The 115,343-nt window shown below is 38.5% G+C and carries 127 protein-coding genes, 3 tRNA genes, 3 rRNA genes and 2 other annotated features (2 of these 135 only partly in view); of the genes, 115 read left to right on the top strand and 18 right to left on the bottom strand.

What is annotated here, in order from left to right:
- The 4 genes from MHB48_RS19915 to MHB48_RS19900 all read left to right on the top strand — a co-directional run.
- Positions 1-364, top strand: the 3' portion of a protein-coding gene (locus tag MHB48_RS19915) for a serine hydrolase (protein ID WP_342599533.1). It extends 437 nt beyond the left edge of the window; 364 of the gene's 801 nt are visible here — the last part of the coding sequence; the start codon falls outside the window, past its left edge; it ends in the stop codon at positions 362-364.
- Between the two features lie 192 nt (positions 365-556).
- Positions 557-1,507 (top strand): RNA methyltransferase, encoded by a 951-nt coding sequence (locus tag MHB48_RS19910; protein WP_342601435.1) that lies wholly within the window; start codon positions 557-559, stop codon positions 1,505-1,507.
- 25 nt (positions 1,508-1,532) lie between these two features.
- A complete protein-coding gene (locus MHB48_RS19905) occupies positions 1,533-2,177 on the top strand; it encodes a LytTR family DNA-binding domain-containing protein (RefSeq protein ID WP_340924842.1) in 645 nt (214 codons plus the stop codon).
- A 225-nt stretch (positions 2,178-2,402) separates the two neighbouring features.
- The gene (locus MHB48_RS19900; protein ID WP_342599532.1) at positions 2,403-3,917 is read left to right on the top strand and encodes an acetyl-CoA hydrolase/transferase family protein; all 1,515 of its coding nucleotides are present in this window, start codon (positions 2,403-2,405) and stop codon (positions 3,915-3,917) included.
- 56 nt (positions 3,918-3,973) lie between these two features.
- Here MHB48_RS19900 and MHB48_RS19895 read toward each other — a convergent pair whose 3' ends face one another.
- Positions 3,974-4,804, bottom strand: coding sequence for a YitT family protein (locus MHB48_RS19895; protein ID WP_342601434.1), 831 nt, complete (start codon positions 4,802-4,804; stop codon positions 3,974-3,976).
- A 315-nt stretch (positions 4,805-5,119) separates the two neighbouring features.
- On the opposite strand from MHB48_RS19895, the gene MHB48_RS19890 reads away from it, so the two are divergent.
- The 7 genes from MHB48_RS19890 to MHB48_RS19860 all read left to right on the top strand — a co-directional run bounded on the left by MHB48_RS19890 (position 5,120) and on the right by MHB48_RS19860 (position 10,940).
- Positions 5,120-5,548, top strand: a complete 429-nt coding sequence (locus MHB48_RS19890) for an Rrf2 family transcriptional regulator (protein WP_342599531.1) — start codon at positions 5,120-5,122, stop codon at positions 5,546-5,548.
- Positions 5,549-5,628: 80 nt separating this feature from the next.
- The gene (locus MHB48_RS19885; RefSeq protein WP_342599530.1) at positions 5,629-6,267 is read left to right on the top strand and encodes an NAD(P)-dependent oxidoreductase; all 639 of its coding nucleotides are present in this window, start codon (positions 5,629-5,631) and stop codon (positions 6,265-6,267) included.
- 3 nt (positions 6,268-6,270) lie between these two features.
- A complete protein-coding gene (locus MHB48_RS19880) occupies positions 6,271-7,308 on the top strand; it encodes an LLM class flavin-dependent oxidoreductase (RefSeq protein WP_342599529.1) in 1,038 nt (345 codons plus the stop codon).
- A gap of 203 nt (positions 7,309-7,511) precedes the next feature.
- Positions 7,512-9,032: an aldehyde dehydrogenase gene (gene adh / locus MHB48_RS19875; protein ID WP_342599528.1), complete on the top strand. Its 1,521-nt coding sequence runs from the start codon at positions 7,512-7,514 to the stop codon at positions 9,030-9,032.
- 20 nt (positions 9,033-9,052) lie between these two features.
- Positions 9,053-9,409: a DUF779 domain-containing protein gene (locus MHB48_RS19870; protein WP_342599527.1), complete on the top strand. Its 357-nt coding sequence runs from the start codon at positions 9,053-9,055 to the stop codon at positions 9,407-9,409.
- Between the two features lie 115 nt (positions 9,410-9,524).
- Positions 9,525-10,256 carry an oxygen-insensitive NADPH nitroreductase gene (gene nfsA / locus MHB48_RS19865; protein WP_342599526.1) on the top strand — a complete coding sequence of 244 codons (732 nt, stop codon included), beginning with the start codon at positions 9,525-9,527 and terminating at the stop codon, positions 10,254-10,256.
- 9 nt (positions 10,257-10,265) lie between these two features.
- Positions 10,266-10,940, top strand: a complete 675-nt coding sequence (locus MHB48_RS19860; protein ID WP_342599525.1) for a DNA alkylation repair protein — start codon at positions 10,266-10,268, stop codon at positions 10,938-10,940.
- Between the two features lie 528 nt (positions 10,941-11,468).
- On the opposite strand, the gene MHB48_RS19855 is transcribed toward MHB48_RS19860, so the two are convergent.
- From MHB48_RS19855 to MHB48_RS19840, 4 genes are all read right to left on the bottom strand, one after another.
- Positions 11,469-12,551: a CAP-associated domain-containing protein gene (locus MHB48_RS19855; RefSeq protein WP_342599524.1), complete on the bottom strand. Its 1,083-nt coding sequence runs from the start codon at positions 12,549-12,551 to the stop codon at positions 11,469-11,471.
- A gap of 17 nt (positions 12,552-12,568) precedes the next feature.
- Entirely contained in the window at positions 12,569-13,105 is a 537-nt protein-coding gene (locus tag MHB48_RS19850; protein WP_342599523.1) for a superoxide dismutase family protein, read from the bottom strand.
- 144 nt (positions 13,106-13,249) lie between these two features.
- The gene (locus tag MHB48_RS19845) at positions 13,250-14,419 is read right to left on the bottom strand and encodes an MFS transporter (protein WP_342599522.1); all 1,170 of its coding nucleotides are present in this window, start codon (positions 14,417-14,419) and stop codon (positions 13,250-13,252) included.
- A 12-nt stretch (positions 14,420-14,431) separates the two neighbouring features.
- Complete coding sequence (locus MHB48_RS19840) at positions 14,432-14,827, bottom strand: MarR family transcriptional regulator (RefSeq protein WP_342599521.1); 396 nt, start codon at positions 14,825-14,827, stop codon at positions 14,432-14,434.
- A gap of 197 nt (positions 14,828-15,024) precedes the next feature.
- Here MHB48_RS19840 and MHB48_RS19835 point away from each other — a divergent pair, with 197 nt between their 5' ends.
- The gene (locus tag MHB48_RS19835; RefSeq protein ID WP_342599520.1) at positions 15,025-15,303 is read left to right on the top strand and encodes a hypothetical protein; all 279 of its coding nucleotides are present in this window, start codon (positions 15,025-15,027) and stop codon (positions 15,301-15,303) included.
- A gap of 41 nt (positions 15,304-15,344) precedes the next feature.
- On the opposite strand, the gene MHB48_RS19830 is transcribed toward MHB48_RS19835, so the two are convergent.
- The gene (locus MHB48_RS19830) at positions 15,345-15,815 is read right to left on the bottom strand and encodes a transporter (RefSeq protein ID WP_342599519.1); all 471 of its coding nucleotides are present in this window, start codon (positions 15,813-15,815) and stop codon (positions 15,345-15,347) included.
- A gap of 69 nt (positions 15,816-15,884) precedes the next feature.
- Positions 15,885-17,060: a DHHA1 domain-containing protein gene (locus MHB48_RS19825; protein ID WP_342599518.1), complete on the bottom strand. Its 1,176-nt coding sequence runs from the start codon at positions 17,058-17,060 to the stop codon at positions 15,885-15,887.
- Positions 17,061-17,465: 405 nt separating this feature from the next.
- Here MHB48_RS19825 and MHB48_RS19820 point away from each other — a divergent pair, with 405 nt between their 5' ends.
- The 3 genes from MHB48_RS19820 to MHB48_RS19810 all read left to right on the top strand — a co-directional run bounded on the left by MHB48_RS19820 (position 17,466) and on the right by MHB48_RS19810 (position 19,938).
- Positions 17,466-17,909 carry an ASCH domain-containing protein gene (locus MHB48_RS19820; RefSeq protein WP_342599517.1) on the top strand — a complete coding sequence of 148 codons (444 nt, stop codon included), beginning with the start codon at positions 17,466-17,468 and terminating at the stop codon, positions 17,907-17,909.
- Between the two features lie 12 nt (positions 17,910-17,921).
- Positions 17,922-18,584, top strand: coding sequence for a glyoxalase (locus tag MHB48_RS19815; RefSeq protein WP_342599516.1), 663 nt, complete (start codon positions 17,922-17,924; stop codon positions 18,582-18,584).
- 340 nt (positions 18,585-18,924) lie between these two features.
- A complete protein-coding gene (locus MHB48_RS19810) occupies positions 18,925-19,938 on the top strand; it encodes a serine hydrolase (protein WP_342599515.1) in 1,014 nt (337 codons plus the stop codon).
- 14 nt (positions 19,939-19,952) lie between these two features.
- Here the strand turns inward: MHB48_RS19810 and MHB48_RS19805 are convergent, their stop codons facing one another.
- Positions 19,953-20,138, bottom strand: a complete 186-nt coding sequence (locus MHB48_RS19805) for a hypothetical protein (protein ID WP_342599514.1) — start codon at positions 20,136-20,138, stop codon at positions 19,953-19,955.
- A gap of 225 nt (positions 20,139-20,363) precedes the next feature.
- Between MHB48_RS19805 and MHB48_RS19800 the strand changes: the two genes are divergently transcribed.
- Positions 20,364-20,657 (top strand): DUF6509 family protein, encoded by a 294-nt coding sequence (locus MHB48_RS19800; protein WP_342599513.1) that lies wholly within the window; start codon positions 20,364-20,366, stop codon positions 20,655-20,657.
- A 171-nt stretch (positions 20,658-20,828) separates the two neighbouring features.
- A complete protein-coding gene (gene murE, locus MHB48_RS19795) occupies positions 20,829-22,370 on the top strand; it encodes a UDP-N-acetylmuramyl-tripeptide synthetase (RefSeq protein WP_342599512.1) in 1,542 nt (513 codons plus the stop codon).
- Between the two features lie 41 nt (positions 22,371-22,411).
- Here murE and MHB48_RS19790 read toward each other — a convergent pair whose 3' ends face one another.
- The 4 genes from MHB48_RS19790 to rluF form a co-directional block, all read right to left on the bottom strand.
- Positions 22,412-22,750 (bottom strand): metalloregulator ArsR/SmtB family transcription factor, encoded by a 339-nt coding sequence (locus MHB48_RS19790; RefSeq protein WP_342599511.1) that lies wholly within the window; start codon positions 22,748-22,750, stop codon positions 22,412-22,414.
- Positions 22,751-23,173, bottom strand: a complete 423-nt coding sequence (locus MHB48_RS19785; protein WP_342599510.1) for an SRPBCC domain-containing protein — start codon at positions 23,171-23,173, stop codon at positions 22,751-22,753.
- A gap of 98 nt (positions 23,174-23,271) precedes the next feature.
- Complete coding sequence (locus MHB48_RS19780; RefSeq protein WP_342599509.1) at positions 23,272-23,991, bottom strand: hypothetical protein; 720 nt, start codon at positions 23,989-23,991, stop codon at positions 23,272-23,274.
- Between the two features lie 17 nt (positions 23,992-24,008).
- On the bottom strand, positions 24,009-24,716 hold the full coding sequence (rluF, locus tag MHB48_RS19775; protein WP_342599508.1) for a 23S rRNA pseudouridine(2604) synthase RluF: 708 nt from the start codon (positions 24,714-24,716) through the stop codon (positions 24,009-24,011).
- A gap of 93 nt (positions 24,717-24,809) precedes the next feature.
- Here rluF and MHB48_RS19770 point away from each other — a divergent pair, with 93 nt between their 5' ends.
- The 4 genes from MHB48_RS19770 to MHB48_RS19755 all read left to right on the top strand — a co-directional run bounded on the left by MHB48_RS19770 (position 24,810) and on the right by MHB48_RS19755 (position 27,877).
- Positions 24,810-25,766 (top strand): DUF4003 family protein, encoded by a 957-nt coding sequence (locus tag MHB48_RS19770; protein WP_342599507.1) that lies wholly within the window; start codon positions 24,810-24,812, stop codon positions 25,764-25,766.
- Between the two features lie 333 nt (positions 25,767-26,099).
- Positions 26,100-26,573, top strand: coding sequence for an acyl-CoA thioesterase (locus MHB48_RS19765; protein ID WP_342599506.1), 474 nt, complete (start codon positions 26,100-26,102; stop codon positions 26,571-26,573).
- A 19-nt stretch (positions 26,574-26,592) separates the two neighbouring features.
- Positions 26,593-26,967, top strand: coding sequence for a hypothetical protein (locus MHB48_RS19760; RefSeq protein ID WP_342599505.1), 375 nt, complete (start codon positions 26,593-26,595; stop codon positions 26,965-26,967).
- Between the two features lie 103 nt (positions 26,968-27,070).
- Positions 27,071-27,877, top strand: a complete 807-nt coding sequence (locus MHB48_RS19755; protein WP_342599504.1) for a hypothetical protein — start codon at positions 27,071-27,073, stop codon at positions 27,875-27,877.
- Between the two features lie 364 nt (positions 27,878-28,241).
- Here MHB48_RS19755 and MHB48_RS19750 read toward each other — a convergent pair whose 3' ends face one another.
- From MHB48_RS19750 to corA, 3 genes are all read right to left on the bottom strand, one after another.
- Positions 28,242-28,442, bottom strand: coding sequence for a hypothetical protein (locus MHB48_RS19750; protein WP_342599503.1), 201 nt, complete (start codon positions 28,440-28,442; stop codon positions 28,242-28,244).
- A 258-nt stretch (positions 28,443-28,700) separates the two neighbouring features.
- Complete coding sequence (locus tag MHB48_RS19745) at positions 28,701-29,795, bottom strand: RtcB family protein (protein ID WP_342599502.1); 1,095 nt, start codon at positions 29,793-29,795, stop codon at positions 28,701-28,703.
- A 126-nt stretch (positions 29,796-29,921) separates the two neighbouring features.
- Entirely contained in the window at positions 29,922-30,884 is a 963-nt protein-coding gene (gene corA, locus MHB48_RS19740) for a magnesium/cobalt transporter CorA (protein WP_342599501.1), read from the bottom strand.
- Positions 30,885-30,975: 91 nt separating this feature from the next.
- Here corA and MHB48_RS19735 point away from each other — a divergent pair, with 91 nt between their 5' ends.
- From MHB48_RS19735 to MHB48_RS19685, 11 genes are all read left to right on the top strand, one after another.
- Positions 30,976-31,401 (top strand): dual specificity protein phosphatase family protein, encoded by a 426-nt coding sequence (locus MHB48_RS19735; RefSeq protein WP_342599500.1) that lies wholly within the window; start codon positions 30,976-30,978, stop codon positions 31,399-31,401.
- 160 nt (positions 31,402-31,561) lie between these two features.
- Positions 31,562-31,912 carry a hypothetical protein gene (locus tag MHB48_RS19730; protein WP_342599499.1) on the top strand — a complete coding sequence of 117 codons (351 nt, stop codon included), beginning with the start codon at positions 31,562-31,564 and terminating at the stop codon, positions 31,910-31,912.
- Between the two features lie 420 nt (positions 31,913-32,332).
- Positions 32,333-33,157: a M55 family metallopeptidase gene (locus MHB48_RS19725; protein ID WP_342599498.1), complete on the top strand. Its 825-nt coding sequence runs from the start codon at positions 32,333-32,335 to the stop codon at positions 33,155-33,157.
- Positions 33,158-33,171: 14 nt separating this feature from the next.
- Positions 33,172-34,107 carry an ABC transporter permease gene (locus MHB48_RS19720; RefSeq protein ID WP_342599497.1) on the top strand — a complete coding sequence of 312 codons (936 nt, stop codon included), beginning with the start codon at positions 33,172-33,174 and terminating at the stop codon, positions 34,105-34,107.
- The gene (locus MHB48_RS19715; RefSeq protein WP_342599496.1) at positions 34,107-35,054 is read left to right on the top strand and encodes an ABC transporter permease; all 948 of its coding nucleotides are present in this window, start codon (positions 34,107-34,109) and stop codon (positions 35,052-35,054) included. Before MHB48_RS19720 ends, MHB48_RS19715 begins: the two co-directional genes overlap by 1 nt.
- A gap of 144 nt (positions 35,055-35,198) precedes the next feature.
- On the top strand, positions 35,199-36,185 hold the full coding sequence (locus MHB48_RS19710; RefSeq protein ID WP_342601433.1) for an ABC transporter ATP-binding protein: 987 nt from the start codon (positions 35,199-35,201) through the stop codon (positions 36,183-36,185).
- Positions 36,186-36,241: 56 nt separating this feature from the next.
- A complete protein-coding gene (locus MHB48_RS19705; protein WP_342599495.1) occupies positions 36,242-37,897 on the top strand; it encodes a peptide ABC transporter substrate-binding protein in 1,656 nt (551 codons plus the stop codon).
- Positions 37,898-38,072: 175 nt separating this feature from the next.
- Positions 38,073-38,996: an LD-carboxypeptidase gene (locus MHB48_RS19700; protein ID WP_342599494.1), complete on the top strand. Its 924-nt coding sequence runs from the start codon at positions 38,073-38,075 to the stop codon at positions 38,994-38,996.
- 13 nt (positions 38,997-39,009) lie between these two features.
- Positions 39,010-40,098, top strand: a complete 1,089-nt coding sequence (locus MHB48_RS19695) for a dipeptide epimerase (protein WP_342599493.1) — start codon at positions 39,010-39,012, stop codon at positions 40,096-40,098.
- Positions 40,099-40,101: 3 nt separating this feature from the next.
- Positions 40,102-41,025, top strand: coding sequence for a C40 family peptidase (locus MHB48_RS19690; protein ID WP_342599492.1), 924 nt, complete (start codon positions 40,102-40,104; stop codon positions 41,023-41,025).
- An 11-nt stretch (positions 41,026-41,036) separates the two neighbouring features.
- Complete coding sequence (locus MHB48_RS19685) at positions 41,037-41,999, top strand: oligopeptide/dipeptide ABC transporter ATP-binding protein (RefSeq protein WP_342599491.1); 963 nt, start codon at positions 41,037-41,039, stop codon at positions 41,997-41,999.
- 596 nt (positions 42,000-42,595) lie between these two features.
- Here the strand turns inward: MHB48_RS19685 and MHB48_RS19680 are convergent.
- Positions 42,596-42,733: a hypothetical protein gene (locus MHB48_RS19680; protein WP_342599490.1), complete on the bottom strand. Its 138-nt coding sequence runs from the start codon at positions 42,731-42,733 to the stop codon at positions 42,596-42,598.
- A gap of 297 nt (positions 42,734-43,030) precedes the next feature.
- Here MHB48_RS19680 and MHB48_RS19675 point away from each other — a divergent pair, with 297 nt between their 5' ends.
- The 76 genes from MHB48_RS19675 to MHB48_RS19300 all read left to right on the top strand — a co-directional run bounded on the left by MHB48_RS19675 (position 43,031) and on the right by MHB48_RS19300 (position 107,117).
- Positions 43,031-43,954 (top strand): ABC transporter ATP-binding protein, encoded by a 924-nt coding sequence (locus MHB48_RS19675; RefSeq protein WP_342599489.1) that lies wholly within the window; start codon positions 43,031-43,033, stop codon positions 43,952-43,954.
- The gene (locus MHB48_RS19670; RefSeq protein WP_342599488.1) at positions 43,932-44,882 is read left to right on the top strand and encodes an ABC transporter permease; all 951 of its coding nucleotides are present in this window, start codon (positions 43,932-43,934) and stop codon (positions 44,880-44,882) included. The genes MHB48_RS19675 and MHB48_RS19670 overlap by 23 nt, the downstream gene beginning before the upstream one ends.
- A 288-nt stretch (positions 44,883-45,170) precedes the next feature.
- On the top strand, positions 45,171-46,214 hold the full coding sequence (gene rsgA / locus MHB48_RS19665) for a ribosome small subunit-dependent GTPase A (protein WP_342599487.1): 1,044 nt from the start codon (positions 45,171-45,173) through the stop codon (positions 46,212-46,214).
- A gap of 193 nt (positions 46,215-46,407) precedes the next feature.
- The gene (locus tag MHB48_RS19660) at positions 46,408-46,875 is read left to right on the top strand and encodes a CtsR family transcriptional regulator (RefSeq protein WP_340924707.1); all 468 of its coding nucleotides are present in this window, start codon (positions 46,408-46,410) and stop codon (positions 46,873-46,875) included.
- 23 nt (positions 46,876-46,898) lie between these two features.
- Positions 46,899-47,444, top strand: a complete 546-nt coding sequence (locus tag MHB48_RS19655; RefSeq protein ID WP_340924704.1) for a UvrB/UvrC motif-containing protein — start codon at positions 46,899-46,901, stop codon at positions 47,442-47,444.
- Positions 47,434-48,528 carry a protein arginine kinase gene (locus tag MHB48_RS19650; protein ID WP_340924701.1) on the top strand — a complete coding sequence of 365 codons (1,095 nt, stop codon included), beginning with the start codon at positions 47,434-47,436 and terminating at the stop codon, positions 48,526-48,528. Before MHB48_RS19655 ends, MHB48_RS19650 begins: the two co-directional genes overlap by 11 nt.
- The gene (locus tag MHB48_RS19645) at positions 48,525-50,972 is read left to right on the top strand and encodes an ATP-dependent Clp protease ATP-binding subunit (RefSeq protein ID WP_342599486.1); all 2,448 of its coding nucleotides are present in this window, start codon (positions 48,525-48,527) and stop codon (positions 50,970-50,972) included. Before MHB48_RS19650 ends, MHB48_RS19645 begins: the two co-directional genes overlap by 4 nt.
- 59 nt (positions 50,973-51,031) lie before the next feature.
- A complete protein-coding gene (gene radA / locus MHB48_RS19640; protein ID WP_342599485.1) occupies positions 51,032-52,402 on the top strand; it encodes a DNA repair protein RadA in 1,371 nt (456 codons plus the stop codon).
- A gap of 87 nt (positions 52,403-52,489) precedes the next feature.
- Entirely contained in the window at positions 52,490-53,578 is a 1,089-nt protein-coding gene (locus MHB48_RS19635) for a PIN/TRAM domain-containing protein (protein ID WP_340924694.1), read from the top strand.
- A 70-nt stretch (positions 53,579-53,648) separates the two neighbouring features.
- Complete coding sequence (ispD, locus tag MHB48_RS19630; RefSeq protein WP_342599484.1) at positions 53,649-54,341, top strand: 2-C-methyl-D-erythritol 4-phosphate cytidylyltransferase; 693 nt, start codon at positions 53,649-53,651, stop codon at positions 54,339-54,341.
- Between the two features lies 1 nt (position 54,342).
- Positions 54,343-54,822 carry a 2-C-methyl-D-erythritol 2,4-cyclodiphosphate synthase gene (gene ispF / locus MHB48_RS19625; RefSeq protein ID WP_342599483.1) on the top strand — a complete coding sequence of 160 codons (480 nt, stop codon included), beginning with the start codon at positions 54,343-54,345 and terminating at the stop codon, positions 54,820-54,822.
- 169 nt (positions 54,823-54,991) lie between these two features.
- Positions 54,992-56,455 (top strand): glutamate--tRNA ligase, encoded by a 1,464-nt coding sequence (gltX, locus tag MHB48_RS19620; protein WP_342599482.1) that lies wholly within the window; start codon positions 54,992-54,994, stop codon positions 56,453-56,455.
- A 59-nt stretch (positions 56,456-56,514) separates the two neighbouring features.
- Positions 56,515-56,735 (top strand) — a binding site (T-box leader).
- 51 nt (positions 56,736-56,786) lie between these two features.
- Complete coding sequence (gene cysE, locus MHB48_RS19615; RefSeq protein ID WP_342599481.1) at positions 56,787-57,443, top strand: serine O-acetyltransferase; 657 nt, start codon at positions 56,787-56,789, stop codon at positions 57,441-57,443.
- Complete coding sequence (cysS, locus tag MHB48_RS19610) at positions 57,440-58,840, top strand: cysteine--tRNA ligase (RefSeq protein WP_342599480.1); 1,401 nt, start codon at positions 57,440-57,442, stop codon at positions 58,838-58,840. The genes cysE and cysS overlap by 4 nt, the downstream gene beginning before the upstream one ends.
- Positions 58,841-58,901: 61 nt before the next feature.
- Positions 58,902-59,264: a Mini-ribonuclease 3 gene (locus MHB48_RS19605; RefSeq protein ID WP_340925356.1), complete on the top strand. Its 363-nt coding sequence runs from the start codon at positions 58,902-58,904 to the stop codon at positions 59,262-59,264.
- On the top strand, positions 59,265-60,026 hold the full coding sequence (rlmB, locus tag MHB48_RS19600; RefSeq protein ID WP_340924687.1) for a 23S rRNA (guanosine(2251)-2'-O)-methyltransferase RlmB: 762 nt from the start codon (positions 59,265-59,267) through the stop codon (positions 60,024-60,026).
- 4 nt (positions 60,027-60,030) lie between these two features.
- The gene (locus tag MHB48_RS19595) at positions 60,031-60,540 is read left to right on the top strand and encodes an NYN domain-containing protein (RefSeq protein ID WP_342599479.1); all 510 of its coding nucleotides are present in this window, start codon (positions 60,031-60,033) and stop codon (positions 60,538-60,540) included.
- A 35-nt stretch (positions 60,541-60,575) separates the two neighbouring features.
- Positions 60,576-61,256, top strand: coding sequence for an RNA polymerase sporulation sigma factor SigH (sigH, locus tag MHB48_RS19590; protein WP_340924684.1), 681 nt, complete (start codon positions 60,576-60,578; stop codon positions 61,254-61,256).
- A gap of 76 nt (positions 61,257-61,332) precedes the next feature.
- Positions 61,333-61,482, top strand: coding sequence for a 50S ribosomal protein L33 (rpmG, locus tag MHB48_RS19585; protein WP_340924683.1), 150 nt, complete (start codon positions 61,333-61,335; stop codon positions 61,480-61,482).
- Positions 61,483-61,524: 42 nt separating this feature from the next.
- Complete coding sequence (gene secE, locus MHB48_RS19580; protein ID WP_342599478.1) at positions 61,525-61,710, top strand: preprotein translocase subunit SecE; 186 nt, start codon at positions 61,525-61,527, stop codon at positions 61,708-61,710.
- A gap of 103 nt (positions 61,711-61,813) precedes the next feature.
- A complete protein-coding gene (gene nusG / locus MHB48_RS19575; protein ID WP_342599477.1) occupies positions 61,814-62,347 on the top strand; it encodes a transcription termination/antitermination protein NusG in 534 nt (177 codons plus the stop codon).
- Positions 62,348-62,518: 171 nt separating this feature from the next.
- On the top strand, positions 62,519-62,944 hold the full coding sequence (rplK, locus tag MHB48_RS19570) for a 50S ribosomal protein L11 (protein WP_340924675.1): 426 nt from the start codon (positions 62,519-62,521) through the stop codon (positions 62,942-62,944).
- Between the two features lie 128 nt (positions 62,945-63,072).
- Positions 63,073-63,768: a 50S ribosomal protein L1 gene (gene rplA, locus MHB48_RS19565; RefSeq protein WP_342599476.1), complete on the top strand. Its 696-nt coding sequence runs from the start codon at positions 63,073-63,075 to the stop codon at positions 63,766-63,768.
- 39 nt (positions 63,769-63,807) lie between these two features.
- Positions 63,808-63,951, top strand: a sequence feature (ribosomal protein L10 leader region).
- Positions 63,952-63,983: 32 nt separating this feature from the next.
- Positions 63,984-64,484, top strand: coding sequence for a 50S ribosomal protein L10 (gene rplJ / locus MHB48_RS19560; protein WP_342599475.1), 501 nt, complete (start codon positions 63,984-63,986; stop codon positions 64,482-64,484).
- A 72-nt stretch (positions 64,485-64,556) separates the two neighbouring features.
- Positions 64,557-64,919 carry a 50S ribosomal protein L7/L12 gene (rplL, locus tag MHB48_RS19555; RefSeq protein WP_342599474.1) on the top strand — a complete coding sequence of 121 codons (363 nt, stop codon included), beginning with the start codon at positions 64,557-64,559 and terminating at the stop codon, positions 64,917-64,919.
- Between the two features lie 78 nt (positions 64,920-64,997).
- Positions 64,998-65,600: a class I SAM-dependent methyltransferase gene (locus MHB48_RS19550; protein ID WP_340924662.1), complete on the top strand. Its 603-nt coding sequence runs from the start codon at positions 64,998-65,000 to the stop codon at positions 65,598-65,600.
- Between the two features lie 229 nt (positions 65,601-65,829).
- Complete coding sequence (gene rpoB, locus MHB48_RS19545) at positions 65,830-69,387, top strand: DNA-directed RNA polymerase subunit beta (RefSeq protein ID WP_342599473.1); 3,558 nt, start codon at positions 65,830-65,832, stop codon at positions 69,385-69,387.
- Between the two features lie 117 nt (positions 69,388-69,504).
- A complete protein-coding gene (rpoC, locus tag MHB48_RS19540) occupies positions 69,505-73,107 on the top strand; it encodes a DNA-directed RNA polymerase subunit beta' (protein ID WP_340924656.1) in 3,603 nt (1,200 codons plus the stop codon).
- 133 nt (positions 73,108-73,240) lie between these two features.
- Positions 73,241-73,489, top strand: a complete 249-nt coding sequence (locus MHB48_RS19535) for a ribosomal L7Ae/L30e/S12e/Gadd45 family protein (protein ID WP_340924653.1) — start codon at positions 73,241-73,243, stop codon at positions 73,487-73,489.
- Positions 73,490-73,586: 97 nt separating this feature from the next.
- Positions 73,587-74,006 carry a 30S ribosomal protein S12 gene (gene rpsL, locus MHB48_RS19530; RefSeq protein WP_340924650.1) on the top strand — a complete coding sequence of 140 codons (420 nt, stop codon included), beginning with the start codon at positions 73,587-73,589 and terminating at the stop codon, positions 74,004-74,006.
- A 41-nt stretch (positions 74,007-74,047) separates the two neighbouring features.
- Positions 74,048-74,518: a 30S ribosomal protein S7 gene (rpsG, locus tag MHB48_RS19525; protein ID WP_340924647.1), complete on the top strand. Its 471-nt coding sequence runs from the start codon at positions 74,048-74,050 to the stop codon at positions 74,516-74,518.
- A gap of 50 nt (positions 74,519-74,568) precedes the next feature.
- Positions 74,569-76,647 carry an elongation factor G gene (gene fusA / locus MHB48_RS19520; protein ID WP_342599472.1) on the top strand — a complete coding sequence of 693 codons (2,079 nt, stop codon included), beginning with the start codon at positions 74,569-74,571 and terminating at the stop codon, positions 76,645-76,647.
- Between the two features lie 117 nt (positions 76,648-76,764).
- Positions 76,765-77,952, top strand: coding sequence for an elongation factor Tu (gene tuf, locus MHB48_RS19515; protein WP_342599471.1), 1,188 nt, complete (start codon positions 76,765-76,767; stop codon positions 77,950-77,952).
- Between the two features lie 96 nt (positions 77,953-78,048).
- Positions 78,049-78,738, top strand: a complete 690-nt coding sequence (locus tag MHB48_RS19510; protein WP_342599470.1) for a response regulator transcription factor — start codon at positions 78,049-78,051, stop codon at positions 78,736-78,738.
- A gap of 6 nt (positions 78,739-78,744) precedes the next feature.
- Entirely contained in the window at positions 78,745-79,773 is a 1,029-nt protein-coding gene (locus tag MHB48_RS19505; RefSeq protein ID WP_342599469.1) for a sensor histidine kinase, read from the top strand.
- Positions 79,774-79,872: 99 nt separating this feature from the next.
- Complete coding sequence (locus tag MHB48_RS19500; protein WP_342599468.1) at positions 79,873-80,634, top strand: ABC transporter ATP-binding protein; 762 nt, start codon at positions 79,873-79,875, stop codon at positions 80,632-80,634.
- Positions 80,624-82,615 (top strand): ABC transporter permease, encoded by a 1,992-nt coding sequence (locus MHB48_RS19495; protein ID WP_342599467.1) that lies wholly within the window; start codon positions 80,624-80,626, stop codon positions 82,613-82,615. The genes MHB48_RS19500 and MHB48_RS19495 overlap by 11 nt, the downstream gene beginning before the upstream one ends.
- Positions 82,616-83,248: 633 nt before the next feature.
- Entirely contained in the window at positions 83,249-84,565 is a 1,317-nt protein-coding gene (locus MHB48_RS19490) for a Na+/H+ antiporter family protein (protein WP_342599466.1), read from the top strand.
- Positions 84,566-84,912: 347 nt separating this feature from the next.
- Positions 84,913-85,221, top strand: coding sequence for a 30S ribosomal protein S10 (rpsJ, locus tag MHB48_RS19485; RefSeq protein ID WP_042478628.1), 309 nt, complete (start codon positions 84,913-84,915; stop codon positions 85,219-85,221).
- A 45-nt stretch (positions 85,222-85,266) separates the two neighbouring features.
- A complete protein-coding gene (rplC, locus tag MHB48_RS19480) occupies positions 85,267-85,896 on the top strand; it encodes a 50S ribosomal protein L3 (RefSeq protein ID WP_340924626.1) in 630 nt (209 codons plus the stop codon).
- Between the two features lie 26 nt (positions 85,897-85,922).
- Positions 85,923-86,546, top strand: a complete 624-nt coding sequence (gene rplD / locus MHB48_RS19475; protein ID WP_342599465.1) for a 50S ribosomal protein L4 — start codon at positions 85,923-85,925, stop codon at positions 86,544-86,546.
- Complete coding sequence (rplW, locus tag MHB48_RS19470; protein ID WP_342599464.1) at positions 86,546-86,830, top strand: 50S ribosomal protein L23; 285 nt, start codon at positions 86,546-86,548, stop codon at positions 86,828-86,830. The genes rplD and rplW overlap by 1 nt, the downstream gene beginning before the upstream one ends.
- 42 nt (positions 86,831-86,872) lie before the next feature.
- Positions 86,873-87,703 (top strand): 50S ribosomal protein L2, encoded by an 831-nt coding sequence (gene rplB, locus MHB48_RS19465; RefSeq protein WP_340924617.1) that lies wholly within the window; start codon positions 86,873-86,875, stop codon positions 87,701-87,703.
- A 60-nt stretch (positions 87,704-87,763) separates the two neighbouring features.
- Complete coding sequence (rpsS, locus tag MHB48_RS19460) at positions 87,764-88,042, top strand: 30S ribosomal protein S19 (protein WP_090567829.1); 279 nt, start codon at positions 87,764-87,766, stop codon at positions 88,040-88,042.
- A 20-nt stretch (positions 88,043-88,062) separates the two neighbouring features.
- Positions 88,063-88,407, top strand: coding sequence for a 50S ribosomal protein L22 (gene rplV, locus MHB48_RS19455; RefSeq protein WP_342599463.1), 345 nt, complete (start codon positions 88,063-88,065; stop codon positions 88,405-88,407).
- A 3-nt stretch (positions 88,408-88,410) separates the two neighbouring features.
- Positions 88,411-89,067 carry a 30S ribosomal protein S3 gene (gene rpsC, locus MHB48_RS19450; protein WP_342599462.1) on the top strand — a complete coding sequence of 219 codons (657 nt, stop codon included), beginning with the start codon at positions 88,411-88,413 and terminating at the stop codon, positions 89,065-89,067.
- 1 nt (position 89,068) lies between these two features.
- Positions 89,069-89,503 carry a 50S ribosomal protein L16 gene (gene rplP / locus MHB48_RS19445; protein ID WP_340924608.1) on the top strand — a complete coding sequence of 145 codons (435 nt, stop codon included), beginning with the start codon at positions 89,069-89,071 and terminating at the stop codon, positions 89,501-89,503.
- A complete protein-coding gene (gene rpmC / locus MHB48_RS19440) occupies positions 89,493-89,693 on the top strand; it encodes a 50S ribosomal protein L29 (protein ID WP_340924605.1) in 201 nt (66 codons plus the stop codon). The genes rplP and rpmC overlap by 11 nt, the downstream gene beginning before the upstream one ends.
- 18 nt (positions 89,694-89,711) lie before the next feature.
- On the top strand, positions 89,712-89,975 hold the full coding sequence (gene rpsQ, locus MHB48_RS19435; protein ID WP_340924603.1) for a 30S ribosomal protein S17: 264 nt from the start codon (positions 89,712-89,714) through the stop codon (positions 89,973-89,975).
- Between the two features lie 44 nt (positions 89,976-90,019).
- On the top strand, positions 90,020-90,388 hold the full coding sequence (gene rplN, locus MHB48_RS19430) for a 50S ribosomal protein L14 (protein WP_053591327.1): 369 nt from the start codon (positions 90,020-90,022) through the stop codon (positions 90,386-90,388).
- A gap of 36 nt (positions 90,389-90,424) precedes the next feature.
- Positions 90,425-90,733 carry a 50S ribosomal protein L24 gene (rplX, locus tag MHB48_RS19425; protein WP_342599461.1) on the top strand — a complete coding sequence of 103 codons (309 nt, stop codon included), beginning with the start codon at positions 90,425-90,427 and terminating at the stop codon, positions 90,731-90,733.
- 23 nt (positions 90,734-90,756) lie between these two features.
- Positions 90,757-91,296: a 50S ribosomal protein L5 gene (rplE, locus tag MHB48_RS19420; protein WP_090567848.1), complete on the top strand. Its 540-nt coding sequence runs from the start codon at positions 90,757-90,759 to the stop codon at positions 91,294-91,296.
- Positions 91,297-91,314: 18 nt separating this feature from the next.
- A complete protein-coding gene (rpsN, locus tag MHB48_RS19415) occupies positions 91,315-91,500 on the top strand; it encodes a 30S ribosomal protein S14 (protein ID WP_053591330.1) in 186 nt (61 codons plus the stop codon).
- Between the two features lie 30 nt (positions 91,501-91,530).
- Positions 91,531-91,929: a 30S ribosomal protein S8 gene (rpsH, locus tag MHB48_RS19410; protein ID WP_142643408.1), complete on the top strand. Its 399-nt coding sequence runs from the start codon at positions 91,531-91,533 to the stop codon at positions 91,927-91,929.
- Between the two features lie 30 nt (positions 91,930-91,959).
- A complete protein-coding gene (rplF, locus tag MHB48_RS19405) occupies positions 91,960-92,499 on the top strand; it encodes a 50S ribosomal protein L6 (RefSeq protein WP_340924593.1) in 540 nt (179 codons plus the stop codon).
- A gap of 30 nt (positions 92,500-92,529) precedes the next feature.
- On the top strand, positions 92,530-92,889 hold the full coding sequence (rplR, locus tag MHB48_RS19400; RefSeq protein ID WP_340924590.1) for a 50S ribosomal protein L18: 360 nt from the start codon (positions 92,530-92,532) through the stop codon (positions 92,887-92,889).
- A 21-nt stretch (positions 92,890-92,910) separates the two neighbouring features.
- Positions 92,911-93,411, top strand: coding sequence for a 30S ribosomal protein S5 (gene rpsE, locus MHB48_RS19395; protein WP_340924588.1), 501 nt, complete (start codon positions 92,911-92,913; stop codon positions 93,409-93,411).
- Between the two features lie 14 nt (positions 93,412-93,425).
- Positions 93,426-93,608 (top strand): 50S ribosomal protein L30, encoded by a 183-nt coding sequence (gene rpmD / locus MHB48_RS19390; RefSeq protein WP_340924586.1) that lies wholly within the window; start codon positions 93,426-93,428, stop codon positions 93,606-93,608.
- Positions 93,609-93,640: 32 nt separating this feature from the next.
- Positions 93,641-94,081 carry a 50S ribosomal protein L15 gene (gene rplO, locus MHB48_RS19385; RefSeq protein ID WP_340924584.1) on the top strand — a complete coding sequence of 147 codons (441 nt, stop codon included), beginning with the start codon at positions 93,641-93,643 and terminating at the stop codon, positions 94,079-94,081.
- Complete coding sequence (gene secY / locus MHB48_RS19380; RefSeq protein WP_342599460.1) at positions 94,081-95,373, top strand: preprotein translocase subunit SecY; 1,293 nt, start codon at positions 94,081-94,083, stop codon at positions 95,371-95,373. Before rplO ends, secY begins: the two co-directional genes overlap by 1 nt.
- Positions 95,374-95,438: 65 nt before the next feature.
- The gene (locus tag MHB48_RS19375; protein WP_342599459.1) at positions 95,439-96,092 is read left to right on the top strand and encodes an adenylate kinase; all 654 of its coding nucleotides are present in this window, start codon (positions 95,439-95,441) and stop codon (positions 96,090-96,092) included.
- 456 nt (positions 96,093-96,548) lie between these two features.
- Positions 96,549-96,767: a translation initiation factor IF-1 gene (gene infA / locus MHB48_RS19370; protein WP_016429904.1), complete on the top strand. Its 219-nt coding sequence runs from the start codon at positions 96,549-96,551 to the stop codon at positions 96,765-96,767.
- Positions 96,768-96,804: 37 nt separating this feature from the next.
- Entirely contained in the window at positions 96,805-96,918 is a 114-nt protein-coding gene (rpmJ, locus tag MHB48_RS19365; protein ID WP_003247619.1) for a 50S ribosomal protein L36, read from the top strand.
- Between the two features lie 23 nt (positions 96,919-96,941).
- The gene (rpsM, locus tag MHB48_RS19360) at positions 96,942-97,307 is read left to right on the top strand and encodes a 30S ribosomal protein S13 (protein WP_340924577.1); all 366 of its coding nucleotides are present in this window, start codon (positions 96,942-96,944) and stop codon (positions 97,305-97,307) included.
- Between the two features lie 25 nt (positions 97,308-97,332).
- Positions 97,333-97,722, top strand: coding sequence for a 30S ribosomal protein S11 (gene rpsK / locus MHB48_RS19355; RefSeq protein ID WP_340924575.1), 390 nt, complete (start codon positions 97,333-97,335; stop codon positions 97,720-97,722).
- A gap of 135 nt (positions 97,723-97,857) precedes the next feature.
- The gene (locus tag MHB48_RS19350) at positions 97,858-98,802 is read left to right on the top strand and encodes a DNA-directed RNA polymerase subunit alpha (RefSeq protein ID WP_340924573.1); all 945 of its coding nucleotides are present in this window, start codon (positions 97,858-97,860) and stop codon (positions 98,800-98,802) included.
- Between the two features lie 53 nt (positions 98,803-98,855).
- Entirely contained in the window at positions 98,856-99,236 is a 381-nt protein-coding gene (rplQ, locus tag MHB48_RS19345) for a 50S ribosomal protein L17 (RefSeq protein WP_340924571.1), read from the top strand.
- Between the two features lie 279 nt (positions 99,237-99,515).
- Entirely contained in the window at positions 99,516-100,364 is an 849-nt protein-coding gene (locus tag MHB48_RS19340; protein WP_342599458.1) for an energy-coupling factor ABC transporter ATP-binding protein, read from the top strand.
- The gene (locus MHB48_RS19335; protein ID WP_342599457.1) at positions 100,340-101,209 is read left to right on the top strand and encodes an energy-coupling factor ABC transporter ATP-binding protein; all 870 of its coding nucleotides are present in this window, start codon (positions 100,340-100,342) and stop codon (positions 101,207-101,209) included. The genes MHB48_RS19340 and MHB48_RS19335 overlap by 25 nt, the downstream gene beginning before the upstream one ends.
- Positions 101,209-102,006: an energy-coupling factor transporter transmembrane component T gene (locus MHB48_RS19330; protein ID WP_340924562.1), complete on the top strand. Its 798-nt coding sequence runs from the start codon at positions 101,209-101,211 to the stop codon at positions 102,004-102,006. The genes MHB48_RS19335 and MHB48_RS19330 overlap by 1 nt, the downstream gene beginning before the upstream one ends.
- A gap of 8 nt (positions 102,007-102,014) precedes the next feature.
- Entirely contained in the window at positions 102,015-102,770 is a 756-nt protein-coding gene (truA, locus tag MHB48_RS19325; RefSeq protein WP_342599456.1) for a tRNA pseudouridine(38-40) synthase TruA, read from the top strand.
- A gap of 168 nt (positions 102,771-102,938) precedes the next feature.
- Positions 102,939-103,376, top strand: a complete 438-nt coding sequence (rplM, locus tag MHB48_RS19320) for a 50S ribosomal protein L13 (protein WP_340924556.1) — start codon at positions 102,939-102,941, stop codon at positions 103,374-103,376.
- Between the two features lie 25 nt (positions 103,377-103,401).
- Positions 103,402-103,794: a 30S ribosomal protein S9 gene (rpsI, locus tag MHB48_RS19315; protein WP_093537835.1), complete on the top strand. Its 393-nt coding sequence runs from the start codon at positions 103,402-103,404 to the stop codon at positions 103,792-103,794.
- A 242-nt stretch (positions 103,795-104,036) separates the two neighbouring features.
- Positions 104,037-105,221, top strand: a complete 1,185-nt coding sequence (locus tag MHB48_RS19310) for an MFS transporter (RefSeq protein ID WP_342599455.1) — start codon at positions 104,037-104,039, stop codon at positions 105,219-105,221.
- A gap of 51 nt (positions 105,222-105,272) precedes the next feature.
- Positions 105,273-105,986 carry an N-acetylmuramoyl-L-alanine amidase gene (locus MHB48_RS19305; protein WP_340925354.1) on the top strand — a complete coding sequence of 238 codons (714 nt, stop codon included), beginning with the start codon at positions 105,273-105,275 and terminating at the stop codon, positions 105,984-105,986.
- Between the two features lie 78 nt (positions 105,987-106,064).
- Entirely contained in the window at positions 106,065-107,117 is a 1,053-nt protein-coding gene (locus tag MHB48_RS19300; protein ID WP_342599454.1) for a P-loop NTPase, read from the top strand.
- A 31-nt stretch (positions 107,118-107,148) separates the two neighbouring features.
- Here the strand turns inward: MHB48_RS19300 and gerD are convergent, their stop codons facing one another.
- Entirely contained in the window at positions 107,149-107,730 is a 582-nt protein-coding gene (gene gerD, locus MHB48_RS19295; protein ID WP_342599453.1) for a spore germination lipoprotein GerD, read from the bottom strand.
- A 133-nt stretch (positions 107,731-107,863) separates the two neighbouring features.
- On the opposite strand from gerD, the gene MHB48_RS19290 reads away from it, so the two are divergent.
- Entirely contained in the window at positions 107,864-108,544 is a 681-nt protein-coding gene (locus MHB48_RS19290; protein WP_342599452.1) for a KinB-signaling pathway activation protein, read from the top strand.
- A 39-nt stretch (positions 108,545-108,583) separates the two neighbouring features.
- On the opposite strand, the gene MHB48_RS19285 is transcribed toward MHB48_RS19290, so the two are convergent.
- Entirely contained in the window at positions 108,584-109,246 is a 663-nt protein-coding gene (locus tag MHB48_RS19285; RefSeq protein ID WP_342599451.1) for a hypothetical protein, read from the bottom strand.
- Positions 109,247-109,500: 254 nt separating this feature from the next.
- Here MHB48_RS19285 and MHB48_RS19280 point away from each other — a divergent pair.
- The 6 genes from MHB48_RS19280 to MHB48_RS19255 form a co-directional block, all read left to right on the top strand.
- Positions 109,501-111,054 (top strand): 16S ribosomal RNA (locus tag MHB48_RS19280).
- A 235-nt stretch (positions 111,055-111,289) separates the two neighbouring features.
- A 23S ribosomal RNA gene (locus tag MHB48_RS19275) occupies positions 111,290-114,218 on the top strand.
- A gap of 56 nt (positions 114,219-114,274) precedes the next feature.
- A 5S ribosomal RNA gene (gene rrf, locus MHB48_RS19270) occupies positions 114,275-114,390 on the top strand.
- The 16S, 23S and 5S rRNA genes sit together here, the layout of an rRNA operon.
- 635 nt (positions 114,391-115,025) lie before the next feature.
- A tRNA-Asn gene (locus MHB48_RS19265) sits at positions 115,026-115,100 on the top strand.
- Between the two features lie 9 nt (positions 115,101-115,109).
- Positions 115,110-115,182 (top strand) — tRNA-Thr (locus tag MHB48_RS19260).
- 88 nt (positions 115,183-115,270) lie between these two features.
- Positions 115,271-115,343, top strand: a tRNA-Val gene (locus MHB48_RS19255) (it continues 3 nt past the right edge of the window).

Here is a 115,343-nt window from a genome sequence, read left to right as displayed (position 1 = left end):
TCCAAAAGACTTCAATCAAATTACAGCGAATGATATTGCAAAGGTTTTAAAACAGATGGCTACAGGGGGTCTAGTGTCTTTAAAAGCTAGTGATCAAATGATTGGTATGATGAAAAAGCAACAAATAAAAGATTGTTTACCAGAAAAACTACCGTCCCCATACTCCAATTTCAATAATGGCATGACTGCTTGGGAGTTGGCTCATAAAACAGGATGGATTCCGGGTACTCGCCACGATGTTGGCATCTTTTTCGTTGGACAACGAAAACTAGTTGTAACTGTTCTATCAAAGGACGAAGATGACTTAATATCCAAGCAAATCATATCTGATATCGGAGAAGAGATATATCATTATTTGCGATGAAAGGATGTTGTTCGGTTAAAAACCTGTAAATATGCTTCTTTTTCGTGTTATTAAAACAGTAGAAAGTCATTTCTAGCTCTCCTGAAACTTACTGTCATACTATTTTTTCTGATGAATGCCTATTCAATTCTTGGTTCTGACTTAGAAAATATAGCGTGTTATAATGGAAGTAATATTGGAGGGAATACATTGATGAATAATAGCCGCCAACCGGCATTTATCTATACATTTGCATACAATGATGCAGAACGCTCTCTATGTCACTTAGAGATGCGCTCTTTTTTTGGAAAAGACACAGAGGTAAAAATTATAAAGAGTAGTATAAAAATTGATCCAAGTAGAAGTCCATTTATGAAAGGTAGAGTGGAAGTTTTAGCAGAGGGTGACACTGTAGAGGAAATTGTTGCACAGGCTCCCGCTTTTGGATCGGAAAATGAAACAAATAAAGTGATCTTTTTAAAGATTAACGATCGACAAGGAAAAGATAAAATTGAAAATAGCGAACGTCTTCAAATAGAAAGAGCTATTGGGACTGAAATGCAAGGAGATTTCGATTTACATAATCCGAACCAACTTTACGCAGTAGTTCCATACGAAGGTCGTTGGTATTTTGGTACGTATACAAAAAGTGAGCCAGTATGGTTTGCACATATAAAAAAGCCGCGGGAGTATTCTACTGCACTTAGCACCCGAGTAGCACGTGCAGTAGCAAATATTGCGGTTCCTCATCCAGAGGGTGTTCGAGCAATTGATCCTTGTTGTGGTATAGGAACGGTTCTGGTAGAAGCGTTATCCATGGGTATCCATATTGTAGGGAGAGATATTAATCCACTCGTTTGCGATGGCTCTAGAGAAAATATTGCATACTTTGGTTTAACAGGAGATGTAAAGAAGAGCGCCATTGAAGAGATTATAGAGACGTATGATGTGGCAATTATAGATTTACCTTATAACTTATATACACATGTGTCGTGGGAAGATCAATTTACGATTTTAAAACATGCGAGAAGAATTGCAAAAAAGGTAGTTATTGTAACGATCGAATCAATGGACGACCGATTAGAGTCCGTAGGGTTACAGATCAAGGATCGCTGTATTACAAAAAAACAACAATTTACGCGTGAGGTAGTTGTTTGCGAGTAAGTTAAGGGCGAAGGGGGAACGAAGGATGAAAGACTTATCCATTGTTGCGCTATTAGATGTGATTGGTGAATTGTTTTCAGATGAAATATCTATAGCAGTTTCTGACACGGAAAAATACATTTACTATCGGTCAAGTAAACGAGTTGATTTGAAAATATCTCCTGGTGATCCAGTAAAAGAAGGAACACTTGCTTATAAAGCCATGAAAAGTAAGCAAAATGTATCGGAATTTATTGATCGAGAGGTGTTTGGTGTCCCTTATCATGGAATGGCTGTGCCTTTTCAGCATAATGGCGAGTTAGAAGGCTGTGTATTAGCTATTCATCCTGCGTTTACCGATGGAAAATCTGTAATAACGATTAAAACACAAGACGGTTGGGTTCCTATTCCTTTTTCTGATGTTATTTATTTAGAAGCGAAAGATCGTAAAACACATATTGTAACGAAATCTTTCTCTGGAACCCATACTAGTTCCTTGCAAGACTTTGAATATCGGCTTCCAAGGGATTTGTTTATCCGTTGTCATCGTTCTTTTATCGTAAATGTTCATCATATTAAAGAAATTTATCCTGATACGCATTCTACGTTTGTGTTAGCGATGAATAATGAAGAAAAAATATCAGTAAGCCAATCGTATTCTAGTTATTTTCGAAAGTTATTAGGATTTTAATAAACGGCACTTGAATAAGGGGAAAACTCCCCGCTATTCAAGTGTTATTTAAATTTACAATTATAAATATAACGGGGAAAAAAATATAATAAAAAACAAATGCTGTTTTAGCATTTGTTTTTTCTGTTTCATTCAAAAAATAAGTAAGTTTATCAAGTTTTTTCGAAATTGTGACAAAACGCGATAAAATTATCTAAATGCACTTTTTCAAGGGGGATGAAATAAATGGAAAAGAATATTGGGCGTATAAAAGATACTAGTTTACATAGCTTTGTTGTTAGCGCAGAAAAGGCTGCTTCTTGGATTGAAGATGGAATGACTTTAGGTTTAAGCGGATTTACACGTGCAGGTGACGCAAAAGCAGTTCCATTTGCATTAGTGGAAAGAGCGAAAAAAGACCATTTTAAAGTGAATATATTTACAGGAGCATCTTTAGGTTCCGATCTAGATAAAGTGTTATCAGAAGCGGGTATTATAAATAAGCGTTTACCATTCCAAGCAGATGCAACCATGCGAAAAAATATTAATGCTGCTAACCACTTATTTGTCGATCAGCATTTATCACAAACAGCAGAAATGATTCGAGCAGGCGCATTACCTGCAATTGATTTCGCAATTGTGGAAGCGGTTTCAATTACGGCAGATGGAATGATTATTCCAACTACATCTGTTGGAAACTCTTTAACATTTGTATCGCAAGCAAAAAATATTATTGTAGAAATAAACTTGGAGCACCCTGAGTCGTTAGAAGGGCTACATGATTTGTATGAGCCAGCAGAGCAAGGGAAGAGAGAACCGATTCCTTTAACAAAAGTAGATGATCGAATTGGTACTGTTGGTATTCCATTTGATCTAGATAAAATAAAGGGAATTGTGTTTACAAAACAAGCAGATTCTCCTTCCACAATTATTCCTCCAGATCATGAAACAGGGGAAATGGCAGAGCATTTAATTTCATTTCTTCGAGAAGAAGTGAATGTTGGTAGATTGACTGAAAAACTCGCTCCTATACAAGCGGGAATTGGTTCTGTGGCAAATGCTGTATTACATGGAATGATAGACTCTGAGTTTAAAGATTTACAAGTTTACTCGGAGGTTTTACAAGACTCTGTTTTCGAGCTAATAGACGCAGGAAAGGTAAACTTTGCTTCTGGATGTTCTATTACACTTTCAGAAGAAAAAATGGAGCAAGTATATGGTGACTTTGATAAATACCGCGATAAATTAATCTTAAGACCACAGGAGATTACGAATCATCCAGAAATTATTCGTCGACTCGGATTAATATCTATTAATACAGCTTTAGAATTCGATATTTATGGTAATGTCAATTCTACACATGTGTCTGGAACAAAGATGATGAATGGTATTGGGGGTTCTGGTGACTTCGCTCGTAATGCACGAGTAGCCATTTTTGTAACAAAATCAATTGCAAAAGGCGGCAATATTTCTAGTGTTGTTCCTTTCGTGGCGCATGTAGACCATACAGAGCATGATGTGGATGTAGTCGTAACAGAGCAAGGTTATGCCGATCTTCGAGGCTTAGCGCCTAGAGAACGAGCAGAGTTAATTATTAATAACTGCGTACACCCTTCTTACAAGGAGCAACTACGAAATTATTACGAAGAAGCGCTAACTAGAGGTGGGCAAACACCACATGTTTTGGAAAAGGCATTTTCATTCCACACAAATCTAGCGAATAATGGAACCATGCTAGAGAAAGTAACGGTATCTTTGTAAAACCTATAAAAAAACCGATTTCATCACTTGATGAAATCGGTTTTTTATATCTGTTATTAGTGTATATCTTTCTTCTTAAATCTACCGCCTTGAACCTCTGCGACATTACCTACAGCTAAGAATGCTTTATCATCAATTTCTTCCACAATGGATTTTAATTTAGCTTCTTCTAATCGTGTAATAACGGTAAAGATAACTTTTTTATTGTCTCCTGTATAAGCCCCTTCACCATGTAAATACGTTACACCACGTCCTAAGCGATCCATAATAGCATCACCAATATCTTCCACAGTATCACTAATGATGAAGACAGATTTAGACTCATCCAGCCCTTGAATAACGATATCGATTGTTTTAAAGGCTACAAAATATGCTAAAAATGAATACATTGCTTGTTCCCATGTAAATACAAAACCGGCAACAGAAAATATTACTAAGTTAATAATCATAATAATTTCACCAACAGAAAAAGGTAGAGCTTTGTTAAATAAGATAGCCAATATTTCAGAGCCATCCAAAGATCCGCCATTACGAATAACAAGACCCACTCCCATACCAAGAGTTACACCACCAAATACAGTAGAAAGTAATAAGTCGGAAGTAAACGCATCAATATTATGTAAAAGTGACGTAAAGATAGATAGAACAGTAATACCAAAGAGTGTAGAGAGTGCGAAGGTTTTCCCTATTTGCTTATACCCTAGGAAAAAGAAAGGAATGTTAAGGATGAAAATAAAAACTCCAAGAGGGAGGCCTGTTAAGTGAGAGATGATAATGGAGGCCCCAACAACACCGCCATCAAGAATTAGGTTTGGTACTAAAAATAGTTCTAAACCGATGGCCATTAAAATTGCGCCTAGGGCAATCGTAAAAGTACGTGCTACCACTGTTTTTTTGGGGGTTCTCTTATGTGGGGTTTTGACAGATTTAAGTTCGTTCGCTATGTCACTCAATAGAAATCTCCTCTTTTCTAAATTAATCTATTTATTATTTTATAGAATAATTCTAAATAATCAAAGAAGAAAGCTTGGGATTTTAAAAAAGTAGGAGAATTTGATGATATCTGTTATCTAAACGTAATAATTTACTTAATATGATAGGATTATTACGAAGTCTTAATAAGTATTGTAAATCATGCAATCTTTTTTATTGACAAAAATAATGGATGTAATTATGATGGTTACATCGGAAGGTGATAAGACATGAAAATCAGTAGTCGATTTACAGTGGCAGTTCATATACTTTCTTTAATAAATTTAGATAGAAATGTCATTTGTACATCTGAGTGGATTGCAGAAAGTGTTAATACAAATCCGGTAGTAATTCGAAGAGTAATGGGTAAACTAAAAAATGCTGGGATCATAGAGATTCGTCGTGGTCTAGGTGGAGCAACTCTTATAATGCCTTTACATGAAATAACATTATTAGATGTGTATCGTGCGGTAGAAGTAATGGATGCAGGAGAGCTTTTTCAAATGCATGAAAATCCAAATCCTAATTGTCCTATCGGTGCCAATATTCAAGGTGTACTTGAATTAATCTTATTCCGTGCACAAGATGCAATGGAAGCGGTATTAAAAGAAGTTACGATGGAAGAACTTGTTCATGTATTAAATCAAAAAATTGGGTAGGTATATTCAATTTTTTTGATATAGTTGTAACCAAATTGATTACAACAAATATAATTTAGAATAAATAGGAGGAAATAATAATGAGAATAGGCGTAATTGGAGCAACAGGTAAAGCAGGAAATATAATTTTTAAAGAGGCAGCAGACAGAGGGCATGAAGTAACTGCAATTGTAAGAGATGCTTCGAAATTGAATGATCGCAATGTTCAAGTTTTAGAAAAAAGCATATTCGATCTTTCATCAGATGATGTAAAACAGTTTGACGTAGTCGTAAATGCTTTTGGTGCTCCTCTTGGTGAAGAGCAAGCACATGTAGATGCTGGGCATGCTTTAATTGAAGCGATTAAAGGAACAGATACAAGAGCAATTGTTGTAGGTGGCGCAGGAAGTTTATATGTGGATGAAGCGAAAACAATTCGTATAGTCGATACACCTGATTTTCCAGACATTTTTAAACCAACAGCAACAGGTCAAGGAAGAAACTTAAAAGAATTACAAGAAACAGCTGATATTAAATGGACATTTGTTAGCCCTGCTGGCCACTTTGATCCGGAAGGTAAAAGAACAGGGTCATACCAATTAGGTAAAGATAATCTAATTTTAAACTCAAAAGGTGAAAGCTATATCAGTTATGCAGATTACGCAATTGCCATTGTAGATGAAATTGAAAATCCTAAGCATATCAATGAACGTTTTTCAGTTGTTTCAGAAGCGGAGTAAACAATGGAAATTGGAATTTACACATTAGGCGATTTAGGTCCTAATCCGCATACTGGAGAAACAATTAGTACATCGCAGCGTTTAAGAGAAATAATAGAACTAGGGAAATTGGCTGATGATGCGGGTCTTGATATTTTCGGAATTGGAGAACATCATAGACTAGATTACGCTACATCTTCCCCGGCAATTGTTCTTTCTGCCATTGCCCAAGTAACAGAGCGCATCAAACTAACGAGTACAACGTCTGTTTTAAGTACATTGGATCCTGTTCGCTTGTTTGAGGATTTTGCTACATTAGATCAAATTTCTAATGGAAGAGCTGAAATAATAGCTGGACGAGGAGCATTTGTGGAGTCTTTTCCCCTTTTCGGGTATGACTTGAGCGATTACGATGCTTTATTTGAAGAAAATATAAAATTGCTCCAACAATTGAACAGGGAAGAAATAGTAACATGGCAAGGGAAATTTCGTTCTAACCTTAAAAATGCAATGATCTCTCCTAGGCCGATTCAAGAGGAGCTTCCTATTTGGATTGGTGTCGGTGGTACTCCTGAAAGCGCAGCTAGAGCTGGGAGACTTGGAACAGGATTGGCTTTAGCTATACTTGGTGGAAATCCAATGCATTTTAAACCACTTGTAGATTTATATTATCAGGCTGCAATAGAAGCAGGTCATTCTCGTGATAGTTTACGTGTTGCAGTAACGGGTCACACATATATCGCCAAAGATACACAACAAGCAAAAGACGAGTTTTATCCATATTACTCAAATTATTGGGCTTACGTAAATAAACAAAGAGGAATGGAAACAAGAATGTCTCGTTCCGATTTTGAACATATGGCAAGTCCAGAAACTGCGCTATTTGTAGGTAGTCCACAGCAAATTACTGAAAAAATTCTTCAACAACATGAGCTATTTGGACACCAACGTTTTATTGCACAAATGGATATTGGTGGACAATCATTTAGTGATGTTGCAAAAGGACTTGAACTTTTCGCTAATGAAGTTGTTCCTATTGTAAGAAGAGAGACAAGTAAATAGCTTTTTCTAAATGATTTGGGTGCATTAAGTGTACTCAAGTCATTTTTTAAAATATAGTTAGAATAATTGAAATTTTTCATAAATTATGTAAATATTAATATAAGACTATTTTTATTTAAGTAGTTTTGTAAGCGCATACATAAATGCTTGTTTGCATAAGATTTAGAATGCGCGTAAAAAGATCCAAGGGGAGGAATTTTAGAATGGTTTATGCATTTCCTAATACAGAAGGCTCGAAGGTTTCGTTTAAGGACAAGTATGAAAACTATATTAATGGCGAGTGGACACCCCCGGTAAATGGTCAATATTTTGAAAACGTTACACCAGTAACAGGAAAAGTATTTACACAGGTTGCAAGTTCAACTGCAGAAGACATTGAGCTTGCTTTAGATGCAGCACATGCTGCGAAAGATGCATGGGGCAAAACTTCAGTAGCTGAAAGGTCAAATATATTAAATAAAATCGCAAATCGTATAGAAGAAAATTTAGAAGTGCTTGCAATAGCAGAAACATGGGATAACGGGAAAGCCGTTCGCGAAACATTAAATGCGGATTTACCACTCGCTATTGATCACTTCCGCTATTTTGCAGGTGCTATACGAGCACAAGAAGGCGGGCTTAGTCAGATTGATAACGACACGGTTGCATATCATTTCCATGAGCCACTAGGTGTTGTAGGGCAAATCATCCCTTGGAACTTCCCAATTCTTATGGCCGTTTGGAAACTGGCTCCTGCTCTTGCAGCAGGTAACTGCGTTGTGTTAAAGCCAGCCGAACAGACACCAGCATCTATATTAGTACTTATGGAGTTAATTGGTGACTTATTACCACCAGGTGTTGTGAATATTGTCAATGGCTTTGGTTTAGAAGCAGGGAAGCCACTGGCATCTAGTCCGCGAATAAGTAAAATTGCATTTACAGGTGAAACGACTACTGGTCGCTTAATCATGCAATATGCTTCTCAAAACTTAATTCCAGTCACATTAGAACTTGGAGGGAAATCACCAAATATTTTCTTTGAAGATATTATGGATGAAGACGATGCTTTTTTAGATAAAGCAGTAGAAGGATTTGTTCTGTTTGCTTTAAATCAAGGGGAAGTATGCACGTGTCCATCTCGTGTGCTTATTCAAGAATCTATTTATGACAAATTCATGGAGCGCGTCCTAGCTCGTGTAGAAGCGATTAATATAGGAAACCCACTAGATCCATCTGTCATGATGGGTGCACAAGCATCTACCGAGCAGATGGAAAAAATCTTGTCTTACTTAGATATAGGGAAGCAAGAAGGAGCAGAGTGTTTAATTGGTGGTAAACGTAATACACTAGATGGTGAATTGGCAGATGGGTATTATATTAAACCAACCGTATTTAAAGGTAATAACAGTATGCGTATTTTCCAAGAAGAAATTTTTGGACCAGTAGTGTCCGTAACTACTTTCAAAACGAAAGAAGAAGCACTAGAAATTGCAAATGATACTTTATATGGTTTAGGATCTGGTATTTGGACACGTAATATGAACACGGCATACCGTTTTGGACGTAGTATCCAAGCAGGACGTGTGTGGACAAACTGCTATCACCAATATCCAGCACATGCAGCATTTGGTGGTTATAAAATGTCTGGTATCGGCCGTGAGAACCATTTAATGATGTTAAGTCATTACCAACAAACAAAAAATTTACTAGTAAGTTACAATGAAAATAAACTAGGATTCTTTTAATAAAGAGAGGGTGAGTGTAGATGGTTGAACGCGTTATCGCAACAGACGCTGCACTGGAACTCATTGAATTATTAAAAACTAAGCATGGACCACTTATGTTTCATCAGTCAGGGGGCTGCTGCGATGGTTCTTCTCCCATGTGCTATCCAGATGGCGATTTAATCGTGGGAGACCAAGATGTATTATTAGGTCGTATTGGTGAAGTGCCCTTTTATATGCACAAAAATCAGTTTGATTACTGGAAGCATACACAATTAATCATCGATGTTGTGGATGGACGAGGTGGAATGTTTTCCCTTGAAGGAGTAGAAGGTAAACGTTTTTTAACAAGATCCCGTGCATTTACCACAGAAGAAAATAATCAATTACAAGCCTAAATAAAAGCGGATTGGAGGGTCTATTTGGACTTTCTAATTCGCTTTTTATTACTTCGTTTCGTTAGATTCCGTTATACTAAATATAAAATCTTAGGAATAAATGAGGGGATTTAAAATGGTTCAGGAATTGTTACGAGCTCATGCATCTGTTCGAAAATACAAAGATTATTCGTTATCGAGAGAAGAAGTTTCAGAATTAGTTAAAACTGCTCAACATGCAGCAAGCTCTCATTTTGTACAAGCATATAGCGTTATTTGGGTGACAGATGTAGAGAAAAAAGAAGAACTTGGCAGACTTTCTAGAAACCCTAAGCAATTCGAGACAGCAGGAGCAGCTCTATTACTTTGCGCGGATTTTCATCGTCTACAAGTAGCAGGTCAAATACATGATACGAAGATTGAAATGGATACTACAGAAAACGTATTAGTTGGTACAGTAGATGTTGCTTTATTTGCACAAAATCTAGTCATTGCAGCGGAGTCTAAAGGTTTTGGAATATGCTACATAGGTGGTGTACGCAATGAACCAGAAGAAATCAGTCGTTTGTTTGATTTACCAGAAGGGGTTTTTCCGTTATTTGCAATTACTCTAGGGGTCCCCGACCAGGAAAATGAAGTAAAGCCGCGTCTACCGGTGGAGGCAATATTACATGAGAACATATACGATAGCTCGAAATACGAAACGTTGTTAAAGGAATACGATCAAACAATGGAAGAGTATTATGCAAGTCGTGGTTCTAACCAAAAAGTAGCAAATTGGACAAAGCAAATGGCTGATTTCTTAGAAAGTCCTCGTCGCCCGCATATGGCTAAGTTCCTTGCGAGTAAAGGATTTCAATTGAAATGAGGGTTATGTATGAAATCTAATTGGACAACAGAGCTTGTAAAAAGCTATATGGAGCCACATCGAAATGAGGAAAATGCAATATCGATGGCAAAATATATGAAAAACAAGTTCCCGTTTTTAGGAATTAAAACTCCTGAACGCAGAATGTTATTTCGTGCACTAATAAAAGAAAATGAGCTTCCTCCATATGAAGAGTTATACGAGGTAGTATGGGCGATTTTTCAATTAGAGGAGCGAGAATATCATTACGTGGCAATCGAATTATTAGGTAAATATAAAAAGAACCTAAGAGTAGAGGATTTACCTTTTTGCTTAAAGTTAATGGAGAGTCACTCATGGTGGGATAGTGTGGATGCTATTGCACCTACTATTGTTGGAGACATTGTGAAATCCAATAGAGCAGAAGGAGAAACAGTGATGCTTGAGTGGGCTAAGTCTTCAAGTATGTGGACAAACCGGGCTTCTATTTTACATCAGCTAAAATACAAAAATGCTACGAATGAAGAGTTATTATTTGCAACAATTGATCGCCACCGTGCTTCCAAAGAATTTTTCATTCAAAAAGCAATAGGTTGGGTGTTAAGGGAATATGCAAAAACAAGTCCAGAAGTTGTTCGCCATTTTGTAGAAAGTACGCAACTTGCTGCTTTGAGCAAACGAGAAGCTTTGAAGCATATTAAATGAGAGGCTCAGTTAGATGATCATGTTGTTACCTGTAAATCCGCTCGCTTTCCGCGGACGAACTGCCAAGATAACTGTTGCCTAAAGTTGTAGGAAGGCGGAAAGACAAAAATTACAAAATTACCGAAAAAAGAGAGCGGGCTGTCCAATAAGCCCATAAATTGAAGCAGGTGTAGAAAAACGAGTCTTTTTCCACACCTGTTTTTTGTATAATTTTTATTAAGACTACTATTTTTTGTAGGCAATTGATTGTAGTGAAAGACGGCGACTCCAGCGGGAATAGCATGAGCTGAAGACCCCGCAGGAGCGAAAGCGACGAGGAGACTGAAGCCATGCCCGCGGAAAGCTTCCGTCTGGAACGGAAATCAATACATTGGAAAAGGGACCATCTCTCAGTCACTCACTATATGACTTTAGGGACAGCCTCCTCTCCTAAAAATAACACAGTAAAATGTAGCTAAAGTACATTCTATAGCAATCCGGAAACGTCTACGAACAGGTTTTGTACTTAAAGGGCGCTATGCACTTTTCTTATTTTGTATAAAAGTTTTCTGTATAGTATGGAGTGGATTGTTCATTAAACGCAGTACCAACTCCTAAGTTACGATAATCAGCACTTAGAATATTTTTACGGTGTCCAATAGAATTCATAAGTCCTTCATGAGCAAAAATGCTACTCGTTTGTCCGTAAGCTAAATTTTCTCCTGCATAGGAGAAGACTAAACCATCTTCTTCGAGACGATTGAATGGAGATTTGCCATTTAAATTTTCATGACTAAAATAATTATGAGTCGCCATATCCTCGCTATGTTTGCGAGCAGTGTCACTAACTGCCTCATCATATGTGAGTACAGAGAGTCCTCGAAGAACTCGAGCAGCATTTGTTAGATCAAAAAGTTGAAATTCAAATCCTTTTTTTAGTTCCTCGGAAGGTATTCCGAATGTACTTTGATGGTTGTTCTCTACTGATTTTTTTACAATTTGGATTGCAGTAATCGTGTTATTTTCATGTAGGTCATAAAAGAATGTTACATAGTTTTCATCGATTAGAAACAAATCATACTCCCCAGAATCGGGTAGTATATAGATAATATTTCCTTTCTTTAGTTTCTTTATAGGCTCTCCAAGTTTAGAGAGAATATCATCTCTCGTACTATCCATATTTAAGCCTAAAAAAGAAGATTCAGAAGGTTGATTTGTGAACATTGCATTCACTGTATTGTTTTTATCATACGAAACCATCATGAAATTTTGATAATTTTCATGATACGTATGCCACACTAAATTATATTCATTCAAACTTACTCGTTTGGCATTACCATGAATTTTTTCAATTTCACTTTTTTTCATGCCTATTGCCATTTGATCTAATTCAATGCCGTTTCCAGGAAGTTTTTCTTGATTGGAGGAAATTTTAGTGGCTGGCTCATCCTTAATTTCCATCCAGTATGCTTTTGCTTCATTCAAATATTGAGCTACTTCAATAGAATCGATCCATTCATCTATAGGCTCGAGAAAAGAAAGGTCAACATATTTAACAGAATACTCTTCCCAAAGTGGCCTAGAGAAGAAAATCGCTAAAACGAAAAGGAGAAGCCAGCCTATTTTTCTCATAAGATTTAACCTCCAAACTATTTACTAATTTCCCCACATACAATCCGCTTTCCAGAATTCCCAGCGGGATCTGTTTTATAATCATCAGCATTTTCATGAATAATAATAGCGCTACCATCTGCATCTAATAATGAATTACTTTTCCCTGCAGTTAATACAACTGCTGGTGAAATAGTTTCTAACTCTACTTTACCATCTTCGCCAACTTCTATGTTAGGCAAATCTCCAGCATGATAGCCTTTTGGATTTTGAAACCCATGCTCTTTTCCTTCGGGATTAAAGTGTTTTCCAGCTGTTTCAAAGCTAGGTTTTTCACATTTAGCCGTTTCATGGAAATGAATACCCTTTACACCAGGTGTTAATCCCTCCGCTTTGAGGAGAATATGGACTCCCTTTGGGTTTTCTGTAAGTGTTGCTTTTCCTACTTCTTTCCCTTCTGTATTAATCAATGAAACTTGCACTTGTTCATTTAAATTGGCATCTACAGATGGAAAATTACAACCACTTAGTAGAACCAATGCCAAAACTAAAATAATCATGTATTGTTTTTTCATTTTGTTCCCTCCCAAAATATTTGTCCTCTCAAGTCTTACCAAATACAGGGTTTATATACATACATACACAATAAAAATAAAGCTTCTATTGAAAGAAATTGTAGAAGTGGTTTAGTTTATAGGATAAAAAACACAACGTCAGACTTAATCCGGACGTTGTGTTTTTCTTTGACGCAATATAAAAATTACGAGTGTAACTGCTATTATTACACTAGATACTAAATACAAAATTTGATAGCCAAGCTGAGTAGCGATGATGCCGAGTACATAAGAGCCGATAGCTAGTCCCGTATCAAATAGTGTAAAAAACGTTGCCGTTGCATAGCCACTTCGTTCGTTCTTGGTAGATTGAATGGCAAGTGTTTGAAAGCTCGGTACAACTGCTCCATACCCTAAGCCGATAAAGGCCCCAGAAAGTAAGAACATAAATGGACTATTCATATACGCAAGTAAAATTAAACCAATAATAAACGAAACTAAACCGGGAATGACTATATACTTTGGTCCTTTTTCATCAAAAATTCTTCCCGTGAATGGTCTTGTTAAAAGCATAACTGCAGCAAAAACTGCAAAAAAGCTACTCGTGAGATGCAAGACCTCTTTTTCTTGTGAGTAGATCGATAAATAGGACAAAATACTTGCATAAGAAAATGCAACAAGACTTGCAATCAATGCAACTGGTACAGCTTTTTTCTCAAACAAGTCATTCCAAGTCATTTTTGTTTTAGCGGGAGGAACAGCAGGTTTGTTTTCCGCGGGTATGAATAACGAAGTCAATGCACCAAAGACAAGTAAAATACTCATTGTTAGAAACAATGCGTCATACGAGAAATATTGTACAACGGTTAAAGCGATAAAAGGTCCAACTACAACTGCTAAATTTGTAGACATTGTAAAATAGCCTAATCCAGCTCCGCGTCTAGAGACAGGGATATTATCAGCTGCAAGAGACCCACTTGCTGTTGTGACAATACTAAACCAAATCCCTTGTACAAAACGTAAAACTAATAAAATACTAAAAGGTTCGATAAAGTAATATAGAACTGTACAAACTAAGTAGAAAAACAAACTAATCCATAGCATTTTTCTCTTTCCAGCAATGTCTAATAGCTTCCCAGTAAAAGGTCGCATAATGATGGCGGAAATTAAAAAGATGGTCATAAGTAAACCAGCATCTTCATCTGAACGAGACAGGATGTCTGTTGCATAAAGAGGAAGTACGGAAACTAGACCATAGAAAATAATAAATATGGTGAAGTTTGTGCTAAACAAACTTATAAAAGGTTTGGTCCATATTGGTTCTTTCTTGTTCAACTGCGAAACTCCTTACTTTATTTTTTGTAAAAGCTCTAATAAGAGTTTCTCCTCTTCATTTGAAAGGTTAGAGACCATTCGATCTTCAAACTCCATCACAGATGCTTTTATTGCTGGGAAATCTTGTATAGCTCTTGCGGACAATTGAACAAATTTTTCACGTCGATCTTTTCCAGGCGTAATTTCTAACCATCCAAGATCAGCCAATCGATTAACTGTTCGGGTAATAGTGGGAGCTTCCACGTTTAAATATTTCCAAATTTGAGTTAAAGTCATTTTCCTATGTATTTGAATACAATTTAAAACAGACCATTGGGAAGAGTAAAGGTCGTGTTTTTTTAAAGTGATATTTACTTCATAGGATAAGAAACGTGATTTCTGAAAAAGTTCATGAATAAGTGGATTCATGTCTAATTGACCCCTTTAACAAGAATTAAATTTACCTAGCTAAATTTAATTTTACTCCGCGACTCGAAGGTTGTAAAGTAAAATAGAAAAAAGTGGTATCGATTTCAGGATACCATACTTCATACAGCCTCTAGTATTGACTATTGAAATTTTGTATATACTAAACAGAAAAATGTGAAAAGGGGAAAGTTAATAAAATGACAGAATTTCCTATTATACAAACAAATATATGGGACTCAATTTGGGCTGTACCGGTCGTCATAATTTTGACTGAAATATTAAAAAAAATATTACCTATTCGTCCCCAATACGTATCAACAGTTGCAACAATTATTGGACTAGTTATTTCGATTTTTATTAGCCATCCACATAATTTACCTGCTGGTATTTTCATGGGCTTTTTTTATAGTGGTGCAGCAGTTGGACTTTATGCTTCCCTAAAAACTTCTCTTAGAGCGTATCGAAATAGGCCATAAAAAAGGCGCACTAAAATGATTAGTACGCAATTGCGCTTTTCCTAGAAGCATTGAAAAGATGAAATTCTATTTAAATCTGTTCCATAATAAGTCCATCTACGTCCAGTCCATCTAAAGCCTGCTACAGATTGTCTTCCGACAAACGTAGGGAAGAACCAGAAAGAGTTTCCATTACGGAGCCAGATAAAAGTATTACGGAATAAGCAGCCTCTTATGGCACCAGGATCAACAGCGAAAGCACTTACAGACTGTTGCGGGACGAAGGATGGAGGTGGGCTAGTTGGAGCATTTCCTTCTGGGTTTTGCTGACCCGGAAACTGTCCTTGACCCGGGAATTGCCCCTGACCTGGGAACTGTCCAGGAAACTGTCCTTGACCCGGGAATTGCCCTGGGAACTGCCCTTGACCCGGGAACTGTCCAGGAAACTGTCCTTGACCTGGGAATTGCGGCATCCCTGGCATTCCAAAGGGAGGTCCCTGTTGGCCTTGGGGAAACGGAAATTGATTTGTCATAGTTATTATTCCTCCTTTCACTACACATTCAACATAGTATATGTGAGGAGGATTTTTGTGGAACGGTTATTATGATTGAATAAATTCGAGCGATTTTGTTAATAGTTGTTCGCTAGATAATAGAGCTTCTCCGCCGCCTTGAGCCATCGTATCATTGCCGCCACCTTTTCCATTGAAGAGAGGAAGCAAGCTTGTTATAAGTTCCTTCATACTTTGTTTCACAGAATTTCCTTTAGCCGCGACTATTTGTATGCGTCCATCATTTTCTGAAACAAGTAAACACAGTGTTTCGGGGGACTCTGCTACAAGTATTTTTGCTAGTCTTTGAAGTTCTTGAATAGAACGATTCTGGAAAGCCGACGTAATGATTGATCCTTGTTCTTTTTCTATTAATTCTTTTGCTTCGTATTTTAGAAGTACTTCCTTCAATTCCGATACTTGCTTATCTGTTGATTTCCCATTTTCTAATAAAGTTCTTACTGCCTCACCTAACTTTTCTTCAGGCGAGCTTAATGTGCTAATTAAATCTAGGATCACTTGTTGTTTTCGATGTAAATGTGTAATAACTCTCTCACCACATACGAATTCCACTCGAGTCAAATGTTTTTGCTTCTCTGTTTGTAAAATCTTAATGAGACCAACTTGTCCTGTTTCTTTTGGATGTGTACCTCCGCAAGCATTGTAATCGAATTCTGGAATAATGACGAGTCGGATATCCTCCTTCACAGTTGTTGTTTTTCGAAGTGCGAATTGGTCGAGCTCTTTTTCTGTAACCCACTTTGTTTCGATAGGATGATTTTCCAAGATGATTTGATTAGCGTGTAGTTCCACCTCTTTTAATTGTTGCTCTGAAACTGCACTAATATCTAAATCGATGGTCGCAGTATCTTTTCCTAAGTGGAAACTAACTGTTTTAAATCCAAAAAGATTGTCAAAAGCAGCGGTTAAAATATGTTGACCTGTATGCTGCTGCATATGGTCAAAGCGTCTTTTCCAATCGATTATTCCTTCCACTTCAAAGGTATTCTCAGGTAGCGCCTCTACAAGAAAGTGTCTTATCTCCCCATCTACTACCTCTACGTTCGTAACTGCAACACCATTTAGGTGACCAAAATCATGAGGTTGGCCTCCACCCGTAGGATAGAAAGCTGTATCTGAAAGGACAACATAATTCTGTTTCTGATCCACTATTTTTGCTGAAAATGATTGTAAATAAGCATCTTTATAATATAGTTTATTTGTCATTAGATTCTCTCCTCTTTGGATTGGATAGTTTTATACAAAATGCTGACAACCAATACATGCTTGGTGATTAATCACTTGTAGTGCATAATTGATTGCTTCTCCAGTATGTTCAAAAAAAGTGTTCTTCTCCTATTAATTCATAAATCTTACTTCGCTTAAGCTTTCCATCTATTTAGAAGATGCTTCTGTTAGAATACCATTTTGATTTTGAAAATGCTTCATGACATGCAGTAAATTTTCTTCAGCCGTTTATTTTTTTGTTCTTCTAATTCTTCATACATAGACAACGTATTGATTAAGTGTTTGTTGAAAAGCTCTCGTACAATTCTTAATTATCAATAGTATTTTTAGATGTTGTTTACTATACTTTAATTATCTGAATTTTTAATGAATGAGGTGCACTCTATGAATCAACAAGCACAAAATTATTGGAATAGTTTTTGGAAAGGAAAAGAAAAACCGTCATTTGTTACAGCATGGCAGTTTGGTGGAAATCCAGATGAACTAGCGCAGCTTGTTAAGAATGGAGTGAAATCCGCGACGTGCTCCGGGCATATATTTTACGAAATAGAAAAAGAGCCTCTACCTAAAGTAGATGACTATAGTATTATCCTTAATAGCAAAGATGAACCTATTTGTATGATTCGAACTTCCGAGGTAACCGTAATTCCTATGAACGAAGTACCCGAAGAATTCGCTTACGCAGAAGGTGAAGGAGACCGTTCATACAATTATTGGAGAAATGTACATATTAAATTTTTTACAAAGGAACTAGAAGAAGTAGGGTTGGGGTTTTCAGATGATATGCTACTCGTTTGTGAACGTTTTGAATTGATTGACATTAAATAATGGGGTGAGACTATGTTTAAGACAGTTACATTATATACAAATCAACTGAAACAGTTAAAAGGCTTTTACGGAAATGTGCTGGAGCTTACTATTCTTGCATCTAGTGATAACCATTTTGAGGTGTCGATTGGAACCTCCACGCTCATCTTTCGCGAAACTACTCAAGCAACCTTGTATCACTTTGCTGTTAATATTCCTGGTAATCAGTTCACTCTAGCGAAACATTGGGCAAAAGAGAGAGTTTCTCTAAATAGAGAAGATGCAGTAGACGAAATCTATTATGCTCGTTTTGAAGCGGATGCCTTTTATTTTGAAGATCCTTCTGGAAATGTGATAGAGCTAATTGCAAGAAGGAATGTAGATAAATGGAGTGATTTTAGTGTAGATTCTTTGCTTAACTTAAGTGAGGTTAGTATTACAACGTCTTTTGTAGATGAGGTGGGCGAGCAGCTGCAGGATATTGGTATTCCTGTTTTAGGTCATGTGAGCATAGTGCCAGAAGAACTAAATTTCTTAGGAAGAAAGGATACATTTATATTGTTAGTTCCTCCTCAGCGGAGATGGTATTTTTCAAAGAGAATGAGCGAAACATCTCCATTAAAAATAGAGCTAATACATGGCCCAGAGATTATAGTATTGAAAGATGGAAAAGTAATAATAGAGAAAAGCGACTAATTAGCCTTTGTTAAGTGTAATATTCGCTTTTTTTTATTTTGCATGAATCTTTAAAGCATGCATCGAGGAGGAATAAATTTTTACATTTTTCATTTCTATACCAAAAGGAACTGTAGTTTGTATCTAAAATTTTTAATTCTAGTGAGGTCTTTTTTAGTTAAGAACGACACATGTATAAATAGATTACAATTGAAATGTGGAAAGAAAATACATGAAAAAAGCAGGAGTAATTTGATGTGGAACAGAAAATGTAAAGAAGTAATAATTATAGAGCTCGCATTTATTACTTAAGTTGTTCCTGATCAATGGAAAATAAGAAGCTATACAAGGGGGAATAGGAATGGGAAATAATTTAATTGAGAAGATAGTCAATATACAAAAAGAAATTCAATTTTCGGGGTCTACGTTTGTTAAACAGGGGAAAACAGTACTTGCTCAGTCTTGTTTTGGTTACGCTAATCGTGCTGATCAAATTGAAAATGTAGTGGGAACGCGATATGGAATTGCTTCGGGATGTAAAATCTTTACTGCGGTTGCTATAGGCCAGTTAGTAGAGAAGGGGAGATTATCTTTCGAGACAAAGTTAAATGAATGTTTAGATCTATCGTTTCCTCATTATCATGAAGATATTACTGTACATCATCTTTTAACGCATACTTCAGGTATTCCAGACTACTTTGACGAAGAGACTATGGATGACTTTGAAGAGTTATGGATAGAAAAACCAATGTATCATATGCGACGACTTCAAGATTTTCTGCCGTTATTTCAAAACGAACAGATGAAATGTAATCCAGGGGAAAAATTTCACTATAATAATGCAGGGTTTATTGTGTTAGGTTTAATAGTTGAAAAGTTGAGTGGACTCGTTTTTACAGACTATATACAAAAATATATTTTTGAAAAAGCAGGAATGGAGAATTCAGGTTATTTTGCTTTGGATTCTCTACCTGGAAAAACGGCAATTGGTTATATTGATAACGAAGATGGTAGTTGGAAAACAAATATGTATTCACTCCCAATACAAGGTGGATCTGATGGTGGAGCTTTCGTAACTGTAGAGGATATGGAGTCATTTTGGGACTCTCTTATTAATCATAAACTCCTAAGCAAATCCACGACAAATAAGTTACTCACTCCTTATGCACAGGAAGAAGATGGGGACTATTATGGTTACGGTGTGTGGATAAAGAAAAAAGAAGAGAACGTCTATAAGTATCACGTAATGGGATATGATCCAGGAGTAAGCTTTCACTCCGCGTATTACCCTACTTCAGACATAAGAGTTGTAGTATGTGCAAACAAATCCAAAGGTGCCTATAAAGTTATGAGTGAAATAGAAAAATCCTGCTGACATATGCAGGATTATCACTTTCGATTTTTTCGCTCATTTCGTTGCTTTCGTAATAAAGAAAATGCGAGATATAGCATCGTAATTCCAAGTACAAATGAAAAAATGGAATAAAGTATAGTATTAAGTCCTTGTCCAAATACTAATAACAAAAGATAGAGTGGTACAATGATGTATATAATTTTTTCAGCACTTAGTTTCAATATGTCCTCTCCTTTACAACCGTTTCTTTTTTCATTATAACAAGAAAGCTCAGTTAAATTATGCCGTTGTTCTTTAAAAGAATATATTTTGTGACGGAAATCCGCGGAAAGCGAGCGGATTTTCGTCTATAACAACATTAACATTTAACAGAGCTAACAAGAAAAAAAGAAAATGGATTAATTTCTATTTAAAAATGCTAAACTGTATAAACGGAGGTGGACTTTGTGAATATAACATCCTACGAGGTTGAAAAAATAAAAGATCCGACAGGTATCATAGTGGGAGATCGATACGAACTATTATTGGGTATCGAAGTACCGGAAGATGACGAGTTATTTGACGAACAAAATTCATTAGATTTACGAGTTATTTTAGCAGTAGTAGAGACGGAAGAACGTATCGTGCAATACCATTTCTTAAACCGAAGCAACGGCAAAGTATTAGATTTTGCCTTAGAAGAGGAAGAAGAAGCAACCGTACTTGCTTTTTGTAAACAACATTATAACGAAGCAATATAATAAAAAAACCGAGAAGGCTAAGCTTCTCGGTTTTTCTATTTTTATAAAGTAATCCAATTCATTTTCAGGATGTCGCAATTAAAGTGTTCAAACTGGGCTTTTAGTTCCCTTCTTTTCTGAATTGAGGTAAACTTGATTGAAAAGATTTTACAATAAAAGGTGGCTATTTTGATGGAATTAACAAAATTAATGAAGCATATACCTATTTTAGAAGTCAAAAATGCTCAACATATAAATATCACAGGACTCGCATACAACTCACGTAAAGTAGAAAAAGGACAAGTATTTGTATGCGTAAAAGGATTCAAAACGGATGGTCATCAATATGCTGGACAAGCAGTTGAAAATGGAGCAGTAGCACTTGTTGTAGAGGACTTTATAGAAGGTTTAGCAGTTCCTCAGTATAAAGTGGAAAGCGGACGTCTTGCACTTGCGACACTTGCAGATGCGTTTTATGATCATCCAACTCGAAAATTAAAAACAATTGGAATTACTGCAACAAACGGAAAGACTTCTACTTCCTTTATGACCAATGCTATTTTAGAGAATCATGATCTGAAAACGGGATTAATGGGAACGGTTGTTGTAAAAATCGGTGATTATGCGGAGCCTTCTGAACTAACAACGCCAGAATCTCTTGATTTGCAACGTTTTTACGCGCAAATGGTAGAAGAAGGGGTCACTCATGCTACGATGGAGGTTTCTTCTTCTGCACTGGAATTAAATAGAGTAGGTTGTGTCGATTTTGATATTGTCACTTTAAATAATATTAGCCGTGAGCATATCGATTTACATTCGTCGTTTGAAAATTATTTTGAACATAAATCCAGTTTAATTCGCAATGCTGGAGCAGATAAAATTGCTATATTAAATCTAGATGATGCGTATTCAGCTTCGCTTGTGAATCAAACAAAAGCGAAAGTTATTACAGTTGGTGTAAAAGAACAATCTGCAGATGTTATTTGTACAAATTTGGATTTATCCACGGGACGAGCAAAGTTTACGGTAAATATCACGAAGGACTTAGCAACAGCAGACGTGGTTATTCCAAAACAACAATTTAACATAGAGCTTTCTACACCTGGTTTCCACTCTGTCTATAATTCAATGGTTAGCATCGTCATCGGATTATTATGTGAAGTGCCGGTGTCAACAATTCAAAATAGCTTATCTGAGTTTGTCGGGGTTGAACGTCGTTTTGAAATCATTTTTGAGGACGATTTTAAAATCATTGATGATCACTTCGCAAACAGTGGGAATATAGATATCACGCTTGGTACATTAGAAAAAATGGATTTTAACCGTGTTTCACTTGTGTATGCAATTCGTGGTGATCGTGGAGTTACGGTAAATAAAGAAAACGCAGAAGCAATTGCAAGATGGGCTCCTAAACTAGGAATTCATGAAGTCATTGCAACGCTTAGTCGGTCTCATGTTACACAAAAGGATGTCGTTTCAGATGCGGAGCTTGCAATATTTAAAGAGGTAATGGATGAAAAAGGAATAAGTGTTCATTTATATGAAGAATTGCCAGAAGCAATTGAGCATAGCCTGAACGAAATAGCGGATGGGGATCTTTTACTGCTAGCCGGTTGCCAAGGAATGGACTATGGTGCAAAAATCGCATTAGAACAATTAGAAACCATTCGACCAGACATGGACAAAAAGAAATTATTCCAACCACTTCAAAAGCGTGTAGCTGGAAATTCTTAAATATAAAAACAGACCGACAATTTTTAGTCGGTCTGTTTTTTTTAGTTAAAGTCATCTTCATTATCCTTCTCTACAACATGTTTAAGAATAGAAAGTTTGTTATTCCAAAATTGTTCGTAATAGGAAAGCCACTCTTTTAATTCTTTAAAAGACTCTGGGTGAAGGCGATATCTTTTTTCTCTACCAACCTTATGCCCCGACACTAATTCAGCTTCAGATAGAACATGAAGATGCTTTGCTATTGCGGTACGGCTCATTGAAAAATGAGAAGTAATCTCGGAAATAGGTAACTCTTTTTCCGCAAGTAATTTTAGAACTTCTCTCCGAGTGGGATCTGCTATTGCCTGAAAGACATCATATTTCTGTGCAGAAGAAGACACTTAGTTTTCAACAACCTTTCTTAGACGACCTTGAACAATACCTTCCCAGCCATAAGCCATTCTTTCACGAATTACAGCACTATCCTCATTGGGTTTTGTGATAATGTCAGTTGATTGTTTCCACCCACCATGAATAAGAGTGAACTCAGTTTTGTCACCAATCTCTTTTAAAATAAATGATACAATCCAACCATCTGTGTCCCAAATAAAAGAAAGTTTATTTGGAGGGTTTACTTCTGTTACTTTACAAGGTGATGGACCAAAAGGTGATTGAATGTGAAACTCATGTCCCAATTCTAGTTGGAAGTCATTTGGCATGAACCAGTCTGCTATACCTTCTGAAGTTGATACGGTTTCCCACACTTTTTGAATTGGTGCATTTATTACAACGGTTTGTATAATATCTTCTAGTTTATTTTCCATTAATACGCCTACTTTCTTAATAAAATAAAACCAAATGGTTTCGTTAAATTAATAATACGAAACCATTTGGTTTTATGTCAAGTGTCGCAGACATTCTGTTACCACTCGATATGTTCTGGATATTCTATATCTAGTCGTAAATCATGTATAGAGCATTTCGTTTTACTGGCTTCTGTCAGTACTTTTCTTTTAAAAGAATCGTATTCATTGTTATCGACAATAATATTATGAATGATAGCGGCAAAAGAGTTCGAACGCTGCTCTCTTGGCATTTCTATGTAAGATAAATTCAACGTATCAATATATTGAACGGCGTATTCCTGCACAGATGCATTTCGTGAAGAAACGGAGGAAAGGAAAAAGGTATACTCCTCTTTGGACATATTCTCCTTTAATCCTTTCGCGATAATGGCTTGAAACTTACGAGCATTTACGACATTTATATCATAATCTGTAGCTTCCTCCTCCTTTTTATAAAGTTTAATAAAATCATTAATTGCAACAAATGCGAAAGCAAGCTCAGGCCAGAGTATCTCCGCAGAATAATATATATTATTTTCAGGTGCGATAAAATCATGTGCTTTCATGGTTGCTTTATGTAACCCATTTGCAACAAATTCAACATTGCGTTCCCCTTGGTATGCATGACGCAAATCGTAGGCGATACTAAGTAGACGAATTCGAGCACCTTGCCATTCTAAATTTCGATCTTGGTTTCTTGTAAGATGATAGATCGTCGTACAAAGCTCATCTAAGTCCCAAAAATCCCCACTGATTAATGCTCCAGTTAGGTTTTCCGTATTTTTTAAAGCTAACATCCAATCCCCCCTCTTTGCTATTTCCTTTTTGGTGAATAGTTAAGTGTCGTAAACAATTCTTCTTTTTCAGTTGCTGTTAGTTCTCTCCATTCCCCAATGGCAAGACCTTCAATTGTAATGTTCATGATTCGTATGCGTTGTAGCCTTTTCACGGTAAAGCCGAGTGCAGAGCACATTCTTCTGATTTGGCGGTTTAAACCTTGTGTTAACGTAATGTTAAACGTATTTGGACCTACTTTTTTCACTTTACAAGGTAGTGTTTTCGTCCCTAATATGTTTACACCAGCAGCCATTTTTTCTAAGAATGTAACTGTAATTTTTTCATTGACTGTCACGACATATTCTTTTTCATGACTATTTTCTGCTCGTAGTATCTCATTTACGATATCACCGTCATTTGTTAGTAAAATGAGCCCATCTGAGTCTTTATCAAGACGGCCAATATGGAAAATACGAAGCGGATGATTAATGTAGTCAATAATATTACCTTTAATATGACGTTCAGTTGTGCTCGTAATACCTACGGGTTTATTTAATACAAGGTAAACTAAAGGCTGTTCCACGACAATTGGTTTTCCGTCAACCCGTACATCGTCGCCAGCCTGAACTTTACTTCCTAACTCTGCTACTTCGCCATTTATCGTTACTTTTCCTTCTAGGATCCATTTGTCCGCTCCACGTCTTGAAATAATTCCTGCTTCACTTAAAAATTTATTAATACGCATAATCGACACCTACTTTTCTTGTTGTAATAATTATAACAAAAATTGAAACTATTTTAGAGGAAAGAGCGTAAAAAAGAAAAGGAGTGAGCACATATGATCAATCAAAAGATAGAAGAGACATTCAGCTTACTAAAAAAAGCAGTAGGTTGGGGTGTGGACAAACGAGTGACATTATCGCTCGCAGGATATTACGTAATTTTAGAGAAAAAGTTTGATGAAAAAAGATTCAAGGACATGGAAGCCTGTATTAAAAAGAAAGCAGGAATATTTTCACCGTTGCGTTCTCATTTACATCCACTTTTTGTTGCTACACTAGATGCAGGGGGTCTAGATCCCGAGCAAGCAGTTGATCTTTTATTGGAAAAAGTAGAGGCGTTAAAAAAGTCTTCCTTTAAAGTAAATAGCTATACGTATCTCGCTGCTTTACTGATGTCCGATGAGAAAGAAGCTTGGGCAGAAGAGATGACACGTGCGCAGCAACTGATGACGGACATGAAAAAACATCATCGATTTTTAACTTCCAGCGATGATTATCCATATGCGATGTTTTTAGGAAAACTAGATGGAGATACGGTAGTTCGTGCAGAATCGATGAATCGCTATTATCAAGATCTGCGAAATCATAAGTTTTATTCAGGAAACGAATTACAGTGGATGTCACAAGTCTTAACATATTCAAGTCCTGATTACGATGAAGATTTGGTGGCAAGAGCTGTCATTATTCGAGACGGCTTAAAAAGCGTCAAAATAAAAACTAATGGATCCCAGTATCCAATGATCGGATTTATGGCAGTGTTGAAAATGACTGAAGAACAACTAAATGCAATCGTTTCAACCTATGAATCATTAGCAAGCATGAAATTATTTGCGTGGTACAAGGAAAGCGCATTCCCAATAGCGCTAGGATGGGAAATGAGATCGTCAAAAGATACCTATACAACAGCAGCAATCTCAATGGCAACTTCCCTTGAAATGCTTCTTCAAGCGCAGCAAGCAATGATGATTTCTGCTATTGCAGCAACAAGTGTGGCAGCTACGTCTTCGGACTAGAACTAACCATCATGGTATACTCAAAGTAATGAAGGAAAGACTAATGATATCGAGTTTGAAGAGCGACATCGCAAGGGATTAAAATTGTGGTCAGTCGGTAGTTTGTGATACGGACACTCACATCAACTGTATTAACAAATGTGAAATAGGACATGACGATAGTGTGTAATGAAGTTTTTGCACCGATATTTACTATAATGCCTTATAATAATAAGAGGAAGCAATAGCGCTTGTAAATAATTTAGAGTCTGGATTACATGTAGAGATTTAGACAATAATATTTATAGTAGAGATTAAATTAAATAAGAAATACAACTAGAGGAGTTATGCATAATGAATACAAATCCGATGAGCCAATCAAGAACTATCCAAACCCATTTAATTCTTCCACCAGACACGAACCATCATGAAACAATCTTCGGAGGAAAAGTACTGGCATATATAGATGAAATTGCAGCAATTACATCGATGAAACATGCAAAGACAGGAGTAGTTACTGCTTCTATTGATTCCGTTGATTTTTTATCACCTGCAAAAGTGGGAGATGTTATTGAACTAGATGCGATTGTTTCTTCAACAGGTCGTTCTTCCATGGAAGTATATGTTCGAGTAACATCGATGAATCCCTTAACTGGCGAAGAGAAGTTAACAACCGAATCTTTTGTAACGATGGTTGCAGTAGATGAAAGTGGTAGACCGATTCCTGTACGCGGTATTCACCCCGAAACAGAAGAAGAAAAACGTCTATTTGAATCAGGTCCTGCTAGACGCACACACCGAAGACAACGCTTAGATATGAAATACTAACCAAGTGGGAAGTGACTAAGTGCTAAAACAACTGGATGAACTGTATAAGTATCTGATGATTATGTTACTTGCTATTTATCTAATCAACTCTATCTATTTACAGGAAGTAACCATTACTTTCATCGCAATTATACTTGTTATTATTTTGGAACTAATAAAAAACCGACACCATATTAAAAAGTTATCTAATTCTTTGCTAGCAATTATAGGAATTGTGTTATTAGCGGGTATCACAGGAATTATTTATATGCTAGTGATGTTTCAAATTTTTTTAGATACATTTGGCTTGCCGCAAGCGTTCGAGACAGGATTAATTATCCTGTTTATGCTCATGGGCTTATATGTGCTTTGGTATTTCTTGAAAAAGATTTTTAATCATGCTGTAGTAAAATAATAAAAGCCCTTCCAAAGTTATGTATGTAACTTTGGAAGGGTTTTAAGGTTTTCTATGAAACTTTTTGATCGCTTGCCCGTAAGCATTTGAAGAGGTGATAAACATGAAACATCTATACGAACGAAATGCAAAATACGCAAAGGTTGGATCCTTAATTGGGCTGGTAGTATACATAGCGATATTATTTGTTTTTAGGGATGGCATGTGGAAGGACTATGAAACGCATCTTGTATTGGGGATAACTTTATTTATTATGTATAGTTCTTCTTTTTTCTTTCAAAGTGCGGCGGACAAATTACCGGACGAGCAAATAGTCGATAGTCAGTATTTCTCCGCTGATTTTCCAGTTAAAGAACTTAACTTTCAAAGAGATATATCATTCATTCCTCAAAGTTACTTAGTCTCTGGCATGGGAGAACGACTCTATAAAATTACACCTTCAGAAGATCATCAACTTATTCGAAATTTATCTGCGTTTGCTATTTTTCAAGGAGGTATGTTTTTTCCTATTACATATGAATTAAAAACAATAGATGGTAAGCTTGTAAGTCAATTTACATTTAAAAATAAATTAAAGTTTATTCAGCTAAAAGTGTATGATCATACAAAAACTCATATATCTACTGTCGTCATGCCTACTGTATCTGTTAAAAATAGAGCTATTATTTTTGATGCAAACAATGAAAAAACGCATGAAATGGAGGCGAAAAGTATGTATGGAGATATTGATGTCAATGATTCTAGTGGGAAACGGTTAGCAACATATCGTTTTGGTATATTTCCGTACGCCACTCATCCCGCATTTGAAATACAGGCGTATAACGTCCACGTATCGCTTTCACCCGATTTGTCACATACAGAAAAACTAACTTTTGCAGCTTTATTTTACAGTTGGACGGGCAATCAATAAATAAAAAAGGGAAAAAGCTGGTGAAATTCATAAATAGTTCGGTTGTGGAGTAGAAAAAGTGATTTAACAAGGCAATGAACCAATAAAACAGCACCCGTTTTAGTTACTAAATCGCACAATAAAACGCAGGGGTTTTGAACTCCTGCGTTATTTTATGTTGTTAAATTAATGCTCCCTTTACTGGAATAACAGATGCGATCCAATACTTTTTTTACAAATGCTTGCATTCTTCTTTACTCCCACTTGGTCGACTGCTCATTACTAATACTGTAGCTCAGCTTCTCCAAAGGATTGTTCCATGTCTAACAAGCGTTTTCTTTCAGTCTGAAATTCTTTTGCATTACTACTTAATCTCGATTATCTTTTAGGAAGGTAATTTATCATAAAAAGTACCCTTAAAAAGTAAAGTGATGTCACCTATTACACCTATACAAAAAAAGATGAAATAATAACTTGCTTTTGTAACTTCTTTGTTGAAAAGCTCTTGAAATGCTTGGATAAATATTTGTTCAAATTTAAACCAGCTTAGAATCCAAGCAATTATAAGAAAGACAACGATGGTCATTATTAATATACCTCCAATTACTTTCCTCTAACCAACAATTTCACTGCATCCAAGCATTATTAACCATAAGGAGGATAATCATTAAGTTTAGGAAAATCAAAAGAAATTGCTCACCTTCTACCTTGCCATTTTACAATTTTTTCCCAATTATATCTATCATACCAACAAAAATAATAAGGCGGATTCCTATACGAATTGCCCGCTAATTAACCTGTTACTTTACGTTTTCTCCCTCTGAACCTATGAAATTCCTGTTTTTTAATGTGCTTTATAATTATAAATCGGTTTAATGACTTCCAGCACATCAACTGTATCATCAATATGAGATAGTATATCTTTCATATCTTTATATGCAAATGGAGATTCATCCACCGTGCTTGCTACAACAGAGGTACTCCAAACATCCTTCATAGTAGCTTGAAAATCTTCCAATGCGACAATCTTTCTGGCTTGTGAACGACTCATCAATCGCCCTGCACCATGGGGGCCAGAATAATTCCAGTCAGGATTTCCTTTTCCACGACATATGAGCGAACCATCCCGCATATTCATTGGAATAATGACGATTTCCCCTTCTTGAGCTGAAATAGCACCTTTACGTAATATCATATGATCTAAATCAATGTAATTATGAATGGTGTCGAACTCAGATTCTATATCCCAATTCATGCCTCTGCAAATTACTTCAACCATTGTTTTTCGATTGTATGCTGCATACTTCTGCGCAATAGAGAGATCGAATAAGTAATCCTTCATCTTTTCTCCCTCTACATACGCAAGATCTTTTGAAACAGCGTTTCCAAGCGTTTGATGTGCAACTTGTTGATAATGCTCAGCAATTTGTTTTCCTAGATTTCTGCTTCCAGAATGAATAACTAAATAAATTCTTCCATCCTTTGCTTCATTTAGTTCAATAAAATGATTTCCGCCGCCAAGTGTACCTAAACTTAACCGAGCTCTTTTTTCATTAATGGGAGCAGCGACTTCAGCGAAAGGTATTTCTATAGTGTTGCGATGTTCCTTTTGACGAATGCGAGTACTACTCGGCACATTTTTCTTAATGGTTTTGTCTAATTTTTCAAAGTCAATATGTTCCTTTTGGACATCCAGTTTTGCACAAATCATTCCACAACCTAAATCAACACCAACAAAGTTAGGGACAACCTTATCTGTAATTGTCATGGTTGTTCCGACAGTGCAGCCTTTTCCTGCATGAAGGTCGGGCATCATTCTTATTTTCGTATCTTGTAAAAAGGGTAGATTACAAAGCTGCTCTACCTGTAGCTGTGCTGTATCTTCAATCGTATCTGTAAAAACAATGGCGTTATTATATGTTCCTTTTATTTCTATCAAAATTTCACCTCTTTATATAATGGGTTTGTTAAATAAGGCTGTTGTTTTTTAAAGGCATATATTTTGTGATGAAAATCCGCGAGGCTCCTGCATAATAGACATTCAACGGCTAACCAGTTCTAAAAATTAGTTTTTAAACAAATTAAACCAGCCTTTGTATTTAAACCAAGCAAGCATGGATAAAGCAATGAGAATCATTAGTGCCAACACTGCAAAATAACCGTAATCCCATTTCAATTCCGGCATATGCTCAAAATTCATCCCATACACACCAACGATAAATGTCAAAGGAATAAATACAGTTGAAACTATCGTTAGAATCATCATTATTCGGTTCATGCGACTAGCATTTATAGACACATGACTGTCTCGTATATCAGCAGTTAACTCTCGGTTAGATTCAACCATTTCCGTAAGCTTTAGTAAGTGATCGTATATGTCCGCAAAATAAGTTCGTTCCGATTGATGTAAATTTAACCGTTCCGAGTTCATTATTCGATAAAGCAGATCTCGCATGGGAATGATAGTACGGCGTAATCGAAGTAAATCACTTCGAAGATCGAACACTTGATTCATGGATAAGTGGCGCATATCAAATGTTAGCTGATCTTCAACTTCATTTAAATAATCTTCAATTTTATAAATGATAGGGAAGTATGCATCTACGACTTTGTCTACAATATGATAAGTTGCATGAATGGCACCACGGTCCCATCCTTTTGGACTTTTAATTATTCGTTCCCGTGCCTCCTCTAATTCATGCATATGTGGAAAATGGAACGTTACAACATAATCTTGGCCCACAAAAATATCTAGTTCTTCTGCTTCTAACGTTTCTTCATTAAAAGTATGTAAAACGAAAAAGGAATACCCATCATAAAAATCCACTTTAGGACGTTGAAGTCTTAGTAAGGAGTCTTCAATAGCCAATGGATGAAAATGAAAAAACGAACTAAGTAACAATTCCTCTTCCTTCGTTGGTTCACTAATATCTACCCAATACCATTCAAACGTCTTTTCCTTAATCCTTTCTAAAGGAAAATCATTTATTATGTCGAAGTTAGCTGTAATCCCAAGTGTTCGAATCAATTCTAAAACCTCCCTCTTACCAAATCTTCTACTTCTATTATCCCATAAATTCTATGTTATAATAACGGTAAAAAAATAAGGTGGTCTAGCTATGTCTGAAAAGAATTATGAAGCACTTATAGCCGACAGGATTTTTGTTGGGGGAGTAGACGGAGTAGAGCCTCTTTTAGAAAATGAAAAAATTGATGTCATCTTTGATTTAAGAATGGCGAAAAAAGAGCATCCAGCAGAAGAAGTATGTATACACCAACCAATAGCAGACGAAGCGCCTCATCAAGACAAATCGATAAAAGCTGCAGTTGATGAAGTAGTGAAGGCGTATAAGGAAGGAAAAAACGTATACTTTCACTGTACATCTGGGGGAGGTAGAGCTGGCACTATAGCAGTAGCAACTTTAATGGAATTAGGCTTGGCGAAATCCATTGAAGAAGCAGAAATAAAAGCAAAATCGATTCGTCCGAAAATTAACGTCAAAGCAGATCAAAAAGCAGCTTTAAAAAGAATTTACAGTAATTAATCAATGAAAATGCCAAGAGAATGTCAATTCCTCTTTGGCATTTTTTTCGAGTCTAAGGAAACAAGAGATATTTATTTGCAATGAACTGAGGTGTTTGTCTAGCTTGTAAGGCAGATTTTTGCATTTACTAGTATAAGTGAAAGAAGGAGGTGATTTTATCATGAACCAACGTCCATGTCATTCATGCGGGCATCAAAAGGTAATGGGTCAATCATGTCATTGCCAGCAAGTACCTTGGCTACAACCAGCTGCTCAACCAATAGTATGTCCACCACAATATCGAGTTCGGGATACTTTTTTACCGAGAATGCAACCTGTTATCCATCCGTTTGTGAATGTGAATAGAGAACATGTTGTCAATGTCCCTCAGCATTTCTATACACAAACCAACGAAACCGTCCGTGTACCAGGATCTCAACAAGCTTATCCTATGAACAATCCGTGGCAACAAGGTGGATTCCAACAGCCGTTTCCACAACAACAAATGTTTCCGGGTCAACCTCGATACTAAATACAATGTGCAAAAGCGTGTCGTAGATTGCAAATGCCCTTTTTATAAGAGCATTTGCTTTTTTATTTGGCTGGGTAAAGTTACGCTGCTTTTTTTGAGAAGCATATATTTTGTGACAAAAATCTGCGAGACTCTTGCGGAAAAATGGGCTGCCAAGACCCCATAGCGGATTTGCGTCTATCGGCTACGCCTTTCGACGTAGAAAGGGCGCTGTGACCAACATCTTGGCAGTTCGTCCGCGAAAAGCGAGCGGATTTTTCATCTATAACACCATTATGGATCTTTTATTTTTTATTTTAATAAATATACCCACTTCAACTCTTCGAATATATTGTAATTTTCGGTATATTTTGATAAAGTGATAGTTATTCCATAAGTGGAAATAATTGATGTAAAAAACAGATGAATAGGGGGCGTATTATGAAGCTTTTTCTTTCAGTTGATATGGAAGGGATTACGGGATTACCAGACCATACCTTCGTAGACTCCAGTAAGCATAATTATGAACGTTCAAGACGTATAATGACACAAGAAGCAAACGCTATCGTGGAAGGGGCTTTATCGAAAGGTGTAAAAGAAGTGTTGGTAAATGACAGTCATTCTAAAATGAATAATATTTTAGTAGAGGAGTTACATCCAGAAGCTTCTTTAATCACAGGAGATCTAAAACCGTATTCAATGGTACAGTCTCTAGATGAAACATATATAGGAGCAGTTTTTGCAGGTTACCATTCAAGAGCTGGACAACCAGGTGTAATGAGTCATTCCATGATTTTTGGCGTTCGGAATATCTTTATAAACGAAGTAGTCATTGGTGAGCTTGGATTTAATGCGTATGTCGCAGGTTATTATGGTGTGCCTGTCATTATGGTTGCAGGAGATGACGGAGCTTGTAGAGAAGCAGAAGCGCTTATACCTGGTGTAGTGACTGCAGCTGTAAAACAATCTATTTCAAGGTCGGCAGTTAAGACATTGCATCCTCAAAAAGCCCAAGCGTTATTAAGAGAGAGAATAGCAGAAGCAATTAGTAAGCGTGATCAGATTCAACCACTCACTCCACCAAAAAATCCAGTATTGCGTATCGAGTTTGCAAACTATGGACAAGCAGAATGGGCAGCCCTCATGCCTGGCTGTGAAATTATAGAAGGGACGACGATAGTAAAGTTTGAAGCAATCGATATATTAGAAGCATATCGAGCGATGCTTGTCATGGTAGAGCTAGCAATGCAAGCGAAATTCTGTTAGGAGGAAGCTTTCTGATGACAAAGTATATTATTAAACGTTTTCTCATGATGATTGCAACAATCCTTATCATTTCCACTTTAACTTTTGGGTTAATGCACTCGATTCCTGGTTCTCCGTTTGACGGGGAACGAACCTCTAATCCTACCATTCAAGCAAACTTAGAAAAGTTTTATAAACTAGATGAGCCGATGTATATTCAATATTTATATTATTTAAAGTCTATCGTAACGTTTGACTTTGGTCCTTCTATTAAAAAGCCAAATGAAACAGTAAATGAATTACTTGCAAGAGGATTCCCTATTTCGTTCGAGCTTGGAATGGTTACGATACTCGTAGCATTACTATCTGGAATAATATTAGGTACACTAGCAGCGCTGCGGCATAACGGCATTATTGATTATTTAGCCATGACCTTCGCGGTTGTTGGCATATCTGTACCAAATTTTGTACTTGCAACGTTATTAATTCAACAAGTTGCAGTGAACTTGGAGTGGCTTCCTGCAGCTACCTGGAGCAGTCCGTTACATATGATATTACCTACACTTGCACTCTCTACGGGGCCAACCGCAATTATTGCTCGTTTAACGAGGTCCAGTATGCTCGAAGTGCTGACACAGGATTATATTAAAATGGCCCGTGCAAAAGGACTTTCACCACTAAGAATTGTAGTTAGGCATGCATTAAGAAATGCGCTTATGCCTGTCGTGACGATTATGGGTACGATGCTTGCTGGTATACTAACTGGCACCTTTGTAATTGAACGCATTTTTGCAATCCCAGGCATGGGGAAATATTTTGTGGAGAGTATTAATAACCGAGATTATCCAGTAATAATGGGTACTACAGTATTTTATAGTGCATTCCTAGTATTCATGCTATTTCTAGTGGATATTGTCTATGGCCTTCTAGATCCACGAATAAAATTACATCGAAAAGAGGGGGATGCATAATGACGAGTCCACAAGATGTGGTATCCCCACAACATGTAAAGGATGAATGGTTTCGTCCAAAACTAAAAGAACAGGGAAAGGCAGAGTCTGTAGTGAGACCTTCTTTATCGTATTGGAAGGATGCTTGGAGAAGGTTGCGGAAAAACAAGCTAGCGATGGCCGGACTTATATTCCTTATACTACTCACGCTGTTTGCTATTTTAGGTCCAATGTTTTCTCCATATGCTATTGACGAAACCAACTATCCAAATCAAAATAAAGCTCCATCAAGTAGCCACTGGTTTGGTACAGATGAGGCTGGTCGCGATGTTTTTACGAGAACATGGTATGGTGCTAGAGTTTCCTTATTTGTAGGCGTAATGGCAGCGCTAATCGATTTTTTCATTGGCATTATTTATGGCGGTATCAGCGGCTATAAAGGTGGTCGTGTGGATGCAGTGATGATGCGAGTAATAGAAGTGTTATATGGGCTTCCACATTTACTAGTTGTTATTTTATTGATGGTTGTGATGGGGCCAAGCTTAACGACCATTATCGTTGCGCTGACCGTGACTGGATGGGTAGGAATGGCTCGAATTGTGCGTGGGCAAGTATTGCAAATAAAGAACTATGAATTTGTGACAGCGTCCAAATCATTTGGTGCAAAAACGTCCAGAATTATTCGTAAAAACTTACTACCAAATACGATGGGACCTATTATTGTACAGATGACGCTTACCGTTCCAAGTGCCATTTTTGCAGAGGCATTTCTTAGTTTCTTAGGTCTAGGAATTCAAGCGCCTTTTGCAAGTTGGGGTGTAATGGCAAATGATGCATTACCCGTTATTTTATCTGGTCATTGGTGGCGTTTATTCTTCCCGGCATTCTTTATCTCCTTAACGATGTTTGCATTTAATGTGTTAGGGGATGGTCTGCAAGATGCACTTGATCCGAAGCTTAGGAGGTGAGAATTTATGAATGAACATCCATTAGCTAATTCTAAAGAGCTCAATAGTGGAAAAGTAGACGAAGTAGCAATAACTCTTCAAACAGATGACTCAATTAAGATAAAAAATAAGGTGAGAGAAAAGAAAAATATATCTGCTGAAAAAATGTTGCAAGTAGATAATTTACATGTTTCATTTCGCACATATGGCGGGGAAGTAGAAGCGGTTAGAGGAGTTAACTTTGACCTGTACAAAGGAGAAACACTTGCGATAGTTGGAGAGTCTGGATGTGGTAAAAGTGTAACTTCTAATGCAATTATGGGGTTAATTCCAGAGCCAGCTGGGATGATTAAAAATGGAAGTATTTTTTTTAAAGGAAAAGAATTAACTAAAATGTCTAAAGCGCAGATTAGGAAAATTCAAGGTGTCGATATTTCTATGATATTCCAAGATCCAATGACTGCGTTAAATCCAACACTAACAATTGGAGAACAGTTAACGGAGGGACTTCGTACTCATAAAGAAATTGGAAAGCAAGAAGCTAAAAGGAAAGCGATAGAGATGCTGAGTTTGGTAGGAATACCAAATCCCGAGGAGCGATTAAAGCAATTTCCTCATCAATTCTCGGGAGGGATGCGTCAACGTATTGTAATTGCCATTGCTCTTATTTGCGATCCAGAACTATTAATAGCAGATGAGCCCACAACGGCGTTAGATGTCACAATTCAAGCGCAAATTTTAGAGTTGTTTGAAGAAATCCAACGAAAAACGGATATATCCATTATATTAATCACCCATGATTTAGGGGTAGTTGCAAAAATCGCGGATCGAATTGCTGTTATGTATGCTGGGAAAATAGTAGAAATTGGCGATAAACGAGAAATCTTTTATACTCCTGAGCATCCATATACAAAGGGCCTACTAAATTCTGTTCCACGATTAGATTTAGTAGATGAAGAACTGCAACCAATTGATGGAACTCCGCCAGATTTATTCTCCCCACCAACGGGATGCCCATTTACCGCTCGTTGTCAGTACGCAATGGAAGTGTGTGATCATGTTTATCCTTTTACAACAAAAGTATCAGAAACACATGCAGTAGATTGTTGGCTCCAAGATGAAAGGGCTAAAGTATTACAGGTAAAAATCTAAGGCTGGATGAACGCGCGCAAGTGCATTCACATATAGAATATAAAGGGGGATTTAGGATGAAGAAATGGTTATCATTAATCTTTGTAGCATTTTTTGTTCTTGTGTTAAGTGCATGTACAGCTACTAAAGACGCGGGAGAAAAGACAAATACAGAGAAAGAGCCAGAGACAGAAGGGGAAGAAAAAGAAGAGCCAGTTACAAAAGCTGAGAAAGTACTTTACTTAAACAATGGTAATGAACCAACCTCATTTGATCCATCAATAGGATTTGATGCAGTATCTTGGAGTGCATTAAATAACCTTATGGAAGGCTTAGTAAGACTTTCTAAAGATCATGTAGCAGAAGAAGCTACTGCAGAGAAAATAGATATATCAGAAGACGGCTTAACGTATACATTTACGATTCGTGATAATGCAAAATGGTCTAATGGAGATCCCGTGGTAGCGAGTGATTTTGTATATGGTTGGTTGCATATGTTAAATCCAGAAACTGCTTCTCCAGCAGCTTTCCTAGCGTATTTCATTGAAGGAGCCGAAGCATACAATAGCGGAGAAGGTACTGTAGATGCAGTAGCTATTAAAGCGTTAGAAGATAAAGTTTTTGAAGTAAAATTGGCTGCTCCAACCGAGGCATTTTTAAATATTATTACCAACCCAAGCTTTTTCCCAGTCAATGAAAAAGTAGCAACAGCAAATCCTACTTGGTTTACAGAAGCGGAATCTTTCGTAGGAAATGGTCCATTTAAATTAACTGAGTGGAAGCATGATGTAAGTTTTACATTTGCTAAAAACGAAAACTATTGGGACGCTAACACAGTAAAGCTTGATAAAGTACAATGGGCAATGATTAATGACTCCAATACAGAATACCAAATGTATCAAACAGGTGAACTAGATACTTCTGGAGTACCATCTGAACTTGCAGAAAGTTTAATAAATGACCCAGAACTAAAAAATGAAGATCAGGCTGGTTTATATTTCTATCGATTCAACACATCAATGGAACCATTCACGAATAAAAAAATTCGTCAAGCATTTGGTTATGCTGTTAATCAACAGGAAATCGTTGATTTTGTAACGAAAGTCGGGCAAAAACCAGCTGAGGGCTTTGTTCCTTATGGATTTATCGGTCCAGATGGAAAAGAATTTAGAGATACTGCTGGCGTATTAATAAAACATGATGCAGAAAAAGCGAAAGCACTATTAGCAGAAGGTATGAAAGAGGAAGGTTATTCTGAATTACCTGCAGTTACGTTAACATATTCAACAAGCGATTCACATAAGAAAATTGCAGAAGCACTTCAAAGTAAATTTAAAGAAGTTCTAGGTGTTGAGGTAGCATTACAAAATGTAGAGGCAAGTGTTTTTGCTTCGGAACAAAAAGAGTTTAAGTACCAAATGTCGCGTTCCTCTTTCTTATTTGACTATGCTGATCCAGTGAATGCATTAGAAAGCTTTATCACAGGTTCTTCTATGAATCGTACAACTTGGTCTAATGCAGAATTTGATAAATTAATTGCGGATATCAAGAACGAGAAAGATGCAACTAAACGTTGGGAATTATTAATACAAGCAGATAAATTATTAATGGATGAAATGCCTATATTCCCACTATATTATTACAACCAAGTAACACTTGAAAAACCATCTGTTTCAGGAATTGTTAGACATCCAGTTGGATATATGGATTTAAAATGGGCTGATAAAAACTAAAAAAGAAGCGGCACTTGCTAAAGGTGCCGCCCCTTTTCATTATGGTGCTGTTAAACTCCATTTTGTTATTTGGTAGAATCCGCGTGCATTCTGCGCGGGTTCTACCACAAATTATATGCTTAGAGCAACAGCCTAATTGAACATAACCTTCATTATAAAAGGAGGAAAATTACATATGAGAAAACGTCCAAAAAGATTGAGAAAAGGGGACACGATTGGAATTATTGCTCCTGCAAGTCCACCTAACCTCGAACAACTTAAACGCTCTCTATCGTTTTTAGAGGAGTTAGGATTATCTTATCGAATGGGGAAAAGTATAGAAAATGTATATGGTTATCTTGCTGGTACAGATGAAGAACGTTTAGAAGATTTACATGAGATGTTCGCTGACCCGAACATAGCTGGGATTATTTGTGCAGGTGGAGGCTACGGTTCTGGTAGGTATACGGATAAGATAGATTTTCAATTAATGAATGAATGCCCGAAAATTTTCTGGGGCTATTCAGATATTACTTTTTTACATACAGCTATGAATTTATATTCTGATATCATTACTTTCCATGGTCCTATGTTAGCTTCAGATGTAGGAAAAAGCTCGTTTGAAGAGCTATCCAAAAAGATGTTTTTGCAATTGTTTCAACCAATGGAGCTTCACTATACAGAAGCCGTTTCTCCTTTAACACAAGTTTCATCTGGAATTGCAAGAGGTGAGTTGACAGGTGGAAATCTATCACTTCTTGCAAGTGGAATTGGAACCAAATACGAGATAGATACAAAAGGGAAGTTGTTATTAATTGAAGATATCGGAGAAGAGCCATACCGAGTAGATGGGATGCTTAATCAACTACGGCAGGCAGGGAAATTAGATGCAGCAGCTGGTTTTGTAATTGGTGATTTTCTGGACGCTGATCCTAAAAAACGGAAGGTTTCATTATCATTGGAAGAGGTATTTAACCATTACTTAGGGAATCTAGGAAAGCCCGCTGTAAAAGGGTTTAAAATAGGACATTGTCAACCGCATTTTGCCGTTCCACTTGGAGCAGACGCTCAGTTGGACGCAGATAACTTATCGCTTGTTATTTTACCAGGAGTTGAATAAAGGGGGAGATCTGTTGATAATTCAGTCCATTGAAACATTTGATGTCGCTGTACCACTTACAAAGCCTTTTAAAACCGCACTTCGAACGGTTACAACAGCCTATTCTGTTTACGTAAAGCTAACTACAAAGGAAGGCTCTACAGGGTATGGTGAGGCACCTCCTACGCATGTAATTACTGGAGAGTCCATGGCGAGTATTCGGTATGCGATTAATGAAATTATTGCTCCACAGCTTATAGGGCTTGATGTAATGGATAGTGAGCGCGTTTTCCAAAAATTGAATGCTTCTCTTGTTAGAAATACAAGTGCTAAAGCCGCTGTTGACATGGCCATTTATGATTTAATTGCCCGTCAGTCCGGATATCCTTTGTTTCAATATCTTGGCGGATATCGAGATACGCTAGAAACCGATTTTACAGTGAGTGTAAATGACCCAGTTGAAATGGCGGATGATGCGGAACGTTATGTCAAAGACGGGTTTCATGTGCTGAAAGTAAAAGTGGGTATAGGCGATATAAAAGAAGATATTGCCCGTATACAGGCAATTCGAGAACGAATAGGAAATAAACCAAAATTAAGGCTTGATGCCAATCAAGGATGGAATGCTAAAGAAGCTGTACGAGCAATTCGAACGATGGAAGATGCAGGGTTCGAGATTCAATTAGTGGAACAACCCGTTCCTGCTCATGATATCGAAGGGTTAAAATATGTCACAGATTGTACAGATACTCCCATTATGGCAGATGAAAGTGTATTTTCTATCCATGATGCAAAACGAGTTTTAGAGATGCGAGCAGCTGATTTGATAAATATTAAACTGATGAAATCAGGTGGTATTTATAATGCTAAAAAGATAAATACGCTGGCAGAAGCAAATGGGGTTGCTTGCATGGTAGGAAGCATGATTGAAACAAAGCTAGGAATTACTGCGGCAGCTCATTTTGCCGCTAGTCAACCGAATATTCAATTTTACGATTTTGACGCCCCACTCATGCTCGTCAGCGATCCTTTGATTGGTGGGGTCATATATGAAGGAAGTAAGATTACGTTTTCAAAAGAACCTGGTCTTGGCATTTTACGTTTGAAAAGAGTTGGGGGTTAGTAGATGACAACAAAAGCGAATGAATGGGTGTGTTCGGTAAAAGTTGCAACTGTTTGGACAGAACCGACTTCTATGAGAGAGTTGGATGCACCAGGAGTTGCAAACCCAGTACTGTTGGCAGAATGGCTTGAAGCATTGACGTACAATGAACGACTTGCACTATGCAATGAAAATCGTGTACAAACGCAACTCCTTTACGGAGAACCAGTGCTAGTAGAAGAGATAGAAGGAGAATGGGCAAAAATCATTGCTGTGTGGCAACCTTCTAAAAAAGATAGTCGTGGCTATCCTGGGTGGGTACCTTTAGCACAATTAAAAAAGTCGGAGCAATTGAACTCTATTGGGGTTGTACGAGTATCTTCCATAAAAGCACAACTGTGGGACATGAAAGAGAAGCCTCTGTTGATTGTCCCTTTTAATACGACGCTTCCAGTTTTTTCAGAAGAGGCACCATATTTTAAAGTCCAAACACCTCATGGAGATGCATTGTTGTTAAAGAAAGATGCTGACTATGCAGTATCCACGGAGCAGTATCCTAAACTCCTTGCAGAAGAGGCAGTAGCTTTAGGGGAGCTTTACTTAGATTTGCCGTATTTGTGGGGGGGAATGTCTCCGTACGGATACGATTGCTCTGGATTTTCATACAATATGCTGAAGGCTTGTGGATACTTAATTCCGCGCGATGCAAGTGATCAAGCCCGGAGTGGTGAAGAAGTTTCTATTGGCGATCCATCCTCTTGGAAAAAAGGAGATTTACTGTTTTTTGCAAATGATGAGGGAACTGGACCCGTGCGTCATGTGGGGTTTTATTATGGAAACGGGCAATTATTGCACTCCCCCTCTACAGGGAAAACAGTTGAAATTTTAATGTTAGAAGGATCCAAGCTGGAAAAGGAAATCTGCGCAGTAAGAAGATATGCCGTTTAGGGGGGATTTACATGACGGAACAAGTTCTTTTGTCCGTACAAGATTTAAAACGCCATTTTGATCTTGGTCACGGAAAAACATTAAAAGCCGTAGATGGGATTAGTTTTGATATCGTAAAAGGGGAAACATTTGGTCTTGTTGGAGAGTCCGGTTGTGGAAAATCTACTGCAGGACGAACGATTTTAGGATTGTACAATAAAACAGAAGGTAATGTTCTGTTTGAAGAAAAAAATGTACATGAAATGAGCGAGAAAGAACGAAAAGAGTATTTGAAAAAGATGCAAATGATTTTCCAGGACCCATATGCATCACTAAATCCTCGGTCCACGGTGCTTGAAATTATTGCGGAACCAATGGAAGTTCATAAACTGTATAACTCTAAAGAAGAGGTAAAAACGAGAGTGTATAAGTTGTTAGAAGATGTGGGGCTCAATCGAGATCATGCCAATCGTTATCCACATGAATTTTCAGGTGGACAAAGACAGCGTATCGGTATTGCTCGAGCACTAGCTCTAGACCCTGAGTTTATTATTGCAGACGAACCAATTTCAGCACTAGACGTTTCCGTTCAAGCACAAGTAGTAAAATTGCTACAGCGATTACAAAAAGAAAAAGGGCTAACGTATTTGTTTATCGCCCATGATTTATCCATGGTGAAATATATTTCCGATCGCATCGGAGTAATGTATTTGGGACATATGGTGGAGCTAACTACGAGCAATCAGTTATACGATAATCCTTTGCATCCGTATACGCAGGCATTATTATCAGCAATTCCTATTCCAGATCCCGATATAGAGGAATCACGGGAACGAATACTATTGCAAGGTGAGTTGCCTAGTCCGATAAATCCTCCTTCTGGTTGTGTATTTCGAACACGTTGTGCACATGCAATGGATATTTGTGTAGATAAAAAGCCGGAATGGAAAGAACAAGCAGCTGGACATTTTGTTGCGTGTCATTTATATAACTAACTGGAAAAGCCGTCGTGAAGAAGCAAAACTCTTTTATTTAAAGAATAAGGAAGTAGATAAATTTTTATTACATGAACAGGTTGATTTCCGCTACAGGCGGACGCTTCCAGGGGGCAGCTTCCCTTGCTCCTGCGCAAGCTTGTCGCAAAAATTAATTTCGCTGCGCTCAGTCCAGGGTCTTGATTTGCTTGCTAATCCCCTAGGAGTCGCCGCCTTCCGCTCCAATCAATGAACTGGTGTACTTCCTTTCGCTTATCAAGAAAGTGGAAATAGAGAAAAATAGGTAGTATCGTTTAATAAAAAAGGGGAGAGCATCCGAAATTGTATCTTCGGACGCCTTAAAAAAATAAGAAAGTATTTCTTCTTTCATTATCCAAACCAAATGATGCACCATGCTCTTTCACAATCCAAGAGGGAGACGGACAAACATTCGCCATAAGATTACCAAAAAAGAAGGAGCTTGATGTGACCCAGTCACATCAAGCTCCTCTAAAAATCCCAAGGTAATAGTATAGCCAACGTTTCGTCCAAAGCACGCTGGAATTGGCGAAAGACAAGGTGCACTTAAAGGGCAGCACATGCTGCTTTTCTTACTTCTAAGCTTTATAACAAATCCAACCACTGAAAAGCGTAGTAGAGAAAAACTTTGTAATGCGTGTAAAACCTGCTTGTTGAAGTAATTGTTCAACCACATCTTCAGGTACATAAGAAAGGGAAAGGATTTCCTTCTCCATTTCATCAATCTCTTCTATAGAAAGTTTTGTCGTGTCTAGCCAGTAACTTTTTAAGTAGGTAAAGCTCTTCTAATTCCACTGTCATACTGCTTCGCAAGTGTAGCGTTGAATTCCATTTATATTCCCTCCTACCTGCATTTATCGTAAGAATAAAAACCCTGTAATGGAATTTATGAAAAATAATTGAAAAAAATAGAACTTTTCTTAACGATAAACGTATAACTTATAGGGCATTAGGAAAGGCAGAATACGAAATAGCAATGTGGACGACACATTCATTTAGGGAAGGTGATGTAAATGGAAAAGAAGCTAATCGTTAAGCTTCAAAATTTAACAAAAGTAATAGGCAAAAAGAAACTTATTGACGACCTTAGTTTAGATTTATATGCAGGTCAAATAACGGGTTTTCTAGGGCCAAATGGAGCGGGGAAAACAACGACTATTCGAATGATGACAGGACTTATGAAACCAACGTCAGGAGAAGTATTTATCGACGGGCAAGCTATTTCTTCTGATTTTGAGGGATCAATGAGTAAAGTCGGAGTGATAGTAGAAAATCCCGAGATGTATAAGTTTATGAGTGGATATAAAAACTTACTTCATTTTGCTCGAATGAATAAAAGCGTAACGAAAGAGCGAATAGATGAAGTAATTGCCCAAGTGGGTCTGCAAAACAGAATTCATGAAAAGGTATCGAAGTATTCGCTTGGAATGCGTCAACGTTTAGGGCTAGCCCAAGCACTCTTGCATCGACCAAAATTTTTAATACTAGATGAGCCAACGAATGGACTAGACCCAGCAGGTATTAGAGAGTTCCGTATGTACTTACGCAAAATTGCGGAAGAAGAAGGCGTTTCTATTTTTGTATCTAGCCATTTATTAGCAGAAATTGAGTTAATGTGTGATAGAATCGCAGTTATTCAAAATGGAAAACTTATATCTATTAGAGAAGTAAAAGAAGAGGAAGAATCACATTACTACATGGAAGTATCTCCAAAAGAGAAAGCGGAGGCTTTCTTATCTTCCAAAAACATATCTACAGAGGTTTTGGGGAATGGTTTTGTCGTACAGCTTTCATCGGAAGATGTTCCTGTTTTAGTCGGTGAAATGGTAGCAAATAATCTACAATTATTCCAAATTAATCCGCATCGAAAATCGTTGGAAGATCAATTCTTAGAATTAACAGGAGGTGGGCAAATTGCTGAATCTCATAAGAAATGAATGGATGAAATTATGGAGTAAAAAAGCAACTTGGGTAATGGTGGTGTTAATAGCCCTATTAATGATTGGATCAGCTGGTATTTTTAAATGGATTAAGAGCCCTATAGGTGAGAGCCCTACAGATGATTGGAAAATAGCTTCTCAAGAGCAAGTTAAGCTATTAGAATCACAATTAACGGATCCGAATTTGTCTAAAGAGGAGTTGCAGGATTTAAAAGATTCTATAACAGTTGAAAAGCATCGTTTAGAGAAGGATATTGCTCCAATAACCTCAGAGAGTGTTAAAGGATTTATCAATGAAATTCCTGGTATGCTTTCCGTAATTACATTATTCACAGTTGTTGTTGCAGGAGGAATCGTTGCTTCAGAGTTTTCTCAAGGGACTATTAAAATGTTATTAACACGACCTGTGAGTAGGGGGAAGATTTTGACTTCGAAGTTGTTGACGGTCGGATTATATGCTGTTTTCATGGCTTCAATTAGTTTATTGGTAGGAATAATTGCTGCATATATTTTCTTTGATTCGTCACCTGGAACAAGTTTAGAAGTGGTGAACGGAAAAGTGGTAGAGGTTTCATTTTGGGTAAGACTACTACTTCTAATGGGACTTTCTCTAGTAAACGTGTTAGTTATTGGGATGTTGGCTTTTATGGTTGGATCTGTATTCCGTTCTAGTTCACTTGCAATAGGAATTTCTATATTTCTTATGTTCGCAGGGGTAAATATTACGTATATGCTAGCATTCAAATTCGAACTGGCTAAGTATATTTTATTTGCTAACACTAATTTGACGCAATATATAGGGAATGGGCAACCGTTGATTGATGGGATGACGATGTCGTTTTCAATCGCAGTGGTTTCTGTCTACATGCTTGTATTTTTAGTAATTAGTTATTGGTCGTTTATAAAACGCGATGTAGCAGCGTAAATTTTTGTTGACTAGATTTTATTATTGTTGTATTCTGAAAATAACTTAAGGAAAGGAGTGAGGCATTATGGCTATTGTAAATACTAATCAACGAATCAGTAAGTTCATGATGTCCCACTCCGTTTGTCTCTAATTGTAGAACGAATATGCATTTCATTTGCTTGTAACAGACAAACAAATGTATTTCGCTACACTTTTTGAGATGCTTCTTTACTAATGACCGGGAAACCATGATTGCTGATTCGTGCAGTCATGGTTTTTTTATATGGAAATTAGGAGGAAGTTAAATTGAATTTAATCGAACAATATGGTTGGAATAATAAATGGGAAGAAAAAATGTTGAGTAAAGGGATCGCAGGTCGCGTATTACTTGAGCATAAAAATTTGTATCGTGTCATGACTAACGAAGGGGAATGGTTATGCTCTCTATCAGGGAAATTCAAGTTTGACCATGGCCGCGAAGCATTTCCGGCAGTTGGAGATTGGGTTGTCCTCGAACAAATGCCGGGGGAAGAAAAAGGAATCATTCAAGACGTGCTTCCACGTAGTTCACAGTTTTCCAGAAAAGCTGCTGGCTTAACAACGGAAATTCAGTTAATCGCAGTTAATGTTGATTATGTATTTCTTGTTATGTCTCTTAATCACGACTTTAATTTACGTAGATTAGAGCGATATTTATTAGCCGCATGGGATTCGGGTGCAACACCAGTTGTTGTTTTGACGAAAAAAGACGCATGTGATGATTTGGCATTTTATATAAATGAAGTAGAATCAATCGCTTTTGGTGTAGATGTATTTGCAGTGAGTAGTGTAACAGGTGAAGGAATCGATAGCCTTGCAAATCTTTTATCTGGCAGTAAAACAGGTGCTCTTCTAGGATCTTCTGGAGTTGGCAAGTCCTCTTTAATTAATGCTTTGTCTGGTGAAGAAGTAATGGTAGTAAACAATATTCGAGAAGATGATAGCAAAGGGCGTCATACCACAACGCATAGAGAACTTACTTTATTGCCGGAGGGTGGTTTATTAATTGATACCCCGGGAATGAGAGAATTCCAACTTTGGGATACAAGTGATGGGATTAGCGCAAGCTTCCAAGATATTGAAGAACTTGCGGATGGATGTCGCTTCCGAGATTGCAAACATGAAAAAGAGCCGGGATGCGCAATTCAAGAAGCTATTTATACAGGTGCATTGAAACAAGAGCGTTATAAAAGTTATGTGAAGTTGATGAGAGAGCTTGCACATATTGAACGAAAAAATGATCTAGTTGCCAAAAAAGCAGAAGTGAATAAGTGGAAACAACTAACGAAAATACACAGGAAGAAAAAATAAATGTATTAATATACAAATGAAAAAGTTTTTGGAATATAAGTTGGAATATTGATACACCCTTAAACTACTAACTGTTCTGGTTAGTAGTTTTTTTGTGCCTTCCTAAGAAAATCATATCAATTGCACATGGATTATTTTCTCGATATAATATAGTCAAAGTTAGTCAAAGTCAGTTTGCTAAAGAGGTGAGAAGATGAAAAATATATCTGACATTATTGAAGGTTATTTGAAGTCGATTATCGAAGAAGAGAGTAAGGGGCAAATTGAAATTAAAAGAAGTGAAATTGCTGAAAAATTTCAATGTGTTCCATCTCAAATAAACTATGTTATCAACACACGGTTTACCCAAGATCGCGGTTACTTAGTGGAAAGTAAACGTGGTGGTGGTGGATATATTCGAATCCTCCGCGTTCGGGCGCATACGAAAGCAGAATTGATTGAGCATATAATACAAAGACTAGAAAATGGTGCAGCTGAATCAGTTACGGAAGACATTGTGTTCCGACTGCTAGAGGAAGAAGTGATTACAACAAGAGAAGCGAAGCTCATTTTAGCGGCGCTTAATCGAACAACACTTGCTATTCCACTACCAGCAAGGGATGAAATACGTGCGCGTATATTATGTGCCATGCTATTAACATTAAAATATCAAAAAAGTTAAAAATGAGCGGGGTGTGTTGAAAAGTGATTTGTGAAAATTGTAAGCAGAGACCGGCAAAAGTGACGGTTACACAAGTGCATAACGGTGAACACTTTGAACGACATTATTGTGAGGTCTGTGCAAATAGTCTCCACCCGTTTTATGTAGAGTATAAACAAGATCCGTTATCTCTTCATCAACTCCTATCCAATTGGTTTAACCATGCAGATCAGCAGCCAATGCAGCAAAGGCAAAAAAAGCCTCCATTAGAGTGTGAAGAATGCGGTTGGTCCATACAACGTTTTTTAGATGAAGGGAAATTCGGCTGTGCTTCTTGTTACGATAGTTTTCGACAACAACTACCGAATGTATTTAAACGTTTGCATAATGGAAATACAACCCATATTGGGAAAGCGCCGGGGGCAATTGGTGAAAAGATAGCATTGAAAAAACGCATTGAAGCCATTCGTTCTCAAATGAAAGAGGCTGTTGAAACCGAACAATTTGAGGATGCTGCAAGACTAAGGGATGAAGCAAGGGATCTTGAAAGTCAGCTTGTCACGGGAGGTGACGAAACGAATGTCGATTGAACGCTTTTTAGATAATTCTATTTCTAGTTGGATGGTTGGAAATGGAGAGCATTCAGATATAGTCATGAGTACAAGAATTCGATTAGCTAGAAATTTAAATGGGTATCGATTCCCACTTGCATTTACAGAAGATGAGGCGCATAAAATTGACCAATCCGTTTCCGCTACACTTGTGGATGCCGATGAAGAATTACAAATGAACTTTTCTTCTATACAAATTAAAGATGTGTCGGAACTAAATCGACAAGTGCTAGTGGAAAAGCATTTAATTAGTCCAAAGCTTGCTAACTCGCCGATGACTGGATCTGTTTTATTATCCGAAGATGAATCTGTAAGTGTAATGGTAAATGAGGAAGATCATATTCGTATTCAATGCCTTTTCCCTGGTCTTCAAATTCAACAAGCATATGCGCAAGCTGACACAATAGATCGATTATTAGAAAAGGAATTACCATATGCCTTTGATGAGCAATTCGGGTATTTAACGAGTTGTCCGACAAACACCGGAACCGGCTTACGTGCATCCGTTATGATGCATTTACCGGCATTAACTAAGACAAAGCAAATCAACCGAATTGTAACAATCATTTCTAGATTAGGGATGGTTGTAAGAGGGATATATGGGGAAGGTAGTGAAGCGCTCGGAAATGTATACCAAGTGTCTAATCAAACGACACTTGGTAAGACAGAAGAAGACATACTTGCCGATCTTCAAAGTATTACAGAACAAATTATCCAAAAAGAAAGAGAAGCGCGAGATGCACTCTTAAAGCACTCAGCCAATACACTAGAGGATCGGTTGTATCGATCTTTAGGGACGTTGTCATATGCTCGTATAATGACAACCGAAGAGGCTGCTAGATGCTTGTCGGATGTTCGTTTAGGTATAGACATGGGACTCATTAAAGATGTAGATGTGACCATTTTGAACGAATGCATGGTGTTTATGCAACCAGGGTTTCTGCAAATGTATGCTGGAACGACGTTAAATACTTCGGAACGAGATATGTTTCGAGCGAAGTTGTTAAGGGAACGGTTGCAAAAGGGAGAAAAACCGAAAACAAAAGGAGAGGGTATTGCATGATGTTTAATCGATTCACACAAAGATCACAAAAAGTATTACAACTAGCACAAGAAGAAGCTATACGTTTAAAGCACGAATCAATTGGTACAGAACATATATTACTAGGGTTAATTCGTGAAGGTAGCGGTATTGCAGCGAAAGCTTTAGAAGCAATTGAAGTAGATCCGAAAGTGATTGAAACAGGAATCGAGGAGTTAGTAGGAACTGGGGCAGAAGAAGTTGGTCCAATCGTTCACTACACTCCTCGAGCGAAAAAGGTAATTGAACTCTCTGTAGATGAGTCTCGAAAACTAGGGCATTCTTACATTGGTACAGAGCATCTATTACTAGCTCTAATCCGAGAAGGTGAAGGTGTGGCTGCTAGAGTTTTGAATAATGCAGGTGTTAGCTTAAACAAAGCGCGTCAGCAAGTACTTCAATTACTTGGAAGCACAGATCAATCTCACAGTAATGGTAACAACAGTGCTGCTCCTGCAAGCACTCCGACTTTAGATGGTTTAGCACGTGATTTAACACAAATTGCAAGAGAAGGTACACTTGATCCAGTCATAGGTCGTAGCAAGGAGATTACCCGTGTTATTGAAATTTTGGCACGTCGCACAAAAAATAATCCTGTTTTAATCGGAGAACCTGGTGTTGGTAAAACCGCAATTGCGGAAGGACTTGCACAGCAAATTGTACAAAACGAAGTACCAGAAATTTTGCGTGATAAACGTGTTATGACACTTGATATGGGGACAGTTGTTGCTGGAACGAAATATCGTGGAGAATTTGAGGATCGTTTGAAAAAAGTAATGGATGAAATTCGTCAAGCTGGAAATGTTATTTTATTCATTGATGAACTTCATACACTTATTGGAGCAGGCGGAGCAGAAGGAGCAATTGATGCTTCCAATATTTTAAAACCTGCGTTAGCACGTGGAGAAATTCAATGTATCGGTGCGACAACATTAGATGAGTATCGTAAATATATCGAAAAGGATGCTGCACTTGAACGTCGATTCCAACCAATTCAAGTGGATGAACCATCTGTAGATGAGGCTATTCAAATTATTTACGGCTTACGTGATCGCTACGAAGCACATCACCGTGTGAAAATTACAGATGAAGCGGTAGAAGCTGCTGTTAAAATGTCCAATCGTTATATTTCGGATCGCTTCTTACCAGATAAAGCGATCGATTTAATTGATGAAGCTGGATCAAAGGTTCGACTACGCTCTTACACAACGCCACCAAATTTAAAAGAATTAGAAGCGAAATTAGAAGCGGTCCGTTCGGAGAAAAATGCTGCTGTTCAAAGTCAGGAATTTGAAAAAGCTGCATCTTTCCGTGACAAAGAGCAAAAGCTTAAAGAAGAGCTAGAAAAAATGAAAAACAATTGGAAAGAAAAACAAGGAAAAGAAGAATCAGAAGTAACAGTTGAAGATATTGCCTCTGTTGTTTCTATGTGGACTGGAGTGCCGGTCTCTAGACTTGCTCAAACAGAATCTGAGAAGTTATTGAAGTTAGAAGACAAATTACATGAAAGAGTAATTGGTCAAAAAGAGGCTGTAGATGCGATTTCCCGTGCAATTCGTCGCGCACGTGCCGGTCTAAAAGATCCTAAGCGTCCAATTGGCTCATTTATTTTCTTAGGACCTACTGGTGTTGGTAAAACGGAACTTGCTCGTGCATTAGCAGAAGTTATGTTTGGTGACGAAGATGCAATGATTCGTGTAGATATGTCCGAGTACATGGAAAAACATTCAACTTCACGTCTTGTGGGCTCTCCCCCAGGATACGTTGGATTTGAGGATGGTGGACAATTAACGGAAAAAGTGCGTCGTAAACCTTACTCTGTTATCCTGCTGGATGAAATTGAAAAAGCGCATCCAGATGTGTTTAATATTCTTCTTCAAGTATTAGAGGATGGCCGACTAACAGATTCTAAAGGACGTACAGTCGATTTCCGTAATACAGTTGTCATCATGACATCCAATGTAGGAGCAGATGCGCTTAAATTCAATAAATATGTTGGATTTAATCTACAAGAGGGTGGGAAAACAGATTACAAAGATATGAAAGGTAAAATGCTAGAAGAATTGAAAAAAGCATTCCGCCCAGAATTCTTAAACCGTTTAGATGAGATGATTGTGTTCCATTCTCTAGAAAGAGAGCATTTAAAAGAAATCGTTACTCTTATGATTGAGCAGTTAGCTAAACGCCTGAAAGAGCAAGGCATAGATTTGGAGCTAACAGAAGCGGCTCAAGAAAAAATTACAACGGAAGGATACGATCCTGTGTATGGTGCACGTCCGTTACGTCGAGCATTGCAAAAACATGTAGAAGATCGTCTTTCTGAAGAATTATTAAAAGGTGAAGTACTAAATGGTCAGCACGTCGTATTTGATGTAGAAAACGATGAATTCGTTGTTCGTACAACGGCTGCAGTGACAGAAAACTAATATAGCGGGCATTCCGAACTTTACATGCGGAATGCCCTTTTTATACATAGGAGGATGAAATGGCGAAGAAGAAAACGAAATTTATGTGTAATTCATGTGGATACGAGGCAGCTAAATGGATGGGAAGATGTCCAGGGTGCGGTGATTGGAATACGATGGTAGAAGAGACGGAGATCGTGTCAAAAGGACCAAAACGATCATTTCAGCATTCTACAGGAGTAGCACAGAAGGCAACGCCAATAACGGCGATTGAATCAGTAGATGCGCCGCGAGTAGCAACAGATCTTGTTGAGTTAAATCGTGTACTCGGTGGAGGAATTGTACCGGGGTCACTTGTTCTAATAGGTGGAGATCCGGGTATAGGAAAGTCGACTTTACTATTACAGGTTTCGGCGTTACTTGCAAACAAAGGTGAACGTGTTTTATACATTTCCGGTGAAGAATCGATTAGACAAACGAAGCTTCGTGCGGAGCGCTTAGGTGTTATTTCGTCTGAGCTTTATATTTATGCAGAAACAAATCTTGAATTAATTAATGAGACAATTGAGAGTGTGGAGCCGCGATTTGTCATTGTTGACTCAATCCAAACAGTACATCACCCAGAAGTGACGAGTGCACCAGGAAGTGTCTCTCAAGTTCGTGAAAGTACAGCTGAACTAATGCGTATTGCTAAAACGAAGAACATTGCAATCTTTTTAGTGGGACACGTAACTAAAGAGGGGCAAATTGCTGGGCCTCGTATATTAGAGCATATGGTTGATACTGTTCTATATTTTGAAGGGGAGCGACACCATACTTATAGAATTTTACGTTCACAAAAAAATAGATTTGGGTCTACAAATGAAATTGCTATATTTGAAATGGTTCAGCAAGGACTAAAGGAAGTATTAAATCCTTCTGAATTATTTTTGCAGGAACGGTCACATGGATCTGCAGGTTCGGCTATTGTTGCTTCTATGGAGGGGACTAGGCCAATTTTAGTGGAAATCCAAGCACTCGTGACACAATCTAGTTTTAATTATCCTAAACGGATGGCTACCGGAATCGATCAAAATCGCGTATCTTTACTGATGGCAGTGTTGGAAAAACGTATGGGATTATTACTTCAAACGCAAGATGCTTATATAAAAGTTGCTGGTGGAGTCAAACTAGATGAACCTGCAATCGATTTAGCCGTCCTAGTAAGTATCGTTTCTAGTTTTCGAGATACAGGAGTAACGCCTACAGATTGTTTTATTGGAGAAATAGGGTTAACGGGAGAAGTGAGAAGAGTATCCAGAATCGAACAACGTGTACAAGAAGCAGCGAAATTAGGGTTTAAAAGAGCAATTGTTCCAGCTTCAAATATGGGCGGCTGGGATTATCCAAAAGGAATTCAAGTCGTGGGCATAGAATCAGTAAATGAAGCAATGAAAGAGGCTTTTTCCTAACAGGGAGCTGATGGGGCCCCCTATCAACATAATAGACTTAATATGGAATTTGGAAGTATAATGAATTTTAGACGGAGGTGGAATATTTTGATGAAATGGATTATTCAAATTGCGTTTGTTTTAATAGGTGGTACATTGGGATTATTATTCTTACCGGCCTTATACGAATTCATTAATTTATCTGAAATCCCTTGGATGAACAATCCATATGTATCAGTTGTAATTGGGGCAATTTTACTTTATGTTGCAGCATTATTTTTAACAGATTACTTGATGAATTTTATCAAATGGATGGAAGAGCGTCTTTTAAAAGCGCCAATTGGTGACTTGCTTTTTGGAACGCTTGGACTTGTCATTGGATTAATCGTTGCATTTTTACTTGGATCAGCGGTAAATAGTATTGAAATTCCTGTTGTACGCTCTGTTATCCCGGTACTTTTATCTATTATTCTTGGTTATTTAGGTTTCCAAGTAGGATTTAAAAAAAGGGACGAGTTACTTCATGTATTTACACCTTCAAAACAACAAACGAATAAGAAAAAAACAATCGATGAAGATGAAAAAGGCTTAACAATGGGCACTTATAAATTACTGGATACAAGTGTAATTATTGATGGCCGTATTTCAGATATTTCGGAAACAGGATTTATAGAAGGTGTATTGGTAGTACCTCAGTTTGTACTTACGGAATTACAGCATATTGCGGATTCCTCAGATACACTTAAACGAACAAGAGGACGCCGTGGTTTAGATGTATTAAAAAAATTACAGACAGAGCGAGCTTCAGCGGTGTTAATCGTGGAAGAGGATTTTGAAGATATTCAAGAAGTAGATTTAAAACTTGTACGATTAGCTAAGAATATGAATGGGATTGTAGTTACAAACGACTTTAATCTAAATAAAGTATGTGATTTGCACAAAGTACGTGTTCTCAATATTAATGACTTGGCGAATGCAGTAAAGCCTGTAGTTATTCCCGGGGAAATAATGCATGTCGTGGTTATTAAAGATGGGAAAGAATATAATCAAGGTGTTGCTTACTTAGATGATGGTACGATGATTGTTGTAGAAGGCGGTAAATCATATATGGGACAAGCAATCAATGTAGAAGTGACTAGTGTATTGCAAACTTCTGCGGGTCGTATGATTTTTGCAAAACCACAAGAATCGAAATAAGGAAGAAGGGTTGTTTCCTAAGGTAATGTAGGAATACGCCCTTTTTCTATGTGATGTAGGAGGAAACGAAGTGAAATATACAGTGTTATTACCTGCTGCAGGTAGCGGGAAACGGATGGGGGCTGGACAGAACAAGCTCTTTATTCAATTAAAGGGTATCCCTGTTTTAATTCATACTTTACGCGTATTTGAGCAAGATCCTAGATGTGCCGAAATTGTATTAGCAGTGAAAAAAGAGGAACAAGATTTTATTGAAAACTTGCTTAAAGAATATCGTATTACTAAAGTTGCTGCCATTACAGAAGGTGGAGCAGAACGGCAGCATAGCGTGTATGCATGCTTAAAGGCTTCTCTATCTAAAGGGATTGTACTTGTGCATGATGCTGCAAGACCCTTTATTAAACAAGAAGTAATTCATCAGCTTGTGCAAACGGCGGAGAAATTTGGAGCTGCGGTGGCTGCAGTAAGAGCGAAGGATACGATGAAAAAAGTGGAAGATGGTATAATTCAAGAAACAGTCGATCGAGAAAGCCTTTGGATTATCCAAACACCCCAAGCATTTCAGTATGATTTGCTAGAAAAAGCGGAAAGACTAGCAGAAGAAGAACTTTTCTTAGGTACCGATGAAGCAATGCTTGTGGAAAGATTAGGTGAGCAAGTTCGTATTGTGGAAAGTACATATGATAATGTGAAAATGACAACAAAGGAAGATCTTCTATTTGGAGAGATACTATTAAATAAACGTGAACAGGAGGAACGATAAAATGATGCGAATTGGGCAAGGTTTTGATGTACATGAATTTGCGGATAATCGACCGTTAATTATAGGAGGAATTACGATTCCTTATGAAAGAGGACTTATTGGGCATTCAGATGCAGATGTGTTACTTCATACAATTACAGACGCGGCTCTGGGGGCGATTGGAGAAGGGGATATAGGGAGACACTTTCCGGATACAGATCCTGATTTTAAAGATGCAGATTCAGCGAAGTTATTGGAGCATATTTGGAAACTGGTAGATGCTCGTGGATATAAATTAGGAAACATAGATTGTACAATTATTGCACAAAAGCCCAAAATGGCTCCTTACATTGAAACAATTCGTACGCGCGTTGCCGAACTACTTCAAGCCGATGTATCGCAAGTGAATGTAAAAGCAACTACAACAGAAAAGTTAGGATTTACCGGTCGTGAAGAAGGAATTGCTTCTATGGCAACGATTCTTCTACTGAAAAAAGACTAACTTTAAAAAACACAGTAGCAGTGGTAAAATAAATAAAGTTTATCCCACATTATTGGACGGTGGCCATCCATTAGTGGGTAGTAATAACAATTAAATTAATTATATATGGGGAGAAATTCCTTCATATTGAAATTGTATTTGATACGCACGAAAACTAGGAGGATTTACAATGACACAAGAAGTACGCGTACGCTACGCACCAAGTCCAACAGGTAATTTGCATATCGGAGGAGCACGCACAGCATTATTTAACTATTTATATGCTCGTCATCATAACGGGAAATTTATCGTTCGTATTGAAGATACAGATATTGAACGTAATATCGAAGGTGGCGAATTATCGCAGCTTGAAAACCTACAATGGTTAGGGATCGACTATGATGAGTCTGTTGATATTGGTGGACCTTATGCACCTTACCGTCAAATGGAGCGTCTAGATATATATACAAAACATGCAGAAGAGATGTTAGAAAAGGGACATGCTTATAAATGTTTCTGTACATCGGAAGAGTTAGAAGCAGATCGTGAAGTTCAAAAAGAAAACGGAGTAGCTGCTCCAATGTACAATGGTAAGTGCAGAAACTTATCTCCAGAAGAAGTGCAAGCAAAAGAAGCTGCAGGAACAGCCTATACAATTCGTATGCGTGTACCAGAAAATGTAACATATACATTTGAAGATTTAGTTCGTGGTACAGTGACGTTTGAATCGAAAGATGTTGGCGATTGGGTTCTTGTAAAAGCTAACGGAATCCCAACTTATAACTATGCGGTAGTATTAGATGATCGTCTGATGAAAATCTCACATGTATTCCGTGGCGAAGAACATTTATCGAATACACCGAAGCAACTTATGGTATTCGATGTATTTGGCTGGGAATATCCGAAATATGGTCATATGACGCTAATTATTAACGAAAGTCGTAAAAAGCTTTCCAAACGTGATGAGTCGATTATTCAGTTTGTCACGCAATATAAAGATCTTGGGTATTTGCCAGAAGCAATGTTTAACTTTTTTGCACTTTTAGGATGGTCTCCTGAAGGGGAAGAGGAAATCTTCTCGAAAGAGGAGTTCATCAAAATCTTTGATGTTAACCGTCTATCTAAATCTCCATCTATGTTTGATAAACAAAAATTAACATGGATGAATAACCAATATATTAAGCAACTACCACTAGAAAAAGTAGTAGAGCTTGCGCTGCCACATTTGCAAAAAGAAGGACTTCTACCTATGGAGTTATCGGAAGAACAACAAACTTGGACTACAAACCTGATTGCTCTTTATCATGATCAAATGAGTTTTGGAGCAGAAATCGTTGAATTATCTTCCTTATTCTTTAATGATGAACTTGCATATAATGAAGAAGCATCAGAAGTGCTGGCGGGGGAGCAGGTTTCGGAAGTTATGGTAGCTTTTAAAGCACAATTAGAAAGTCTAGTAACTTTTGAAGCAACAGAAATAAAATCTTCCATTAAAGCGGTACAAAAAGAAACGGGTCATAAAGGAAAAAATCTATTTATGCCAATTCGTGTGGTTACAACTGGTCAAACTCATGGTCCTGAATTAGCAGATGCTATCAGCTTAATCGGCAAAGAAAAAGTTATTGCTCGCGTCGCTAAATACGCAAAACAATAAGATTGACTTTCCGCTTGTAAGGTGTGAAAATGAGGGTACAAATTCCGAACGGAAGTAATAGAAAAGCTAAGACGAGGAGAAGTAAGTAACGCATGTTCTTTAGAGAGGACCATCACCGGCTGAAAGTGGTCTGAGCCAATGAGTTACTGAAATGCACCTCAGAGTGCCATGCCGAACATTATAGTAGGCTGGACGTATCATCTGCGTTAAAGATGCTAAGTGGGAAAGATATTTATATGTTTCCAATCAGAGTGGAACCGCGCTTATTTGCGTCTCTGTCTATATTTATAGACAGAGACTTTTTTTGTTCAAAAAAAAGGGAGGAAATGCCATGTTTGCACGTTTGAAAGAAGATATAGCTGTGGTTTTTGAACAAGATCCCGCAGCTACTAGTAAACTCGAAGTCATTTTAACTTACGCAGGTTTACATGCCATTTGGAATCATCGAATTGCTCATGCTTTTTATAAAAAGAAGTTCTTTTTCCTTGCACGTGCAATCTCGCAAATAAGCCGATTTTTTACTGGCATCGAAATTCACCCAGGAGCAACAATTGGCCGACGTTTTTTTATCGACCATGGTTCAGGTGTAGTCATTGGAGAAACATGTGAAATTGGAGACGACTGTACTATTTACCAAGGCGTTACACTAGGTGGGACAGGGAAAGAGAAGGGTAAAAGACATCCAACCCTTGGAAATAATGTGCTTGTTGCAACAGGAGCGAAAGTATTAGGATCCATTACAATTGGGGAAAATAGCAAGGTAGGTGCAGGTTCGGTTGTATTAAAAGATGTACCGTTTAACTCTACTGTTGTTGGCATACCTGGCGTAGTTGTAATTCAAGATGGTGTGAAAGTAAAAAGAAATCTGGATCATCAAGATTTGCCAGATCCGTTTGCCGATCGATGTAAAAAGATGGAAGCTAAAATTGCAGAGCTTGAACAGGAAGTTGAACGTTTAACAAATGAAAAGGAGAGACAAATGTCATGACAATTCAAATATTTAATACATTAAAACGTGAAAAAGAACCATTTATACCAATGGAAGAAGGAAAGGTAAAAATGTATGTGTGTGGACCAACAGTCTACAATTACATTCACATAGGGAATGCTCGTCCTGTAATTGTCTACGATACTGTACGAAAATATCTGCAGTACCGAGGGTATGAAGTGACGTATGTATCGAATTTCACCGATGTTGATGACAAAATCATTAAGGCAGCAAATGAGTTAGGGGAAGACGTATCTGAATTAACGGCTCGTTTTATAAAAGCATATTTTGCTGATGTGGAAGCCTTAGGATGCAGTAAGGCTGATTCGCATCCACGTGTAACAGATCACATGAATGAAATCATTGAATTCATCGAAGCGTTGGAAGAAAAAGGATATGCCTACGAGTCTCAAGGGGACGTATATTATCGCACAAGAAAGTTTGATGGATATGGCAAATTATCGCACCAATCGGTAGATGATTTAAAAGTGGGGGCTCGTATTGAAACTGGTGTTAAGAAAGAGGATGCATTAGATTTTGCTCTTTGGAAAGCTGCGAAACCAGGAGAGATTTTCTGGGAAAGTCCATGGGGTCAAGGACGTCCGGGCTGGCATATAGAATGCTCTGTTATGGCACGTGAAATACTAGGTGATACGATTGATATCCACGCAGGTGGACAGGATTTAACTTTCCCACACCATGAAAATGAAATTGCACAATCGGAAGCAAGAACGGGCAAAACCTTTGCGAGATATTGGATGCACAACGGTTATATTAATATAGATAATGAAAAAATGTCCAAATCACTTGGTAATTTCGTGTTAGTTAATGATATTCGTAAGCAAATTGACCCGCAAATATTACGTCTATTTATGCTTAGTGTACATTACCGTAATCCAATTAACTACTCTCAGGATTTAGTAGAGCAAGCGGAGGCAGGACTTGAGCGAATTCGTACTGCATACGCAAATGTCTTGCACCGCTTGGATGCAACGGCAGATTTAGGGGATCATCATGATGTATGGTTGCATAAAATCCAAGAGGTTAAAGTGCAATTTGAAACAGCAATGGATGATGACTTCAATACAGCGAACGGAATTGCGGCGATTTTTGAATTATCAAAGCTTGCAAATACGTATTTACTTGAAAAGCAAACATCTGAACAAGTGTTGAAACAATTCCTCACTATTTTTGATGAGCTAACGGCTGTTTTGGGTCTATCTCTTGCGAAAGAAAAAGAAGTACTAGATGAGGAAATTGATGCGCTCATAGAAGAACGTAATCAGGCGAGAAAGGATCGTAACTTTGCTCGTGCTGATGAAATAAGAGATCAATTAAAAGCTATGAACATTATTTTAGAAGATACTGCGCAAGGTATCCGATGGAAAAGAGGATAAACTTGTGGGAAACTTTAAGTTGTCAGACGTAAAACAATTAAATTCATTAGCTTTAGCCTATATGGGAGATGCTGTATTCGAACAAGTCGTTCGAGAGCATCTCATCCGATCTGGGCGAGTTAAACCGAATATTTTGCATAGAGAAGGTACAAAATATGTATCTGCAAAAGCGCAAGCAACAATTGTACGTGAAATGTTGAATACGCAGTTTTTAACAGAAGAAGAGGAAGCCGTGCTAAGAAGAGGTCGAAATGCAAAGTCTGGTACAGTTCCGAAAAATACAGATGTCCAAACATATCATTATAGTACAGCGTTTGAGGCGGTTATTGGAAGCTTATACTTGAGTGAGCAGAAAGAACGTTTGCAGGAAGTGCTTCAGTTTGCAATTCAGTATATTGATGAACAGAAAGAGGAGAAAAAGTAGATGGCAGAGCAAACAGAACAAACAGGAGAAATTATTGCTGGGAAAAACCCCGTAGTAGAGGCGTTGCGTTCAGGAAGAGATATGAACAAAGTTTGGATTGCGGAAGGCGTTCAAAAAAGTGGTGTTTCTGAAATAATTCAATTAGCAAAAGATGCAGGAATTATTGTTCAATTTGTACCGAAAAAGAAATTGGACGGCTTAACGGACGCAAACCATCAAGGAATTGTCGCTTCTGTCGCTGCGTATCGCTATGCAGAACTAGATGATTTATTTAATTTAGCAGCTAGTAAGCAAGAGGACCCTCTTTTTATAATTTTAGATGAAATTGAAGATCCGCATAATCTTGGGTCTATCATGCGAACGGCGGATGCGGTAGGAGCACACGGAATTATTATTCCAAAAAGACGTGCAGTCGGGTTAACCGCGGTTGTTGCAAAGGCATCAACAGGGGCGATTGAACACATTCCTGTATATCGTGCAGGAAACTTGTCGCAAACTGTAGATGAGCTAAAAGATCGTGGTGTTTGGATTGCTGGAACAGATGCATCAAAATCTACCGATTATCGAAATATGGATGCAACACTACCACTTGCTCTCATAATTGGTAGTGAAGGAAAAGGAATGAGTCGTCTATTAAAAGAAAAATGTGACTTTCTTTACCATTTGCCAATGGTTGGGCATGTAACTAGCTTGAATGCGTCTGTAGCTGCGTCCATACTTTTATATGAAGTATTGCGCGTAAGAAAACCGCTTAAAGGATAAGAAGATGCAGATTCTACTTGTCGATGGATATAATATCATCGGCGCATGGAGCGAGTTAAGGAAGTTAAAAAATAATAAATTACTAGACGCTAGAGACCGACTAATTGAGCTAATGGCAGAATATAAAGCATTTACAGGTATTCGAGTGATTGTTGTTTTTGATGCACATTTAGTGCCCGGTTTAGAAAATAAAAAGAAACAAAATGATGTCGAAATAATTTATACGAGAGAAAATGAAACTGCTGATGAACGAATTGAAAAGCTAACGCTAGAATTAAGTAATAGAAGAACACAAATTTACGTAGCAACATCCGATATGACGGAGCAAAGAGTTATATTTGGGCAAGGAGCTCTAAGAAAATCTGCAAGAGAACTTGAAATTGAAATGTTTTCTATCTCATCGAATATTACGAAGAAAGTTAAGCATATACAAGAGAATAAGCCAACTTCGACCATCCCATTATCTGACGAAATTGCAGAAATTTTCGAAAAATGGCGAAGAGGAATGAAATGATTCATTGACGCTGTAAATTTTCTTCCTGTATACTTATGGTAAATATTCATAATTTAGCTGAGGTGACTTCATTGGAAAAGACAGAATTGGATCTACAACAATTGGATAGATTACTAGATGAAGAGCTTGTAGAGATGGTTCATCAAGGGAGCACTGAAGCGCTAGATTATTTAATTACCAAGTATCGTTCATTTGTTCGGATGAAAGGTAGGTCCTATTTTTTAATAGGAGCGGATAAGGAAGATATACTCCAAGAAGGAATGATTGGATTATACAAAGCGATCCGAGATTTTAAAGAAGAGAAATTAGCTTCTTTTCGAGCTTTTGCAGAGTTATGTATTACTCGACAAATTATAACAGCAATTAAAACAGCAACTCGTCAAAAACATATTCCGCTAAATTCATATGTTTCCTTGGATAAGCCTATCTATGATGAAGAATCTGATCGAACGCTTATGGACATGATTGCTGGTTCTGTTATCGACGATCCAGAAGAGTTAATCATTAACAGAGAGCATTATGATTACATGGAAGGTAAGATGGGTGAAATTTTAAGTGAATTGGAACAGCAAGTACTTGCTTTATATTTGGATGGACAGTCTTATCAAGAAATTTCTGAGGAATTAAACCGGCATGTAAAATCAATTGACAATGCACTACAGCGAGTAAAGCGAAAGTTGGAGCGGTATATGGAGATTGGTAGTAATTATGTGTAAAGCCTGGGAATTTGTTGACACCGTTTCTCTAAGGTGATAATCTTGAAAAAGACTTATACGCCGAAAAGGTGATAAAATGACTAAGAAAATTGTCTTGAGTTGTATGCAATGTGGTAACCGAAATTATACGGTCCCTACATCAAAAGAGAGCACATCTATACGTATAGAAAGAAAAAAATACTGCACGCATTGTAACGCTCATACACTTCATAAACAAACATTGTGAATATGAGAGTAAAATAGATTTTCCATGTGGAGGTTTAGCTAAATGGCTAATGTTGGTGGATTTTTTAAAAATGTAATGTCTGAAATGAGAAAAGTAAGCTGGCCAAGACGTAAAGAGCTAACGCGATATACGGTAATTGTACTAGCTACAGTTGTAGTAATGGCTATATTTTTTGCTATTGTAGATTTAGGGATTTCAGAACTTTTCCGTTGGTATTTGGCATTATAAAACGTAGCATGTAAATATTTTCTAAAAATAGCCCGTCATAGTAATCGAACGGGTTTTTTCATTTGTCTAAGAAAAGGAGGGAAGGACGCGTAGTCCTGATGATATGGAAAAAAATTGGTATGTCGTTCATACGTACTCTGGGTATGAAAATAAAGTAAAAGCAAACTTGGAAAAACGAGTAGAAACTATGGGGATGCAAGATAAAATTTTCCGTGTATTTATCCCTGAACAAGAAGAAACAGATTTTAAAGATGGGAAAAAGCGTGTCGTCTTGAGAAAAACTTTCCCTGGATATGTATTCGTGGAATTAATTATGACAGATGACGCTTGGTATGTTGTTCGAAATACGCCAGGAGTAACTGGATTCCTTGGTTCTTCAGGTGGAGGAACAAAGCCAACACCTCTACCTCCAGAAGAAGTGGACTCCATGTTAAAACAAATGGGCATGAATGAAGGTAAAGTAGAAGTAGACTTTAGTGTTGGAGAACTAGTAGAAGTTCTAGAAGGTCCATTCGCTCATTTCCAAGGTAAAGTAGAACTGATCGATGCAGAAAAAGGAAAAGTTACAGTATCGGTAGATATGTTTGGTCGAGAAACTAACATGGAATTAGACTTCGAGCAAGTTATTAAATTATAATTTTTATTGACACTTGCGAAAAAAATAGAAAAGTGGTATCATTTCAAAGGTCAGACGTAAAAATATGTCTGTATGAATTTTCTAATGTTATCAGCGAAAAGCTGAGAGACAGATATTTGAGTGGGAGGGGCAACCCAATTACCACATCACGGACTTAAGGAGGTGTGTCTCGTGGCTAAAAAAGTGATTAAAGTTGTAAAATTACAAATTCCTGCTGGTAAAGCAAACCCAGCGCCACCGGTTGGTCCTGCATTAGGACAAGCGGGTGTTAACATCATGGGATTCTGTAAGGAGTTCAACGCACGTACTGCAGATCAAGCAGGTCTAATCATTCCGGTTGAAATTTCTGTATTTGAAGATCGTTCATTTACTTTCATTACAAAAACTCCGCCGGCAGCAGTGTTACTTAAAGTAGCAGCAGGTATTCAATCTGGATCAGGTGAACCAAACCGCGTAAAAGTGGCGACAGTGAAACGTGATAAAGTTCGCGAAATCGCAGAACAAAAAATGCCAGATTTAAATGCAGCATCTGTTGAAACAGCTATGCTGATGGTAGAAGGTACTGCACGTAGCATGGGTATTACGATCGTAGACTAATACTTAATGTGCATTTTGATATGACGCATTTGTTTTTTTGGAAGGTTGTAGTTATTCCTTAGGATGACTGCAACCTTTACACGTGGGAGGTTTATTCCGCTAAAACCACTTCAAGGAGGACATTTAAAATGGCTAACAAAGGTAAAAAGTTACAAGAAGCAGCTAAATTAGTTGATAACAATACATTGTACTCAGCTAAAGAGGCAATCGAGCTTGCAAAAAAAACAAGCACAGTTAATTTCGATGCAACGGTAGAAGTTGCTTTCCGTTTAGGAATCGATACACGTAAAAATGACCAACAAATCCGTGGGGCAGTTGTGCTTCCAAACGGAACTGGTAAAACTCAACGTGTATTAGTATTCGCTAAAGGTGAAAAACTAAAAGAAGCAGAAGCTGCTGGTGCAGACTATGCAGGTGATGTAGAATACATTACTAAAATCCAACAAGGATGGTTTGACTTCGATGTAATCGTAGCTACTCCAGACATGATGGGTGAAGTTGGTAAAATCGGTCGTGTACTTGGACCAAAAGGCTTAATGCCAAACCCTAAAACAGGTACAGTTACATTTGACGTAACAAAAGCTATCGGAGAAATTAAAGCTGGTAAAGTAGAATACCGTGCTGACAAAGCAGGGATTATTCATGCTCCTATCGGAAAAGTTTCTTTTGAAGACGACAAGTTAGTAGAAAACTTCTTAGCTGTATTTGATGTAGTCCAAAAAGCTAAACCAGCTGCTGCTAAAGGTATCTATATGAAGTCTGTAAATGTTACAACTACTATGGGTCCAGCTGTAAAAGTTGACGCTCAATCAGTGAAAAAATAATTGACATCTAAAAGTCAATCTGTTAAGATGACTTTTGTTGTGAAATATACATTTGTACCGAAGACAGTAGGAGTGACATGTCACTTAATATCCTACCGAGGACAAGCAAATTCAGATTCTTTTTAGATGATGACTTTCTGCCTCTGTGTCTACCAGTAGATCAGAGGCTTTTCTTTTGTCGGTATAAATGGCCAATTCTTATAGGAGGTGCCAAAATGAGCAAAGCAATTGAAACGAAAAAAGTGCAAGTGCAAGATATTGCAGAAAAGTTTAAAGCTGCTGCTTCAGTAGTAGTAGTTGATTACCGTGGTTTAAATGTTTCGCAAGTAACAGAACTACGTAAACAACTTCGTGAAGCTGGTGTGGAATTCAAAGTTTACAAAAACTCTCTTACACGCCGTGCTACTGAAATTGCTGGAATTGACGGGATTAATGAATATCTTGTTGGTCCAAACGCAGTTGCATTTTCTAACGAAGACGTAGTTGCACCTGCAAAAATCATTAATGATTTTGCTAAAAAGAACGAACAGCTTGAAATTAAAGCTGGTATCATCGAAGGTATTGCAGCATCTGCTGAAGATGTGAAAGCATTAGCGGAACTTCCATCACGCGAAGGTCTTCTTTCTATGCTTCTTTCAGTACTTCAAGCTCCAGTACGCAACTTTGCACTTGCAACAAAAGCTGTTGCAGAGCAAAAAGAAGAACAAGGCGCATAATTTATTACGCGGCTTAACGAGTAAAAAACGGCTATTAGCCTAATAACTATCCAATTATAGGAGGAAAATAAAATGAATAATGCGCAAATCTTAGAAGCTATCAAATCAATGACAGTTCTTGAGTTAAACGACTTAGTAAAAGCAATCGAAGAAGAATTCGGTGTAACAGCTGCTGCTCCAGTAGCAATGGTTGCAGGTGGCGGTGCTGCTGCAGCTGAAGAACAAACTGAATTTGACGTAATCCTTGCATCTGCAGGAGACCAAAAAATTAAAGTAATTAAAGTTGTTCGCGAAATCACTGGTCTTGGCTTGAAAGAAGCTAAAGAAGTAGTAGATAACGCTCCAAAAGCAATTAAAGAAGGCGTATCTAAAGAAGATGCAGAAGCTATGAAAGCTCAACTTGAAGAAGTTGGCGCAAACGTAGAAGTTAAGTAATTTTTTGTACAGCTCGAAGAAAAAAGCTCGTCAGTAAACGACGGGCTTTTCTTCGTATGTATTGTGGAGGGTTATTCGGTGTCTGATCATTATTATTCTAGAAAACCTCAAACGGAAAGTAAGCCTCGCCATTGGAATTTCACTTTGCTCGGTCATAATTTTCGATTTGAAACAGATGCTGGTGTATTTAGTAAGAGCGAAGTAGATTTTGGCTCCCGTGTATTAATCGATGCTTTTCAAGCACCTGATCTTGAAGGAGACTTTTTAGATATAGGTTGTGGATATGGGCCAATAGGTCTTTCCGTTGCAAAAGCAAATGAAGAAAGAACAGTTCATTTAATAGATGTTAACACACGTGCAATCCAACTTGCAGAAAAAAATGCTGCTGCTAACGGGATACAAAATGTACGAATCTATGAAAGTGATGGGTTGTCAGCAGTTAACACTGCGAACTTTGCGGCTATTATAACTAATCCACCGATTCGTGCTGGAAAAGAGACTATTTTCCGTTTTTACAAAGATTCCTATGAAAAGTTGGTTTCAAGGGGAGAATTGTGGGTTGTGATTCAAAAGAAACAAGGGGCACCATCTACTTTTAGTTTTTTAGAGGAGATTTTTGGTCAAGTAGAAGTTGTAAGCAAAGAAAAAGGCTATTGGATTATAAAAGCTTCAAAAGATTGACTTGACAAAATCGCTATGATATTATAATAAAATGCAAAAATATTATTTTGAGGACGTATGCCCTTTTGAATAAACGCTAGTAAAAATGGGTATACTGGCCGAGAAAAAGTTTGGTTAACCGAAAATGAGCTCTTATTAAGAACTCGTTTTCTTTTTGTCTTTCGATATCATACACTAAAATGTTCATATCGAAAAGACCTAATATCGCTTTAATTGAGGGGTGAATGAGTTGACAGGTCAACTAGTTCAGTACGGACAACACCGCCAACGCAGAAGTTTTGCGCGTATTAGTGAGGTGCTTGAACTTCCGAATCTAATCGAAATTCAAACAGCATCTTACGAATGGTTCCTTGAGGAAGGTTTACGTGAAATGTTCAAAGACATTTCACCAATCGAGGACTTTACAGGCAATCTATCACTTGAATTTGTCGACTATAGTTTGAATGAACCGAAATATTCAGTCGACGAATCAAAAGAACGTGACGCTACATACGCAGCACCATTGCGCGTAAAAGTACGTCTCCACAACAAAGAAACGGATGAAGTGAAAGAACAAGATGTCTTCATGGGTGATTTCCCATTAATGACTGAGACTGGTACTTTCGTTATCAATGGAGCTGAGCGCGTTATTGTATCTCAGTTAGTCCGTTCACCAAGTGTTTACTTCCATGATAAAACAGACAAAAATGGTAAAAAAGGTTTTGGAGCTACCGTAATTCCAAACCGCGGTGCATGGTTAGAATATGAAATCGATGCAAAAGACGTAGTTTACGTTCGTATCGATCGCACGCGTAAATTGCCAGTAACTGTTTTACTTCGCGCATTAGGCTTTGGATCAGATCAAGAAATCATCGACTTAATTGGTGATAATGAATATTTACGTAACACGCTAGAAAAAGATAACACAGAAACGTCTGAAAAAGCGTTACTTGAAATCTACGAGCGTTTACGTCCTGGTGAACCACCAACAGTTGAAAGTGCTAAGAGCTTATTATATTCTCGCTTCTTTGACGCGAAACGCTATGACTTAGCCAACGTTGGTCGTTACAAAATGAATAAAAAACTGCATATAAAAAACCGTTTGTTTAATCAAACAGTAGCGGAAACGCTAGTGGATCCAGAGACAGGTGAGATATTAGTAGAAGCGGGTACGCTTATCGATCGCCGAGTATTAGATCGACTAATCCCTCATTTAGAAAATGGAATTGGCTTCAAAACATTCTCCCAAGTTGGTGGTGTTTTAGAAGACGATATTACTGTTCAATCCATTAAAATATATGCACCAAATGATGAAGACCAAAAAGAAATCAACGTTATTAGTAACGCGTATGTTGAAAATGAAGTAAAAAATATTACGCCAGCTGATATTGTCTCTTCTATTGGTTATTTCTTCAACCTTTTATTTAACGTTGGAAACACGGATGATATCGATCATCTTGGTAACCGTCGTTTACGTTCAGTAGGGGAGTTACTACAAAACCAATTCCGTATTGGTCTTTCTCGTATGGAGCGTGTAGTTCGTGAGCGTATGTCTATCAACGACACACAAGCAATCGTTCCACAACAATTGATTAATATCCGTCCAGTAATTGCGTCTATTAAAGAATTCTTTGGTAGTTCTCAATTATCTCAGTTCATGGACCAAACAAACCCACTTGCTGAACTTACGCATAAACGTCGTCTTTCAGCGCTTGGACCTGGTGGTTTAACGCGTGAACGTGCTGGCTTTGAAGTACGTGACGTTCATTACTCTCACTATGGTCGTATGTGTCCAATTGAAACTCCTGAGGGACCGAATATTGGTCTGATTAACTCACTTTCAAGCTTTGCTAAAGTGAATAAATTTGGATTTATTGAAACTCCATATCGTCGAGTTGACCCTGAAACAGGCTTAGTAACTTCACGAATTGACTACTTGACTGCTGATGAAGAGGATAACTATGTGGTTGCACAAGCTAACTCTCCATTATCGGAAGATGGTGCATTCTTAAAAGAAGAAGTAGTAGGTCGTTTCCGTGGAGATAACACAGTATTTAAAAAAGAACAAATAGATTACATGGACGTTTCGCCGAAACAAGTAGTTTCTGCAGCGACAGCGTGTATTCCTTTCTTAGAAAACGATGACTCCAACCGTGCACTAATGGGAGCGAACATGCAACGTCAAGCTGTTCCTTTGTTAAACCCAGAAGCTCCTTTCGTGGGAACTGGTATGGAACATGTAAATGCACGTGATTCTGGTGCGGCCGTTATTGCGAAGTACCACGGAATCGTAGAGCACGTTGAAGCGAAAGAAATTCGTGTTAGACGAATTGAAGAAGTCGATGGTAAGGAAGTTAAAGGTGATTTAACATCTTATAAAGTACACAAATTCGAACGCTCTAACCACGGAACATCTATTAACCAACGTCCAATTGTTAAAGTTGGAGATCTTGTAAAACCTCTGGATATTCTTGCAGACGGGCCTTCTATGGAGCAAGGAGAACTAGCTTTAGGACGTAACGTGCTAGTAGCCTTCATGACATGGGACGGATACAACTACGAGGATGCTGTTATTATGAGCGAGCGTCTTGTGAAAGACGATGTATATACTTCAGTCCACATTGAAGAATATGAATCAGAATCACGTGATACGAAGCTTGGACCTGAGGAAATTACGAGAGATATACCTAATGTCGGGGAAGATGCATTACGCAACTTAGACGATCGAGGAATTATCCGTATTGGGGCAGAAGTTCGCGATGGTGACATTTTAGTAGGGAAAGTAACGCCAAAAGGAGTTACAGAACTTACTGCGGAAGAACGTCTGCTTCACGCTATTTTCGGTGAAAAAGCTCGTGAAGTTCGCGATACATCTCTGCGTGTACCACATGGTGCTGGCGGGATTGTATTAGACGTAAAAGTCTTCAATCGAGAAGATGGCGATGAGTTATCTCCAGGCGTTAACCAATTAGTTCGTGCTTATATCGTTCAAAAACGTAAAATCTCTGTTGGGGATAAAATGGCCGGACGTCATGGTAACAAAGGGGTTATCTCGCGTATCCTTCCAGAAGAAGATATGCCATTCCTTCCAGACGGCACACCAGTTGATATCATGTTAAATCCACTTGGGGTACCTTCTCGTATGAACATTGGTCAAGTATTGGAGCTACACTTAGGTATGGCTGCTAGACTGTTAGGCGTTCATATGGCTTCACCAGTATTTGATGGAGCTAACGAAGAAGATGTTTGGAACACAATGGAAGAAGCAGGACTAAACCGTGATGGTAAAACGACGCTTTATGATGGTCGTTCAGGTGAACCATTTGATAACCGCGTTTCTGTTGGGGTTATGTATATGATTAAACTTGCCCACATGGTAGATGATAAACTACATGCTCGATCTACTGGACCTTATTCATTAGTTACGCAACAGCCTCTTGGAGGGAAAGCGCAATTTGGTGGACAACGTTTCGGAGAGATGGAAGTATGGGCACTTGAAGCATATGGTGCTGCTTATACATTGCAAGAAATCTTAACAGTTAAATCTGATGACGTTGTCGGACGTGTGAAAACATATGAAGCAATCGTTAAAGGAGAAAGCGTACCAGAACCAGGAGTTCCAGAATCATTTAAAGTATTGATTAAGGAATTACAAAGTTTAGGTATGGACGTTAAGATGTTAACAATTGACGAAGAAGAAATTGAACTTCGTGATTTAGATGAAGATGACGATATTCCTGCAGCTGATGCACTTGGGATTTTGCCTCTAGCAAAAGAAGAAGAAGAACCAGTTGGAACTGTGGAATAAAGAATAAAAATCGGACAGGTGATACCTGTCCGTATTTCCGTATAAAATTGCATAATGCAGAGCTACTTGGAAAGTCTTTTAACTTAAAAGACACAAGACTAAAGGGAGGTAGGCTCCTTGATAGACGTTAATAATTTTGAGTATATGAAAATTGGTTTAGCTTCACCTGATAAAATCCGTTCATGGTCTTATGGGGAAGTAAAAAAACCTGAAACGATTAACTATCGTACATTAAAACCTGAAAAAGATGGTTTATTCTGTGAACGTATTTTCGGTCCTACAAAAGACTGGGAATGCCATTGTGGTAAATACAAACGAGTTCGTTATAAAGGTGTAGTATGTGATCGTTGTGGAGTCGAAGTAACGCGTTCGAAAGTCCGTCGTGAACGTATGGGACATATCGAATTAGCTGCACCAGTGTCACATATTTGGTATTTCAAAGGTATTCCAAGCCGTATGGGTCTTATTTTGGATATGTCTCCAAGATCACTTGAAGAAGTAATTTATTTTGCTTCTTATGTAGTAATTGAACCTGCGGACACACCTCTTGAAAAGAAACAATTACTTTCTGAAAAAGAATACCGTGCATACCGTGATAAGTTTGGTACTAAGTTCCAAGCTGCTATGGGTGCAGAGGCTATTAAACGTCTACTTCAAGAACTTGATTTAGAAGGCGAAGCAGAAAGCTTAAAAGAAGAGTTAAAAACAGCACAAGGTCAACGCCGTACACGTGCGATTAAACGTTTAGAAGTAGTAGAATCTTTCCGTAACTCAGGAAATAGACCAGACTGGATGATTTTAGACGTACTACCGGTAATTCCACCAGAATTACGTCCAATGGTTCAATTAGACGGTGGACGCTTTGCTACATCTGATTTAAACGATCTATATCGTCGTGTAATTAACCGTAATAACCGTTTAAAACGATTACTTGATCTTGGTGCGCCTAGCATCATTGTTCAAAACGAAAAACGTATGCTACAAGAAGCTGTTGATGCTTTGATTGACAATGGTCGTCGTGGTCGTCCTGTTACAGGACCAGGTAACCGCCCATTGAAATCACTTTCTCATATGCTGAAAGGGAAACAAGGCCGTTTCCGTCAAAACTTACTTGGTAAACGTGTAGACTATTCTGGTCGTTCGGTTATCGTAGTAGGACCAAACTTGAAAATGTATCAATGTGGACTTCCAAAAGAAATGGCGATTGAATTATTTAAGCCGTTTGTTATGAAAGAACTAGTTGAACGTGGGTTGGCTCACAACATTAAGAGTGCGAAACGTAAAATTGAACGTATGCATTCTGAAGTTTGGGATGTATTAGAAGATGTAATTAAGGAGCATCCGGTTTTATTAAACCGTGCACCAACTCTTCACCGTTTAGGTATTCAAGCATTCGAACCAACATTAGTAGAAGGCCGTGCGATTCGTCTTCACCCATTAGTATGTACAGCTTATAACGCTGACTTTGATGGTGACCAAATGGCTGTTCACGTTCCTTTATCTGCAGAAGCGCAAGCGGAAGCACGTTTACTAATGCTAGCAGCACAAAACATTCTGAATCCAAAAGATGGAAAACCAGTTGTTACCCCTTCTCAAGATATGGTTTTAGGAAACTATTACTTAACGCTTGAACGTAAGGGTGCAGCAGGAGAAGGTTCTACTTTTTATGGTCCAGAAGAAGTGCTAATTGCTTACAATACTGGTCATGTACATTTGCATACTCGTATTGCAATTGCTGCATCATCATTAAATAATCAAACATTTACGGAAGAACAAAACAAGATGTTATTGTTAACTACTGTAGGTAAAGTAATTTTCAATGAAATACTTCCAGAAACGTTCCCGTATATTAACGAGCCAACCGATTTCAATTTACAAATTGAAACACCGGCAAAATATTTTGTGTCTACAACAACTAATGTGAAAGAACACATTGAATCTATGGACCTTGTTCAACCATTTAAGAAGAAAATTCTTGGTAACATCATTGCGGAAGTGTTTAAACGTTTCCATATTACAGAGACATCTAAAATGCTAGACCGCATGAAAGCACTAGGATTTAAGTATTCTACTAAAGCTGGTATTACAATTGGTATCTCTGATATCGTCGTACTTCCAGACAAAGGTGAAATTCTTGAAGAAGCACAAGCTAAAGTAGATAAAGTCTTGAAACAATTCCGTCGTGGTTTAATCACGGAAGAAGAGCGCTACGCTAGCGTAATCGGACATTGGAGTAAAGCAAAAGAAGTTATTCAAGAAAAACTGATGAGATCTCTTGATAACTCGAATCCAATCTTCATGATGAGTGACTCAGGTGCCCGTGGTAATGCATCCAACTTTACTCAACTTGCAGGTATGCGTGGACTTATGGCCAATCCGGCTGGTCGAATTATCGAACTTCCGATTAAGTCATCGTTCCGTGAAGGGTTAACAGTACTTGAATACTTCATCTCCACACATGGTGCTCGTAAAGGTCTTGCCGATACAGCTCTAAAAACAGCCGATTCAGGTTACTTGACTCGTCGTCTAGTTGACGTAGCACAAGACGTGATCGTTCGTGAAGATGATTGTGGAACAGACCGTGGACTACTAATTGGCTCACTTATGGAAGGTACGGAAGTGATTGAAGAGTTTGGTGAACGTATTGTTGGTCGCCATACGAAGAAAACAATCTTCCATCCGACTACAAATGAAGTTATTTTAGAAAAAGACGGATTAATTACACAAGATGCTGCCCGTATTATCGAAGAAGCTGGTATCGAAGAGTTAACAATTCGTTCGGCATTTACATGTAATACAAAACACGGCGTATGTAAAAAATGTTACGGTCTAAACTTAGCAACTGGAGATACTGTAGAGGTTGGAGAAGCTGTTGGTATTATTGCAGCTCAATCTATCGGTGAACCAGGTACACAGTTAACGATGCGTACATTCCATACAGGTGGGGTTGCTGGAGACGATATTACACAAGGTCTTCCACGTATCCAAGAGATTTTCGAATCTCGTAATCCAAAAGGTCAAGCGGTTATTTCTGAAATCTCAGGGATTGTTACTGAAATTGATGAAATTAGAGAAGGCCAAAAAGAAATTACAATTCAAGGTAATGTAGAAACTCGTAAGTACCTTGCTCCATATAATGCACGTCTAAAAGTTCAACTGAATGATGTGATTGAACGTGGTCAGGTACTAACAGAAGGTTCTATTGATCCAAAAGAATTGTTAAGAGTAAAAGATGTATCTACTGTACAAGTGTACTTATTAAAAGAAGTACAAAAAGTTTATCGTATGCAAGGGGTAGAAATTGGTGATAAACACATCGAAGTAATGGTACGTCAAATGCTTCGTAAAATTCGTGTTATTGAAGCAGGAGAAACGGAACTACTTCCGGGATCGTTGCTTGATATTCATCAATTTGCTGAAGCTAACAAAGATGCAGTATTACAAGGTAAAATTCCTGCAACTTGTCGCCCAGTTATCCTTGGTATTACAAAAGCTTCACTTGAAACAGAATCATTCTTATCTGCAGCATCCTTCCAAGAAACGACTCGTGTCTTAACAGATGCAGCGATTAAAGGAAAACGTGATGAATTATTAGGATTGAAAGAAAACGTAATTATCGGTAAACTAGTTCCAGCAGGTACAGGTATGCAACGTTATCGTCAAATTCAAATCTCTACTAATGAGCAAGATACTGAAAAAGAAGTAGTAATTGCAGAGTAAATAATTTAATATTAGGGAGAATTCCATAAAGATTCTCCCTAATATTTATGAAAACTATTGACACCTATTTCAAGGAATGATAATATATTTAAGGTTGATAGTTATCGGACTTGTAGCTTTGGAGGATATGAAAATGTCTTATGAAAAAGTAAAACAAGCGAAAAAAACAATCATAGGTACAAAGCAAGCAGTAAAAGCAATGAAAAAAGGGCTTGTCAAAGAAGTTTATATTGCACTTGATGTAGAAGAACAAATCATTGGACTAGCACGATTAACCGCTATAGAAAACAATGTTCTCATTCACTATGTTGAGTCTAAAATAGATCTTGGTAGGGCTTGTGGGTTGCGCCTAGGCGCATCGGTAGTAGCTATTACTGTGTAACAGTTTTTGTGTAAATCACAAAGACTTTGTTTTTACCCAAAAAATGAACCACCTGGATGTGTGGTATTAAAAGAACAAATGAAGGGAGGAATAATCGATGCCTACAATTAACCAATTGGTACGTAAGCCTCGTCAATCCAAAATCACGAAGTCAAAATCTCCAGCTTTAGGAAAAGGTTATAACAGCTTTAAAAAATCTGCTACAAATCTTAACTCTCCACAAAAACGTGGGGTTTGTACTCGTGTTGGTACTATGACACCTAAAAAACCTAACTCGGCACTTCGTAAATATGCGCGTGTACGTTTAACAAATACGTTAGAGGTTACAGCTTATATTCCAGGAGAAGGGCACAACCTACAAGAACATAGTGTTGTACTTATCCGCGGAGGAAAAGTAAAGGATTTACCAGGGGTACGTTATCATATCGTACGTGGTGCTCTTGATACAGCTGGTGTTACTGGTCGTATGCAAAGCCGTTCTTTATACGGTGCAAAACGCCCGAAAGTAAAAAAATAATTTAATTAATAATTAGACATTCGTCGAAAGGAGGAAAACACATGCCTCGTAAAGGTCCTGTTTCCAAACGTGACGTGTTACCAGATCCAATTTATAATTCGAAACTAGTAACTCGTTTAATCAACAAAATGATGGTGGACGGTAAAAGAGGTACTTCTTCAAAAATCCTATACGGAGCGTTTGATCTTGTAAAAGAACGTTCTGGTAAAGATGCTTTAGAAGTATTCGAAGCTGCATTAAACAATGTAATGCCAGTTCTTGAAGTACGCGCTCGTCGTGTTGGTGGTGCAAACTACCAAGTGCCGGTTGAAGTACGTCCAGATCGCCGTTCAACTCTAGGTCTTCGCTACTTAGTTAACTATTCACGTCTTCGTGGAGAAAAAACGATGGAAGAACGCTTAGCTAACGAAATTCTTGACGCATCAAACAACACTGGTGCTTCAGTTAAGAAACGTGAAGATATGCACAAAATGGCAGAAGCTAACAAAGCTTTCGCACACTATCGTTGGTAGGATTTATCTAAAAATCATACTCAAATCCGAATCGGAAGGAGAAATACAATATGGCTAGAGAGTTCTCCTTAGCAAAAACACGTAATATCGGGATCATGGCTCACATCGATGCTGGTAAAACGACTACTACGGAGCGTATTCTTTTTTACACTGGGAAAATCCATAAAATTGGTGAAACTCATGAAGGTGCGTCTCAAATGGACTGGATGGAGCAAGAGCAAGAACGTGGTATTACAATCACTTCTGCTGCAACAACAGCTGCTTGGGATAATCACCGTGTAAATATTATCGATACACCAGGTCACGTAGACTTCACTGTTGAAGTTGAACGTTCACTTCGTGTACTTGATGGCGCGGTTACAGTACTAGATGCTCAATCTGGTGTTGAACCACAAACAGAAACAGTATGGCGTCAAGCTACAACTTACGGCGTACCACGTATTGTTTTCATTAACAAAATGGATAAAATGGGTGCAGACTTCCTATATTCTGTAGGAACTCTTCACGACCGTTTACAAGCTAACGCTCATCCAATCCAATTACCAATCGGTTCTGAAGATGACTTTAGTGGAATTATTGACTTAATAACAATGACAGCTACTATGTATCCTAATGATTTAGGAACTGATATGGAAGAGATAGAAATTCCAGAAGAATATAAAGCTCAAGCAGAAGAATACCGTGAAAAATTAGTTGAAGCGGTAGCAGAACTTGACGAAAATATGATGGAAAAATATCTAAACGGTGAAGAAATCACGAACGAAGAATTAGTTAATGGTATCCGTAAAGGTACATTAAACGTAGAATTCTATCCAGTAGTGTGTGGTACTGCATTTAAAAACAAAGGTGTTCGTAAAGTTCTAGACGCAGTTGTTGCATACCTTCCATCACCACTTGATATTCCAGCTATGAAAGGTATCGATCCAGATTCAGAAGATGAAGTGGAACGTCATTCTGACGATTCAGAACCATTCTCTGCATTAGCGTTTAAAGTTATGACTGACCCTTATGTTGGTAAATTAACTTTCTTCCGTGTGTATTCTGGTACCCTACAATCTGGTTCTTACGTACAAAACTCTACAAAAGGTAAGCGTGAACGTGTAGGACGTATTCTACAAATGCATGCTAACTCTCGCGAAGAGATCTCACAAGTTTACGCTGGAGATATCGCTGCAGCTGTAGGCTTAAAAGATACAACAACAGGTGATACACTTTGTGATGAGAAAGCTCTAGTAATTCTTGAATCTATGGAATTCCCAGAACCAGTTATCTCACTTTCTGTTGAACCTAAATCTAAAGCTGATCAAGATAAAATGGGTGCTGCACTTGTAAAATTAGCAGAAGAAGATCCTACATTCCGCGTTCATACTGACCAAGAAACTGGTCAAGTAATCATCGCTGGTATGGGTGAACTTCACCTTGATATCTTAGTTGACCGTATGCGTCGCGAATTTAAAGTAGAAGCTAACGTAGGTGCTCCTCAAGTATCTTACCGTGAAACTTTCCGCTCTTCAGCACAAGTTGAAGGTAAATTCGTACGTCAATCTGGTGGACGTGGTCAATTCGGACACGTTTGGATTGAATTCTCTCCAAACGAAGAAGGAAAAGGCTTTGAATTCGAAAATGCTGTTGTCGGTGGGGTAGTTCCACGTGAATACATTCCAGCTGTTGAAGCAGGTCTTCGTGACGCGCTTAACAATGGTGTACTTGCTGGATATCCATTAATCGATATTAAAGCAAAATTATACGACGGATCTTATCATGATGTTGACTCGAATGAGATGGCATTTAAAATTGCTGCGTCTATGGCATTGAAAAATGCTGTATCTAAAGTAAACCCAGTAATTCTTGAACCACTCATGAAAGTTGAAGTTGTTATTCCTGAAGAATATTTAGGAGACATCATGGGAGATATTACATCTCGTCGTGGACGCGTTGAAGGTATGGACGCTCGTGGTAACGCACAAGTAGTACGTGCAATGGTTCCACTTTCTGAAATGTTCGGATATGCAACGGCTTTACGTTCTAATACGCAAGGTCGCGGAGTATTCTCAATGGTGTTTGATCACTATGAAGATGTTCCAAAATCAATTTCTGAAGAAATTATCAAAAAAAATAAAGGTGAATAATTGAATTTTCACCAATATTCAAGTATAACTAATTTGTAGTGTATAAAAGATAGGGGGACGTACGCCCTCTACCTTTTATCATAAAAAATCACACAATTACTGAGGAGGCAATCTATAATGGCTAAAGAAAAATTTGACCGTTCAAAAACGCATGCTAACGTTGGTACAATCGGACACGTTGACCATGGTAAAACAACTTTAACTGCAGCAATCGCTACAGTTCTTTCTAAAAAAATGGGTGGTACAGCTAAATCATACGCTGACATCGACAACGCTCCTGAAGAAAAAGAGCGCGGAATCACAATCAATACTTCTCACGTTGAGTATGAAACTGCATCTCGTCACTATGCACACGTTGACTGCCCAGGACATGCCGATTATGTTAAAAACATGATCACTGGTGCTGCACAAATGGACGGCGGGATCCTAGTAGTATCTGCTGCTGACGGCCCAATGCCACAAACTCGTGAACATATCCTTCTTTCTCGTCAAGTAGGTGTTCCTTACCTAGTTGTATTCATGAACAAATGTGATATGGTAGACGACGAAGAACTTCTTGAATTAGTTGAAATGGAAATTCGTGACCTTCTTTCTGAATACGATTTCCCAGGCGACGATATTCCAGTAATTAAAGGTTCTGCTCTTAAAGCTCTTGAAGGAGAGCCAGAATGGGAAGAAAAAATTGTTGAATTAATGGATGCTGTAGATAGCTATATCCCAACTCCAGAACGTCAAACTGAAAAACCATTCATGATGCCAGTTGAGGATGTATTCTCAATCACTGGTCGTGGTACAGTTGCTACTGGTCGTGTTGAACGTGGTCAAGTTAAAGTTGGAGACGTTGTAGACATCATCGGTATCGTTGAAGATCCAAAATCAACAACTGTAACAGGTGTTGAAATGTTCCGTAAACTTCTTGACTATGCAGAAGCTGGGGATAACATTGGTGCACTTCTTCGTGGGGTTGCTCGTGAAGAAATCCAACGTGGACAAGTATTAGCTAAACCAGGCTCAATCACTCCACACACAGACTTCAAAGCTGAAGTTTATGTTTTATCAAAAGAAGAGGGTGGACGTCATACTCCATTCTTCACAAACTACCGTCCTCAGTTCTACTTCCGTACAACTGACGTAACTGGTGTTTGTAACTTACCAGAAGGCGTAGAAATGGTTATGCCTGGAGATAACATCGAAATGATCGTTTCTCTAATCTCTCCAATCGCTCTTGAAGAAGGTACTAAATTCTCTATCCGTGAGGGTGGACGTACTGTAGGCGCTGGTGTAGTTGCTACTATCACTAAGTAATCTATAAATCAAAAGCATAAATCCATCTCGTGACGACGAGATGGATTTTTTTTGTGCAAAAAAATAGTGTAAACTAGTCTTATAGAGGTGATACTATTGAATCCAAAAATACTATTAATTGAAGATGATCAGTCTATATTTGATATGATAAAAGAAAGGTTTGTCCAGTGGTCATTTGACGTAATCAGTCCAAGTAACTTTCAAAAAGTGATGAATACATTTATTGAGGAAAAGCCACAGCTTGTTATTATTGATATACAATTACCGGCATTCGATGGCTTTCATTGGTGTAGAGAAATTCGTCATGTTTCCAAGGTTCCAATTATATTCCTATCTTCTCGGGATCACCCGATGGATATGGTAATGGCAATGCAAATGGGTGCGGACGATTTTGTACAAAAACCTTTTCATATGGATGTTTTGCTTGCGAAAGTGCAGGCTACTTTTCGCAGAACATATGATTATGGTGAAGAGCGTGTGGATATTACACACTGGAATAATTCGGTTATTGATTTCTCGAGGAGCCATATTACAAAAGGAAACCAGTCTATAGAACTTACAAAAAATGAGTTGTTTATACTAAGAGTATTGCTGCAATCTGTAAATAAAATCGTGTCCCGCGATGAATTAATGAGAAAATTATGGGACGATGAAAGATTCGTTAATGATAATACACTTTCCGTCAATGTAAATAGATTACGAATAAAACTTGAGGAAATAGGTTTAGTAGATGTAATCATTACAAAAAAAGGGTTAGGGTATCTGGCGATTACGAAGGAGGGATAGTCTATTTTGTTGTTATTATTTTTAAAAGAAAAGAAAGCGTGGATTCTATTTTTTATTATTTTACAAATATGGCTAAACTTTATATTGACTTTAGATATAACTTTTAGCCATGTTTCTATTCGATATATTAATAGTGTAAATACATTATTGTTCATCGTGTTCTTAACATGGCGTTTTTTTGTAGAAACAAATTATTTAAGAAAGCTCAATGAAGTACAGAGGCAAGCAGAAAATGAAGTAGATAGTTTTCTGAATGCTATTCCAGATGGAACTTCCCCGTTTGAAAGGCTTATTTCTAAATCAATGGAAGAGATGATATTAAAGAGCAGAGAAGAGTTGAATGGTGTAAAAGTGGAGTTTTCAGAGGAATATGACCGTACACTTACATGGATTCATGAAGTGAAAACACCATTAACTGCGATGAAATTAATGATTGATTCACTAGACAATCCTTCTACACAGAAAAAACTGGAGCTACAATGGCTCCGTATTCACTTGCTTTTAGACCAGCAATTGCATCATACACGTCTTCCTGCTATTGAACGAGATAATATGATAGAATCTGTTGTGCTTCAAAAAATTGTACATAAAGAAATTAAGGAATTACAATCATGGTGTTTGGAAAAGGGAATTGGATTTGACTTAGATAATTTGGATAAGGAAGTGCTAACCGATCAAAAATGGCTATCCTTTATTATTCGCCAGCTATTGTCTAATGCAGTGAAATATAGCATGGAAAATGCGGAAATACAAATTTTTGCGTCAAAAGAAGATACGGGTCATATTGTTTTGCATGTTCAAGATGAAGGTATAGGGATTAGTCAGGCGGATTTACCCCGTATTTTTGATAAATCATTTACTGGATTAACAGGTCGTCTCACTACAGCTTCAACAGGAATGGGCTTATATTTAGCTAAAAATGCAGCAGAAAAGCTTGGTATAGTAATATTTGTTCAATCGGAGCAAGGTGTTGGTTCTACTTTCTCTTTACGCTTTCCCCTCAAAAATGAATTTCTTCAAATTTCGAGTAGGTGACAAAATTGTCATCTACTCTTTTCGTTTGTCATCTAAATCAAACGAAAGATGAAAAGTAAAACGGTACAATAGGTATATAAAGTGGTAGGAGGAACGGAAATGACGATATTAAGTGGACGTAAAATAAAAAAAGTATATGGTAAAAAAGTAAATGCTCAAGAAGTGCTAAAGGGGATTGATCTGGAAGTGAAAGAGGGAGAATTTGTTGGGATCATGGGTCCTTCAGGTTCAGGGAAAACAACTCTCCTAAATGTACTTTGTTCAATTGACCATGCAACAGAAGGGGTTATTGAGATTGATGGGAACAATTTAAGAAAGATGAAAGAACGAGAACTATCTAGCTTCCGGAGAGAGCAATTAGGGTTTATCTTCCAAGATTATAATCTTCTGGATACGTTAACGGTGAAAGAAAATATTTTACTGCCCTTATCTATAAGTAAAGTATCGAAAAAAGATGCTGAACATCGTTTTAATGAAATTACTAAATTACTTGATATAAAAGAATTAGCTGCTAAATATCCAAATGAAATTTCTGGGGGGCAAAAACAAAGAACTTCAGCTGCAAGAGCATTAATAACGAATCCCTCGATTGTTTTTGCAGATGAACCAACAGGTGCACTCGATTCGAAGTCTGCAACAGCCCTATTAAGTAATTTAGAAAAGATTAATCGAGATAAAAAAGTGACAATTATGATGGTTACGCATGATCCTGTAGCTGCGAGCTTTTGTAGTAGAGTTTTGTTTTTAAAAGATGGGCAACTATATACGGAGCTTTATAAAGGGGAAAAGGATCGAAAGGTATTTTTTCAAGATATTATGAATACACAAGGTGTGCTTGGTGGTGATGGTTATGACGCTTAGTCAATTAGTTTTACGAAGTATGAAGAAAAACATTAAGCATTATTATTTGTATTTCTTTGCACTAATTTTCAGTGTGACATTGTACTTTTCATTTATCACATTGCAATATAATCCAAGTGTGTTAGGTATTTCAGGTGGAGTCAAAATGACTGCAGGAATAAAAGCGGCATCGTATATATTAATGTTTGTTGTTGTTTTCTTTGTTTTGTACGCCAATCATTTATTTATGAAGAGACGTAGTAAAGAGATTGGGTTGTACCAACTAATCGGTATGTCTAAAGGACTTGTTATTCGATTACTAGCTTTAGAGAGCGTTGTTTTATGGTGTAGTGCAATTGGAATTGGTGTTGGAATAGGATATTTAACTTCGCGATTATTTACAATGATTTTGTTGCGCCTTCTAGAAAAAGAGGCATTAGTGGCAATGACATTTTCGACACAAGCACTCCAAATGACTTTATCTGTATTTGCAATTCTATTAATTGTTGTGTTAATCCAAACGTCATTTATGATTCGTAGGTCTTCTTTGCTTAGCTTGTTTAATGCAAGCAAGGAAGCAGATACACGAGTGAAACGTTTTAATGCATTCCAAATGTTTCTTGGATTTATTGGTCTTGTATTCATTGCATATGGTTATTATTTGTCCACGAAATTGTTTGAGATAGAAAATCCAAGTGCGAATGCCTTATTCATTCGAATGATTCTTATATTAGGAACGACAATTGGAGGAACCTTTTTTGTTTTCCGTTTCTCTGTTGCGTTTTTGATGAATATAATTAGAAAGCAAAAAAGGGGCCACTTATCGCTTGTCGATGTATTGTCACTAACGCCAATCATGCACCGTATGAAAGGAAATGCGAAGTCACTTACACTCATAACGGTATTGTCGGCATTTGCACTGGCAATTTTGTCTCTATCGTACATTTCGTATTATTCAGCATCCGCAAATGCACAACAATCTGTGCCTAACGATTTTATCTTATTAAATGATCAAGGCAAAGCATTTACAGAACGTTTGAAGGAAGAAAAGATTGAATTCAAGCAAACGGATTTCTCTATTCTATCAGTACTATTTGATATGTCAGAGCTCCTCGAGAAAGATATACCTGCTGGGGTAAACATAGATCCTAAATCAAGCGAAACGGTAGTTATGAAGCATAGTGAAGCTCAAAAGGTAATGCCAGAATTCAAGCTGAAAGAAGGAGAAGGCTATTTTGTAGGTTATTCTGGAATGCTAGCAGAGTTTATGCCGTTTCAGAACAATAAGCCTGTACACTTAAAGACAAGTGCTGGTGATGTTACTTTACAAATCAAAAAACTAGATGAAAAGCCGTTATTAAGCTACAGAGTTACTTATGCTAGCCCAGTTCTTGTAGTAACAGATGAGCTGTTTGAGTTACTTGCTAACGATCCAATTGTACAAAAACAGACGGGATGGACGAAACAAGTTGGAATTGACTTAGAAGATAAAACAAAAATAAAAGAGGTTCAATCACTGTATAAAGAATCGACAAATGAGGGAACTTTCAAGTATGTGAACGCTAACGGTGCAAGTGAAAGTGTATCTCAAGATTCACAAGAGTCTTATAGACAATCAATGCTAGAACTGTTTGGGCTTGTTATTTTCATTACAGGATTTTTAGGGCTTGCATTTTTAATGACGACCGGCAGCATTCTATACTTTAAGCAAATGACGGAAGCAGAAGAAGAACGTGCTTCTTATACAGTGCTTCGAAAAATTGGATTTTCAAAGAAAGATTTGATGAAGGGTATTTACATGAAGCAGGTATTTAACTTCGGCGTTCCATTAGTAATTGGACTTGCGCATAGTTACTTTGCTGTCAAATCTGGATGGATGATGTTCGGTACGGAGTTAGTTACTCCATTGCTTATTACGATGGGTGTATATGTACTTTTATACTCAATTTTTGCCCTGCTATCAGTAGGCTATTACCGCAAGGTTGTAAACGAATCATTATAAGAGGAAGGATATGCCCCGTAAGTCTAGAAAACTTACCATGGGGCAATCCTTTCTTTTTTTGAGGAATAAGAATGTAGTCCAAAGCACACTAGAATTAGCAAAGAACAAGAGGCGCTTAAAAAGAGCTATGAGCATTTCTTAAAGAATAAGAAAGTATGCAAATTTTTATGCCAGGAACAGGTTGATTTCCGCTTAAGTCGGACGCTTTCTAGGGGGCAAGCATCAAGCCGTTTCCCTTTCTCCTGCTCCTGCTCAAGCTCGTCGCAAAAATTAATATCGCTGCGCTCAGTCCAGGGTCTTGATTTGCTTGCTGATCCCCTAGGAGTCGCCGCCTCCCGCTCCAATCAACAGTTCTAATAAGAAAGACAATATAGGTAGTATCGAATGATAAAGAAGTGAAGCCGCATCCGAAATTGTATCTTCGGAAGCCTTGAAAAGCGTAGGAAAGGATTTTATCTTTCATTATCCAAATCAAATGCACCACGCCATGCCCATTTCTTAATTTTCAGTGTCTAAGTGAAAAGAACCCTCTTTGTAATTTCAATGGAAGTGCTTTTTTACATTGACATTTAGAAGAATAAGAATTAAACTTCTACATGTTAGCAATCTAGTGTGTGAAAGTGAGTGTTTAATTTGAATGCTGTATTATTGGCAGTAGGAGTTATGTTAGTGCTGAGTTTACTTCGAATTAACGTTGTATTCTCATTGATAATAGGAGCGCTTGTAGGCGGTCTGACAGCCGGTCTAACGGTCACAGAAACGATTGATGCATTTACAAGTGGATTAGGCGCTGGTGCTACAATTGCGTTAAGTTACGGGTTATTAGGGGGCTTTGCAGTTGCGATTTCTAAAACAGGAATACCTGAGTTATTAGTAGGAGCGATTTTGAAGCTTGTGAAAAGAGAAGGAGATTCTCAAAAGACAGGATTAGCAAAAGTTTTAGTCTTTTTATTGTTACTCATGATGGCTATTTTCTCCCAAAACCTAATCCCGATTCATATAGCGTTTATTCCATTGTTAGTGCCACCAATTTTGAAAGTCTTAAATATGTTACAAGTGGATCGTCGATTGATTGCGTGTATTTTAGCATTTGGCTTAATTACACCATATATGTTTCTACCATATGGCTTCGGTGCAATCTATCAAGAAATTGTAGCAACGCAAATGGGGTTATCTGGTCTAGAAATTGCGTTAGATGAAATTCCAAAGGCAATGGTTGTTCCTGCATTAGGAATGGTATTTGGCCTAGTAATGGCATTTATTTTATATCGTAAACCAAGAAGCTATAAGCAAACAGAAGTAGAAGTAGAAGAGCTTCAGGTTAATGTGAAGAAAAGCAGTGTCATATTCACAATCATTGCGCTGATTGCAGCGTTATATGTTCAAATTGAAACGGACTCAATGATTGCAGGTGCTTTAGCGGGTATTACCGTTCTTTATGTTACTGGTGCTCTTAAATGGAGAGAAGCTGATCAATTATTAACAGAAGGAATGCGTATGATGGCGTTTGTAGGTTTCGTTATGATTACTGCGAATGGTTTTGCAGCTGTTATTAATGCAACGGGTCATGTAGAGAGTTTAGTGAAAGCTTCAGCAGAGTTATTAGCAGGCAACGTTAGCCTAGCTGTTTTAGTCATGTTGATTATTGGCTTAGTTGTTACTATGGGAATAGGTTCCTCCTTTGCAACCATTCCTATTATAGCTGCTATTTTTGTACCACTTGCGCTTGAACTTGGATTAAGCCCGTTGGCAATCATTGCTTTAATCGGAACAGCAGGAGCTTTAGGTGATGCTGGTTCTCCTGCATCAGATTCAACGCTTGGTCCAACGGCCGGTTTAAATGTTGACGGACAGCATAATCATATTTGGGATACATGTGTTCCGACGTTTATCTGCTACAACATACCATTGATTGCTTTTGGATGGATTGCTATTGTATTTGTTCTATAGGAAGAAAAGGACGACTTTATAAAAAGTTCGTCCTTTCTCTATTAGACTTGAAGTATGCCATAAATTACAAAGTACCATATCCGTTGAAATTATAGCAGGAGTTGTATATACTAAAAAACAGCTAATAAATGCAGGCCTATGAATCAAGTGAAACGTTTTTACAACAATTAAAAAGAATTTCGCAAAAACACTTGCGAAATCTTTTTTTATTGTTTATAATGTTGTAGTTGGTCTTTGACTGCGATGAAGCGAGAGGTTACCGACACACCCGGCCGCTTTGCCATGGCGAGTGTTCGGAAAATTTTCGTGGAGAATGTCTAGAAAATAGGCGAAAAGGAGGGAAAGTAATGGCAAAACAAAAAATCCGTATCCGTTTAAAAGCGTATGATCACAGAATCCTTGATCAATCAGCTGAGAAAATTGTTGAAACTGCTAAACGTTCAGGTGCAAGTGTATCGGGTCCGATTCCACTTCCGACTGAAAGATCTGTGTATACAATTCTTCGTGCCGTTCATAAGTATAAAGATTCTCGTGAACAATTCGAAATGCGTACGCATAAACGTCTTATCGATATCGTTAACCCAACACCACAAACTGTTGATGCGTTAATGAAGCTTGATTTACCATCTGGCGTTGATATTGAAATCAAACTTTAATGGTAAAAGATAAAAAACAATTAATTATTACAGGAGGTGTGACAGATGACCAAAGGAATCTTAGGTAGAAAAATCGGTATGACGCAAGTATTTGCTGAGAACGGTGACTTAATCCCTGTAACTGTAATTGAAGCTACTCCAAACGTAGTACTTCAAAAGAAAACAGCTGAAACAGACGGTTACGAAGCTATTCAGTTAGGTTTTGAAGATAAGCGTGAAAAGCTTTCTAACAAACCTGCGAAAGGGCACGTAGCAAAAGCAAGCACTGCTCCTAAGCGCTTCATCCGCGAATTCCGCGGCTTGGATACAGCTAATTACGAGGTTGGTCAAGAAGTCAACGTAGAAAGTTTTGCAGAAGGCGATGTAATTGATGTAACAGGTGTTACTAAAGGTAAAGGTTTCCAAGGTGTTATTAAACGCCACGGACAATCTCGTGGACCAATGGCCCACGGATCTCGTTATCACCGTCGTCCAGGTTCAATGGGGCCAGTTGCTCCGAACCGCGTATTCAAACAAAAGAAATTACCTGGTCAAATGGGTGGGCACACAGTAACAATCCAAAACTTACAAATCGTAAGAGTGGATGCTGAACGTAACCTACTACTTGTAAAAGGTAATGTTCCTGGTTCTCGTAAATCATTAGTAGTTGTTAAGGCTGCTATTAAATCGAAATAATTCTCTGAAGAAAGGAGGAAACAGGAATGGCAAAAGTATCTTTATTCAATCAAGCAGGATCTTCTGTTGGCGAAATCGAGTTAAGCGATAAAGTTTTCGGAATTGTGCCAAACGAAGCTGTTTTATTTGAAGCTATCATTGCTCAACGCGCATCACTTCGTCAAGGTAATCACAAAGTGAAAAACCGTTCTGAAGTTGCTGGTGGTGGTCGTAAACCATGGAAGCAAAAAGGAACAGGTCGTGCTCGTCAAGGTTCGATCCGCTCTCCACAATGGCGTGGCGGTGGTACTGTATTCGGTCCAGTTCCACGTAGCTATAGCTACAAATTACCGAAAAAAGTACGTCGTTTAGCTCTTCTTTCGGCTCTTTCATCGAAAGTGCGTGAAGAAAGTATCGTAGTACTTGAAGGTTTAGCTTTTGATGCACCAAAAACAAAAGACTTCGTGAAAGTGTTATCTAACCTTTCAATCAATAAAAAAGCGTTATTCGTAACTGCTGATCTAGATGAAAACGTAGCATTAGCTGCTCGTAACATCCCTGGAATCACAGTTGTGTCTGCAACAGGCATTAACGTATTAGATTTAGTTGGTCACGATAAATTAGTGATGACTAAAGCTGCAGTAGAAAAAGTTGAGGAGGTGCTAGGTTAATGGAAGCACGTGATATTATTAAACGTCCGGTCATTACCGAGCGTTCTTCAGAAGTAATGGCAGATAAAAAGTACACTTTCGAAGTGGACACTCGCGCTAACAAAACACAAGTTAAATATGCGATTGAAGAAATCTTTGGAGTAGATGTTGAGAAAGTTAACATCATGAACTACAAAGGTAAATACAAACGTGTAGGTAAATTTGGTGGTTACACTAACAAACGTCGTAAAGCGATTGTTACATTAACTTTAGATAGTAAAGAAATCGAGTTATTCGAAATCTAATCCTTATAACAAGGATTGAATAATCAAGAAGGAGGGAATAAAATGGCGATTAGAAAGTATAAACCAACGACAAACGGACGTCGTAACATGACATCGTTAGATTACGCTGAAATCACAACTGACAAGCCTGAGAAATCACTTCTTGCTCCTGTGAAGCGTAAAGGCGGCCGTAACAATCAAGGTAAAATTACTGTTCGTCATCATGGTGGTGGACACAAACGTCAATACCGTATCATTGATTTCAAACGAAACAAAGATGGTATTCCAGGACGTGTTGCTACTATTGAGTATGATCCAAACCGTACTGCGAACATCGCATTAATTAATTATGTGGATGGGGAAAAACGCTATATCCTAGCTCCTAAAGGCTTAGAAGTTGGAATGACAATCGTGTCAGGTCCAGAAGCTGATATTAAAGTAGGTAACGCACTTCCATTACAAAACATCCCAATGGGTACTACTATCCATAACATTGAAATGAAACCTGGTAAAGGTGGTCAGTTAGTACGTTCAGCTGGTACATCTGCTCAATTACTTGGTAAAGAAGGTAAATACGTTATCGTACGTTTACAATCTGGTGAAGTTCGCCTAATCCTTTCTGTTTGCCGCGCTACAATCGGTGAAGTAGGAAATGAACAACATGAACTTGTAAACATTGGTAAAGCGGGTCGTAATCGTTGGTTAGGTAAACGCCCAACTGTACGTGGATCTGTAATGAACCCGAACGATCACCCACACGGTGGTGGTGAAGGACGTACGCCAATCGGTCGTAAGTCACCAATGTCTCCATGGGGTAAACCAACTCTTGGATACAAAACTCGTAGCAAGAAAAACAAATCCGACAAACTTATCATTCGTCGTCGTAAAAAATAATGTGGTTTTACTACGGTTCAAAGAACGAGCCGTGGTGCAATCACGGAGGGAGGTTTCAGCATGGGTCGTAGCTTGAAAAAAGGACCTTTCGCAGATGACCATTTACTTAAAAAGGTCGATGCTCAAAAGGACTCTGAGAAAAAACAAGTGATTAAGACTTGGTCTCGCCGTTCAACAATTTTCCCTACTTTTATCGGGTTAACAATCGCGGTATATGACGGACGCAAACATGTTCCTGTATACGTGACTGAAGACATGGTAGGTCATAAACTAGGCGAGTTTGCACCAACACGCGCTTATAAAAGTCATGGTGCAGATGATAAGAAAACAAGACGCTAATTTGAGAGGAGGTCATTCAAATGTCACAAGCAAAAGCTATTGCTAAAACAGTGCGCATTGCTCCTCGTAAAGTAAGATTAGTCGTAGATTTAATCAGAGGTAAGCAAATCGGTGAAGCTATTGCAATTTTACAACTTACTCCTAAAACAGCATCACCTGTTGTTGAGAAAGTATTAAAATCTGCTGTTGCTAACGCTGAGCACAATTATGATTTAGATGTTAACAACCTAGTTGTTTCTGAAGTCTTCGTTGACGAAGGTCCAACATTGAAGCGTTTCCGTCCACGTGCTATGGGACGTGCAAGTGCTATTAACAAACGTACAAGCCACATCACAGTAGTGGTATCTGAGAAGAAGGAGGGATAATCCGTGGGTCAAAAAGTTCATCCAATAGGATTACGAGTTGGTATTATTCGTGACTGGGAGTCAAAATGGTACGCTGGTAAAGACTATGCAACTCTACTTCACGAAGATTTAAAAATTCGTAAGTACATTGAAACTCGTTTGAAAGAAGCGTCTGTTTCTACTGTAGAAATTGAACGTGCTGCAAAACGTGTTAACATTACAATTCACACTGCGAAACCAGGTATGGTAATCGGTAAAGGTGGTACTGAAGTTGAAGCACTTCGTAAACACTTAAACGATATCACTGGCAAGCGTGTACACATTAACATCGTAGAAATCAAAAGAGCAGACTTGGATGCTAAATTAGTAGCAGAAAGCATCGCACGTCAACTAGAAGGCCGCGTATCTTTCCGTCGTGCTCAAAAGCAAGCAATTCAACGTACAATGCGTTCTGGAGCTAAAGGTATTAAAACTCAAGTATCTGGACGTCTAGGCGGCGCTGACATTGCACGTGCTGAACATTACAGCGAAGGAACTGTACCACTTCATACATTACGTGCTGACATTGATTATGCACATGCTGAAGCTGACACTACTTATGGTAAGCTAGGCGTTAAAGTATGGATCTATCGTGGTGAAGTCCTTCCAGTTAAGAAGAACTCTGAGGAAGGAGGCAAATAATATGTTAATGCCTAAACGCGTTAAATATCGTCGCGAACACCGCGGAAAAATGCGTGGTGAAGCAAAAGGCGGTAAAGAAATAGCATTCGGTGAGTTTGGTTTACAAGCAACTGAAGCTAGCTGGATTACAAGTCGTCAAATTGAATCAGCTCGTATTGCTATGACACGTTACATGAAACGTGGCGGTAAAGTATGGATTAAAATTTTCCCGCATAAACCTTATACGAAAAAGCCTCTTGAGGTTCGTATGGGATCCGGTAAAGGTGCTCCTGAAGGATGGGTAGCAGTAGTAAAGCCTGGGAAAATTATGTTTGAAATTGCTGGCGTAACTGAAGAGGTAGCTCGTGAAGCTTTACGTTTAGCATCACATAAGCTTCCTATTAAGTGTAAAATAGTTAAACGTCAAGAAATTGGTGGTGAATCTAATGAAAGCTAATGACATCCGTGACCTTACTACTGCAGAAATAGAACAAAAGGTAAAATCACTGAAAGAAGAGCTTTTCAACCTTCGCTTCCAATTGGCGACTGGTCAATTAGAAAACACAGCTCGCATTCGCGAAGTACGTAAAGCGATTGCGCGTATGAAAACTGTGATTCGCGAAAGAGAAATCAGTGCAAACAACTGATAAAGGAGGTTTTCAGGCATGACTGAGCGTAACCAACGCAAAGTATACACAGGCCGTGTAGTTTCTGACAAAATGGATAAAACTATCACTGTTTTAGTTGAAACTCATAAAAAACACAAATTATACGGTAAACGTGTTAAATACTCTAAGAAATTTAAGGCTCATGATGAGCAAAATGAAGCCCAAATCGGCGACATCGTCCGCATCATGGAAACTCGTCCGCTATCAGCTACTAAACGTTTCCGTTTATTAGAAGTTACAGAAAAAGCGGTTATTATTTAATAATAAATTTCGGAACTAATAAATTCCGAAGGGAGGTAACCTAAGTGATCCAACAAGAGACTCGTATGAAAGTTGCTGACAACTCAGGTGCACGTGAAGTTTTAACAATTAAAGTACTTGGTGGTACTGGACGTAAAACTGCTAATATCGGCGATATCGTTGTATGTACAGTTAAGAAAGCAACACCAGGTGGCGTTGTCAAGAAGGGTGACGTCGTTAAAGCTGTAATCGTTCGCACTAAAAGCGGCGTACGCCGTAAAGACGGTACTTATATCAAATTCGATGAGAACGCATGCGTTATTATCAAAGACGATAAAGGACCGCGTGGAACTCGTATTTTCGGACCTGTTGCTCGTGAATTACGCGACAGCAATTTCATGAAAATCGTATCTTTAGCTCCAGAAGTTCTTTAATTTACATGAAAGTGCCAATCAAGGAGGTGCGACAGAATGCATGTTAAAAAAGGTGACAAAGTTAAGGTAATCTCAGGTAAAGATAAAGGTAAAACAGGAGTTATCCTTACAGCTTTCCCTAAGAAAGACCGTGTTTTAGTTGAAGGTGTAAACATCGTCAAAAAACATATGAAACCAAACCAAGCTAATCCGCAAGGCGGAATTGTAAGTCAAGAGGCTGCAATTCACGTATCGAATGTTATGTTAATCGACCCAAAAACTGGCGAGCCGACTCGCGTAGGTTCTAAAGTAGAAGATGGCAAAAAAGTTCGTGTTGCGAAAAAATCTGGTGAAATTATTAAATAAGTAAAGAGAAGGGAGGTACACACATGAACCGCCTAAAAGAAAAGTATCTTAAGGAAGTTTCTCCTGCTCTAATGAGCAAGTTTGAATATAACTCAGTGATGCAAGTTCCTAAAGTTGATAAAATTGTTATCAATATGGGTGTGGGTGATGCTGTATCAAATACAAAAGCACTTGACGCTGCTGTTGAAGAATTACAAATTATCTCAGGTCAAAAACCTGTAGTTACGAAAGCTAAAAAATCGATCGCTGGTTTCCGTCTTCGTGAGGGTATGCCAATCGGTGCTAAAGTTACACTACGTGGAGAGCGTATGTATGACTTCTTGGACAAATTAATCGCTATCTCTCTTCCACGTGTACGTGACTTCCGCGGTGTTTCTAAAAAAGCATTCGACGGTCGCGGTAACTACACTCTTGGAGTTAAAGAGCAATTAATCTTCCCTGAAATCGATTATGATAAAGTTTCGAAAGTACGCGGTATGGACATCGTAATTGTAACAACTGCGAACTCTGACGAAGAAGCTCGTGAGTTATTAACACAATTCGGTATGCCATTCCAAAAGTAAAATAAGGGAGGCGAAAACGTGGCTAAAAAATCAATGATCGTTAAACAACAACGTACGCCAAAGTTCAAAGTGCAAGAATACACACGCTGTGAGCGTTGTGGACGTCCGCACTCTGTATATCGTAAATTTAAGCTTTGCCGTATTTGTTTCCGTGAACTTGCATACAAGGGACAAATTCCTGGCGTTAAAAAAGCAAGCTGGTAATCCCCTATAACTGGGAAGGAGGTAAATGTAATGACAATGTCAGATCCAATTGCAGATATGCTAACACGCATTCGTAATGCTAACATGGTTCGTCACGAGAAATTAGAAGTTCCTGCTTCAAACCTGAAAAAGGAAATCGCTGAAATTTTAAAGCGTGAAGGTTTCGTACGTGACGTTGAGTATGTAGAAGATAGCAAACAAGGAATCATTCGCATCTTCTTAAAATATGGTCAAAACGACGAACGCGTTATCACTGGTTTGAAACGTATTTCAAAACCAGGTCTACGCGTTTACGCTAAAACAAACGAAGTACCTAAAGTATTGAACGGTTTAGGAATTGCTTTAGTTTCTACTTCAAATGGTTTATTAACAGATAAAGAAGCTCGCGCTAAACAAGTTGGCGGAGAAATCGTAGCTTACGTTTGGTAATAATCAACAAACGAATGGAGGTGCAACAAAATGTCTCGAGTAGGTAAAAAACCAATTGAGGTTCCTGCAGACGTTACTGTAACAGTTAGCGCTGAAAATACAGTAGTAGTAAAAGGACCAAAAGGTGAATTAACAAATTCATTTAATCAAGATATTAAAATTGAACAAGAAGGTAATGTAATTACTTTAGTTCGTCCGACAGATTCGAAAGAACACCGTACAATCCATGGTACAACTCGCGCTTTGCTAGCTAACATGGTAATTGGTGTTTCTGAAGGATATGCACGTGGACTTGAATTAGTTGGAGTTGGTTACCGTGCACAACTACAAGGTAATAAACTTGTACTTAATGTAGGGTACTCTCATCCAGTTGAATTCACTCCTGAAGACGGATTAGAAGTTGAAGTTCCTTCTAATACAAAAATTATCATTCGCGGTATTAACAAAGAACGCGTTGGTGCTCTAGCATCTAACATTCGTCAAGTTCGTCCACCAGAGCCTTACAAAGGTAAAGGTATTCGTTATGAAGGCGAAGTTGTACGCCGCAAAGAAGGTAAAACAGGTAAATAATGCATCCCGCATTAGAAAGGAGTGACCACTGTGATTACGAAACAAGACAAAAATCAAGTTCGTAAAAAACGTCATGCACGTGTTCGTACAAAAATCACGGGTACTACTGAACGTCCTCGTTTAAATGTATTCCGTTCTAATAAACATCTATACGCACAACTTATCGATGATTCACAAGGTGTAACAATCGTAAGTGCGTCTTCTATGGACAAAGATTTTACTGGTACAGCTGGAAACGTTGAAGCTGCTATTTTAATCGGTGAAACAATCGCAAAACGCGCTGTCGAAAAAAACATTAAATCTGTTGTATTCGACCGTGGCGGTTACTTATATCATGGACGTGTTAAAGCGTTAGCTGAAGCTGCACGTGAAAACGGCTTAGAATTTTAAGAAGAAGGAGGGACATATTTCATGCGTGGTATTGACCCAAACAAACTTGAACTTGAAGAACGCGTAGTAACGATTAACCGTGTTGCTAAAGTTGTAAAAGGTGGACGTCGTTTCCGTTTTACAGCATTAGTAGTTGTCGGTGACAAAAATGGACATGTAGGATTTGGTACTGGTAAAGCTCAAGAGGTTCCAGATGCAATCCGTAAAGCGGTTGAAGATGCTAAGAAGAATTTAGTAGAAGTACCAAGAGTTGGCGGAACTACTCCTCACTTAGTAATTGGTGGTTTTGGAGCTGGATCTATTCTAATCAAACCTGCAGCACCTGGTACAGGTGTTATCGCTGGTGGACCGGTTCGTGCGGTTCTAGAATTAGCTGGTATTACAGACATTCTTTCTAAATCACTTGGATCTAACACACCAATTAACATGGTTCGTGCTACAGTACAAGGTTTAACTCAACTAAAACGTGCTGAGGACGTTGCTAAATTACGTGGTAAATCAGTAGAAGAACTGTTAGGATAAGGGGGGAAATTACAATGGCAACTAAATTAGAAATCACCCTTACTAAAAGCTTGATTGGTTCAAAGCCAAATCAACGCAAAACAGCAGAAGCTCTTGGATTACGTAAAATGCATCAAACAGTTGAGCACCAAGACAATGTCGCTATCCGCGGGATGGTTGTAAAAGTAGCTCACTTAGTAACTGTTAAAGAAATTTAAGGTTTATTTTAAGAATAAGGAGGTGCCACCATATGAAACTTCATGAGTTAAAACCAGCAGAAGGATCTCGTTCTACACGTAACCGCGTAGGTCGTGGTATCGGTTCTGGTAATGGTAAAACTGCAGGTAGAGGTCATAAAGGTCAAAATTCTCGTTCGGGCGGTGGAGTTCGTCCAGGATTTGAGGGCGGTCAAAACCCATTGTTCCGTCGTCTACCAAAACGTGGATTCACGAACATTAACCGTAAAGAATTTGCAATTGTGAACCTTGATACATTAAATCGTTTCGAAGAAGGCACAGAAATAACACCTGCTTTATTAATTGAAACAGGTGTTGTGAGTAGTGAAAAATCTGGTATTAAGATTCTAGGTAATGGAACTCTTGACAAGAAGTTAACTGTAAAAGCTCACAAATTCTCTGCGTCAGCTAAAGAAGCTATTGAGAATGCTGGCGGACAAACCGAGGTGGTTTAATGTTTCAGACGATCTCAAACTTTATGCGTGTTAGAGATATTCGAAATAAAATCATTTTTACTTTATTAATGTTAATCGTGTTTCGTATTGGGACATTTGTTCCAGTACCTCACGTTGATGCAAATGTTTTAAGACAAGCAGATCAATTAGGTTTGATTGGTTTCTTAAATACATTTGGTGGCGGTGCTTTAAAAAACTTCTCCATTCTAGCGATGGGAATTATGCCGTACATTACTGCTTCCATCATTGTACAATTGTTACAAATGGATGTTGTACCGAAGTTTACAGAGTGGGCAAAACAAGGTGAAGTTGGAAGACGGAAACTTGCACAATTTACTCGTTACTTCACAATTGTGTTAGCTTTTATTCAAGCATTTGCAATGTCATATGGTTTTAACCGTATGTACGGCGGTTCTTTAATAAAAGATGACGGTGTAATGACGTATTTCGTTATTGCAGTAGTATTAACTGCAGGTACTGCATTTTTAATGTGGTTAGGTGAGCAGATCACAGCAAAAGGTGTTGGTAATGGTATTTCTATCATTATCTTCGCTGGTATCGCTGCTGCAATTCCAAATGCAGTAAACCAAGTGTATGCACAACAAATAGAAGGTGCTGGTGAAGCACTGTTTATCAATATTGTGATTATTGTATTGCTATTATTGGCAATTATCGCTGTGACAGTAGGCGTTATTTACGTTCAACAAGCGTTGCGTAAAATTCCTATTCAATATGCGAAACGTGTTGCTGGCACATCTCAAACTGGTGGTCAACAAACACACTTACCTTTAAAAGTTAATGCTGCGGGAGTAATTCCTGTAATCTTTGCATCTGCCTTCCTTATGGCACCGCAATCAATCGTTTTATTTTTCGGTCAAAATGATGTTACTGATTTTATAACGAGAGCATTAGATTACACACACCCTGTTGGTATGACGATCTATATTGCATTAATCATTGCGTTTACTTACTTCTATGCATTCATTCAAGTGAATCCAGAAAATGTAGCAGACAATTTGAAAAAGCAAGGTGCGTATATTCCAGGGATTCGTCCAGGAATAAATACACAAAACTATTTAACAAACGTATTGTACCGTTTAACTTTTGTTGGATCTATCTTCTTAGCTCTAATTGCAATCATGCCTCTACTATTTGTTAAATTTGCGGGTCTACCGCAATCTGCGCAAATTGGTGGAACAAGTTTGCTAATCATTGTAGGGGTTGCACTCGAAACAATGAAAACGCTAGAATCCCAACTAGTTAAGCGTCACTATAAAGGCTTTATGAAATAATGTCGGTTTTTAGGAACGATAATGTTCCTAAAAATCAACAATTAGTCCTGAGGGGGCATTTTCGTATGAATATCGTTTTAATGGGTCTGCCAGGTGCTGGTAAAGGCACACAAGCTGATAAAATTGTTGAGAAGTACGCAATCCCTCATATTTCTACAGGCGATATGTTTCGTGCAGCAATAAAAGATGGCACGGAGCTAGGTTTAAAAGCAAAATCGTTTATGGATGAAGGTGCATTAGTACCTGATGAAGTTACGATTGGTATTGTTCGTGAAAGACTAAGTAAACCAGACTGTGAAAAAGGATTCTTACTTGATGGTTTCCCACGTACAGTTCCTCAAGCAGAAGCACTTGATGCTTTACTTGTAGACCTAGGAAAATCAATTGAGCATGTGCTTAATATTCAAGTAGCCCAAGAAGACTTGATTAAACGTCTAACTGGTCGTCGCATTTGTAAAGAATGTGGCACTGCGTACCATCTAGTTTTCAACCCACCTGCTAAAGATGGGGTATGTGACAAAGATGGTGGAGAGCTTTATCAACGTGCGGATGATAATCCGGAAACGGTGACGAACCGTCTGGAAGTAAATATGAAGCAAACGCAACCTTTGCTTGATTTTTATGACAGCAAAGGTGTTTTAACTAATATTGATGGACAGCAACATATCACGAAAGTGTTTGCTGATCTTGATGCTCTGTTACAGGGCAACCGCATCTAAAAGCCCGGTGCCTGTCGCAGACGACTGAATACCCGGGCATTATGCAAAGAACGAAAACGTTTTTTTCGAGAGCTGCAAAAGCATATTGCGCCCGGTATACGAACTGGAAGAAAAGAAATGCATCAAAAGCGAGGACCCCCTAGTCCACGTGCATTTTATATTCTGAAGGGGTATAATGGGTTTCGTGGAAGCATCTATGTAACGAACGGGTACTATGGAACTCATCCAACACATTCGTACGAACATGTTGACATGAGGGAGACGGGTTTCAACCAGTCAGTCTACTCCGTGGATTGCCACAAACGAAACCTTACGAGTGTCTTTCGAACATCTCTCATGATTTCCAAACATATGCTTAAAACGAATAGTTTCGTTCTTGATGAGGCTATACTAACAGCAAATTACGTTTGAATATTGATGAGAACCTGATTTGTATATAGAAGGGAGACAGGGTTGATGGCGAAAGATGATGTAATTGAAGTCGAAGGAACAGTTGTTGAGACTTTGCCAAACGCGATGTTTAAGGTAGAATTAGAAAACGGTCATACGATACTTGCGCATGTATCGGGTAAAATTCGTATGCACTTTATCCGCATTTTACCTGGAGATAAAGTCACAATTGAACTTTCTCCTTACGATTTAACTCGCGGTCGTATCACGTACCGTTTTAAATAATCTTTTGCACTCCGGACTACTAAGGAGGTTGGGTTAGATGAAAGTGAGACCATCTGTGAAACCGATCTGCGAAAAATGTAAAGTAATTCGCCGACGCGGTAAAGTAATGGTAATCTGTGAAAATCCTAAACACAAACAAAGACAAGGATAATAAGAAGGAGGTGCACGACACATATGGCACGTATTGCTGGTGTTGACATTCCACGCGATAAACGCGTTGTTATTGCATTAACATACATTTTCGGTATTGGTAAAACTACTTCACAAAAAGTACTAGTAGAAGCTGGTATCTCTGAAGAAACTCGCGTTCGCGATCTTACAGAAGACGAGTTAAACAAAATCCGTGAACAAATCGGTGTATACAAAGTAGAAGGTGACCTTCGTCGTGAAGTATCACTTAACATTAAACGCTTGATGGAAATCGGTTCATTCCGTGGTATCCGTCACCGTCGCGGCTTACCTGTACGTGGACAAAATACGAAGAACAATGCTCGTACTCGTAAAGGTCCTCGTAAAACAGTTGCTAACAAGAAAAAATAATCGGTAAAGGAGGTTTCTTCTTAACATGGCACGTAAACAACAAACACGTAAGCGTCGTGTGAAAAAGAATATCGAATCCGGTATTGCTCACATTCGCTCAACATTTAATAACACAATTGTGACTATCACAGACATGCAAGGTAATGCACTTTCTTGGTCAAGTGCTGGAGCTCTTGGATTTAGAGGTTCTCGTAAATCTACTCCATTCGCTGCACAAATGGCTGCAGAAACAGCTGCAAAAACTTCTATGGAACATGGTATCAAAACTTTAGAAGTAACAGTTAAAGGTCCTGGTGCTGGACGTGAAGCGGCTATCCGCGCACTTCAAGCTGCAGGTCTAGACGTTACAGCGATTAAAGACGTTACACCAGTACCACATAACGGTTGCCGCCCACCAAAACGTCGTCGCGTGTAATAGGTGAAACTCAACATGTTTGAGAACATCATTTATTGTACAGACTGAGGTTGTGCAAACAGCAATCAGTTAAACGATCGAATTCATGATGGAAAGAACCTATACATTCGATGTTTTGAGGGAGGGTAAATTGGAATGATCGAAATTGAAAAACCAAAGATTGAAAGTGTAGAAATCAGCGAAAATGCCAAGTTTGGTAAATTTGTTGTAGAACCGCTAGAACGTGGCTATGGAAATACTTTGGGTAATTCTTTACGTCGTATCCTTCTGTCTTCTTTACCAGGAGCTGCAGTTACTTCTATTCAAATCGATGGCGTTTTACATGAGTTTTCAACTATTGAAGGCGTAGTGGAAGATGTTGCATCTATTATTATGAATGTGAAAAAACTAGCTTTAAAAATCTACTCTGATGAAGAAAAAGTCATTGAGATTGATGTAAAAGGAGAGGGAACGATTACAGCTGCTGACATTACACATGACAGTGACGTTGAAATTTTAAATCCAGAACTCTATATTGCAACAATCGGCAAAAATGGTCATTTCCGTATGCGTATGTACGCAGGTCGAGGCCGTGGCTACACTCCTGCTGATCAAAACAAACGTGAGGATCTTCCTATCGGCGTAATCCCGATCGACTCTATTTATACTCCAGTTTCACGCGTTAATTTTCAAGTGGAAAATACTCGTGTTGGACAATTGTCTAACTACGATAAATTAACTCTTGATGTGTGGACAGATGGCAGCACCGGTCCTAAAGAGGCGATTTCGCTTGGAGCAAAAATACTAACTGAGCACTTGAATATTTTTGTAGGGATGACAAATGAGGCACAAACTGCTGAAATCATGGTCGAAAAAGAAGAGGATCAAAAAGAAAAAGTTTTAGAGATGACTATCGAAGAACTTGATCTTTCTGTTCGTTCTTATAATTGCTTAAAACGCGCTGGTATTAATACAGTACTAGAACTTGCAAGCAAATCAGAAGACGATATGATGAAAGTAAGAAACCTTGGACGTAAATCTTTAGAAGAAGTAAGAGCGAAGTTAGATGAGCTTGGCTTAGGATTACGTAAAGAAGACTAAGCGAATTTTGATATAGCTAGATATGAACTATTCACCAAAGGAGGGAAACATCCATGGGTTACAGAAAACTTGGACGTACAAGTTCTCAACGTAAAGCGATGTTACGTGACTTAACAACGGACCTAATTATCAATGAGCGTATTCAAACTACTGAAGCACGTGCAAAAGAATTACGTTCTGTTGTTGAAAAAATGATCACTTTAGGTAAACGCGGAGATTTGCACGCACGTCGTCAAGCTGCTGCTTACATTCGTCGTGAAGTAGTAACTTCTACTGATGAAGAAGGTAATGAATCAACAATTTTTGCATTACAAAAATTGTTTGATGATGTAGCACCACGCTATGCTGATCGTCAAGGCGGTTATACTCGTATTATGAAAGTTGGACCTCGTCGCGGAGACGGAGCACCAGTTGTAGTAATTGAGTTAGTTTAATCAATACAAGTTGAAGAGGGAGATTGGTGTTTCTACCACCCTCTTCTTTTTTCAAACAGATTTATACGACATTATAAAAGCAGAGTGTTATGATGAGCGGACTTTAAGTTGCGTCTCGTCTAGCTCTACGCACCTCATTTTTCAGATTGGTCTTGAGCAACCAGTCTAGAAATAAGTTATTGAAGAGCGCATTTCTCAAAATGAGGTGCGCGCTTTTTTAATTTATCGTAAAATAGTGTAATACTTAGTCAAGCAGAGATGAGTTAGAGGAGGTAAAGGATGAAACGCGAGATTATTTCTTTACAAGAAGTTACTTTTACATATAAGGAAGAAGATATTAATTTACGTCCGGCTGTAAACGGTGTGGAGTATACAGTTTACGAAGGTGAATGGGTTGCGATTGTCGGTCATAATGGTTCAGGTAAATCGACACTTGCACGTTTAATGAATGGTCTTCTATTTCCTCAGACGGGAAAGGTACAGATTTTTGGAGAAGCACTAACAGAACAGAATTTATGGGACATACGCTCAAAAATGGGCATGGTGTTTCAAAATCCAGATAACCAATTTGTTGGAGCTACTGTGCAAGATGATGTAGCATTCGCATTGGAAAATAACGGAATCCCATTTGAGGAAATGGTAGAACGAGTACAACAGTCTTTAGAAAAAGTGAAAATGAGCGATTTTATGAATAGTGAACCACATCATTTGTCCGGCGGGCAAAAACAGCGTGTTGCTATTGCAGGAGCAATTGCTCTAAAACCTAGAATATTATTATTGGATGAAGCTACCTCTATGCTAGATCCACAAGGCAGAGAAGAGGTGCTTTCAACAGTTCATCAACTAAGAGTAGAAACGGATTTGACTGTTATATCGATTACGCATGATTTAGAAGAGGCGCTGCTTGCAGATCGAGTTATCATGATGAATCAAGGTGAAAAATATGCAGAAGGTACACCTGAAGAAATATTTCAACGGGGACAAGAGTTAGTTGACCTTGGGCTAGATCTACCTTTTGCAATGAATATGTCAAGATTATTAAGAGAGCAAGGGACTGCTATCGTTGCAGACCATATGTCAGAAGAAGAACTGGTGAATGATTTATGGACATCACACTTCAACAAGTAAGCTATGCTTATGCGAAAAATACTCCTTTTGAAAAAAGAGCTTTATTTAATGTCGATTTAAACATTCCATCCGGATCATATCAAGCGATTATAGGACATACCGGTTCAGGAAAATCAACCGTTTTACAACATCTAAATGCTCTACTAAAACCAACTGAAGGTACTATTAAAATTGGCCAAGTAGAAGTAAAAGCAGATAAAAAAAGTAAAATGTTACGTGAAGTAAGGCAAAAAGTAGGAATTGTTTTTCAATTCCCAGAGCATCAATTATTTGATGAGACCGTTTTAAAGGATATTATGTTTGGACCTATGAATTTTGGTGTAGGAGAGGAAGAAGCAAAGCGTCGTGCAATTGAATTAGTAGGGTTACTAGGGCTACCTGAAGAAGTATTGGAAAAATCACCTTTTGACTTATCAGGGGGTCAAATGAGACGAGTAGCCATTGCAGGTGTTCTTGCAATGAATCCCGAAGTACTGGTACTAGATGAACCGACTGCTGGACTGGATCCAAGAGGACGAAAAGAAATAATGGATCTGTTTCACCGACTGCATAAGGAAAAGGGATTAACGACGGTACTTGTTACACACAGCATGGAAGATGCATCAAGATATGCCGATCGTATTGCCATTATGCATAAAGGAAAATGTGTATTAGAAGGGACACCGCAAGAAATCTTCTCAGATGAAGATCGACTACTGGATTATCAATTAGAACTTCCTCAATGTATAAAGTTTCAAAAGAAGGTAGAACAAATGATGGGGATGAAGTTACCTTCGATTTGTTTAACTGAAGAGACTTTAGCAAAAGAAATAGCGCACCTTATTAAAAAGGAGCGTGACGAATAATGTTAGAAAAAATGATATTTGGACGATTTATCCCTGGAGATTCATTTATTCATAGATTGGATGCACGAGCAAAACTAATTTTTGTGTTTTTATTTATCGCAATTGTTTTCATTGCAAACGACTGGATTACATATGGGATATTACTTGTATTCACTTTCCTCATTATTCGACTGTCTAAAATCAGACTATATTTTTTAATAAATGGGTTAAAGCCGGTCGTAATTTTAATCGTTTTTACGTTCTTATTGCATTTGATATTTACGAGAGAAGGGCCGATTATTTTTGAGTGGAAGTTTATTAAGATATATGAGGAAGGATTGCGCCAAGGGATATTCATTTCCATTCGCTTTTTTGTCCTAGTTATTTTAACATCTATTTTAACACTCACTACTACACCTATTTCGATTACCGATGCATTAGAAATATTATTAAACCCATTAAAGAAATGGAAGCTTCCAGTACATGAACTAGCGCTGATGATGTCGATTTCGCTACGATTTATTCCAACTTTAATGGATGAAACGGATAAAATTATGAAAGCACAAATGGCAAGAGGTTCCGATATGACGACGGGTAGTATGAAGGAGAGAATGAATGCAATTGTCCCTCTTCTCATTCCTTTGTTTGTAAGTGCGTTTAAACGAGCAGAAGATTTAGCAACAGCAATGGAAGTACGAGGTTATAAAGGTGGTGAAGGTAGAACAAGATACCGTAAGCTAGAGTGGGCACGGAGAGACACTATAAGCATTCTCTTGCTTGTTGTATTGGCTGCAGTACTTATATACTTTAGAAAGTAAATGGAGGTGTGAGTGTGCGGCTACGAGCGAGTATCAGTTATGATGGTAGTCAGTTTTCTGGTTATCAAGTGCAGCCAGAAAAACGAACCGTTCAATTGGAGATAGAACGCGTGTTGCAGACTATTCATAAAGGCACCATTGTAAAGGTTGTGGCGAGTGGAAGAACTGACGCAGGTGTGCATGCAACAGGACAAGTAATCCATTTTGATAGCCCACTTACGCTGGCGATGGATCGCTGGCAAACAGCATTAAATGTTCAGTTACCAAAAGATATTCGCATTTTATCGATAGAACAAGTACAGGATGACTTTCATGCGAGGTATAACGCCACTGGCAAGACATATCGGTATATTTGGTCTTTAAATGAAGTGCATAGCCCGTTTGAACGTCATTATAGTGTGCATGTCGATCGGTATAAACCGGATATAGAATTAATGCAAGAAGCTTCTGCGCATTTAATTGGCACACATGATTTTTCGAGTTTTTGTGCGGCTAAAACGAATGTAAAAGATTTTGTGAGAACGGTTCATTCGATAACTTTTGAAGTGAAAAAAGAGTCCAATCAGCTTCATATGGTGATTAGCGGGAATGGATTTTTATATAACATGGTTCGAATTATTGCAGGTACTTTATGGGAAGTTGGAATCCAGAAAAAAAATGTGAGCGACTTGCCCAAAATCTTGCAATCTTGCAACCGTAAATATGCTGGTAAAACCGCGCCAGCACACGGTTTATACTTAGAAAAAGTAGAGTATTTACAATGAAGCAACTTCACCAGGTGTTTTTGGAAAAATGCTTGACTATATCGTATATCCGGGTTATGATGATGTATGGTATTTTCATTAACCCCACAATATAAGCCCCGAAACTTATTGGTATGAGGATATAGAAAATTTTAGATCGATTATGATTGAATTAGGAGGACAAAATACATGCGTACAACATTCATGGCTAAAGGTCACGAAGTAGAACGTAAATGGTTAGTAGTAGACGCAGAAGGCCAAACTCTTGGTCGCCTTGCTTCTGAAGTAGCAGCTATTTTACGTGGAAAAAACAAACCAACATTTACACCAAACGTTGACACAGGTGATCACGTTATCATCATCAACGCTGAAAAAATTCATTTAACTGGGAACAAGTTAAATGACAAAATTTACTACCGTCACACTCAATTTGCTGGTGGACTTAAACAACGTACAGCTTTAGAAATGCGTACTAAGTACCCAACTAAAATGCTTGAATTAGCAATCAAAGGAATGCTTCCTAAAAACTCTTTAGGACGTCAAATGTTTACTAAACTTAACGTTTACGCTGGAGCAGAGCATCCACATGCAGCACAAAAACCAGAAGCATACGAGCTTCGCGGATAATTATTATTAAGAGGAGGACATACACTTGGCACAAGTTCAATATATCGGCACTGGTCGCCGTAAAAGTTCAGTAGCACGCGTACGTTTAGTACCAGGCGAAGGAAATATCGTTATCAACAAACGTGACGTAGAAGATTACGTACCATACGAAACTTTACGTGAAATTATTAAACAACCATTAGTAACTACTCAAACATTAGGTAGCTACGATGTACACGTAAACGTTAACGGTGGTGGATTCACAGGTCAAGCAGGAGCAATCCGTCACGGTATTGCACGTGCACTACTTACAGTAGACCCTGATTTCCGTCCAGCTTTAAAATCTGCAGGATTCTTAACACGTGACCCACGTATGAAAGAACGTAAAAAACCAGGACTTAAAGGCGCTCGTCGTGCACCTCAGTTCTCAAAACGTTAATTTTATATTATCAGTTCAAAGCACTTCTCGAGACTTCTCGAGGAGTGCTTTTTTTGTGCGCAGAAAGAGTGAGTGATAGGAAACTGCCAGATGAGTAGAGTGAGTAATATTGGTTAAAAAAGGATTGTGTCCGGTTTGGGAGAGGTGTATATTAATTAAATATTTATGAAATGCAAAAAAATGAGGAAGTTTTGATTCTTCTATGACTATATAAGGAATTTTGCGGGGAAACGAGGTACTATATGAAAAGTAAATTTAATGTCGTGACTTCTACGATTTTAGTTAGTATTTTTATTGCACGATTTGGAACTTTTTTGGTGTTACCATACTTGACGCTGTTTTTACTAAATGAATTTCATTACTCAGGTGTTCAAATAGGAACGATTATTTCGACGCTAGCGTTATCCAATTTAATAATGAGTTTCTTTGTGGGGCCATTTATTGATAAGTTTCCAAAGAATAAAGTGATTATTACTGGATTAATTGGTTATTTGGGATGTTATGTGTATTTCCCTTTTATTGATCAGTATGCTGGGTTTATAGTGTTCGCTGCGATACTTGGGGCCAGTCAAGCAATTGTTGAGCCTACATATAGGGTGCTCTTAAGTCTTTACACGGAACCAGAAAACAGACGATTAATATTCAACATCCGATATTTTTTAATTAACATTTCGGCTGCAATTGCTCCACTTACATCTGTGTACTTCCAACAATTCGGGATGGAGAAGCTATTTTTTGCAGTTGGGTTTATTTTCTTTATTAATATCTTTATCTTTGCAATTATTTTTAAAAAATATCCAATAAAACAAGTAGCTCCGAATCCAAATAAGTATTCCATCTTTCAATCGTTCCATGTATTCAAGAAAGATTATGCATTTGGAATATTTGTGTTAGCACTAATCTTCATTAGCTTTGGTTACAGTCAATTTGATTCTACATTTAGTCAGTACTTAGGAAAAACATTTCATCACGAGCTGGCGATTCAATATTTTGCGTGGCTCATCACAACAAATGCAATTACGGTATTAGTCATTCAATATTTCGTTTATAAGCTTGGAGAAATGATAAGTACAACGACTTCCTTGATCATTGGCAGTGGGTTATTATCCGTAGGTTTGTTTTTCTTTGGGCAGAGTGAGCACATTTTTATCTTAATTATTTCTATGATCATTTTTACTACTGGAGAAGTATTAGTCTTCACGATGGTGGATATCCATCTGGATGGAATGTGTGCTGATCACGAAAAAGGAATGTATTTTGCTCTATCGGGAGTGAAGTCTATCGGAAGTATAGCTGGGCCAAGTTTAGGCGGGGTTCTATTAGACAGCTTGGATAGCGGAGTACTTGTCTTTACTATCATTGGATTTATCACGTTACTTGCTATTCCATCCTTTTATTTTAGCTCCAAAATACAGAAACAATTATAATCATACTCTTTGTCCCTCATACGTATAATGAGTGAAAAAGGAGCGATGAACCTGAAAAAGTGGTTAACCATCAGCGTATTATTTTTGATTTCCTTACTAGCAGTTGTATACGGAACTAGAGCAAGTGATGTTGGTTTTTTCCTACCCGATCCATTAAGTGGAGTTAAAATTGTCATTGATCCAGGACATGGTGGGATTGATGGTGGTGCAAGCCATGGAGAAACAGTTGAACGAGATATTACACTAGCCATGTCTCTCAAATTACAGAAACAACTAAAAGCGCAAGGAGCAACAGTTGTGATGACTCGCACTAAAGAAGGAGATGCGTTATCCGAGCACACTCCTGATGAAGATTTCCCAACTACACGTGCTAGGAAGCGTGCGGACTTGCTTCTTCGTGAAGAAATTATGAATAACTCGGAAGCAGATATTGTTTTAAGTTTACATGTAAATGCCGTTCCTGAAGAGAGATGGAGAGGTGCGCAAGTATTTTATCACGCACAAGGACATGAGGGAGGAGAGCTATTAGCTAAATCCATTCAAGGTTCCATCCGAAAAAATATAGGAAACACGGAAAGAGAAGCGCTATCGATTAAACAGGTCTATATTCTGAAAAAGGCAAAGGCACCGGCAGTACTAGTAGAAACAGGGTTCTTAAGTAATAATGAAGAAAGAGAACTGCTAAAATCAGACAAATACCAAAATCAAATGGTTGATGCAATTGCAGAAGGTGTACGCCGTTTCGTAGAAGATAATATGTACTGAGCCAATGATTAGGATTGTAGACACTCGTGTATGGTATACTATAATGCAAATAGTTATCTAAAAAGGGAGTGTCTACAAATGATTAATGAGCAACAAGTTCGTACGTTACTTGGGGAATTAAATGATCCATTTTTACATAGAACTCTAGAAGAAACAAACGGAATTTCAGAAGTATCGATAAAAGAAGAAAAAAATCATGTTAGTGTGAAATTAGCCATCGCTAAGATTAACTCTGCGGAACAAATGCAATTGCAAGGAAAAGTAGTGGAATTGTTAAAAAATGCTGGAGCCGCTACAGTTGGTATTCGTTTTGAAGAACTTTCAAAAGAGGTATTGGAACAATTCCGAGGTCAAGCAAAAGAAAGTGACAATGAAAGTATTCTTTCTCCAAATAGCAAAGTGAAAATAATCTCTATCGCATCTGGTAAAGGTGGAGTTGGTAAATCAACAGTGTCTGTAAACTTAGCAGTAGCTCTTGCCCGCTTAGGTAAAAAAGTAGGGTTAGTGGATGCTGACATTTATGGCTTTAGCGTACCTGATATGATGGGGGTTAAAGATACACCACAAATTAAAGAAGACCGAATTATTCCTGTAGAACGTAAAGGGGTAAAGATTATTTCCATGGGATTCTTTGTGGAAAACAATACACCAGTAGTGTGGCGCGGGCCAATGCTTGGAAAGGTATTAGACCAATTCTTTAAAGATGTAGAATGGGGCGAATTAGACTTTTTACTATTAGATCTTCCTCCCGGTACAGGAGATGTTGCATTAGATATTCACCAAATGTTACCGGCATCTAAAGAAATTGTTGTAACAACACCACATCCGACAGCGGCTTTCGTTGCTGCTAGAGCAGGGGCTATGGCTCTACAAACAGACCATGAAATTCTTGGGGTTATAGAAAATATGTCGTGGTATGAGGCTAAGTCTACAGGAGAACGAGAATTCGTCTTCGGTAAAGGTGGCGGACCAAAACTTGCAGACGAACTGCGCACAGAATTAATTGGACAACTTCCATTAGGTCAACCAGATTGGAATGATATTGACTTTGCACCTTCTGTATACGCAGAGACGCATGAAACAGGAAAAATTTATTTAGAAATTGCTCAGAAAGTTATTGAAAAAGCATAAGAAAAAGGCCGTTTCCAGAAATGGAGCGGCCTTATTTTGCTGAATCACCTTGTTTTTCCTGACCACCAGAAGAAGATCCACCTCCGCTTTGTGACCCGGCTTCTTCAATCAATTTCTGCCACTTTGTTTGCAATAAAGGGCTTTTAATTGTTTCTTCTACCACTTTTTCCATTTCTTTTCGCATATCGGTGGATTTAAGAATTTTTTCTAATTCCTTTTTCATATCGGCCGAACCAAAAAAGCCTTCTAAATCTTTTAAGTAAGTTGGGTCCTTCATTAAAGATTTCATTAACTCTTCTTGTTGTTTCATCATACTTTTTGCCATTGTCTCTGTAAATTTAGGGTCTTGGTAAATTTCCTTCCAAAAATCTTCTGCTTCTTTGGACAACATTGTTTTCTCAACAGATTTCTTCACTTGCTCGCTATCAATGACTAACAACTCTTTAAATTTGGGATCTTCTAAGAGCTTTTGGATTGCCTTTTTTCCATCCTCTGATTGCAAAGCGTCAATCATCATTTTTTTATTCTCCTCATAGGAAGGAGGAGTAGAAGGAGAGCCGCTACAACCAGCAAGAAGCCCAAGACTCAATAAAATAAGGGCGAAATATTTCATTTATATCACCATCCTTTCAATTATTGTTCACATCTGTTACAGAAATATGTATAGCATCTACGAAGAAATAGATTTTTGGTGAAATCGTTGTTACAATTTAAAGAGGAAATAGAGAAGATGGAGGAAATCTTGCGTGACTATACGAAATTGGTTTAAATTCTTTATGAATGCCATGCTAATTGGTGGCTTAATAACAGGTGTTTTAGGTTTATTTATACGTTGGGATGACGCCTTCGCGAAATATTATGAAGCAGGACAATGGAGTGAGTTTTTTGCTGCTCTTGCGTTTATGGTAGTAATGGGCTTTACAGTAAGTGTAATTGCACAAATGGGTTACTTTGCTTATTTAACCATTCATCAAATGGGTGTTAATATATTTAGAACCCTCACCCTATGGAATTGGGTTCAGTTACTAATTATTGCATTCGTGATTTTTGATTTAATCATGTTTCGATTTAGACCCAATGCGGAAACAACAGAGCAAATATGGCTATACGTAATTTTACTTGCAGTTTTAATCATCACCTCAGTAGTGGTTGCGATAGTAAAAGCCAATATGACAAAAAAACATGCTCTTATATCTGCTTTATTCTTTATGATTGTTGTTTCGACACTTGAATGGTTACCTGTACTTATGGTAAGAGCTGACAATGTAGATAGTTGGGTAACATTATTACTATTCCCGATTCTTGCAGTAAATGCATTCCAATTATTAGCTTTGCCAAAATATAATGCAAAATCGGATGAAGACCGTTCAAAGCTAGAAGCTCGCAGAAAAGCAAGAAGAGAAGCAGCAGCTGTAAAAACAAAATAAAAGAAAACTGCCCTGACTAAATGTCGGAGCAGTTTTTTCTTATTCAGGATATGACTTCTTTTTCATATTTAGTGCAAATAAATTTTGTTCAATCGTAATAAATGGTTGTGATTTCAGAAATTTTGTGAGTTGGTTTATTTCTACTTTTTCCTCTTGATGCATTGGAACGGAGAGAATATCTCCTTTTTCTAATACTAGGTTCCCTTTTCCCCAATACTTACTTGAGCCAAGTAAATTCACTTCCTCTTGCCAAGCACTCTGTTGGAGCTCCATTGGAAATTCATAATCTTTTGTTCGAAACCAAAGTGGCTTTTCCCCAATAGCACGCTCAAATCGCTCGATCTCTTTTTTGAATAAATCAGGATTCTCTATATAGTTAGAACCTTCTTGGCCTAAAAGTCCAATCGGCATATGCTTTTCTTTCATAAGTTCTAAAATGGTTTCAGATCGTTCAATCCATTCAATACTCATGAAAAATTGTGGATATGGGGCTTCTAAACTGTTTAAGAGTGTCTCTATTTCTTCTTTACCAAAGGTCAAATCAATCGTAACTGTGTTCCCATATGTCCCTTTTGAAATAACACTTGGTTTTTCTGTAACTTGAAAAACAGGAAGTATAGAAGAGTAATTACTTGGAATGATAAACAAAAGAAGAACAAATATAAGCATTAATGGCCCTACTAATAACAACTTTTTCTTCAACTGAACACACACCTTTTCCAATCGTTTTAATTAATTTTATGATTTAGTGTTGACATTCATGTTAAAACGATGTTAAGATACAAAGGTCGCCAAAACAAAGCGGCAACATCAACAACATGAACATTGAAAACTGAACATGCAAAACGTTAAGACATATAGCTTGAAAGACTAACTTCGGTTAGCTTGATAGCAAAACAATTTTGACATCATTTAATGATGATGCCAGCAAAATAAATGAGCTTTTTAAGTTCTCTATTATGGAGAGTTTGATCCTGGCTCAGGACGAACGCTGGCGGCATGCCTAATACATGCAAGTCGAGCGAATGACGAAGAAGCTTGCTTCTTCTGATTTAGCGGCGGACGGGTGAGTAACACGTGGGCAACCTGCCCTGTAGATTGGGATAACTCCGGGAAACCGGGGCTAATACCAAATAATCCATTTCCTCACATGTGGAAATGTTAAAAGACGGTTTCGGCTGTCACTACAGGATGGGCCCGCGGCGCATTAGCTAGTTGGTAGGGTAACGGCCTACCAAGGCGACGATGCGTAGCCGACCTGAGAGGGTGATCGGCCACACTGGGACTGAGACACGGCCCAGACTCCTACGGGAGGCAGCAGTAGGGAATCTTCCACAATGGACGAAAGTCTGATGGAGCAATGCCGCGTGAGTGAAGAAGGTTTTCGGATCGTAAAACTCTGTTGTAAGGGAAGAACAAGTACGAGAGTAACTGCTCGTACCTTGACGGTACCTTATTAGAAAGCCACGGCTAACTACGTGCCAGCAGCCGCGGTAATACGTAGGTGGCAAGCGTTGTCCGGAATTATTGGGCGTAAAGCGCGCGCAGGCGGTCCTTTAAGTCTGATGTGAAATCCCACGGCTCAACCGTGGAAGGTCATTGGAAACTGGGGGACTTGAGTACAGAAGAGGAAAGCGGAATTCCAAGTGTAGCGGTGAAATGCGTAGAGATTTGGAGGAACACCAGTGGCGAAGGCGGCTTTCTGGTCTGTAACTGACGCTGAGGCGCGAAAGCGTGGGGAGCAAACAGGATTAGATACCCTGGTAGTCCACGCCGTAAACGATGAGTGCTAAGTGTTAGGGGGTTTCCGCCCCTTAGTGCTGCAGCTAACGCATTAAGCACTCCGCCTGGGGAGTACGGTCGCAAGACTGAAACTCAAAGGAATTGACGGGGGCCCGCACAAGCGGTGGAGCATGTGGTTTAATTCGAAGCAACGCGAAGAACCTTACCAGGTCTTGACATCCCGCTGACCGTTCTAGAGATAGATCTTTCCCTTCGGGGACAGCGGTGACAGGTGGTGCATGGTTGTCGTCAGCTCGTGTCGTGAGATGTTGGGTTAAGTCCCGCAACGAGCGCAACCCTTGATCTTAGTTGCCAGCATTCAGTTGGGCACTCTAAGGTGACTGCCGGTGATAAACCGGAGGAAGGTGGGGATGACGTCAAATCATCATGCCCCTTATGACCTGGGCTACACACGTGCTACAATGGACGGTACAGAGGGTCGCAACCCCGCGAGGGTGAGCTAATCCCATAAAACCGTTCTCAGTTCGGATTGTAGGCTGCAACTCGCCTACATGAAGCCGGAATCGCTAGTAATCGTGGATCAGCATGCCACGGTGAATACGTTCCCGGGCCTTGTACACACCGCCCGTCACACCACGAGAGTTTGTAACACCCGAAGTCGGTGGGGTAACCCTTACGGGAGCCAGCCGCCGAAGGTGGGACAGATGATTGGGGTGAAGTCGTAACAAGGTAGCCGTATCGGAAGGTGCGGCTGGATCACCTCCTTTCTAAGGATATATTACGGAATACAGATTTTTATCTGTATCTTAACGTTTTGCAGTTCAGTTTTGAATGTTCATTTTTATGAGCATTTGAAAACTTGTTCTTTGAAAACTGGATAAAACGACATTGAAAGAAACAAATTCAAGAAATTCAATTTATAATCACTTCGGTGATTATATGTTGTGTAGTACTTTTAACTACTAATTTTGAATGGACTCCAAGTAATTGGAAGCCATATTAGGTTAAGTTAATAAGGGCGCACGGTGAATGCCTTGGCACTAGGAGCCGAAGAAGGACGGCACTAACACCGATATGCTTCGGGGAGCTGTAAGTGAGCTTTGATCCGGAGATTTCCGAATGGGGAAACCCACTGTTCGTAATGGAGCAGTACATTTACGTGAATACATAGCGTATCTGTGGCACACCCAGGGAACTGAAACATCTAAGTACCTGGAGGAAGAGAAAGAAAAATCGATTCCCTGAGTAGCGGCGAGCGAAACGGGAATAGCCCAAACCAAGAGGCTTGCCTCTTGGGGTTGTAGGACACTCTACATAGAGTTACAAAGGAATGAGCTAGACGAAGCGATCTGGAAAGGTCCGCAGGATAGGGTAAAAGCCCCGTAGTCAAAAGTTCATTCTCTCTTGAGTGTATCCTGAGTACGGCGGAACACGTGAAATTCCGTCGGAATCTGGGAGGACCATCTCCCAAGGCTAAATACTACCTAGTGACCGATAGTGAACCAGTACCGTGAGGGAAAGGTGAAAAGCACCCCGGAAGGGGAGTGAAATAGATCCTGAAACCGTGTGCCTACAAGTAGTTAGAGCCCGTTAATGGGTGATAGCGTGCCTTTTGTAGAATGAACCGGCGAGTTACGATTACATGCAAGGTTAAGTTGAGAAGACGGAGCCGCAGCGAAAGCGAGTCTGAATAGGGCGAATGAGTATGTGGTCGTAGACCCGAAACCAGGTGATCTACCCATGTCCAGGATGAAGGTAAGGTAACACTTACTGGAGGTCCGAACCCACGCACGTTGAAAAGTGCGGGGATGAGGTGTGGGTAGCGGAGAAATTCCAATCGAACCTGGAGATAGCTGGTTCTCTCCGAAATAGCTTTAGGGCTAGCCTCAAACGTTAAGAATCTTGGAGGTAGAGCACTGTTTGGACTAGGGGCCCATCCCGGGTTACCGAATTCAGACAAACTCCGAATGCCAATGATTTATGTTTGGGAGTCAGACTGCGAGTGATAAGATCCGTAGTCAAGAGGGAAACAGCCCAGACCACCAGCTAAGGTCCCAAAGTATTTGTTAAGTGGAAAAGGATGTGGCGTTGCTTAGACAACCAGGATGTTGGCTTAGAAGCAGCCATCATTTAAAGAGTGCGTAATAGCTCACTGGTCGAGTGACGCTGCGCCGAAAATGTATCGGGGCTAAACAAATCACCGAAGCTGTGGATTGATACCTTTGGTATCAGTGGTAGGAGAGCGTTCTAAGGGCGTTGAAGTCAGACCGGAAGGACTGGTGGAGCGCTTAGAAGTGAGAATGCCGGTATGAGTAGCGAAAGACGGGTGAGAATCCCGTCCACCGTATGACTAAGGTTTCCTGAGGAAGGCTCGTCCGCTCAGGGTTAGTCGGGACCTAAGTCGAGGCCGATAGGCGTAGACGATGGACAACAGGTTGATATTCCTGTACCACCAAACCACCGTTTGAGTAATGGGGGGACGCAGAAGGATAGGGTAAGCGTGCTGTTGGTTATGCACGTCCAAGCAGTAAGGTGTGAATGTAGGAAAATCCGCATTCTATAACATTGAGCTGTGATGGCGAGGACTTAGTCCGAAGTTCCTGATTTCACACTGCCAAGAAAAGCCTCTAGCGAGGTGATAGGTGCCCGTACCGCAAACCGACACAGGTAGTCGAGGAGAGAATCCTAAGGTGAGCGAGAGAACTCTCGTTAAGGAACTCGGCAAAATGACCCCGTAACTTCGGGAGAAGGGGTGCTCTTTTGGGTGAATAGCCTAGAAGAGCCGCAGTGAATAGGCCCAGGCGACTGTTTAGCAAAAACACAGGTCTCTGCAAAACCGTAAGGTGAAGTATAGGGGCTGACGCCTGCCCGGTGCTGGAAGGTTAAGAGGAGTGCTTAGCGCAAGCGAAGGTGCGAATTGAAGCCCCAGTAAACGGCGGCCGTAACTATAACGGTCCTAAGGTAGCGAAATTCCTTGTCGGGTAAGTTCCGACCCGCACGAAAGGCGTAACGATCTGGGCACTGTCTCAACGAGAGACTCGGTGAAATTATAGTACCTGTGAAGATGCAGGTTACCCGCGACAGGACGGAAAGACCCCGTGGAGCTTTACTATAGCTTGATATTGAATTTTGGTGCAACTTGTACAGGATAGGCAGGAGCCTTAGAGCCCGGAGCGCCAGCTTCGGAGGAGGCGTCGGTGGGATACTGCCCTGGTTGTATTGAAATTCTAACCCATACCCGTAACCCGGGTAGGAGACAGTGTCAGGCGGGTAGTTTGACTGGGGCGGTCGCCTCCTAAAGTGTAACGGAGGCGCCCAAAGGTTCCCTCAGAATGGTTGGAAATCATTCGAAGAGTGTAAAGGCAGAAGGGAGCTTGACTGCGAGACCTACAAGTCGAGCAGGGTCGAAAGACGGGCTTAGTGATCCGGTGGTTCCGCATGGAAGGGCCATCGCTCAACGGATAAAAGCTACCCCGGGGATAACAGGCTTATCTCCCCCAAGAGTCCACATCGACGGGGAGGTTTGGCACCTCGATGTCGGCTCATCGCATCCTGGGGCTGTAGTCGGTCCCAAGGGTTGGGCTGTTCGCCCATTAAAGCGGTACGCGAGCTGGGTTCAGAACGTCGTGAGACAGTTCGGTCCCTATCCGTCGTGGGCGTAGGAAATTTGAGAGGAGCTGTCCTTAGTACGAGAGGACCGGGATGGACACACCGCTGGTGTACCAGTTGTTCTGCCAAGAGCATCGCTGGGTAGCTATGTGTGGACGGGATAAGTGCTGAAAGCATCTAAGCACGAAGCCCCCCTCAAGATGAGATTTCCCATTACGCAAGTAAGTAAGATCCCTCAAAGACGATGAGGTAGATAGGTTCGGGGTGGAAGCGTGGCGACACGTGCAGCTGACGAATACTAATCGATCGAGGACTTAACCAAAATAGAATTTGAAGAATTCAATGTCTTTTATCCAGTTTTGAGTGAACAACTCAAGGTCTAGTGATGATGGCGAAGAGGTCACACCCGTTCCCATACCGAACACGGAAGTTAAGCTCTTCAGCGCCGATGGTAGTTGGGGGTTTCCCCCTGCAAGAGTAGGACGTCGCTGGGCACTAAGAAGTCGTTACCGAGAAATCGGTAACGACTTCTTTTGTGTTCGAAAAAGAAGACCGAAGGAAACATCTATTTTATTTATAAAAAAGCGTAGGAGGGGCAAAGAGTTCGAAGAAGCAAGCAGAGAGGCTCGGAGCTTATAGACTACGTTAGAACCGAATGACTACATACGATGAAGAAATCTGCCGTCCATTTACTTTCGCAGCCTGAACGCGGTAGGTTAGCTTTGTACCGGTGTTAATTGGGAGTTTCCCCCTTCAAGAGTTGGACTACGCTGGGCACCAAGAGGTCATTACTGGGAAATAGGTAACTTCTTTATTGATGTTTTTTTATTTGGTTGGATAGGTCTTGGTTATGCGTCATTTGGTCTCGATTCAACTCAGGATATAGTCTCGTTCATCCAGTTACGGTAAGAAAAGCTACTCTCTTTTTAAAAATATTTCCTTAAGGATACTTATTTCAAGTGGTTTTATTCAAAAAATAGTTCATAGTCATCCCTTCGACCGACCAGTTTATCCTTCTTTTTCACTTCAATTAATTTCACATTATAAATTAGGAAAAAAATAAAAAAATTGCTTGAAATTTATAGTAGACTTGCTATAATTATATTTGTACTTTAATTAGATAATACGTTCCGAAGTAGCTCAGTGGTAGAGCAATCGACTGTTAATCGATTGGTCGTAGGTTCGAGTCCTACCTTCGGAGCCATTTTTTTTTGCTTCCATAGCTCAGTAGGTAGAGTGCTTCCATGGTAAGGAAGAGGTCACCGGTTCAAATCCGGTTGGAAGCTTTCTTAAAAAAAGTACTTGTCCTTAAGTGAAAAGTATGTTATTATCATTATTGTCCGGTTTTTCTTATTGGACAATTTCTAAAACCCAGGAGGATTAGCTCAGCTGGGAGAGCATCTGCCTTACAAGCAGAGGGTCGGCGGTTCGAGCCCGTCATCCTCCA

The organism is Psychrobacillus sp. FSL H8-0483, assembly GCF_038637725.1.
Taxonomy (GTDB): domain Bacteria; phylum Bacillota; class Bacilli; order Bacillales_A; family Planococcaceae; genus Psychrobacillus.
The sequence above is the reverse complement of the archived record's forward strand: the minus strand, read 5'-3'. Positions and strand labels throughout refer to the sequence as shown.

Coding starts and splice junctions, on each gene's coding strand:
- MHB48_RS19715 (WP_342599496.1), top strand. CDS start 34,107: ATGACGAGTCCACAAGATGTGGTATCCCCACAACATGTAAAGGATGAA.
- rpmC (WP_340924605.1), top strand. CDS start 89,493: ATGAAAGCTAATGACATCCGTGACCTTACTACTGCAGAAATAGAACAA.
- rplC (WP_340924626.1), top strand. CDS start 85,267: ATGACCAAAGGAATCTTAGGTAGAAAAATCGGTATGACGCAAGTATTT.
- MHB48_RS19720 (WP_342599497.1), top strand. CDS start 33,172: ATGACAAAGTATATTATTAAACGTTTTCTCATGATGATTGCAACAATC.
- MHB48_RS19645 (WP_342599486.1), top strand. CDS start 48,525: ATGATGTTTAATCGATTCACACAAAGATCACAAAAAGTATTACAACTA.
- rlmB (WP_340924687.1), top strand. CDS start 59,265: ATGGCAGAGCAAACAGAACAAACAGGAGAAATTATTGCTGGGAAAAAC.
- secY (WP_342599460.1), top strand. CDS start 94,081: ATGTTTCAGACGATCTCAAACTTTATGCGTGTTAGAGATATTCGAAAT.
- MHB48_RS19835 (WP_342599520.1), top strand. CDS start 15,025: ATGACAGAATTTCCTATTATACAAACAAATATATGGGACTCAATTTGG.
- nfsA (WP_342599526.1), top strand. CDS start 9,525: ATGGTTCAGGAATTGTTACGAGCTCATGCATCTGTTCGAAAATACAAA.
- MHB48_RS19880 (WP_342599529.1), top strand. CDS start 6,271: ATGGAAATTGGAATTTACACATTAGGCGATTTAGGTCCTAATCCGCAT.
- rplX (WP_342599461.1), top strand. CDS start 90,425: ATGCATGTTAAAAAAGGTGACAAAGTTAAGGTAATCTCAGGTAAAGAT.
- nusG (WP_342599477.1), top strand. CDS start 61,814: ATGGAAAAAAATTGGTATGTCGTTCATACGTACTCTGGGTATGAAAAT.
- rplD (WP_342599465.1), top strand. CDS start 85,923: ATGGCAAAAGTATCTTTATTCAATCAAGCAGGATCTTCTGTTGGCGAA.
- rplJ (WP_342599475.1), top strand. CDS start 63,984: ATGAGCAAAGCAATTGAAACGAAAAAAGTGCAAGTGCAAGATATTGCA.
- rplV (WP_342599463.1), top strand. CDS start 88,063: ATGTCACAAGCAAAAGCTATTGCTAAAACAGTGCGCATTGCTCCTCGT.
- MHB48_RS19300 (WP_342599454.1), top strand. CDS start 106,065: ATGATTAATGAGCAACAAGTTCGTACGTTACTTGGGGAATTAAATGAT.
- rpsL (WP_340924650.1), top strand. CDS start 73,587: ATGCCTACAATTAACCAATTGGTACGTAAGCCTCGTCAATCCAAAATC.
- MHB48_RS19830 (WP_342599519.1), bottom strand. CDS start 15,815: ATGACAAATCAATTTCCGTTTCCCCAAGGCCAACAGGGACCTCCCTTT.
- gltX (WP_342599482.1), top strand. CDS start 54,992: ATGACACAAGAAGTACGCGTACGCTACGCACCAAGTCCAACAGGTAAT.
- MHB48_RS19605 (WP_340925356.1), top strand. CDS start 58,902: ATGGGAGATGCTGTATTCGAACAAGTCGTTCGAGAGCATCTCATCCGA.
- rplM (WP_340924556.1), top strand. CDS start 102,939: ATGCGTACAACATTCATGGCTAAAGGTCACGAAGTAGAACGTAAATGG.
- MHB48_RS19735 (WP_342599500.1), top strand. CDS start 30,976: ATGTCTGAAAAGAATTATGAAGCACTTATAGCCGACAGGATTTTTGTT.
- ispF (WP_342599483.1), top strand. CDS start 54,343: ATGATGCGAATTGGGCAAGGTTTTGATGTACATGAATTTGCGGATAAT.
- MHB48_RS19335 (WP_342599457.1), top strand. CDS start 100,340: ATGGACATCACACTTCAACAAGTAAGCTATGCTTATGCGAAAAATACT.
- rplE (WP_090567848.1), top strand. CDS start 90,757: ATGAACCGCCTAAAAGAAAAGTATCTTAAGGAAGTTTCTCCTGCTCTA.
- gerD (WP_342599453.1), bottom strand. CDS start 107,730: ATGAAATATTTCGCCCTTATTTTATTGAGTCTTGGGCTTCTTGCTGGT.
- MHB48_RS19860 (WP_342599525.1), top strand. CDS start 10,266: ATGAAATCTAATTGGACAACAGAGCTTGTAAAAAGCTATATGGAGCCA.
- rpsJ (WP_042478628.1), top strand. CDS start 84,913: ATGGCAAAACAAAAAATCCGTATCCGTTTAAAAGCGTATGATCACAGA.
- MHB48_RS19680 (WP_342599490.1), bottom strand. CDS start 42,733: ATGGAGAAGGAAATCCTTTCCCTTTCTTATGTACCTGAAGATGTGGTT.
- MHB48_RS19495 (WP_342599467.1), top strand. CDS start 80,624: ATGACGCTTAGTCAATTAGTTTTACGAAGTATGAAGAAAAACATTAAG.
- infA (WP_016429904.1), top strand. CDS start 96,549: ATGGCGAAAGATGATGTAATTGAAGTCGAAGGAACAGTTGTTGAGACT.
- rluF (WP_342599508.1), bottom strand. CDS start 24,716: ATGCGTATTAATAAATTTTTAAGTGAAGCAGGAATTATTTCAAGACGT.
- MHB48_RS19595 (WP_342599479.1), top strand. CDS start 60,031: ATGCAGATTCTACTTGTCGATGGATATAATATCATCGGCGCATGGAGC.
- rplB (WP_340924617.1), top strand. CDS start 86,873: ATGGCGATTAGAAAGTATAAACCAACGACAAACGGACGTCGTAACATG.
- radA (WP_342599485.1), top strand. CDS start 51,032: ATGGCGAAGAAGAAAACGAAATTTATGTGTAATTCATGTGGATACGAG.
- fusA (WP_342599472.1), top strand. CDS start 74,569: ATGGCTAGAGAGTTCTCCTTAGCAAAAACACGTAATATCGGGATCATG.
- MHB48_RS19535 (WP_340924653.1), top strand. CDS start 73,241: ATGTCTTATGAAAAAGTAAAACAAGCGAAAAAAACAATCATAGGTACA.
- MHB48_RS19785 (WP_342599510.1), bottom strand. CDS start 23,173: ATGGAAAATAAACTAGAAGATATTATACAAACCGTTGTAATAAATGCA.
- murE (WP_342599512.1), top strand. CDS start 20,829: ATGGAATTAACAAAATTAATGAAGCATATACCTATTTTAGAAGTCAAA.
- rpsG (WP_340924647.1), top strand. CDS start 74,048: ATGCCTCGTAAAGGTCCTGTTTCCAAACGTGACGTGTTACCAGATCCA.
- MHB48_RS19765 (WP_342599506.1), top strand. CDS start 26,100: ATGAATACAAATCCGATGAGCCAATCAAGAACTATCCAAACCCATTTA.
- adh (WP_342599528.1), top strand. CDS start 7,512: ATGGTTTATGCATTTCCTAATACAGAAGGCTCGAAGGTTTCGTTTAAG.
- MHB48_RS19840 (WP_342599521.1), bottom strand. CDS start 14,827: ATGAATCCACTTATTCATGAACTTTTTCAGAAATCACGTTTCTTATCC.
- MHB48_RS19820 (WP_342599517.1), top strand. CDS start 17,466: ATGAATCAACAAGCACAAAATTATTGGAATAGTTTTTGGAAAGGAAAA.
- MHB48_RS19660 (WP_340924707.1), top strand. CDS start 46,408: ATGAAAAATATATCTGACATTATTGAAGGTTATTTGAAGTCGATTATC.
- rpsK (WP_340924575.1), top strand. CDS start 97,333: ATGGCACGTAAACAACAAACACGTAAGCGTCGTGTGAAAAAGAATATC.
- MHB48_RS19855 (WP_342599524.1), bottom strand. CDS start 12,551: ATGAGAAAAATAGGCTGGCTTCTCCTTTTCGTTTTAGCGATTTTCTTC.
- rplQ (WP_340924571.1), top strand. CDS start 98,856: ATGGGTTACAGAAAACTTGGACGTACAAGTTCTCAACGTAAAGCGATG.
- MHB48_RS19330 (WP_340924562.1), top strand. CDS start 101,209: ATGTTAGAAAAAATGATATTTGGACGATTTATCCCTGGAGATTCATTT.
- rpmD (WP_340924586.1), top strand. CDS start 93,426: ATGGCAACTAAATTAGAAATCACCCTTACTAAAAGCTTGATTGGTTCA.
- rplF (WP_340924593.1), top strand. CDS start 91,960: ATGTCTCGAGTAGGTAAAAAACCAATTGAGGTTCCTGCAGACGTTACT.
- MHB48_RS19885 (WP_342599530.1), top strand. CDS start 5,629: ATGAGAATAGGCGTAATTGGAGCAACAGGTAAAGCAGGAAATATAATT.
- MHB48_RS19890 (WP_342599531.1), top strand. CDS start 5,120: ATGAAAATCAGTAGTCGATTTACAGTGGCAGTTCATATACTTTCTTTA.
- rplL (WP_342599474.1), top strand. CDS start 64,557: ATGAATAATGCGCAAATCTTAGAAGCTATCAAATCAATGACAGTTCTT.
- MHB48_RS19770 (WP_342599507.1), top strand. CDS start 24,810: ATGATCAATCAAAAGATAGAAGAGACATTCAGCTTACTAAAAAAAGCA.
- rplA (WP_342599476.1), top strand. CDS start 63,073: ATGGCTAACAAAGGTAAAAAGTTACAAGAAGCAGCTAAATTAGTTGAT.
- MHB48_RS19750 (WP_342599503.1), bottom strand. CDS start 28,442: ATGACCATCGTTGTCTTTCTTATAATTGCTTGGATTCTAAGCTGGTTT.
- MHB48_RS19905 (WP_340924842.1), top strand. CDS start 1,533: ATGAAAGACTTATCCATTGTTGCGCTATTAGATGTGATTGGTGAATTG.
- MHB48_RS19755 (WP_342599504.1), top strand. CDS start 27,071: ATGAAACATCTATACGAACGAAATGCAAAATACGCAAAGGTTGGATCC.
- MHB48_RS19825 (WP_342599518.1), bottom strand. CDS start 17,060: ATGACAAATAAACTATATTATAAAGATGCTTATTTACAATCATTTTCA.
- MHB48_RS19685 (WP_342599491.1), top strand. CDS start 41,037: ATGACGGAACAAGTTCTTTTGTCCGTACAAGATTTAAAACGCCATTTT.
- MHB48_RS19690 (WP_342599492.1), top strand. CDS start 40,102: ATGACAACAAAAGCGAATGAATGGGTGTGTTCGGTAAAAGTTGCAACT.
- MHB48_RS19780 (WP_342599509.1), bottom strand. CDS start 23,991: ATGTTAGCTTTAAAAAATACGGAAAACCTAACTGGAGCATTAATCAGT.
- rpmJ (WP_003247619.1), top strand. CDS start 96,805: ATGAAAGTGAGACCATCTGTGAAACCGATCTGCGAAAAATGTAAAGTA.
- rpsM (WP_340924577.1), top strand. CDS start 96,942: ATGGCACGTATTGCTGGTGTTGACATTCCACGCGATAAACGCGTTGTT.
- MHB48_RS19725 (WP_342599498.1), top strand. CDS start 32,333: ATGAAGCTTTTTCTTTCAGTTGATATGGAAGGGATTACGGGATTACCA.
- MHB48_RS19910 (WP_342601435.1), top strand. CDS start 557: ATGAATAATAGCCGCCAACCGGCATTTATCTATACATTTGCATACAAT.
- MHB48_RS19730 (WP_342599499.1), top strand. CDS start 31,562: ATGAACCAACGTCCATGTCATTCATGCGGGCATCAAAAGGTAATGGGT.
- cysS (WP_342599480.1), top strand. CDS start 57,440: ATGACAATTCAAATATTTAATACATTAAAACGTGAAAAAGAACCATTT.
- MHB48_RS19650 (WP_340924701.1), top strand. CDS start 47,434: ATGTCGATTGAACGCTTTTTAGATAATTCTATTTCTAGTTGGATGGTT.
- MHB48_RS19810 (WP_342599515.1), top strand. CDS start 18,925: ATGGGAAATAATTTAATTGAGAAGATAGTCAATATACAAAAAGAAATT.
- cysE (WP_342599481.1), top strand. CDS start 56,787: ATGTTTGCACGTTTGAAAGAAGATATAGCTGTGGTTTTTGAACAAGAT.
- MHB48_RS19675 (WP_342599489.1), top strand. CDS start 43,031: ATGGAAAAGAAGCTAATCGTTAAGCTTCAAAATTTAACAAAAGTAATA.
- rplO (WP_340924584.1), top strand. CDS start 93,641: ATGAAACTTCATGAGTTAAAACCAGCAGAAGGATCTCGTTCTACACGT.
- MHB48_RS19375 (WP_342599459.1), top strand. CDS start 95,439: ATGAATATCGTTTTAATGGGTCTGCCAGGTGCTGGTAAAGGCACACAA.
- sigH (WP_340924684.1), top strand. CDS start 60,576: ATGGTAAATATTCATAATTTAGCTGAGGTGACTTCATTGGAAAAGACA.
- MHB48_RS19700 (WP_342599494.1), top strand. CDS start 38,073: ATGAGAAAACGTCCAAAAAGATTGAGAAAAGGGGACACGATTGGAATT.
- rpsE (WP_340924588.1), top strand. CDS start 92,911: ATGCGTGGTATTGACCCAAACAAACTTGAACTTGAAGAACGCGTAGTA.
- rpsH (WP_142643408.1), top strand. CDS start 91,531: ATGACAATGTCAGATCCAATTGCAGATATGCTAACACGCATTCGTAAT.
- MHB48_RS19340 (WP_342599458.1), top strand. CDS start 99,516: ATGAAACGCGAGATTATTTCTTTACAAGAAGTTACTTTTACATATAAG.
- MHB48_RS19500 (WP_342599468.1), top strand. CDS start 79,873: ATGACGATATTAAGTGGACGTAAAATAAAAAAAGTATATGGTAAAAAA.
- rpmG (WP_340924683.1), top strand. CDS start 61,333: ATGACTAAGAAAATTGTCTTGAGTTGTATGCAATGTGGTAACCGAAAT.
- rplW (WP_342599464.1), top strand. CDS start 86,546: ATGGAAGCACGTGATATTATTAAACGTCCGGTCATTACCGAGCGTTCT.
- MHB48_RS19350 (WP_340924573.1), top strand. CDS start 97,858: ATGATCGAAATTGAAAAACCAAAGATTGAAAGTGTAGAAATCAGCGAA.
- MHB48_RS19900 (WP_342599532.1), top strand. CDS start 2,403: ATGGAAAAGAATATTGGGCGTATAAAAGATACTAGTTTACATAGCTTT.
- secE (WP_342599478.1), top strand. CDS start 61,525: ATGGCTAATGTTGGTGGATTTTTTAAAAATGTAATGTCTGAAATGAGA.
- MHB48_RS19310 (WP_342599455.1), top strand. CDS start 104,037: ATGAAAAGTAAATTTAATGTCGTGACTTCTACGATTTTAGTTAGTATT.
- rplP (WP_340924608.1), top strand. CDS start 89,069: ATGTTAATGCCTAAACGCGTTAAATATCGTCGCGAACACCGCGGAAAA.
- rpsQ (WP_340924603.1), top strand. CDS start 89,712: ATGACTGAGCGTAACCAACGCAAAGTATACACAGGCCGTGTAGTTTCT.
- MHB48_RS19705 (WP_342599495.1), top strand. CDS start 36,242: ATGAAGAAATGGTTATCATTAATCTTTGTAGCATTTTTTGTTCTTGTG.
- MHB48_RS19870 (WP_342599527.1), top strand. CDS start 9,053: ATGGTTGAACGCGTTATCGCAACAGACGCTGCACTGGAACTCATTGAA.
- MHB48_RS19850 (WP_342599523.1), bottom strand. CDS start 13,105: ATGAAAAAACAATACATGATTATTTTAGTTTTGGCATTGGTTCTACTA.
- MHB48_RS19815 (WP_342599516.1), top strand. CDS start 17,922: ATGTTTAAGACAGTTACATTATATACAAATCAACTGAAACAGTTAAAA.
- MHB48_RS19710 (WP_342601433.1), top strand. CDS start 35,199: ATGTTGCAAGTAGATAATTTACATGTTTCATTTCGCACATATGGCGGG.
- tuf (WP_342599471.1), top strand. CDS start 76,765: ATGGCTAAAGAAAAATTTGACCGTTCAAAAACGCATGCTAACGTTGGT.
- rpsS (WP_090567829.1), top strand. CDS start 87,764: ATGGGTCGTAGCTTGAAAAAAGGACCTTTCGCAGATGACCATTTACTT.